Source organism: Gardnerella sp. c17Ua_118, from assembly GCF_055804255.1.
The window spans coordinates 1,211,101-1,326,443 of record NZ_JANUYT010000001.1 but is presented as its reverse complement, the minus strand read 5'-3'; the positions used below and the strand labels follow the sequence as shown (position 1 = coordinate 1,326,443).

At 42.8% G+C, this 115,343-nt stretch carries 105 protein-coding genes, 1 tRNA gene and 1 pseudogene (1 of these 107 running past the window's edge); 57 read left to right on the top strand and 50 right to left on the bottom strand.

The window, feature by feature from the left end; all coding sequences use genetic code 11:
- The first annotated feature begins 108 nt into the window (after positions 1-108).
- The 4 genes from NYP69_RS05300 (at position 109) to nrdF (ending at position 4,406) form a co-directional block, all read left to right on the top strand.
- Positions 109-360 carry a glutaredoxin family protein gene (locus NYP69_RS05300; protein WP_004133561.1) on the top strand — a complete coding sequence of 84 codons (252 nt, stop codon included), beginning with the start codon at positions 109-111 and terminating at the stop codon, positions 358-360.
- Positions 361-430: 70 nt separating this feature from the next.
- The gene (gene nrdI, locus NYP69_RS05295) at positions 431-931 is read left to right on the top strand and encodes a class Ib ribonucleoside-diphosphate reductase assembly flavoprotein NrdI (protein WP_115794051.1); all 501 of its coding nucleotides are present in this window, start codon (positions 431-433) and stop codon (positions 929-931) included.
- An 84-nt stretch (positions 932-1,015) separates the two neighbouring features.
- Positions 1,016-3,244, top strand: a complete 2,229-nt coding sequence (nrdE, locus tag NYP69_RS05290; protein WP_473410709.1) for a class 1b ribonucleoside-diphosphate reductase subunit alpha — start codon at positions 1,016-1,018, stop codon at positions 3,242-3,244.
- A gap of 82 nt (positions 3,245-3,326) precedes the next feature.
- Positions 3,327-4,406, top strand: a complete 1,080-nt coding sequence (gene nrdF, locus NYP69_RS05285; RefSeq protein WP_473410708.1) for a class 1b ribonucleoside-diphosphate reductase subunit beta — start codon at positions 3,327-3,329, stop codon at positions 4,404-4,406.
- Between the two features lie 186 nt (positions 4,407-4,592).
- Here nrdF and NYP69_RS05280 read toward each other — a convergent pair whose 3' ends face one another.
- The 3 genes from NYP69_RS05280 to NYP69_RS05270 form a co-directional block, all read right to left on the bottom strand.
- Positions 4,593-4,868 carry a type II toxin-antitoxin system RelE/ParE family toxin gene (locus tag NYP69_RS05280; RefSeq protein ID WP_012913985.1) on the bottom strand — a complete coding sequence of 92 codons (276 nt, stop codon included), beginning with the start codon at positions 4,866-4,868 and terminating at the stop codon, positions 4,593-4,595.
- Positions 4,861-5,130, bottom strand: coding sequence for a type II toxin-antitoxin system RelB/DinJ family antitoxin (locus NYP69_RS05275; RefSeq protein ID WP_018631986.1), 270 nt, complete (start codon positions 5,128-5,130; stop codon positions 4,861-4,863). Before NYP69_RS05275 ends, NYP69_RS05280 begins: the two co-directional genes overlap by 8 nt.
- A 219-nt stretch (positions 5,131-5,349) precedes the next feature.
- A complete protein-coding gene (locus NYP69_RS05270) occupies positions 5,350-6,801 on the bottom strand; it encodes an ATP-binding protein (protein WP_415691421.1) in 1,452 nt (483 codons plus the stop codon).
- 415 nt (positions 6,802-7,216) lie between these two features.
- Between NYP69_RS05270 and NYP69_RS05265 the strand changes: the two genes are divergently transcribed.
- Genes NYP69_RS05265 through NYP69_RS05255 form a run of 3 tightly spaced genes read left to right on the top strand, consistent with a single transcriptional unit; the run spans position 7,217 to position 9,573 of the window.
- A complete protein-coding gene (locus NYP69_RS05265) occupies positions 7,217-7,678 on the top strand; it encodes a hypothetical protein (protein WP_004131591.1) in 462 nt (153 codons plus the stop codon).
- 34 nt (positions 7,679-7,712) lie between these two features.
- Positions 7,713-8,366: a response regulator transcription factor gene (locus NYP69_RS05260; RefSeq protein WP_004131589.1), complete on the top strand. Its 654-nt coding sequence runs from the start codon at positions 7,713-7,715 to the stop codon at positions 8,364-8,366.
- Between the two features lie 34 nt (positions 8,367-8,400).
- Positions 8,401-9,573: a sensor histidine kinase gene (locus NYP69_RS05255; protein WP_004133576.1), complete on the top strand. Its 1,173-nt coding sequence runs from the start codon at positions 8,401-8,403 to the stop codon at positions 9,571-9,573.
- A 194-nt stretch (positions 9,574-9,767) separates the two neighbouring features.
- On the opposite strand, the pseudogene NYP69_RS05250 reads toward NYP69_RS05255, so the two are convergent.
- Together NYP69_RS05250 and NYP69_RS05245 are read right to left on the bottom strand one after the other, a co-directional pair.
- A pseudogene (locus NYP69_RS05250) lies at positions 9,768-10,999 on the bottom strand (histidine kinase).
- Positions 10,993-11,733 carry a response regulator transcription factor gene (locus NYP69_RS05245; RefSeq protein WP_020759145.1) on the bottom strand — a complete coding sequence of 247 codons (741 nt, stop codon included), beginning with the start codon at positions 11,731-11,733 and terminating at the stop codon, positions 10,993-10,995. The pseudogene NYP69_RS05250 and the gene NYP69_RS05245 overlap by 7 nt, the downstream one beginning before the upstream one ends.
- A 192-nt stretch (positions 11,734-11,925) precedes the next feature.
- Between NYP69_RS05245 and NYP69_RS05240 the strand changes: the two genes are divergently transcribed.
- Positions 11,926-12,429, top strand: coding sequence for a hypothetical protein (locus NYP69_RS05240; protein ID WP_018631968.1), 504 nt, complete (start codon positions 11,926-11,928; stop codon positions 12,427-12,429).
- Between the two features lie 26 nt (positions 12,430-12,455).
- Here the strand turns inward: NYP69_RS05240 and NYP69_RS05235 are convergent, their stop codons facing one another.
- Positions 12,456-12,803, bottom strand: coding sequence for a hypothetical protein (locus NYP69_RS05235; RefSeq protein WP_018631966.1), 348 nt, complete (start codon positions 12,801-12,803; stop codon positions 12,456-12,458).
- A 259-nt stretch (positions 12,804-13,062) separates the two neighbouring features.
- Between NYP69_RS05235 and NYP69_RS05230 the strand changes: the two genes are divergently transcribed.
- Positions 13,063-13,299 (top strand): hypothetical protein, encoded by a 237-nt coding sequence (locus NYP69_RS05230; protein WP_032813307.1) that lies wholly within the window; start codon positions 13,063-13,065, stop codon positions 13,297-13,299.
- 128 nt (positions 13,300-13,427) lie between these two features.
- Here the strand turns inward: NYP69_RS05230 and NYP69_RS05225 are convergent, their stop codons facing one another.
- Positions 13,428-13,805: a DUF3800 domain-containing protein gene (locus NYP69_RS05225; protein WP_308299570.1), complete on the bottom strand. Its 378-nt coding sequence runs from the start codon at positions 13,803-13,805 to the stop codon at positions 13,428-13,430.
- 78 nt (positions 13,806-13,883) lie between these two features.
- Here NYP69_RS05225 and NYP69_RS05220 point away from each other — a divergent pair, with 78 nt between their 5' ends.
- On the top strand, positions 13,884-17,174 hold the full coding sequence (locus tag NYP69_RS05220) for an InlB B-repeat-containing protein (RefSeq protein ID WP_346284182.1): 3,291 nt from the start codon (positions 13,884-13,886) through the stop codon (positions 17,172-17,174).
- A gap of 128 nt (positions 17,175-17,302) precedes the next feature.
- Here the strand turns inward: NYP69_RS05220 and NYP69_RS05215 are convergent, their stop codons facing one another.
- The 11 genes from NYP69_RS05215 to NYP69_RS05165 all read right to left on the bottom strand — a co-directional run bounded on the left by NYP69_RS05215 (position 17,303) and on the right by NYP69_RS05165 (position 33,147).
- Positions 17,303-17,935 carry an FMN-binding protein gene (locus tag NYP69_RS05215; RefSeq protein ID WP_473410707.1) on the bottom strand — a complete coding sequence of 211 codons (633 nt, stop codon included), beginning with the start codon at positions 17,933-17,935 and terminating at the stop codon, positions 17,303-17,305.
- Positions 17,936-17,990: 55 nt separating this feature from the next.
- Positions 17,991-18,785: an ABC transporter ATP-binding protein gene (locus NYP69_RS05210; RefSeq protein ID WP_473410786.1), complete on the bottom strand. Its 795-nt coding sequence runs from the start codon at positions 18,783-18,785 to the stop codon at positions 17,991-17,993.
- Between the two features lie 112 nt (positions 18,786-18,897).
- Positions 18,898-20,199, bottom strand: a complete 1,302-nt coding sequence (locus NYP69_RS05205; protein WP_473410706.1) for an ABC transporter permease — start codon at positions 20,197-20,199, stop codon at positions 18,898-18,900.
- Positions 20,189-21,592, bottom strand: a complete 1,404-nt coding sequence (locus NYP69_RS05200) for an ABC transporter permease (protein WP_473410705.1) — start codon at positions 21,590-21,592, stop codon at positions 20,189-20,191. Before NYP69_RS05200 ends, NYP69_RS05205 begins: the two co-directional genes overlap by 11 nt.
- A 12-nt stretch (positions 21,593-21,604) precedes the next feature.
- Positions 21,605-22,876, bottom strand: a complete 1,272-nt coding sequence (locus NYP69_RS05195) for a Fe-S-containing protein (protein ID WP_473410704.1) — start codon at positions 22,874-22,876, stop codon at positions 21,605-21,607.
- 105 nt (positions 22,877-22,981) lie between these two features.
- Positions 22,982-23,614 carry an iron transporter gene (locus NYP69_RS05190; RefSeq protein WP_473410703.1) on the bottom strand — a complete coding sequence of 211 codons (633 nt, stop codon included), beginning with the start codon at positions 23,612-23,614 and terminating at the stop codon, positions 22,982-22,984.
- Between the two features lie 74 nt (positions 23,615-23,688).
- Positions 23,689-25,464 (bottom strand): FTR1 family iron permease, encoded by a 1,776-nt coding sequence (locus tag NYP69_RS05185; protein WP_473413007.1) that lies wholly within the window; start codon positions 25,462-25,464, stop codon positions 23,689-23,691.
- A gap of 301 nt (positions 25,465-25,765) precedes the next feature.
- Positions 25,766-29,077 (bottom strand): type I restriction endonuclease subunit R, encoded by a 3,312-nt coding sequence (locus tag NYP69_RS05180; RefSeq protein ID WP_473410701.1) that lies wholly within the window; start codon positions 29,075-29,077, stop codon positions 25,766-25,768.
- Positions 29,078-29,115: 38 nt separating this feature from the next.
- A complete protein-coding gene (locus NYP69_RS05175) occupies positions 29,116-30,258 on the bottom strand; it encodes a restriction endonuclease subunit S (protein ID WP_020758068.1) in 1,143 nt (380 codons plus the stop codon).
- Positions 30,255-31,859 (bottom strand): type I restriction-modification system subunit M, encoded by a 1,605-nt coding sequence (locus tag NYP69_RS05170; protein WP_473410700.1) that lies wholly within the window; start codon positions 31,857-31,859, stop codon positions 30,255-30,257. Before NYP69_RS05170 ends, NYP69_RS05175 begins: the two co-directional genes overlap by 4 nt.
- A gap of 244 nt (positions 31,860-32,103) precedes the next feature.
- Positions 32,104-33,147 carry an FAD:protein FMN transferase gene (locus tag NYP69_RS05165; protein ID WP_473410699.1) on the bottom strand — a complete coding sequence of 348 codons (1,044 nt, stop codon included), beginning with the start codon at positions 33,145-33,147 and terminating at the stop codon, positions 32,104-32,106.
- A 296-nt stretch (positions 33,148-33,443) separates the two neighbouring features.
- Here NYP69_RS05165 and NYP69_RS05160 point away from each other — a divergent pair, with 296 nt between their 5' ends.
- Both NYP69_RS05160 and NYP69_RS05155 read left to right on the top strand, forming a co-directional pair.
- Positions 33,444-33,731 (top strand): type II toxin-antitoxin system RelE/ParE family toxin, encoded by a 288-nt coding sequence (locus NYP69_RS05160; RefSeq protein ID WP_020758781.1) that lies wholly within the window; start codon positions 33,444-33,446, stop codon positions 33,729-33,731.
- The gene (locus NYP69_RS05155; RefSeq protein ID WP_473410698.1) at positions 33,703-34,005 is read left to right on the top strand and encodes a HigA family addiction module antitoxin; all 303 of its coding nucleotides are present in this window, start codon (positions 33,703-33,705) and stop codon (positions 34,003-34,005) included. The genes NYP69_RS05160 and NYP69_RS05155 overlap by 29 nt, the downstream gene beginning before the upstream one ends.
- A gap of 139 nt (positions 34,006-34,144) precedes the next feature.
- On the opposite strand, the gene NYP69_RS05150 is transcribed toward NYP69_RS05155, so the two are convergent.
- The 11 genes from NYP69_RS05150 to atpB all read right to left on the bottom strand — a co-directional run bounded on the left by NYP69_RS05150 (position 34,145) and on the right by atpB (position 44,509).
- Positions 34,145-34,642: an Abi family protein gene (locus NYP69_RS05150; RefSeq protein ID WP_257983661.1), complete on the bottom strand. Its 498-nt coding sequence runs from the start codon at positions 34,640-34,642 to the stop codon at positions 34,145-34,147.
- A gap of 80 nt (positions 34,643-34,722) precedes the next feature.
- Complete coding sequence (locus NYP69_RS05145; protein ID WP_263053128.1) at positions 34,723-35,034, bottom strand: Abi family protein; 312 nt, start codon at positions 35,032-35,034, stop codon at positions 34,723-34,725.
- A gap of 342 nt (positions 35,035-35,376) precedes the next feature.
- Complete coding sequence (locus NYP69_RS05140; RefSeq protein WP_473410697.1) at positions 35,377-37,248, bottom strand: hypothetical protein; 1,872 nt, start codon at positions 37,246-37,248, stop codon at positions 35,377-35,379.
- Between the two features lie 295 nt (positions 37,249-37,543).
- Positions 37,544-37,858, bottom strand: a complete 315-nt coding sequence (locus NYP69_RS05135; protein WP_473413006.1) for a F0F1 ATP synthase subunit epsilon — start codon at positions 37,856-37,858, stop codon at positions 37,544-37,546.
- Between the two features lie 2 nt (positions 37,859-37,860).
- Positions 37,861-39,348, bottom strand: coding sequence for a F0F1 ATP synthase subunit beta (gene atpD, locus NYP69_RS05130; protein ID WP_004133619.1), 1,488 nt, complete (start codon positions 39,346-39,348; stop codon positions 37,861-37,863).
- Positions 39,349-39,354: 6 nt separating this feature from the next.
- Positions 39,355-40,359 carry a F0F1 ATP synthase subunit gamma gene (locus NYP69_RS05125; protein WP_004131536.1) on the bottom strand — a complete coding sequence of 335 codons (1,005 nt, stop codon included), beginning with the start codon at positions 40,357-40,359 and terminating at the stop codon, positions 39,355-39,357.
- Positions 40,360-40,362: 3 nt separating this feature from the next.
- Positions 40,363-42,039 (bottom strand): F0F1 ATP synthase subunit alpha, encoded by a 1,677-nt coding sequence (atpA, locus tag NYP69_RS05120; protein WP_004131535.1) that lies wholly within the window; start codon positions 42,037-42,039, stop codon positions 40,363-40,365.
- A 16-nt stretch (positions 42,040-42,055) separates the two neighbouring features.
- Entirely contained in the window at positions 42,056-42,637 is a 582-nt protein-coding gene (locus tag NYP69_RS05115) for a F0F1 ATP synthase subunit delta (protein WP_004131534.1), read from the bottom strand.
- Positions 42,638-42,721: 84 nt separating this feature from the next.
- Positions 42,722-43,264 carry a F0F1 ATP synthase subunit B gene (locus NYP69_RS05110; protein ID WP_004131533.1) on the bottom strand — a complete coding sequence of 181 codons (543 nt, stop codon included), beginning with the start codon at positions 43,262-43,264 and terminating at the stop codon, positions 42,722-42,724.
- Positions 43,265-43,324: 60 nt separating this feature from the next.
- Positions 43,325-43,558, bottom strand: a complete 234-nt coding sequence (atpE, locus tag NYP69_RS05105) for an ATP synthase F0 subunit C (RefSeq protein WP_004105752.1) — start codon at positions 43,556-43,558, stop codon at positions 43,325-43,327.
- Between the two features lie 90 nt (positions 43,559-43,648).
- The gene (gene atpB, locus NYP69_RS05100) at positions 43,649-44,509 is read right to left on the bottom strand and encodes a F0F1 ATP synthase subunit A (RefSeq protein ID WP_004131532.1); all 861 of its coding nucleotides are present in this window, start codon (positions 44,507-44,509) and stop codon (positions 43,649-43,651) included.
- A gap of 380 nt (positions 44,510-44,889) precedes the next feature.
- Between atpB and NYP69_RS05095 the strand changes: the two genes are divergently transcribed.
- Positions 44,890-44,963: transfer RNA gene (locus tag NYP69_RS05095), tRNA-Met, on the top strand.
- 56 nt (positions 44,964-45,019) lie between these two features.
- Here the strand turns inward: NYP69_RS05095 and NYP69_RS05090 are convergent.
- From NYP69_RS05090 to NYP69_RS05070, 5 genes are all read right to left on the bottom strand, one after another.
- On the bottom strand, positions 45,020-45,292 hold the full coding sequence (locus NYP69_RS05090; RefSeq protein WP_004131531.1) for a hypothetical protein: 273 nt from the start codon (positions 45,290-45,292) through the stop codon (positions 45,020-45,022).
- 2 nt (positions 45,293-45,294) lie between these two features.
- Entirely contained in the window at positions 45,295-45,549 is a 255-nt protein-coding gene (locus NYP69_RS05085; RefSeq protein WP_004131529.1) for a hypothetical protein, read from the bottom strand.
- A gap of 96 nt (positions 45,550-45,645) precedes the next feature.
- Entirely contained in the window at positions 45,646-46,665 is a 1,020-nt protein-coding gene (locus tag NYP69_RS05080; protein ID WP_016835943.1) for a tetratricopeptide repeat protein, read from the bottom strand.
- A gap of 75 nt (positions 46,666-46,740) precedes the next feature.
- The gene (locus NYP69_RS05075; protein WP_473410785.1) at positions 46,741-47,760 is read right to left on the bottom strand and encodes a DUF8094 domain-containing protein; all 1,020 of its coding nucleotides are present in this window, start codon (positions 47,758-47,760) and stop codon (positions 46,741-46,743) included.
- A 21-nt stretch (positions 47,761-47,781) separates the two neighbouring features.
- Positions 47,782-49,725, bottom strand: a complete 1,944-nt coding sequence (locus tag NYP69_RS05070; RefSeq protein WP_116689298.1) for a hypothetical protein — start codon at positions 49,723-49,725, stop codon at positions 47,782-47,784.
- 284 nt (positions 49,726-50,009) lie between these two features.
- Between NYP69_RS05070 and NYP69_RS05065 the strand changes: the two genes are divergently transcribed.
- Positions 50,010-51,005 (top strand): FKBP-type peptidyl-prolyl cis-trans isomerase, encoded by a 996-nt coding sequence (locus NYP69_RS05065; protein WP_415680894.1) that lies wholly within the window; start codon positions 50,010-50,012, stop codon positions 51,003-51,005.
- Positions 51,006-51,119: 114 nt separating this feature from the next.
- On the opposite strand, the gene NYP69_RS05060 is transcribed toward NYP69_RS05065, so the two are convergent.
- The 3 genes from NYP69_RS05060 to NYP69_RS05050 form a co-directional block, all read right to left on the bottom strand.
- Entirely contained in the window at positions 51,120-51,302 is a 183-nt protein-coding gene (locus NYP69_RS05060) for a hypothetical protein (protein ID WP_004131521.1), read from the bottom strand.
- 326 nt (positions 51,303-51,628) lie between these two features.
- Positions 51,629-53,866, bottom strand: a complete 2,238-nt coding sequence (locus tag NYP69_RS05055) for an RNA degradosome polyphosphate kinase (protein ID WP_004131519.1) — start codon at positions 53,864-53,866, stop codon at positions 51,629-51,631.
- A gap of 282 nt (positions 53,867-54,148) precedes the next feature.
- Entirely contained in the window at positions 54,149-54,322 is a 174-nt protein-coding gene (locus NYP69_RS05050) for a hypothetical protein (RefSeq protein ID WP_165845223.1), read from the bottom strand.
- A gap of 150 nt (positions 54,323-54,472) precedes the next feature.
- On the opposite strand from NYP69_RS05050, the gene NYP69_RS05045 reads away from it, so the two are divergent.
- The 3 genes from NYP69_RS05045 to NYP69_RS05035 all read left to right on the top strand — a co-directional run bounded on the left by NYP69_RS05045 (position 54,473) and on the right by NYP69_RS05035 (position 57,269).
- Positions 54,473-55,204, top strand: coding sequence for an MIP/aquaporin family protein (locus NYP69_RS05045; RefSeq protein ID WP_473413005.1), 732 nt, complete (start codon positions 54,473-54,475; stop codon positions 55,202-55,204).
- A gap of 180 nt (positions 55,205-55,384) precedes the next feature.
- A complete protein-coding gene (locus NYP69_RS05040; protein ID WP_473410696.1) occupies positions 55,385-56,434 on the top strand; it encodes a glutamyl-Q tRNA(Asp) synthetase in 1,050 nt (349 codons plus the stop codon).
- Positions 56,435-56,468: 34 nt separating this feature from the next.
- The gene (locus NYP69_RS05035; RefSeq protein WP_473410695.1) at positions 56,469-57,269 is read left to right on the top strand and encodes a YggS family pyridoxal phosphate-dependent enzyme; all 801 of its coding nucleotides are present in this window, start codon (positions 56,469-56,471) and stop codon (positions 57,267-57,269) included.
- A gap of 38 nt (positions 57,270-57,307) precedes the next feature.
- Here NYP69_RS05035 and NYP69_RS05030 read toward each other — a convergent pair whose 3' ends face one another.
- Positions 57,308-58,123: a fumarylacetoacetate hydrolase family protein gene (locus tag NYP69_RS05030; protein ID WP_473410694.1), complete on the bottom strand. Its 816-nt coding sequence runs from the start codon at positions 58,121-58,123 to the stop codon at positions 57,308-57,310.
- 230 nt (positions 58,124-58,353) lie between these two features.
- Between NYP69_RS05030 and clpB the strand changes: the two genes are divergently transcribed.
- The 16 genes from clpB to fbaA all read left to right on the top strand — a co-directional run bounded on the left by clpB (position 58,354) and on the right by fbaA (position 77,486).
- Positions 58,354-60,948 carry an ATP-dependent chaperone ClpB gene (gene clpB, locus NYP69_RS05025; protein WP_473413004.1) on the top strand — a complete coding sequence of 865 codons (2,595 nt, stop codon included), beginning with the start codon at positions 58,354-58,356 and terminating at the stop codon, positions 60,946-60,948.
- A gap of 167 nt (positions 60,949-61,115) precedes the next feature.
- The gene (locus NYP69_RS05020; protein ID WP_473413003.1) at positions 61,116-62,456 is read left to right on the top strand and encodes a DNA recombination protein RmuC; all 1,341 of its coding nucleotides are present in this window, start codon (positions 61,116-61,118) and stop codon (positions 62,454-62,456) included.
- A 57-nt stretch (positions 62,457-62,513) separates the two neighbouring features.
- Positions 62,514-63,362, top strand: coding sequence for a type I phosphoribosyltransferase (locus NYP69_RS05015; RefSeq protein ID WP_064346762.1), 849 nt, complete (start codon positions 62,514-62,516; stop codon positions 63,360-63,362).
- 56 nt (positions 63,363-63,418) lie between these two features.
- Positions 63,419-64,225 (top strand): TrmH family RNA methyltransferase, encoded by an 807-nt coding sequence (locus NYP69_RS05010; RefSeq protein ID WP_473413002.1) that lies wholly within the window; start codon positions 63,419-63,421, stop codon positions 64,223-64,225.
- A 133-nt stretch (positions 64,226-64,358) separates the two neighbouring features.
- Entirely contained in the window at positions 64,359-65,363 is a 1,005-nt protein-coding gene (locus NYP69_RS05005) for an ATP-binding cassette domain-containing protein (RefSeq protein ID WP_473413001.1), read from the top strand.
- Positions 65,360-66,349, top strand: a complete 990-nt coding sequence (locus tag NYP69_RS05000; protein ID WP_473413000.1) for an ABC transporter permease subunit — start codon at positions 65,360-65,362, stop codon at positions 66,347-66,349. Before NYP69_RS05005 ends, NYP69_RS05000 begins: the two co-directional genes overlap by 4 nt.
- Before the next feature lie 135 nt (positions 66,350-66,484).
- Positions 66,485-66,781 carry an Asp-tRNA(Asn)/Glu-tRNA(Gln) amidotransferase subunit GatC gene (gatC, locus tag NYP69_RS04995; protein WP_004114131.1) on the top strand — a complete coding sequence of 99 codons (297 nt, stop codon included), beginning with the start codon at positions 66,485-66,487 and terminating at the stop codon, positions 66,779-66,781.
- A 2-nt stretch (positions 66,782-66,783) separates the two neighbouring features.
- Positions 66,784-68,325, top strand: coding sequence for an Asp-tRNA(Asn)/Glu-tRNA(Gln) amidotransferase subunit GatA (gatA, locus tag NYP69_RS04990; RefSeq protein ID WP_473412999.1), 1,542 nt, complete (start codon positions 66,784-66,786; stop codon positions 68,323-68,325).
- A gap of 32 nt (positions 68,326-68,357) precedes the next feature.
- Entirely contained in the window at positions 68,358-69,857 is a 1,500-nt protein-coding gene (gene gatB / locus NYP69_RS04985) for an Asp-tRNA(Asn)/Glu-tRNA(Gln) amidotransferase subunit GatB (RefSeq protein ID WP_473412998.1), read from the top strand.
- Between the two features lie 176 nt (positions 69,858-70,033).
- Positions 70,034-71,005: a GNAT family N-acetyltransferase gene (locus NYP69_RS04980; protein ID WP_473412997.1), complete on the top strand. Its 972-nt coding sequence runs from the start codon at positions 70,034-70,036 to the stop codon at positions 71,003-71,005.
- Entirely contained in the window at positions 71,002-71,316 is a 315-nt protein-coding gene (locus tag NYP69_RS04975; protein WP_004105898.1) for a DUF2469 domain-containing protein, read from the top strand. Before NYP69_RS04980 ends, NYP69_RS04975 begins: the two co-directional genes overlap by 4 nt.
- Positions 71,317-71,419: 103 nt before the next feature.
- Entirely contained in the window at positions 71,420-73,039 is a 1,620-nt protein-coding gene (locus NYP69_RS04970; protein WP_016841732.1) for an NAD(P)/FAD-dependent oxidoreductase, read from the top strand.
- A gap of 206 nt (positions 73,040-73,245) precedes the next feature.
- Positions 73,246-75,159 (top strand): transcription termination factor Rho, encoded by a 1,914-nt coding sequence (gene rho / locus NYP69_RS04965; RefSeq protein WP_473412996.1) that lies wholly within the window; start codon positions 73,246-73,248, stop codon positions 75,157-75,159.
- 303 nt (positions 75,160-75,462) lie between these two features.
- A complete protein-coding gene (locus NYP69_RS04960; RefSeq protein ID WP_004132301.1) occupies positions 75,463-75,960 on the top strand; it encodes an Lrp/AsnC family transcriptional regulator in 498 nt (165 codons plus the stop codon).
- Positions 75,961-75,967: 7 nt separating this feature from the next.
- The gene (locus tag NYP69_RS04955) at positions 75,968-76,354 is read left to right on the top strand and encodes a chorismate mutase (protein WP_473413081.1); all 387 of its coding nucleotides are present in this window, start codon (positions 75,968-75,970) and stop codon (positions 76,352-76,354) included.
- A 76-nt stretch (positions 76,355-76,430) separates the two neighbouring features.
- The gene (fbaA, locus tag NYP69_RS04950; protein WP_016636068.1) at positions 76,431-77,486 is read left to right on the top strand and encodes a class II fructose-bisphosphate aldolase; all 1,056 of its coding nucleotides are present in this window, start codon (positions 76,431-76,433) and stop codon (positions 77,484-77,486) included.
- 95 nt (positions 77,487-77,581) lie between these two features.
- Here the strand turns inward: fbaA and NYP69_RS04945 are convergent, their stop codons facing one another.
- Positions 77,582-78,535 carry an Abi family protein gene (locus tag NYP69_RS04945; RefSeq protein ID WP_473410686.1) on the bottom strand — a complete coding sequence of 318 codons (954 nt, stop codon included), beginning with the start codon at positions 78,533-78,535 and terminating at the stop codon, positions 77,582-77,584.
- A 309-nt stretch (positions 78,536-78,844) separates the two neighbouring features.
- Here NYP69_RS04945 and NYP69_RS04940 point away from each other — a divergent pair, with 309 nt between their 5' ends.
- The 21 genes from NYP69_RS04940 (at position 78,845) to nucS (ending at position 100,476) form a co-directional block, all read left to right on the top strand.
- A complete protein-coding gene (locus NYP69_RS04940) occupies positions 78,845-80,146 on the top strand; it encodes an adenylosuccinate synthase (RefSeq protein ID WP_020757985.1) in 1,302 nt (433 codons plus the stop codon).
- A 67-nt stretch (positions 80,147-80,213) separates the two neighbouring features.
- Entirely contained in the window at positions 80,214-80,771 is a 558-nt protein-coding gene (locus NYP69_RS04935; RefSeq protein WP_415680882.1) for a fluoride efflux transporter FluC, read from the top strand.
- A complete protein-coding gene (locus NYP69_RS04930; protein ID WP_018632995.1) occupies positions 80,768-81,187 on the top strand; it encodes a fluoride efflux transporter FluC in 420 nt (139 codons plus the stop codon). The genes NYP69_RS04935 and NYP69_RS04930 overlap by 4 nt, the downstream gene beginning before the upstream one ends.
- A 131-nt stretch (positions 81,188-81,318) precedes the next feature.
- Positions 81,319-82,677 (top strand): ClC family H(+)/Cl(-) exchange transporter, encoded by a 1,359-nt coding sequence (locus tag NYP69_RS04925; RefSeq protein WP_116689897.1) that lies wholly within the window; start codon positions 81,319-81,321, stop codon positions 82,675-82,677.
- A gap of 140 nt (positions 82,678-82,817) precedes the next feature.
- Positions 82,818-83,951: a CpaE/TadZ family protein gene (locus NYP69_RS04920; protein WP_473410685.1), complete on the top strand. Its 1,134-nt coding sequence runs from the start codon at positions 82,818-82,820 to the stop codon at positions 83,949-83,951.
- On the top strand, positions 83,932-84,966 hold the full coding sequence (locus tag NYP69_RS04915; RefSeq protein ID WP_004131070.1) for a CpaF family protein: 1,035 nt from the start codon (positions 83,932-83,934) through the stop codon (positions 84,964-84,966). Before NYP69_RS04920 ends, NYP69_RS04915 begins: the two co-directional genes overlap by 20 nt.
- A 95-nt stretch (positions 84,967-85,061) precedes the next feature.
- On the top strand, positions 85,062-85,700 hold the full coding sequence (locus NYP69_RS04910) for a type II secretion system F family protein (RefSeq protein WP_016795458.1): 639 nt from the start codon (positions 85,062-85,064) through the stop codon (positions 85,698-85,700).
- A 75-nt stretch (positions 85,701-85,775) separates the two neighbouring features.
- Positions 85,776-86,393 (top strand): type II secretion system F family protein, encoded by a 618-nt coding sequence (locus tag NYP69_RS04905; RefSeq protein WP_115757037.1) that lies wholly within the window; start codon positions 85,776-85,778, stop codon positions 86,391-86,393.
- 151 nt (positions 86,394-86,544) lie between these two features.
- Positions 86,545-86,820 carry a DUF4244 domain-containing protein gene (locus tag NYP69_RS04900; RefSeq protein ID WP_004132315.1) on the top strand — a complete coding sequence of 92 codons (276 nt, stop codon included), beginning with the start codon at positions 86,545-86,547 and terminating at the stop codon, positions 86,818-86,820.
- Positions 86,821-87,021: 201 nt separating this feature from the next.
- Entirely contained in the window at positions 87,022-87,483 is a 462-nt protein-coding gene (locus NYP69_RS04895; protein WP_473410683.1) for a TadE family protein, read from the top strand.
- A complete protein-coding gene (locus NYP69_RS04890) occupies positions 87,480-87,884 on the top strand; it encodes an Rv3654c family TadE-like protein (protein ID WP_018632981.1) in 405 nt (134 codons plus the stop codon). Before NYP69_RS04895 ends, NYP69_RS04890 begins: the two co-directional genes overlap by 4 nt.
- 131 nt (positions 87,885-88,015) lie before the next feature.
- The gene (gene dnaX, locus NYP69_RS04885) at positions 88,016-90,358 is read left to right on the top strand and encodes a DNA polymerase III subunit gamma/tau (protein WP_473410682.1); all 2,343 of its coding nucleotides are present in this window, start codon (positions 88,016-88,018) and stop codon (positions 90,356-90,358) included.
- A complete protein-coding gene (gene recR, locus NYP69_RS04880; RefSeq protein WP_018632978.1) occupies positions 90,359-90,967 on the top strand; it encodes a recombination mediator RecR in 609 nt (202 codons plus the stop codon).
- A 181-nt stretch (positions 90,968-91,148) separates the two neighbouring features.
- A complete protein-coding gene (locus tag NYP69_RS04875) occupies positions 91,149-91,913 on the top strand; it encodes an aspartate kinase (RefSeq protein WP_004131083.1) in 765 nt (254 codons plus the stop codon).
- Between the two features lie 143 nt (positions 91,914-92,056).
- The gene (locus NYP69_RS04870) at positions 92,057-92,626 is read left to right on the top strand and encodes an ACT domain-containing protein (RefSeq protein ID WP_032819130.1); all 570 of its coding nucleotides are present in this window, start codon (positions 92,057-92,059) and stop codon (positions 92,624-92,626) included.
- Between the two features lie 31 nt (positions 92,627-92,657).
- Positions 92,658-93,725 (top strand): aspartate-semialdehyde dehydrogenase, encoded by a 1,068-nt coding sequence (locus NYP69_RS04865; RefSeq protein ID WP_473410784.1) that lies wholly within the window; start codon positions 92,658-92,660, stop codon positions 93,723-93,725.
- Positions 93,726-93,776: 51 nt separating this feature from the next.
- Positions 93,777-94,397 (top strand): DUF5701 family protein, encoded by a 621-nt coding sequence (locus tag NYP69_RS04860; protein ID WP_004131086.1) that lies wholly within the window; start codon positions 93,777-93,779, stop codon positions 94,395-94,397.
- A gap of 84 nt (positions 94,398-94,481) precedes the next feature.
- Positions 94,482-95,183, top strand: a complete 702-nt coding sequence (locus NYP69_RS04855) for an ABC transporter ATP-binding protein (protein WP_473410681.1) — start codon at positions 94,482-94,484, stop codon at positions 95,181-95,183.
- 21 nt (positions 95,184-95,204) lie between these two features.
- A complete protein-coding gene (locus NYP69_RS04850) occupies positions 95,205-98,021 on the top strand; it encodes an ABC transporter permease (protein WP_473410680.1) in 2,817 nt (938 codons plus the stop codon).
- A gap of 112 nt (positions 98,022-98,133) precedes the next feature.
- Positions 98,134-99,606 carry an amino acid permease gene (locus tag NYP69_RS04845; protein ID WP_473410679.1) on the top strand — a complete coding sequence of 491 codons (1,473 nt, stop codon included), beginning with the start codon at positions 98,134-98,136 and terminating at the stop codon, positions 99,604-99,606.
- 75 nt (positions 99,607-99,681) lie between these two features.
- Entirely contained in the window at positions 99,682-100,476 is a 795-nt protein-coding gene (gene nucS, locus NYP69_RS04840; RefSeq protein WP_004131090.1) for an endonuclease NucS, read from the top strand.
- A gap of 99 nt (positions 100,477-100,575) precedes the next feature.
- On the opposite strand, the gene NYP69_RS04835 is transcribed toward nucS, so the two are convergent.
- Complete coding sequence (locus NYP69_RS04835) at positions 100,576-101,943, bottom strand: ATP-binding protein (RefSeq protein ID WP_415702687.1); 1,368 nt, start codon at positions 101,941-101,943, stop codon at positions 100,576-100,578.
- 256 nt (positions 101,944-102,199) lie between these two features.
- On the opposite strand from NYP69_RS04835, the gene NYP69_RS04830 reads away from it, so the two are divergent.
- The 3 genes from NYP69_RS04830 to upp all read left to right on the top strand — a co-directional run bounded on the left by NYP69_RS04830 (position 102,200) and on the right by upp (position 105,043).
- On the top strand, positions 102,200-103,435 hold the full coding sequence (locus NYP69_RS04830) for an NUDIX hydrolase (protein ID WP_473412995.1): 1,236 nt from the start codon (positions 102,200-102,202) through the stop codon (positions 103,433-103,435).
- Positions 103,436-103,481: 46 nt separating this feature from the next.
- Positions 103,482-104,141, top strand: a complete 660-nt coding sequence (locus NYP69_RS04825; protein ID WP_016832426.1) for a hypothetical protein — start codon at positions 103,482-103,484, stop codon at positions 104,139-104,141.
- A 263-nt stretch (positions 104,142-104,404) separates the two neighbouring features.
- Complete coding sequence (gene upp, locus NYP69_RS04820) at positions 104,405-105,043, top strand: uracil phosphoribosyltransferase (protein ID WP_004120306.1); 639 nt, start codon at positions 104,405-104,407, stop codon at positions 105,041-105,043.
- A 132-nt stretch (positions 105,044-105,175) separates the two neighbouring features.
- On the opposite strand, the gene NYP69_RS04815 is transcribed toward upp, so the two are convergent.
- The 10 genes from NYP69_RS04815 to ftsY form a co-directional block, all read right to left on the bottom strand.
- A complete protein-coding gene (locus NYP69_RS04815; protein ID WP_004132338.1) occupies positions 105,176-105,607 on the bottom strand; it encodes a hypothetical protein in 432 nt (143 codons plus the stop codon).
- Entirely contained in the window at positions 105,594-106,616 is a 1,023-nt protein-coding gene (locus NYP69_RS04810) for an amidase domain-containing protein (protein WP_004131108.1), read from the bottom strand. The genes NYP69_RS04815 and NYP69_RS04810 overlap by 14 nt, the downstream gene beginning before the upstream one ends.
- A 216-nt stretch (positions 106,617-106,832) precedes the next feature.
- Positions 106,833-107,252: a type II toxin-antitoxin system HicB family antitoxin gene (locus NYP69_RS04805; protein WP_004116411.1), complete on the bottom strand. Its 420-nt coding sequence runs from the start codon at positions 107,250-107,252 to the stop codon at positions 106,833-106,835.
- On the bottom strand, positions 107,252-107,449 hold the full coding sequence (locus NYP69_RS04800; protein WP_018634701.1) for a type II toxin-antitoxin system HicA family toxin: 198 nt from the start codon (positions 107,447-107,449) through the stop codon (positions 107,252-107,254). The genes NYP69_RS04805 and NYP69_RS04800 overlap by 1 nt, the downstream gene beginning before the upstream one ends.
- 80 nt (positions 107,450-107,529) lie before the next feature.
- Entirely contained in the window at positions 107,530-108,336 is an 807-nt protein-coding gene (locus NYP69_RS04795; RefSeq protein WP_004132340.1) for a type 1 glutamine amidotransferase, read from the bottom strand.
- Positions 108,337-108,350: 14 nt separating this feature from the next.
- Positions 108,351-109,739, bottom strand: coding sequence for a Mur ligase family protein (locus NYP69_RS04790; protein WP_004132342.1), 1,389 nt, complete (start codon positions 109,737-109,739; stop codon positions 108,351-108,353).
- Positions 109,723-111,186, bottom strand: a complete 1,464-nt coding sequence (dnaB, locus tag NYP69_RS04785; RefSeq protein ID WP_004132344.1) for a replicative DNA helicase — start codon at positions 111,184-111,186, stop codon at positions 109,723-109,725. The genes NYP69_RS04790 and dnaB overlap by 17 nt, the downstream gene beginning before the upstream one ends.
- 158 nt (positions 111,187-111,344) lie before the next feature.
- A complete protein-coding gene (locus NYP69_RS04780; RefSeq protein ID WP_473412994.1) occupies positions 111,345-112,700 on the bottom strand; it encodes an MATE family efflux transporter in 1,356 nt (451 codons plus the stop codon).
- A gap of 241 nt (positions 112,701-112,941) precedes the next feature.
- Positions 112,942-114,459, bottom strand: coding sequence for an ammonium transporter (locus NYP69_RS04775; RefSeq protein ID WP_473412993.1), 1,518 nt, complete (start codon positions 114,457-114,459; stop codon positions 112,942-112,944).
- Positions 114,460-114,580: 121 nt separating this feature from the next.
- Positions 114,581-115,343, bottom strand: the 3' portion of a protein-coding gene (gene ftsY / locus NYP69_RS04770) for a signal recognition particle-docking protein FtsY (protein WP_473412992.1). The gene runs 359 nt beyond the window's last position; 763 of the gene's 1,122 nt are visible here — the last part of the coding sequence; the start codon falls outside the window, past its right edge; it ends in the stop codon at positions 114,581-114,583.

The following is a 115,343-nucleotide window of genomic DNA, read 5'->3' as shown; positions in this document are numbered from 1 at the left end:
TACAAATAGTGTTAAGTGGTAGTAGACTGTTAAATCGTGCCAAAAAGCACGAAATTAAATAATCATAAAGCAAAAACTTAAACACCACATAACGAAGGGAGACGAACCGTGACTATTACAGTTTTCACCAAGCCACATTGCCCACAGTGCGATGCCACAAAGCGTCAATTCACTAAGCTAGGCGTGAATTTTGAAACAGTAGACTTAACTCAAAGCCCTTCTACTTTAGACCAGTTGCGCGCTGCAGGATATCGCCAAGCGCCAGTGGTGATTACTCCAAACTCATCTTGGAGCGGATATCGTCCAGATTTGATTGCACAAATCGCAAGTCAATTAGAAAACAACAATCAAAACGATTAAAGCAGTCAAAAATCAACAATCAAAATATGCAAAGCAGTCAAAATAATCAAAGCAATTAAGAAGCATAAAAATGTGTGATCAAGAAAATATGTCACAACCAAGCGAGCCAGAAGCGCGCGCACAAGGCGAATCAATCGGAGCTGTAGTCTATTTTTCTTCCGTCTCCGAAAATACACTACGATTCGTAAAAAATTGCGATTTTCCAAGCAACAATGTGAACGTGTATCGCATACCGCTTCGACCAAAAGAGCCAGAATTGCACGTGCGCGAACCATACGTTTTGATTGTGCCAACTTACGGCGGCGGAAATATTAAGAAAGCAATACCAATGCAAGTGCGCAAATTCCTAAACAATCGCGAAAATCGTTCGTTTATTCGCGGCGTAATATCTTCTGGAAACACGAATTTTGGAGACGCATATTGCGCTGCAGGCGGTCAAATCGCAGGAAAATGCGCGATTCCAAATATGTACTCGTTTGAACTTACGGGAACTCAAGAAGACATAGAAAAAGTAGCGCAAGGAATACCAAGATTTTTAAGGCAATTAAAAGAAGCAGAAGAAACGAAATAAACAAAAACAACAAATACAGCATATAAACAAAAACAACCAGCGTTTGAAAAGCAAAAACAACGCACGAGGAAAGGAATAAAACCCATGAATAGCACGGATCCGATGAGCGAATCTACTTCGCTTAATCTTGATCACGCTGACGACGCCATCACTGCCAGCAGCAGCACAACTGCCGAACGCATTCGCAACAGCCGCGACTACCATGTTCTTAACGCTATGCTCGGTCTTTTTGACCCAGAAAAAGGCATTCAGTTTGATAAAGATCAGGAAGCAGAAAAGCTTTATGTTTCGGGTTACGTGCAAGAACACAGCATGAAGTTTGCTTCCACTCGCGAGCGCTTGAACTATTTGATTGACAATTACTACTACAACGGCAACGTTTTCCACAAATATAGCGACGAGTTTCTAGATAAGTTCTATGAGCACGCAGAAGCCGCTCACCACACTTTCGGTACATTCTTGGGTGCTTTTAAGTTCTACACTTCTTACGCTTTGAAGACTTTTGACGGAAAGAAGTATTTGGAAAACTTCGCTCAGCGCGCAGCTGCAGTCGCTTTGGAACTTGCAGATGGTGACGAAAAAGCAGCGCTTAACTATTTGGACGAGATGCTTGCAGGCCGTTTCCAGCCAGCAACCCCAACGTTCTTGAATCTTGGCAAAGCTCAGCGCGGCGAAGCTGTGAGCTGCTTCCTTGTGCGTTTGGAAGACAACATGGAGTCTATTGCGCGCGGAATTAATTCTGCTTTGCAACTTTCTAAGCGCGGCGGCGGCGTGGCTCTTCTGCTTACGAATTTGCGCGAACTTGGCGCTCCTATTAAGCGCATTGAGAATCAGTCGAGTGGCGTTGTGCCTGTTATGAAGCTTTTGGAAGATTCATTCTCTTACGCTAATCAGCTTGGCGCGCGTCAAGGCGCTGGAGCTGTGTATATTAGCGCGCATCACCCAGATATTATGCGTTTCCTCGATACTAAGCGAGAGAACGCAGACGAGAAGATTCGTATTAAGTCGCTTTCTTTGGGCGTTGTAATTCCAGATATTACTTTTGAGCTCGCTAAGCGTAAGGAAAAGATGGCTTTGTTTAGCCCTTACGACGTTGAGCGCGAGTACGGAAAGCCTTTTGCAGACATCTCCGTTACCGAGCATTACGATGAGATGGTTGCAAATCCTCGCATTCACAAGAAATACATCGACGCTCGCGAATTCTTTATGACTCTTGCAGAGATTCAGTTTGAATCCGGCTACCCTTACATTTTGTTTGAAGATACTGTAAATCGCACAAATCCTATTGAGGGTCGCATTACTATGAGCAACTTGTGCTCCGAGATTTTGCAAACTCAAGAAGCAAGTACATATAACGCCGACTTGTCTTATAGTCACGTTGGCCGCGATATTTCTTGCAATCTTGGCTCTCTTAATATTGCTAAGGCAATGGACGGCGATTTGGGTGCAAGCGTTGATTTGGCTGTGCGCGCACTCACTTCTGTCTCGGAGCACACTTCGATTGATTCTGTGCCTTCGATTCGTCGCGGAAACGCGGAAGGCCACGCTATTGGCTTGGGTCAAATGAATTTGCACGGTTTCCTTGCTCGCGAGCATATGCAGTACGGAAGCGAGGAAGCTCTTGACTTTACAGACATGTACTTTATGACGGTTGCCTACCACGCTTATAAGGCTTCTCACGCTTTGGCTGTAGAGCGCGGAACTGCTTTTGCAAGCTTTAAGATGAGCGCCTACGCTAAGCCTGCAGGCCAAGGAAACTACTTCGATAAGTATACAGATGGCAGCCGTTCTCTTGAGCCTAGAACTCAAAAGGTTCGCGATTTGTTTGCTCGTTTTAACGTTGCAATTCCAACCGTTTCGGACTGGGAAGCTTTGCGCGACGAGATTTTGCGCGACGGCATTTACAACGAGTATTTGCAAGCTGTTCCTCCAACTGGCTCAATCTCGTACATCAATCATTCCACGAGTTCGATTCACCCGATTGCTTCTCGCATTGAGATTCGCAAAGAGGGCAAAGTTGGTCGCGTCTACTATCCTGCTGCATACATGACGAATGACAATATGCAGTACTTTAAGGATGCATACGAGATTGGATGGAAGGCAATTATTGACACTTACGCGGAGGCAACTCAGCATGTGGATCAGGGATTGTCTCTTACTTTGTTCTTCCCAGACACTACGACTACTCGCGATTTGAACAAAGCTCAGATTTACGCGTGGCGTAAGGGCATTAAGACTCTTTACTACATTCGTATTCGCCAGAAGGCTTTGGAAGGTACAGAAATCGAGGGTTGCGTAAGCTGCACGCTGTAAACCTTATGGTTGTAAATCTTTCGCAAATTAAATCAAAAACTTAAAAATTTTATAAAACGTAAACACAGAATCAGGAGTAATTATGACAGAACTCGACCCAACCGAGCTTAGAAGTAGCCTCGATAAGCCTTTCGGCACGAACCGCGTAATCGCAGACGATGCTATGATGGCAGCTTCTATCACACCAGCTCAGTATCGCTATCATCACGGTTCGCGCGTGCGCCCAGTTAATTGGAACAATATTATTGACGACAAGGATTTGGACGTTTGGAATCGTCTTATTGCTAACTTCTGGCTTCCAGAAAAAGTTCCGCTGAGCAATGATATTCCTTCTTGGCGTTCCCTCACCGATCTTGAGCGCAAGACCACTACTCGCGTTTTTACGGGCTTGACTTTGCTTGATACCAGCCAGGCAACTATTGGCGAGCTTTGCCAGATTGAGCACGCTCGCACGGAGCACGAGCAGGCTATTTACACGAATATTGCTTTTATGCAGTCAATTCACGCGCGCTCCTACTCCTCTATTTTCTCTACTCTTTGCTCTAGCGAAGAGATTGACGAAGCTTATCGTTGGGCTGTTGGCAACGACGTTTTGCAGCAGCGCGTTACCACCGTGCTTTGTGAGTACGAGAGTGAAGATCCGCTTAAGCGCAAGATAGCAGCGACTATGCTTTCTTCGCTACTTCTTTACGCGGGATTCTACCTTCCACTTTACTTTGCTTCTCGCGGTAAGATGATGAACACTGCCGACATGATTCGCTTGATTTTGCGCGATAAGGCAATTCACGGCTACTATTCTGGCTACAAGTTCCAGCGCGGCTTGGAGCTTAGAAGCGAGAACGATAAGAAGAATCTTGAAAAGTTCACTATGAACTTGCTCGACACTTTGTACGATTTGGAAGTTGAGTATTCTGGTCAGATTTATGAAGGATTTGACTTCCACGATGACGTTTTTGACTTCGTGCGTTATAACGCTAACAAGGCTTTGATGAACCTTGGCTACCCTGCTAAGTACAGCGAAGAAGAAACTCACGTAAGCCCAGAAATTCTCGCAGCTCTTTCTCCTGCTGCCGACGAAAATCACGACTTCTTCTCTGGCTCTGGTTCCAGCTATATTATGGGCAAGTCTGTTGAAACTGACGACGACGATTGGGATTTCTAGTCACTTAGTTGTTTCATTGCTTCGTTAATTAGTTAATTAATCAGGTTGCTTATGTACTTTTCATAAGCAACCTCTTTTTTTTTATTTAATTATTTAAGAATATTTACATTTTGTAAATATTCTTAAATATCCGCGTACTTACTGAGTTATCTTGGCAGTTTTTGCTAATTTTGCAATTTTTGCTAGTTAGAATAAGTCATCATGAGATCCTAAGCGTAGAAATATAATGCAATCTTCTTTAACTTGATACAACAGTAGAACATCTGCAGAAACATGCAATTCATGCACGCCTTTATATGAGCCTTTAAGAATATGATCTCTATAAGTTGCAAGCTCGCGAGAATCTGCACCATTGCAAATAAGTCTTACAATATTGATTACTTGCTCAATATCGTAATGCTTCTGCTTATATTTCTTAACATCTCGCAGATAGATTGGACTATAAAATGGCGGTTTAGGCATTGCGCATCAGCTCAGCAAAATCGTCTACAGTGCCTGCAGCTATTGGTTTTTCTTTCATAGCTTCATCAATAGCGTGCTCGCATGGAGAACTTTCAAGTGAAAATGGGAAACGTTGCGTATTTACAATCTGATACAAAAATAGGTTGACTGCTGAACTCATATCAAGACCATAATGTTCAAGAACTTGCGATGCGCTATCTCGTATTTCTGGGTTAACTCTTACACTTAATCTGCCTGTTCTCGCTGTTTTTGTAGAAGTCATATCGTTTCCTTTAAGCTCAAAATCATAAATTTGTTATTCATGTTTTGCTTTATTATAACAGACCTACAGCACCCAACGTAATACCAAAGTAGCACCATTGTACACACAATTATTACTAAATCACAAGTTATCGTGGCAGTTTTTGTGATTTTTGCAATTTTTACCACGATAGCGCGTGATTTCGGCTGCGCGATATAGTACGTAACTATTGTCTCGTAATCAGTTAAAAAACATTGTTTGTGCGTCAACAAAGTTGATGCTTGTTTTGGCATGACGAGGATTGTAAGAAGTTGGATACTTTGTAAACAACATAAATATTTTCTTATAATCGCGATTTTTTGCATTCTCAACTAAAGTTGCTCGCTGCAACAACTTGCTCACCGCTTCAGCTTCGTTAAGATTATTACGCCACTTACATTCTGCAATAAGAAGCTGCTTGTTAATATCATCTTCTGCAACAATATCAATATCGGTTTGCTCACGAGCAATAGGGTCCGCACCCCACCATTTACCTAACTTAGTTGGCAAAAAGTCCATTCTGCCGATTTTGCATTGGCGCACGATCCACTGTTCGCACATTTTCTCAAACTGTTGACCTACAAAAGTGCTAAACACTTCATGTTCGCCACCAAGAACGCTACTTGCGGCAGCGTGTGAAAGTCCGCGTTCGATCAATCCTTTATTAGGTGCTACAAACCTATACCAATACGCAAAAAATGGGTCACAAATCTGCCATAATCCTTTTTTGCAATGAAGTGGATTCATGCCGAATGGAATATTTCTTTCAATTAATCCAAGGCCTTCTAATGTTTTCAAATACACGTTCACCGATGTAGCTGGCAATACAATACGATCAGATATCAAAGTCGGAGTATTGCATCCCGTTGCAAGAGCATTTAGCACACTATTGTATGTTGAAGGATCGCGCAATTCCTGGCGCATAAGCATGTCTGGTTCAGCGTACAAAATTCCCGAAATGTTAAAGCATAATTGCTCAAGATTTTCCGCAAACGAAGAGTTATTATCTAACTGTTCAATATAGTATGGCGTTCCTCCAAGGGATGCAAAATAGTTGATTTTATCTTCCCAAGTAGCATTATTTGGCATAAGCTCAGCTGCTTCAAAAAGGTTGAATGGCTGCAGGTGAATCTGTGCGGTACGTCTTCCGTAAAGTGGACTCTTTTTGCCAAGCACTTCACTTTCCATGAATCCTTCGTTGCTGCCGCACAAAATAAGAGTCATGTTAGCATTCTTAAATTTATGATCTATTGCGACTTGGAATGTTGACGCTAAGGATTTATCTGCTTGAGCTGCGTATGGAAATTCGTCGAAAACTAGAATAAGTGGAGATTGAGAAGCGCTTTGATTTGCGTTGTTAGATTGTTGCGCAACAAAATCTAGAGCGTTGTTCCAATTATTAAACGATCCTGTAGTTGGTGGAAGATTGAAGAAATCATACACAACGCGCGAGAAATCACGTAAATTCTCAATATTAGTTTGTTCGCGAGCAGTAAAAAGTATTGCGCGCTTATTTTTACAAAATTGTGAAATAAGCGAAGTTTTTCCTATTCGTCTTCGGCCATAAACTATTGCCATCTGGAACGAGTGTTTGCTGTTTTCATACAGTTTTTCCAGTACTTGTAACTCGTCTTGTCTGCCAACAAAAACCATATTCCACCTGCCGTTACGTCAATAATTGCAATATTTTTCAGCGCATCTTATAGCTGCTGAATCTGCGCTCAAGTTATTATAATTTAGATTATTATAATCATAATTATAATAATCTAAATTATATTATTTTGCAATATAAGCAAGGCAATCGAACGTTGTCATGGCAGAAATTACAAAAATTGCAAAAACTGCCACGATAACTCGGTAAGTACGCGGATATTTAAAAATAGTTCCAAAACGGAAATATTCTTAAATGTTGATTGTTAGGAACATACAAACTGCTAATAGTAAAAGTTTTTTAAAAGTTTTCTAAAAGCACTATCGTTAAAAATAGGTACGCCTATTTGTGTAGATAAAATCTGCACGTTAGTATGTTGATAATTTACAAAACAAGAATCACAAGGAGGTGCTTATTATGACTAATCCTTTGCGCGGTATACGAGAAGAAGATATCGTCAAGTATTTTAAAGATCACAATCTTTCAGTTGATAAGACGTATGTATTTACAATGAAATACGACCCTTGGTGGAAAGATTTAATCAAACTATTTTTGTTACCTAAATTATTCTATGTAGAGCAAGGCGTTGCTGCGCGTATTATTGCTGCCACTAATAATGAGTTTATTGTTGTTAATCCGAATGTAATTTTAGGCTCGGGTAATCTAGCTAAATTAGACGATAAGTATCTTCGTCGTATTGCGTGGAATCAACTCACTAATTTTGAAGTTATAAATAAGCCAACAACTCAAATAATTCGTTTTACTGCGAATGGTAAAACCGAAGAATGGAGTGTGCCAACGGAAAGTGCTAGCGTATGGCACTTTAATGTGTACAATCTTGATAATTTGAGAAAAACAATACAATCGCACATCTCTTGATAAGTGGATTCCAAAACAAGATACAATATATTGTATGAACACTACTTACGCAATTGTTGATAACGACACGCTTGTATTGCGATATATGCAACTTCTTCTGAAAAGTCGTTTGCCTGAAAACTTTGTTTGTGCATGGATGTGTTCTTCTGCAAAACAAGCTATTCATCGTTGCGTTACAGAAAATACTCCTGACGTACTTTTAGTAGATATGTCAATGAGAGAAATGAGTGGTGTTGATGTAATTAAAGCAATTCGCGAGCGCAATAGCAATATTGTTTTAATTGGCATTACTTCCTACATGCTAGATGAATACGTATTGCAAGTTGCTAAGTCGGGTGGTCAAGCGCTAGTGCATAAAGATAATTTAGCAGACGTAGTTGCAGCCATCCAATCGCGCGCAACAAGCTACGGTTGTCCAGAATTGCCACAATATATTGACTATTTTCACACTCCGCAAGAATCATTCAATATGATTTCTCAACTTCCGAAGACTTCAGTTTTGTCTCCTCAAGAATCGGAAATTATGCGCTTGTGCAAACAGGGGTATTCTACGAAAGAGATTGCAGATCAGCTTAATGTGAAAGTTTCAACAGTAAACACGCATTTACGGCGTATTTATGGAAAACTTCAAGTCCGAAGTCGAATGCAGGCGCTTGCTGCGCTCGCAAAGTATTCGCATGACATATAACGTGTAAGAAATTAACGTGTAAAAGTAGGTAGTTATGAAATTATTAACGCGTATGATCAATTTTTTGCCGCATGATGCCTGGCAGAAAATTGGAATTGGTGTAATCATAAGTTGTACTTTGATTCTTGAAATTTGTTCTTATAATAATCTTCATTACTATTCTAATTGGCATGCAATTACAGTTGAAATAGTATGGATTGTAATATGCTTGTGCATTGCAATATGGCCTCGTAAAGCATCTTTTATTGTGCTCATTTGGATGCCGTTGGTAATTATTGCGCCAAATATCAACTACTCATCTATGATGCTTACCATATTGATCTGTTTGGCAATTGCTGTAATCACTCAGCCTTGGTACACTGTGCTTTCTTCTTGCGGAGTATCTTCATGGTTCTTTATTATCTGCGATTTTCAAAACGCTCATGTGTTAGCGTGGTGGCTTCTTATCGTTCTTATTTCTAGCGCAATCGTAAAATACTATATTTCTACTATTCACCAACAGCAGGAACAGTTATTTGCACAGCGTTACAACGTTTTTCAAAAATATGCCACTATTGCCGCAATTCGCATGCACGATGAAGTAACTAATGAACTTTCCAGCATTATGATGATGGCTCAACAATCTATTGAACCTCAAACGACTCATGACCAAGAGCATGAAAATTCGCGAGAGATTCTTCAACGTGCTACTACAACTGTTCATAGAGCACGTAATATCATTTCTCTTCTTGACAATGCTACAACTGCAAGCACTGGCGATGTTATGCAATCGACTACATGTTATGAAGATTTTTGTACAGGATTACGCGTTTTATTTGATGGTGAGCAAAAGTCATTTGAGAAGCTTGGCTATATTGGTTCCATTGACTTGAATAGTGATTTAGCTGCTGAAGATTCGAAATCAACGCATTTGCCTTTTGAAGAATGTGCTCAAATTGAGTATATTTGCCGAGAACTGCTTGCGAACGTAAAAAAGCATGCTGCAAAGCCTAAAGAATACGCCATGAATGTAATGCTTAATGACCATGAATGTCATATTACGTGTATAAATAGTGCGCAACGCGGTATTCTTGCTAACTTGCAATTAGGATATGGACTGCGTTTTCATAAGATGCTTGCGGAACGCGTTGGTGGAACTTTTAAAGTTATTGAAGATGGCGATTCGTGGATTATTAATGTACACGTTCCGCTTCATGTAGAGAAATAGCCATTGTGCAAGATACTTATTGTGCTTTCTTGCGCGTTAATCGAGTATTTGGACGTGTCTGCTGCATGGCAGATGCAAGTAGGCGGTTAATTTGCAATGCAGAATGCTGTTTCGTTGCTATGTTATACACGTTATCGTGGCAGTTTTTGCGAATTTTGCGATTTTTGCCACGATAACGCATGATTTGAGTGATGCTAGTTTAGTGGAATAACAACATTGACCAGCCAAGTGTCGTCATCTTTTTGCGCGCTTAAAGATCCACCTAAACGTTCCACAGATTTTTTGTGGAATAGTAGCCCTTTGCCAAAAACAAGCCTTTCACCAAACTTATTCAACGTCGAAATCGAATTCATACACATTATTTTGCATTCGCGCTCATCAACCGTAACATTCATAGAAAAATCAACGCTAGTATTGCAATGCTTGCGAATATTAGTAAGCAGCTCGCTGCACATGCGAATAGCACATTGACTTTTTCGGCATCAACTATTGCAGATGCAGCAAAATCGTTACTTACCGAACTTTCATCATTTACTGTTAGAGAGCCATAGTACCCAAGCTGCTCACAAATCTTACGTTCAGCCTGTAAGCGCGCGCGAATATTGCATAAGAAATCAGCCAAAGTCATGCAATCATTACCATTAGAACCATAAACGAACTGCGTGCTAGCAATACTAGCAATATTTGAATCTAAAGAATCATCATACTTATGCTCAGCTTGCTCAAGTAGATTAATAACAAGTCGCGTTTTAGAAAGCGCATTACGAGAATGCTCAACAATCTGCTCTAGCGACTCTTTTGTATGATCACTTTTCTCGGCATACAAAGCATCAGTCGCAAGCAATGTAATATCCGTAATCTCATTGTTCACATCGTCGTGCAATTGCAATGCAACAGAAGCAATATAAGACTGGAACTCACTGCGCACAATATCCATTTTTGCGCGATTATTTTCTTCCAACATGTTCAAATACTTGCGCAAAGCGTAACCGCAAATCATGGAAATAAGAATAAAACAAGGGAAAGTAAGCGGAATGTACGCCATTTTTGCAAAGTACATAATATTCAGCGAAACTATGTACGCACAAAGCAAATACTTCCACGAATCATAAAAGCCTGCAACAAGCATGCTAGCGAGCAGCGCAAAAAACACGCAGGTTGCATTTACGCCTGGTACTGCTAACGTTACGCAATATAAAATCGGAGTTACGAGGGATATTTGACGCGGAAAAGCAATCATAAGAAAAGTTGCAAACATCCAAATGTATTGGCACGCAGATTGTAATGGGTTGCGCCACAACCAAGCTGTATTGCAAGATTGCACATCCATTGACACTACAAGAATCGCCAATATTATGAATAAAGTTCGCTGAATTTTCCAGCTTTTAACCAACTCAATAACACGCGAAAATGTTTTCATTAACATGCGCTATCCGTTTCTTGAGAAGGATTCGGGTGATTTTGCGTCGAATCATAAGCATATTGCAGATTGCTAGCTTGCTCACGATTTTGCATTGCAGCAAATGCGGATATTGCTTGCACGCGGTTAGAAACGTGCAATTTTTTGTAAATCCTATGAATATGCGTGTTAATAGTGTTTGGCATAAGACCAAGTTGAGCCGCAATCTGATTTGTTGTGTAGCCTTTAGCAAGCAAATCCATGATTTTTAGTTCTTGAGGCGGCAAAACGCTGCGCGACCTTGATTTAGAAAGTCTAATAAAAGATTCTTGCGGAGTAGCAAAATCGTAAGCAACATTCTTAACGCAACGGCAGCCATACACGTGCTGATTATCGCAATATTGCAAAGCTTCTGCTAGTCCTTTGAAATTGTCTTTAGCAACCATAGCTTGCCCACCAACTTGCGAAACCATCGAAGCGTAGGATCTACAATCGTACGAAGTCATGCCAATTAAAACAATGCTGTTGTTTTGTTCACGAATTGCGCGTATTACCTCTACTCCAGACATGTCTTTCATTGACATATCTATCAAAATATAATCCGGAGTGGTTTTTGTTACTTGGCAATATTTCAAAGCTTGCACGCCTGATTTTACGCACCATTTGCACACGTACTCGCTTGGCAAAAGCTTGCTGAGCACGTTTCGCATAACCGCTAAAACTAATGGGTCGTTATCTACTATTGCATACGTTTTTGGCATAATGGCTTTCTTGCAATCACACGCTACTTTTCTTATATTCTACTTTATAAACGCGCGCAAAGTAGGGCAAATTGTGTAGTAATAAATGATTACAAGTAATGCACGTAAGTCAAATTTGGTTATAATAAGTAACAATATGTGACTTTTGGTTGCGTTGAAATTCATATTCAATAATGATTGCAGCAGGATTATATGACAAAACGATTAGTAGTATTACACTCCGCAGAAGTAGCTGCGATGGCGCTTGCCTCAACAGCTGCTTTTATGCGTAGCTTTGACTTTTTCGTTTTGTGGCTTGTTCTAGGACTTCTTTCTGTTGCATTGTATTCTTATGCATATTTTTTCTTGCGTAAAAGCGTTATTAAAGAAAAAAATGCGTATATAGAAAATAATATATCTAAGATTGATGGCGATGGCGCTAACAGCATAAGTAGTGATGTTGAGAATACAGAGAACAACAAAGATTACATAATTACGCTTGAGCAAGAACGCAAAAAAGTCGAATCACAAAATAAGCAAATACTCAACAATTACTCAAATAATTTAATAAATATTATTTCATGCTTTATTTGTGGGCTTATTCACGTTCCTTGGATTTATTACTACGGAATTGCAAACGGCGTTTTAACATTGGTGATTTTGTGGCGAGTAATAAAGCGCCCACAAGGTCACCCTATTGATGAAAGCGATTTTTAAAGATTTAAGACTTTAAGGATTTAAGCTTATTGCTGATCTTCCATTGAAAGATTTAATCCTTTTGCAGCATTGCGAAAATATTCTATGTGATCGCCATAACCGTCTGCAATAATAGCATCCTCTTTTACAACAAAAGAGCCATTTTCTAGCACAATATATTTTGTAAAGAATTCTTCTAATTGCTTAGCTAATTCATCAATTTCATCTTGCGAAAGCTCTTCGCTACTATTTTCCGCAAAGTTATCTTCCTGCTTTTGAATTTGATTAATGCTATTTTCGCAAACTTTTCCTATTTTGTTTACGTTATCTTCTGGCTGCCAAGAGTTTATGCCAAAATCACTCATGCTTACACTACCAATATTTGCGCTACTCATGTTTGTATCTCCTTGTATTTGTAATATATTCACAACTTATATTCGCAACACATATTTTCAATATATTTGTGCGTTGCTTTAAGTCTAATTACAAACATTTTCCGTGCAATCTTGAGTACTAAGTTCTGAGTACATAGTATTTCTCGAAGACTTGCAGCATTTATACTAGAAATACAAAATGCATACGAACGATAAGCAATGTACATGAATTAGCTACAATGCTCACAAACAAAACAGCAAATTGGAAGGGAAACAACTCATGAGCAAGGACTCTATAAAACTTATTAAAAAAACGCTTATTTGGATTCTTAAGTGGGCAATATTTACAGCAATCGAATTCCTTCTTTTGTACGTTGCGCTTATATCTTGGAATCATGATTTTGCACAGTTCATGAACGAATACAGAAATGCGATTATTCCATTTATGGCAGCAACTGGAGCTATGGCAGCGGCGATGATTCGCGACGAAGGCACTATTCTTGAAGTCAAAGATTAAGGTAGATATGGTACTAAAACGCAATATTGCAAACAATAAGCAATTTATGATATAACTTCGTTACGCCGTGACTGCGCCATATTGCAGGTTTGAGGTTAATCTTCAACACGGCGTCTATTTTTATTATTTCAATTTTCAATAATGCAGCTACCATTAGGCACGGCGACTACTCCGAATCCTTCCGCCTTACCTTGACTATTTCTACGAACGTTATTTCTTATCATATTATAAAAAGTTGAATCTCTTTTAGAGCATTTTCTATAAACTGCTCCTGCAACTAAATCTGCAAACTGTACACCTACGCTGTGATGCGAAGCTGCTATAAATAATCCTTCAATTAAATTGTTATAATCAGCTCGATGTGAGTCATGATTATTAAGCAGGTCAAAATGGAAATCATCAAGTTGCTTATTTTGCTTACTATTACGAGCATCAATAACTATCATTCCGTAAATTAGATTATGTAAATATTTATGAGCTATTGTGTTTAATACAAATACGAGTATACTTTTACCTTCTACGGGTATAGTGTAGAGATTGTACTAATACAATGCATTAACTAATGCCAAACTTCAGCAGATAATATGGAGCTAGCAATGAGAAGAAATAATAAATATAAAAGCATGCGCATACTTACTACTTCAACTATCATTGCAGCAATGTCACTACTTTCTGTATGTCCAATAAGTGCATTAGCTATTACTCCCCCATCAGCAGAAGTAACCGTAACTAACCCAGCTCCAAAAACACAACTTGTTGTAGATGGCACAAACGGATTAGATTCCAACGATGGATCTGAAAGTAAGCCATTAAAAACTATTCAAAAAGCTCTTGAAAAAGCCACACAAAAACCTGCAAATATCAACATTAAAGGCAATTTTTCACTTAATGCACCTATAGAAATTCCACAAGGCATTACACTTTCTATCGATAAATCCGGCGCCACAATAACAGGCTCGAATAATGCCAACGATGGAATCACGCTGAAATCTGGTTCCACACTTCGCGGTGACGGCGAATTGAAAATGACTGCATTTAAGGTAGCACTTACAGCAGAAGAAGGCTCTCTTATTACGGACGGCACATACAATTTCAAAGATAACGGAGTAGAAGACAGTCACGGAATCTACCTTGCGGGAACAATAAAAGGTACAAGCAAAGATAAATTAACAATTACCGCTGACGACAACTATGATACAAATTTTTATGCTGATGGTATTACTTTCGAAAACGCTACTATTAACGTTAAATCACAAATTCGCACATGGTTTGATGCAAGAGATTTAACTTTGAAGAATTCTTCACTTACTGTAGCAGGCTTTGGAATGTCATACTACGTAAACAAATTAAACATGGATAATTCGGAGTTTGTGATTAATAAAATTGGTTGGAGGCACCCAACTGGTTTAACAATTCAAGGCGACTCAACTGTTACCAATAATTCACGAATTGTTGCGAATGCAGGATCTACAGCAGGCATTTCCGTTGGAATATCAAACGGAAAATTAACTGTTACCAACTCTACTCTTGAATTTAATAATGGTGGCGCCGGCGGCTTAAATGTAAATACCGGAAAAGTAATTATCTCCGATTCTACAATCAAAGGCAATGGAAAAAATAGTGGAGCGCTTTTTGGAGCTCAGGAAAACGGATCTATTGAACTTAGAGAAGACTGCTTAATAGATAGCCCGGCAATCAAAAATGCAGATGGTGGAGCTGGAACAGGAAATAGCTATGTTGTTACTGGAGGCTCGCACATGGTTACATATGCTCCTGATTATCACAACAACAGGGGAAGCACTGTTCCTGTAAACGGTAAAGAAAACGGTAATGAAAGGCTAAGTCTCTTTACTCTTGCTGATAGTTCTGTAAATGAGATAAAACCAATTAACAAAAATGGAAATGCCTACATATACTCAGTTAAAAAAGCTTCTAAAGATAACAAAAAGCACGTATGGGTTCCAGCAGCAAAAGTGACATTCGAGCTCAATGATACAAATGCTGAGGATTCTAAAAAAGCTAAAGAAGCTATATTCTCTGACTTTTCAACTAAAGCAAAAGAATCCCTTGCCGTACGAGGTTACGCATTAAACTTTGCAAAAACAGTTGCAGGAGGAAGTACTGAAGTACCAGCAAATCCAATTGCTCCTGGATATAAGTTCCTCGGGTGGTTCTGCAAGAACGCTCAGAATAGCGAGCAAAAATTTACTGAAAAAATGATAATTAAAAGCGACACAACAGTGTACGCAAAGTGGGAAAAAGATCCCTCATCTTATGCTGTTCGCTACCATAATTGCGCTCAAGATGATGCAACATACCTTGTTAGTGAAACTAGTCCAAAACGCACCAGCAAAGTTCTTTCATTCGATGAAGTTATTAAGAATAATGCAAAATTCGCTCGAAAGGGAATGGTCTTCAAAGGTTGGACTACCGAGGAAAACGGCAAAGGCAAGACTGTAAAAGCAGGTAGCAATATTTCTATATCGCAGAGTGAAAACTTAATTGACTTATATGCTAATTGGGAAGAAAAAGAATTTACAGTAAAATTCTCTGCGAATGGCGGAACTTTCTCCAATAACAGTATCTTTAAGACGAATACAAAAGTATTTGAGATTAAAGATGAAGATGGCGGAGATGTTGCTGTTGTGAAGAAAACAGCAAAATTTAGCGAAAACAGGACGCTAATCAATCTTATTAAAAGCTTGGATAAAAGTGTCAGCATAGACACTCCTGGCATTAGCGGCAAAGCAAGTTCCGATTCAGATGCAAATTATACGAATCTTGCCACGCGCAAATATTATCATTTAATAAATGAGAAAAAAGAAAACTCATTCTTTGGCTATGTGTATAGCACAGATTACTGCTACTGGTTCAAAGACAAGGATGGAACAGAAAAAGCTGACATTAATGACAAATCACAAGTGAACGATGATCTTACCTTCTACCTTAAGTGGGAGCTTGATTCAAACGTCGAACAGATACAACCGGAGACTCTTGATCTTCCAGCAGATTTATTAACTGGCGATAACACAGCAACTACAGCATACAAAGTTACACCAGGACAAACTATTGATTTCACTGGCACAATCACAGCTTCAGTAGTGAAAGACCAAATGAAAGCGATAGAAAATACTTTTAAAACAGTGAAAGAGGAAAATTATAGCAATATTGCTCTCAGCGATATGACATCTTCTTTCACGGCTACATTTACTATTCCAGACGGTTTAACACTGCCTAAAAATATCACAAAAAATACGCTTAAGCTCGATGGGTTCTCAGATACTTTTGCTATCCAGAATGTGAAAGTTAAAGGCAAGACTGTAACAGTTACTATTAATTTGAAATCTGGCATTACAACGTATGCAGCATTGAAGGCAGCAGTACAAACAAATCTTGGCGACACAATGAAAATCACTATTCCGGGAATAAAGATAAACCAAGATTTCTCCGGAAAAGCTACAATCGTTGGAACCGTATCGGGCTCATTCCACGCAGCTGCAACATTTAATGAAACAACGAAATTATTTGACTTTACTTGGAATGGCTCACAAACAAGCGAAGGGAAAAACTCTGACGCAGCAGCAGGTGCTAATGGTATTTCTCTCACCGTAGAATATGATCCACCAACTCCACCGACTCCACCAACACCGGAGCCAACGCCTGATCCGGAGCCGACACCAGAACCGGAACCAACACCGTGGCCAAAACCTGCGCCACTACCAAAAGAAAATCCAAATAATAAAATCGTAGAAAAGCACAAAAACGAGAATAACCAACTTCCAAAAACAGGAAGCGAAATATTACTGACTGCCTTTTCTGCGATTGCAGCATTCGGACTTGCTGTAGTAATCGCAAAATTAAAGCGCATAAAATAAATAAACAATAATAGGGGTTAGTACTGAAGCAACTGCAGCACTAGCCCCTATTAATTACAGACGAATATTCAACAATATAATCACGGTTATATTAATCACGGTATATTAAAAATTAAGGTTGCTGTAAATTATTGCGCGGATACGATTGAAGCCTCTTGACGAGCAACGTCAAGCGCTTTATTGAAGGCATCACTAGTCCAACTTGCTCCAGCAACAACCGAAATATGCAAATCTTTTAACGGTTTTCCAACGATTTTTCCTGGAATAGCCTCACTAAAAGCGCTCATGTGTTTTTTGGAGATTGGCGTAAACGGGTGAGACGTTATTTGCACACTGCTAATATTTCCATTTGCAACGCTTAAATTCACGTCAATGCTATCTTCTGCAACTGGCCCATACTTAGCTTTGATTTTGTAATCGCCATCTTTGTAATTGCCAGTGTCTGTTTTAGGCGAATTTTGCTGATTTTGCTGATTTTGCTGATTTTGTGAATCCTCACTTTGCGCAGAAGCGTGCGATTGCTGAGCGCCAGAATCGTAAGACTTCGAAGCATTGCCACTATCGTTTTCGCTTTGACCAGAGTTTCCTGCAAACTCATCATTCATTGGAACGGCACTTGGCTCACCGCAAGACGCAAGAAGCGCACTTGAACTAGCCAAAACCGCAATCGCAGCAACCGTTTTTGCAATTTTTTTAGACTTCAAATCATCACGCAAATTGTCGCAGCGTGAAACATTGTGAAACATATTGTCTAAAATCATAAATCATCGCCTTTAAATCTTAAATTAAAACTATGCACAACTAATCATCTAAAAACTAATCATCTAAATTCGCTAATTTAGGCGACTTAGTAGGCTCATGATTTTGCAAAGATTGCGCAACGCTTTCATCAACATGCGCACTCGTAAACGCAGGCTTGCCACCAATCACCTCGTACGCTTTGCGCGCCTCCTCATTATTCCAGCGCTCCCCAACAAGCACACCGTGGTTGAGCATAATTTCACGATCCGCGCATTGAGCTACCAAAGAATCGTGCGTTACAACAATAATCGTAGTGCCTTGGGAATGAAGCTGCTTAAATAAGTCGAGTACAATCTGCTCATTCTTTTCGTCCAAATTACCAGTCGGCTCATCCGCAAGAAGCAACTTCGGGCAGTTAATAAGAGCACGCGCAACACACACGCGCTGCTGCTCACCACCAGAAAGCTGACTTGGTAAATGATGTGCGCGGTCCTTTAATCCCACGCGTTCCAAGGCTTCCATTGCTTGCGATTCATCTACAACTGAATGATAATATTGCGCAACCATCACGTTTTCTACGGCTGTTAAATGTGGCACAAGATAAAACTTTTGAAACACAAGACCGATTACGTTTTTACGAACGTCTGCAAGCTGACCCGCGTTCAAATCCTCGAGTTTGCGGCCTTGCAAAGCAACGGAGCCTTTAGACGGCGAATCCATGCACCCAATAATGTTCATTAGCGTAGTTTTGCCAGAGCCGCTCGAGCCAACAATCGAAAGCCACTCGCCTTGCGGCACAGTAAGCGACAAATCGTCAACAGCGCGAAGAGAGCCGTAAATCTTGGAAACATGGTCCAAAGTCAACAGCATTTCTGGCTTTGAATCTGTATTTTCCTGCCTATTTTCTACATTATCTGCCATATCAAATCCTTAAAAATCCTTAACTAAACATTCTAAAAACATTCTAAAATCACTATAAAAGCTATTCTTCTCGAAGCACAATCGCAGGGTCGATTTTTGAAGCGCGCAAAACAGGCGGCAACGCAGCAACGCAAGACGCTGCAACGCTAAACACAATAGAAAACGCCACCAGCCACCAATTCACGCTCAAATCTCGCGCAAACACCATTGACGCAAGCAATCGCGCAAATCCATACCCCACTGCCGTACCAGCGATTCCGCCAATAAAACCATAAAGCCCAGATTCTGCAGTGAACTCAATGCCAATGCTTTTAGCGCTCGCACCCAAAGCTTTGCGCAAGCCAATCTCATTTCGGCGCTGTTGCACAATCGAAGAAATCGTAGTGCTTACGCCAACCATCATCAATGCAAGAACAACCAGCGAAACAATCCAAAATAGGCTGCGAAGCATAGCAATAATGCCAGTATCTGCCGCTGTAACTTTAGTAACTTGTTGCGCACGAACACGCATAGAAGTCATATCGTTAATGCTGCGCACAACAGCATCTACGTTCGGCGCAGAAGACGAGTAAGCGATCACGTCCGCACCGCGCTTAACGCCTGTAAGCACACGCAAATCCGCGTTAGTTGCGTAAAGCATGGAATCTTCGGCGTCTCCCGTATCTAAAATGCCGCAAACGCGGAAAGTTGTGCCGTGAGTATCCATAATATCTGTGGAAACTCTGCCTTCAACAAGCTTTTTTGAGGAAGATTTATCTGCTTGATTATCTGCTTGATTTTCTGCTTGATTACCTTGCGACTTACCTTCCAACTTTTGCGCGGGCTTGTGCGAATCCGAGGAATTATCGCCAGCGCGATACGCGATTGCAATGCGCGAACCAATCTTCAATCCCATAGCCGAAGCAACATCTCGCCCAACCATAACGTTGCCACTGCTAGGCCAAGCGCCGTCCACGTTCCAATGCTTATTAAGCGACTTAACATCGGAAACATCCACTCCAGCAAGCACGTACGGAGCCGCATTAATGCGCACATTTTCATAACGGTAGGTAGCAGATCGCATAGCACCTTTTGCAAGAACCATGTCGTTAGTATGCAAAACCATTGCGCGATCAATGCCATTTTTCCACTCGCCTGCAAGCGGCGTCACAATAATATTCGCTCCGTACGTGCGCATTTCGTCACTCATTTGTTGAGGAACAACAATGCAGATTGCAGCCAAGCAAAACAGCGTAGCAGCACCAACAAGAGTGGCAACTACTGCCATAAGCGCACGCGACTTTCGGCGAAAAACCGCGCCAAAAAGCATAGTCGCAAACATTGCGCTATTAGAAGTCATACCCGAACCAGATTTAACGCCCATGAAGCACCTCCGCAGGACGCACATGCAAAATAGAGCGAATAGAAGAGCCAGCAGCAGCAAGAACAGTAATCGCAAGAAGCACAAACACCAGCACAAACACCATTGGTCGAAGCGAAATCGCAGAACCAAACACGCTAAATCCAATCACTTGCGCAACGCCAAAGCCTGCAATCATACCAATAAGCGCACCAACGCACGCAATAACCGCTGTTTCCATAAGCATTAGCCGCGCAACAGCGCCATCGCGCGCACCCAGCGCCTTGAGCAGCGCAAGCTCCCCCGAGCGCTCCGAAATCGCAGCCGCCATAAGATTCGCAACCGCAACAGCTGCCGCAACCAAGCTAAGCGCCGTCATAAGCACCATCACAGCGCGCGTTTTGTTAAGCACGCTGCCTTGCATAGCCGAAACTTGCCGCACTTGCTTTGCAACAGCTCCTGGAATCACTTCTTCAATTTGGTAAGTAATCGAGCTTGGGTAAGCTGTGCAATACCACGTCTCCCACTCTTCTTGGCTAAGAGCCGCTGGATTCTTCGCCGCTTTACGCGCTAAATCGTTTTCTGGCGTAGTCAATGCTTTAACTTCAATCGCCTCAACCATATTTGGCTTGTTTGAAAGGCGTTGTGCCTGGCTGGAATCCGCGTAAATCGCGTTATTGTCACTATCTCCAGAATCGTAGATGCCAACAATTTTAAGTGAGATTTGCCTGCCAGAACGAGTTAGTTTTATTAGCTGACCAACTTTTAAATTATGACTTTTAGCAAGATTTGTGCCAACAGCGGCCTCGCGCTTAAAATCGCGCGGGAATCTGCCTTCAAGCATCTTCCACCAAGACCGCATTCCTTGCACGCCAACAACTGTTGTCTCTCCAGAAGCGAGCGCAAGCTTGCGATTAAACCACGTGCCAACAATCGGAACTACTGAATTAGCAGATTTAGCGGAATTAGTGGATTTAGCAGAAGAAGAATTAGCAGATTCGACAGAAGAACTTGCTTTAAGATTTGCATAAATCGTTAGTTTTGGCGCAAAATTCGTTATGTTAAACGCCCAAAAAATCATTTTAATTTTTGCAGCATCCGATTCCTTCAAAAAAGCGGTAGATTCTTCGCTTTCCGCATCCGCCAAAGTTTGAGAAGTTTGAGAAGTTTGCGAATTACTATAGTCCGACTTTGTGCGAGACGCATACAAGTCGTTCACAACAGCATTCGACTTAGGCTGAACAATAATATTGGATCCGTAAGAGCTAAGCTCCGCGTTAATTTTGTCTCCAACGTCGTAAACAACGCTAAGCATTGCAACGCTTACACACGCACTCAAGCACACAACAATCGCTATAAGAACTCGCTTTTTAATCTGCCTAGCAAGAGATCGCGCAACCATTCGAATCATAAACATTTGCAAGCACTCCTACTTAAAGTGCGAGCTAAGCACGTCTAAATCGGCTGTGTGAATGGTAATTTTGCCGCCACCAGCCTTGTATGGGAATGGAATCGGGTTGCATCCGCCCTTAAAACCAATAGTCGCCAAGTTTATAGCAACATCGCATTTTCGGCATATTATCTTGCCGTCTTTTTCGTAGTAACCTGCGTCTCCGCAATTTTCGCAAGCATCCAAGCCCACACCATACGCTCCACCATTTTTCTTGATGATTATAAAGCGCATAACAGTGCCATCTTTAGCTTTGTATTGGAATCTATGCAAGTGGCCATCGCTAATTTGCACAAAGTTGATTGTTGCTACGCCATCATGCAGCTCGTACGGTTCTGGCGGCGTAAGCGTTGGCTTAATATTCATAAGAGACACGCCAGCAGTAAGCGTAAGTATTACTACGATTGCAGCCATTAGCGCCGCAAGCGCGGACCTTCTAGACTTGCGCTTAAACGCTCGCTTTGCGCGGATTTGTGCAGGATTTTCTCCATCTACAGGCGTCTTAAAACCAATTACAAGAGAAGCGAATGCAGGAATCAAAAACACGCAAATTTGCGCAATAATCATAAGCGGAGCGTTGTTTATAAGCCAAACAAGAATGCTAAACGAAAAATCGTCTATATACAGCAAAATACTTCCTTGCATAATTTGCAGCAGGGATGTTAAATGCTGAATTAGCAAAATTATTAAGCTTAGAATAATTGCGATTTTAAAGGCGCCAATACTCGCGGTTGTGCGCAAAGATCGCACCATAAGACTTATGCAAATCGCAGCAGCCGCGCCAAGAATAAATCCTAGCGCGCGAAGAAGCATATCGGAAGTAAACGGAGGCGTGCTGGAGTCAACGAAAATCGTAAGCTGCAAAATCACGTCTGGGAGCGCGTAAAACACTGTAAACGCTAGGCAAAGCGCGCCAATTGCATTACTTATATGCAAGGGCAGCGGATTTTTGCGCCATTTTGCAACCGTTTTGCCAGACGCGCCAACACAGGCGATTGTTGCAATATCTAGCGGAACAGCAATGCAAAGCGCTGGAAGATTCACAAAATTGCGCTGATTAATCACCACGCTTGCGCGCAAAAATGCAAAAACAAGAGCCGCAACTGTTCCAAAAATCAAACCAAAAAGTCGCCAGCGGCAGCTGATTGGCTTATCTCGTCCCTCGCCAACGCTTAGCGTTGCGCTTAATCCCATTGTAAGCAGCGCAAGAGGGAGCAGCCCTGGAAGTACTGTAACGAACAGCCTGAGCATGTTCCCTCCTTTGCTGTTTATGTGTTATTTGTTATCTATTTTTGTTTTTTATTTATGCGCCATTTTGCACTATTTATGCATTACTCATGCATTCCACTGGCAAAATTACCACTGACGTGGAGTGTACTTCCAATCGTCGAATGTAGCGGTAATTGGCTCAGTCCAGAATCGGCCAGTCACGCCCGTAGCAGGATCTACGTGAAGCATCCAGCCCTTCTTTTCTGGCGATTCAACAGAAAGCACTAACTTGTAGTTTCCAGCCTTATCGAGCTTAACATTTGCACCGTAGTGTGGGCCGTCGGAAGCGTTCATTTGCATAAACGTGCCCTTTACAACAGCGTCGCCGCTCGCCTTATCAATAATTTGATAATTCACAGTCAAATCTGGAATAAACTCGCCCTTTCCGTAGCCAAGCTGTGCACCTTTCTTGTTTGCGTGAATATCTGCCTCAAGGTGGAAGCTTGCCTCGCTTGCCTTTAAGCCCATGCCTGCTGGAACCATGTCGACTGGCTGGAAGTACACAGCGCCAATCGTAAGCGGGCCAATGTTCTGGTCTTGGTGAGGTCCAACTGGAACCTCTTCAAAGCCCTTGTCTCCGCCCTTATCGTCAGCCTTTTGCTCGGATGCTTGTGTCTTAGCAGCAGATTTTGCCGCGTTTCCGTTTGCACCGCAACCAGTGAGTGTTAGCATTCCTGCCAGCGCTAAGGCTGCAATTGCCATCATCTTTTTATTCTTCATATCTAACCTTTTCTATTAGTTATTGTTTATTATTGCTTGATTTTTAGTTTTGATTTTTAGTTTTGACTTATCCGTTAACTGTTGCCAACGGTTGCTTGCGATTTTCGCGCGCGCACAAAACTCACACACAACAGCGCAACAACTACGATTGCAGCTACGACTTGCGCCGAAATCGTTTCAACGTACGGATAGAATCCAAGCCAATCGTTAGTTGGCAAGCCTTGAATATACGCGCCAGCGAGCGCATCGCCCTCTATAAGCGCATGCACACCTCCGCCAGCAAAAATCACCACTAAAATGCACATAAGCGCGCTTGTTCCTGCAAAGAATGGGCGAATCGGTATGCGCACAGACGCAAAGCGAATCAGTAAGAAGATTACAACTAGAACAGCAGCTGCAGCCACGAATCCGCCCCAAATCATGGAGTCAGCTCCGCTTGATACAGCAAAAATCGCTTGGTAGAAGATTACGGTTTCTGCACCTTCGCGAAACACTGCTAGGAAGCTTAGCAACGCTAGAGAAATCAGGCTGCCTTTAGAAACGGCTGCCGTTGTTTGGTTGCGAATATACTCGTTCCAAGCTTGCACAGAAGATCTTGAAATCATCCAATTACTTGTGTACAGCAGCATAAGCATTGCAAACAGCGCCACAACGCCTTCCGTAATCTCTTGCTGCGGTCCAGAGCCATTGAATAACAATCCAAATAGCGCAGCAACAACAAGCGATGCCGCAATTCCAGCAACAAGACCCATGTAAATGTACTTAACCATGCTCTTGTGCCCAGATTTAATAAGATACGCGATTATTGCAGCAACAACTAGCAGAGCTTCCAACCCTTCGCGAAGCAAAATTATAAAAGCCTGACCAAAGGAGCTTGTTATAAATTGCATAAACACATTGGCATTAGCCGCCGCACCGCCGTCTAGCTTAGATGCATCTTCAATAAGCATTGACTTAAGATCTGTAAACAGCTTTTTTGTTTGCGCAAATGATTTGCCATTGTTCATAGCTTGCCTGCACTCTTTGAATTGATATTCAACAGTGCTTACTCGGCTTCCGCTTATTGCGTTCATAACGTTCTTCTCGAAACCGAGCTTTTCGTAATACTGGTAATAGGCTTCGTTCACTAAATCAACAGCTTTTGCAACTTCTTGCTTATTTGCTTTTGCTGCTTTATACGTTGATGCAGATTTGTCGAGTATAACGTTCATTTCTCGCGCTACTTGACTCCAAGTTCTGCCGTTTCGTCCAAGATTCTTCTTTTTTGCAGCATCGAGCTTTTTGCGTTCTTTTGCGATTTGCGCACGCAATTTGGATGCATAAACATTCGGCTTATCTAGATTTGCGTTTGAGTCTAATTGAGATGCGGTTTGCGCAACGTCTGCTTCTAGAGCAGATACAACTTCACTAATTTGCGCGGCCTGATTTTGTTGATATACCAGCGTTTGTAACTGTTGGAATTGGTCACTTTGCGATTGGACTTTATTCTGACTAATCGCATCTCGCACAACTGTAATCATGTTTGAAGCTACATAAACAGAGTTGTATGCAGCTTGAAACCTGGTTGCTGCTCCTGCCATATTTGCGTTTGCATACTCGCTTTTGCCTTGTTCTAGCTGATCTTTAATAGCTAAAGAAACTTCCGACCAAGTGTTGTATGTTTTATTGGCATCCGTAGCATAAGCAGGCGTTGGAGCTGCGATTAGTCCAGCAAGCCCAGCAACACCAGCAAACCCAGCAAACCCAGCAAACCCAGCAAACCCTATTGCGCAACTTACAAAAACGCATATAGCAAGTAAAAATGCATACACTTGCCGTGCTTTTTGGCGCGCTTTTGCACACGCGTGCATAATGTCTCCATATCTCCTTTGGCTCTAATCCCCATCGAGCGCACCCAACTTCTTTTATTTTCGTCCTATTTTTTAGTTTTATCTGCAGCTTTTATCTTTAAGTTTTAGCTTCAGTTTTTAGTCTTCAGTTTTAATCGTTCAAATTTTTTGGCGATTTCTACGCGGTTGTTCTGTTTTGTTATATTTGAAGTCGCCTCGCAAGTAACCCCATCAACATAATATCGATATATCAAGTAGATTGATATAGTTCAGAGCAAAAAACTCGCAAATATTACAAAAATGATATTGATAACGATAATTATCAATCTTTTTGCGAATCATATTGAGAAAAGCCAATAAGCCCAACAAACTCATTAAACATGTTTCTCATACTTTCTACAATGCGACTTTTCTTCTCAGCGCGCGCCTTAGCCGCAGCGCCAAATCTGCTCATTCTAGGCATTAAATCATTAATATCTGTACCAAGCTCACTCACTTCGCCAGCGCTAAAAGATTTCTCCATAAACTTGCGAGTCAAAGCATCGTTTAATCCTTCGCTTTGCACGAGTTGCGCCAAATCATGATTATACTTTTTCTCAACATACTCGCTCCAGCAATCAACAATGCTCAACTTGTTGCCGTTAGAATCGTAAACGGTAATGTTACCTTCAGAATCCACAAGATTCCCAAGCTCATTCTCGTTAAGCTGCGCAATAAACCCTTCAATAAGCTTCTTTTTACTACGCAACTGCGGGCTAGAGTCAACCGCCACCCTAATAGAAGCAAGAACATTTTTATCTTTACAATGCTTGCTATGGTAATGTTCTACTAACATCAAAATGTAGTCAATATTTACTTCTACTTGGCGCACAAGCTCCATCTCAAACACAACGTCATCCGTAATGTCTGCAATCTCGCCTTTTTGCTCTTTGCGCTTCCACTCTTCATGCAAATCCTGGTAATGCCCCAAGTAATCTTGCATATCGCGCTCTTTGATTATTTCGTTGCCTTCAAATTGATCGAAAGCTTTCAGCATATTACGCAATCGCAGTATATTACCAAAAAGCGATATAAACTTTTTCTGATTCTCTTCTCCAACAATGTTGAATCCTTGCAGCGGATACTTTTCCATAAGCTCATTTACTAAATCGCTGTATCCACAACGCTCAATTCCTTTAGCATCAATATAACCGTTATAAATCTGCTCAAACGTAGGGCATAGCACAATACCTTGCGCATCTTTATCTCCAAAAAGAGCTACCGCTTCGTCAACTCTATAACTCAAATCCCTAAAGCACACAATGTTTCCGAATGTTTTAACGGAGTTTAAGATTCGATTTGTGCGCGAAAACGCTTGAATAAGCCCATGCATGCGAAGATTTTTATCTACCCAAAGCGTGTTCAAAGTTGTTGCATCAAAACCAGTTAGAAACATGTTGACTACAATCAAAACGTCAATTTCCTTATTTTTCATGCGAATTGAAACGTCTTTGTAATAGTTTTGGAATTTGTTATTTGACGCATCATACGCAGTATTAAACATTTCGTTATAGTCTTTTATTGCACTTTCCAAGAATTCTTGCGAATTTGCGTCTAGATTTGCCGTGCTTTCTGAATTTTCTTCTCCAAGAGAACCCATGCCGTTGGCGTACGCCGAAGAATCTGACTCACCCTCGTTTACTGCATAGCTAAAAATAGTTGCTACTTTTAAGCGTTCGCTTGGAGGCAGATTTTGCTGCTGCTTTTTGAACTCGTTGTAATACGCTTTTGCAAGAGGAATGTCTGCAACAGCAAAGATTGAATTAAATCCGTTTACGTCAACTGCTTCAGAAGATTTTTTAGCATCTAAAGTATTATGCTTATCTGCAGCAAGTTCTTTAACGTTAATAATGCGCTTGTATTTGTAAGTTTTCTCGTTGCGATACGTTTTTTGAGTAAAATGCTCAATAATGTATTGAACAACATTATGCACGCGCTCCGGGTGCTTAATTACATCTGATCGATTAATATCTTTAACCAATTCGTCGGTTGCTTTTTCCAGCTCGCTCGACGTTTTTACAGTAGCAACGTATTCCACGCGGAATGGCAACACATTTTTATCGTTAATCGCGTTAATGATTGTGTACGTGTGCAAGCACGGTCCAAAGGTTTGCTCGGTTGTAGAAATATGCGCAGCGTCGGAGCCAGCAGCGTTCGCTTCAAAAATTGGCGTGCCAGTAAACCCAAAAAGCAGAGCATTTTTAAAGTGTTTTACAATATCTGCATGCATGCCTCCAAACTGACTTCTGTGGCATTCGTCAAAAATAAACACTATGCGCTTTTTGTAAATTTCATGGCTTGGGTTGTTGCTTATAAACCTACTAAGCTTTTGAATAGTGGTTATAATAAGCCTGCATTCTTCCGTATTGTCTTCTAGCTGTTTTGTAAGCACAGATGTTGAAGTGTTACTATTTGCGGCTCCTTTTTCAAACCTGTCGTATTCTCTCATTGTTTGATAGTCAAGATCTTTACGGTCTACAACAAACAAAACTTTGTCAACAAGATTCTTGCCTTCTGCGTCTTTTAACGCTTTTACTAGCTGCGATGTTTTGAAGCTAGTTAGCGTTTTGCCAGATCCAGTAGTATGCCAAATATAGCCGCCCTTTTGACGCTCTGATGCTGGCGTTTTGCTCGCATTAGCAAACATGTATTTTACGCGATTCACTATGTTTTCTGCTGCAGTAATCTGGTATGGTCGCATTACCATCAAGCATTTGTCTGCATTAAAAACGCAATATTTTGTAAGAATGTTAAGAATTACGTGCTTTGCAAAGAATGTTCTAGCAAAATCGCATAAGTCGGAGATTATAGTGTTTTGAGCATCGGACCAATAGTTTGTAAATTCAAAACTGTTACTTGTTGTTGTGTTGCTAGATCCTTTGCTTTTCTGCTCGTTGTAAGCATTATTGCGAGTTGAGTTGGAGTAATACTTTGTTTCAGTGCCGTTTGAGATTACGAAAATTTGCACGTATCCAAATAGTCCGCTTCCAGCCCAAAATGAGTCACGAGCATAACGGTTAATTTGATTGAACGCTTCTCTAATAGGCACACCTCTGCGCTTTAGCTCAATGTGAACCATTGGCAAGCCGTTTACTAAAACAGTCACATCGTAACGATTGCTACGAGCAGGGCCATTTGCATCATTATCGTTTGCATTATTGTTTGCACTATCGTTTGCGTTAACAGCATACTGGTTGATTACTTGCACAATATTCTTGTGAATATTTTCTTTGTCAATAATAGTAATGTTCTTATCTGTGCCGTCATCTTTTTTGAGTATTTTAACGTTATCTCGCTGAATAGTATCTGTTTTCTTAACTATATCGTCAGTGCTGTTTGCAATATTTTCTTTGAAAAATCTTTCCCACTCATCATTTGAAAAATGGTAGTCGTTGAGCTTTTCGATTTGCACGCGAAGATTTGCTATAAGATCTTTCTCGTTGTGAATGTGAGCATACTCGTAGCCTTGGGATTGCAAAATGTTAATGAACTCTTCTTCGAGTTGCGCTTCGCTTTGATAGTTGCCGTTATTGCGCGCGCTCGGCGTAAATGTAGACATTACAGTGCTATCTTGATTCTCTAACACGATTTTCATTTTGCTTCCTTCTTATCTACTCACACTCGAATTTTTAATTACGCACGCTTGAAGGTTAGGAGTTGATCTCGATAATACTCGTATTGCTTGCGTCTAGCTTCGATTTCTGCAGGCAAGCCTTGAGTTAGATCATTGCACAATGCGTCAAAGCGATCCAGAATTTGTACGATTTGATTCTGTACTTCTAGAGGCGGGATGGGGAGAACTAACTCCTCCAAGTCAGACTTGTTAATTGCAGGAACTCCGCCATCTTTCTTAAGAGACAATATTGCATACGAATTATTTGACAAGCAATAATACAGATATTTATTTAATACAAAGTCAGCATTTCCAGCGATTTTATAACATAAAGGTCCAAGCCAAAACTTATTTTTTTGATACCCAACATAACCAATACCACCTTGACCTCTAGAAGGCGTTGTCACCACATCCCCATCACAATTCCAATCTAATGAATATCCAGAATTAGTAGTTCCAGCATTAATATATTCATACAAAGAAGGTGATTCTTGAATATCACTTAATTTACTGCCAGTTGAAATAAAAGCAATATCACCGAGTTTTTTATACTCCACACCGTTTGGGCAGTAGCGCGAGATAAGCGAGTGTAGAGGATTATTATCGTTAAAAGTGAGCAAGGTATCGCGATAATACTCGTATTGCTTTTTACGGTCTGTAAGCTCTGCTGTAAGCTCTGCTGTAAGCTCTGTGAACGTGTCTAAAATCCGCACAATCTCCGCTTGAACCTCAAGCGGCGGAACTGGGATTTCAAAATCTTTTATGCTTGAAATATGCACATGTGGTACGCCGCCGCCTTTTTTCGTAGCATAAATAGCTTCCTGCTTACTAAGCAAAACATAATACAAAAACTTAGTTAATGTTAAATCATTTACACCCTTAACAGAAAAAGCATCGCAAACAAAAATAGGTTTATCCCAATATTGCACAAATCCAGCACCTGCACCACTGCCAGCAACAGTGATAGTTTCGCCGTTCCTATTAGAAATATCACAATAATAAGCTGGTTCGCGACCGCCAGAAATCACAGGAATATCACCAGGATTAACACTCTTTTTTGTAACAGTCGTGCCGCGCTTCATATCAGACACATCACTTAGTGCCTTATACTCCACACCATTCGGGCAAAGCTCAGCGATTAATTCCTCAAGTTTGCTAGTCATTGAGCCACCTCGCTATTATCAAAGTTAACGCTGCCAGCTTCAATCTCGCTTACAATCTTCTCAATTTGCTCGCGTAACTCTTGCTCACGAGCGCAAATAGTTTGCAATTGCGCATTAAGCTCCGCAATATCAATCTTCTCGCGAGTATCTTCCGCTTCAACATAAGTGGAGACGGAAAGATTGTATTTATTGGATTCCACTTCTTCCAAAGACGCTACGTGCGCAATGTGCTCCACATCTTGCCTAGCAGTGTACCACTTAACAATCTGCTCAATGTTCTCGTCCGAAAGCTTGTTACTATTCGTTGACTTTACAAACTCTCGGCTCGCATCAACAAACAATATAGAAGTATCATTCCGCTTGTTTTTGCGCAAAACCATAATGCACGTAGCAATCGAAGTGCCAAAGAATAAGTTGCTCGGAAGTTGAATCACGCAATCAACAGCATTATGCTCAACTAAATATTGGCGAATCTTTTGCTCGGCTCCGCCGCGGTACATAATCCCAGGGAAGCAAACAATAGCAGCAGCACCGTTTTCCGCCAAATACGCCAAGCAGTGCAACACAAACGCCATGTCTGCCTTGCTTTTTGGAGCAAGCACACCAGCTGGAGCAAAACGAGGATCGTTAATCATCAACGGATTAGAATCCCCCTCCCAACTCGTAGAATAAGGCGGATTAGAAACAACTAGCTCAAACTTTTTATTATCCTCGTTTTTCGGCTTTATAAGAGTATCGCCGCACGTAATAGTAAACTTATCAAAATTCACATCGTGCAAAAACATGTTCATGCGGCACAAGTTGTAGCTAGTAACGTTCTTTTCTTGACCGTAAAAACCGCCATTAATGTTTTCAATGCCTAGCACTTTTTTGGCTTTTAAAAGAAGCGAGCCAGAACCGCATGCGGGGTCATATACGTCTGAAATGCTTGATTTTCCAATGGTTCCAAGGCGCGTGAGCAGCATTGAAACTTCTGCAGGCGTAAAGTATTCGCCACCAGACTTGCCAGCGTTAGAAGCGTACAAGCCCATTAAATACTCGTAAGCATCACCAAAAGCCTCAATCACGTTGTTGTTTACACTACCAAGCTTCATCTCACTAATAACTTGCAATAACCTAACAAAACGCTTATTTCTGCCTTCAACAGTATCTGCAAGCTTAATATTATTCACATCGTAATCGGAGAATAATCCCTTAAAATCGTCAGACGAATCAGTTCCTTGAGAAGAAGCTTCAATATTGCGGAACACGCGGCTCAACGTTTCGTTTAGATTGCTATCTTGAGGAGCATTCTTAAGCACATTGCAAAACAGCTCGCTAGGAAGTATAAAGAAGCCTTTAGCAGAAATCATCTCACTGCGAAGAGGCTCGGCATCTTCATCGCTTATTTTTGCATAATCAAAGTCTGGATCGCCGCCTTCAGATTCATGCTCGTTTTTATTGATGTAATCGCATAAATTCTCGGAAATATAGCGATAAAACATAGTGCACAATACGTATGCTTTGAAGTCCCAACCATCAACGGAACCTCGCAAATCGTCGGCAATCTTCCAAATCGTGCGATGCAATTCCGCGCGTTCTTCTTCTTTGCGAGTGTCCATTTTACTGCTCCCTATTCGTGCAATTCGCGCAATTCGTGCAAGCGTATGCGCAATATATAAATAAACGCAATAATTAAATAAACTAAATACGCGTTCTTTAATATTCTACTGTAAACGCGCACAATCAACAGCAACGCCACTCGCATCGCTTAGCCTAGCTTCGATTCTTGCAAGCAAGATAGCTCGCATAGTCATTATTGGGCATTAGTTGGCATTATTCAGCATTAGTCCGCATTACTCAGCATCATTCGGCAAAAAAGTGCACTGGGAATGCACGCGTTTTGCGAAGCGCATGATTTGGCGAGATTACAGCAAACTCAGCACTGGTAGTTTGCACGATTTTTTGCAAATCGCTTTCTTGCGATACAAACAATGCCGTTGCGAGCGCATCGGCGTAAGCTGTTGGAAAATCGCAAGTTTTAGCAGGAATATAAACCCAGCTGGCGCATAAATCGAAAGCAGGAATGCCGTCAAGCGCATTAATCAAGTGAGTCGCAATTAAATTAGACTCAAAGCCACTTGCATCTTTGCCTAAGCAACTTGCTTCTTTTACTTTCCAACGCTTTCTTGCACTAGACGATGCACACAACGCTCCGCTTGCGATTGATGCCACTCCAACTGCTTGAGTTGTGTCAAACGGATTTTCCAGAGCCACTTTTATTTGATCATTCTCTTCGCTAAAACAAGCGCGCATATCTCCGCCAGCGTTTACAAGAAAATCAAAATCCGCATGCGAATCGCTATCCGCAGGCGAATCACTACCAAGCTCCTCTTTAATAATCTGTGTTACGAGATCTACAAAATAGCCCTTTCCAGCTGCACCAAAATCAAGCTGCACTGGCTGATTTGTGCAAAGCGTTGCACTGCCGCTATCTTGCGAAATATCCGACCACGTAACTGGAAGAGCGCGGCGATAGTTAGACCAACTGTCACTATCATCACTCGCGCTAGATGCCGACTCTGGAACGAATTGCACAGAATTATTGTAGCCAAGCGCAAGCAGATCCCCGCCGATGCACGCGTCGAAAGCACCGCGAGTGGCATCGTAAAACTCGCTATAAAGTGCAAAGAGTGGCCCAGCCCATGCTGGAAACTCAAACTCGCCGCCATGCTCCGCACGAGCCATGCGCGAAACAAGCGAATCCGCACGAAAGCGCGAAAGCACCGATTCATACTCTTCAATAAAATCGCGAATCCGCTTCTGCACGCGCTGCGAAATCGGCACGCTGCTAGAGATAATAATCCCCGTGCCAAGTGCGCGCTCAATCGCCACAACGTTCCTAAACATCGCTTGCCTCACTCCCAACATCAAACACTTTATCAATCATAAAAAACCACAACAATACCCCCCCCCCTCCAAAAAAGCCACAAAACAGCAAAATGTCGTCATGGTTTACAGGAAGTCGCATTCTATACCTACATTTTGGCAAAATGAAGGCATAGCACGCAAAAAATACTCATCTATACCTACATTTTCGCAAAAACGCACTATAGAAACATCGGAAGCATTGGCAACATCACGTGTCCACTATTCAAGCAACACTAACGCTTGACGTTAGTAACGCAATGCATTACCATAGTTTTATGGAAACCAGAGAAAAGGAACTTAATGATTACCTATACGGCGGATCATACCCCAAAGGTTATCCAACAGGATTAGAAAAAATCCTAAAGAGAAAGCTACAGATACTAAAGGCTGCATACAATTTACAAGACCTTAAAGCGCCACCAGGGAATCAACTTGAGCCACTCAAAGGCAATTTACTTGGGTATTGGAGCATAAGAGTAAATAAACAGTACAGACTAATCTTCAAATGGAACGATAATACGAAAGAAGCTTACGATGTCTACTTCGACGACTACCACAGATAACTATTTGAGCACTCCAGGCGAAATCTTGCGCGAAGAATTTATGGAACCTCTTAAAATAAGCTCATACAAGCTTGCTCACACTATCGGCACATCGCAAACAGCTATTGGAGAAATTTTAAACGGCAGACGCGAAATCAGTGTAGCAATGGCATACAAGCTATCTAAAGCTTTTAGAACTACCCCAGATTTTTGGCTCAATCTTCAACGAGACTACGACATTTTGCGATTTGACGAATCCAGCATCGGCAACATAACACCACTCGTTTCGGCGTAACATGATTTACACGCTTTAATGCTGAGCAAATACCACTTCGCAAGGTTGAAAATTTTTGGGTAAGCAGAAAAAAAAATCGGGCGACGCATAAATGCATCGCCCGCAAAACTTCCGTTTTCAAGTCGTATTTAATAAATTACTATGATGGCTGTACATTATATACAATCTCTTTACAAAAAGCATACATCTGTTGCAGTGATGTAGATGACTTATACAAGTCCTTATTACTAATCATCCTACCGTCAAACAATTCCTTGATTTCCTGCAAACAATGATCCTTCAAATCCTCACTCTTTATAACATCATCTACAGCAATAAGCAGCGAAATAAAATCTTGCACACAGTTATTTTTCAACCGATTTTGAATAGTCCTTTTTCTTACATCAGGCAATAATTCAACAAGTCTAGAAGCTAAATAACTATTATAAAAACCATCTTTATTCGTTAAATCATGAATAACACAATTGCTATGAGCTGCAGCATTTCGTATACTTCTTATGCTATCCAGCAATGTACAATTAAATCCACAGTATTGATACTTTGAACAATAATACTTGTAAAAATTAACAAATTCTCCAAATGGAATCACTTCTAGAAAAACATATATAGGATAATTAGGGTGAGTATATTTACCCAATATATTCTTCACATACGCAGTAGAACGTCTATTATCAAGCTCTGTTGTAATGCGTGGATACTCTGCGATATATTCACTTACTATACTGAATTCATCAATATTTTTTCTTGTATATTTTTTAATATATTAACTTTTAAAGAATGTTCCACATTAAGACTTGCGCCAATTATCCAACGCCTTAAATACATATCAATAATAGATAAATCTTTTAGAGCCATAAAATCAAGACCCACATATTTACCATTATGCTTATGAAAATTGGCTTTGTAGGCAGTAACTTTAACATAATAATTATGCTCATTCAAAAATGAAATAGCATCCTCAACTGTACATTCTTGAAAAGTGACACCCTTATTTTTTAGTTTATCTATAAGTTGTTCTGTCTTTAACATGAAACCCCCATCCACAAAAAATAATTCAAATAATTAATAAAACTATTTATTTTTTCTTTAATGATTCAAGTATAAGAAAGAACACGAAAAGCAGGAAGAATAAGTAAGTAGATAAATACACACACTTTAACGCTGAGCAAATCCCACTTCGCAAATTTGAAAATTTTTTAATTTTGCGAAGTGAAACGATATTCACATAAGCCGCAAAACATAATAAACAGAACGCAATAAACAGAATACAAAAGGGCCTTCGAGTGTGAACGCAAGCAAGAAAGAAAACAAGCAAGCGAACACACGCGAAAGCCCTAAAACACTAGCGCTAACACGTAGCAGTAATATTAATTAGCTACGCACCTTACGCAACACTGCACCAGAAGCCGCAAACATCAAAGCAGCAAAAGCCACTAAAACGCCAGCAGCACCAGTAACAGGCAAAACACCCTTACCATCACCCTGGCCAGACGTACTATTTGCAACAGTAATATCCGTCCAAGCAAGCTGATTACCCTGCTCATCCACAAGAACAACAGTATGCTTACCAGAATAACCAGCAGGGAATTGCGCATCAAAATAAGGAACACCATCAGCGCCAAGCTTAACAGTCACAAAATCACTACCATCCACGCTACGCAAAAGCTTAGGAGTGGAATACATAAACGCGTAAGCCTTAACAGAACCCTCGCTATGCAAGCGATCAAGGAACGCCTTGTTGCTAACGTTCACAAAAACCTTGTTCACAGAACCTGCAACAACACTGTTGTTGAATCCAACCTTTAGCGTACCTTTTAATTCTGGCTTAAGATCATTAACACTCTTAGGAGCCGCAGGAACTACGGCTTTAGCTTGAGCTGTCTTCTCAGAAGACTCAGTCTTAGTGGAAGAATCTTGAGTAGCATTGGAATCGGAAACAGATGGAGCAGATGGAGCTTTTTCTGCAGGCTTATCACCAGACTTATCTTCCGACTTATCTGGGAGAACATCACCAGAAGCTCCTGGATTCTTTTCACGCGCACTATTCTTGCTCTTCTTAGCTTCCGCAAGAAGATTCTCTAAAGCAACCAATCTAGACTTCTTAGAGTTACGAATCAAATTAGCTATAAAGTGGAAACCTTGATCATCTGCTTGCTTAGCTAGATCTTCCTTTTCTACCTTATAGTTTTTAATAGCGTTCTTAAGATTTACAGAAATCTTATTATTAAATTCTACGGCAGCAGCACCAGCTTGATTTGCTTCAGCAGTAGTAAAGTCAGCAAAAGTCTTATTGCCAAAACTATTTACAACTCCAAGGAACTTTGCAACAGCAGTCTTTTCATCACCAGTAGCAGTAAACATTCCCGTGTTAACTAGCTGAGCTAATTCAACGGCATTAGTATAAGATTTTTCTTGGCCATCGCGACGCTTTTGCAATTCTTTTCTAAAGAATTCAATCTGGGAAGGCGTAGCACTTTTACCACTTGCTTTTAAAGCCTTAAGAAAATCTTCCTCTGATGTCCCTAGGTCTACAATGCCTTTAATTGCACTATCTGTAATTGTTTTTTGAGCTTCGTTAAATAAAGCACGAGCGCCACTAAAAGTCGCAGCTTTGCTCATAAGCGTAGCAGTAAAGTTGAAACCTTTAGCTTTTGCTTGCTTAATTAAGTCTTCCTTAGCATACTTCTCTGCTTCGTTAAGCAAATTTTCCAAAGAAGCTAAAGAACTGTAATTAGACTCTTTAATCTTGTTAGCAACTAAAGTAAGACCCTCATCTTTAGCTTTTTTAACTAAAGCAGCTTTACCATTAACGTATGCGCTTTGAGCATTATCGCGCTTATCTTTACTACCGTAGAAAATTTTCTTCGCCGACGTGAAGTCACCAGCTTCACGCATCTGCTTAGCAAGATCATGCAAACCAATAACGTCGAGATGCCTAGCACGATATTTAACAATCGTGTCATCTACATGCTTAACAACACTAGCATTACCGTCACCATGACCAGTAACCTTTGAAGCATTCTTGCTAACATAATCTAAAAGCTCAGCAATTTCACTTTTAAGAAGACCAGAGTTTTTTACACGGTTTTCGAGCTTCGCTACAGAAGGATGCTTAGCAGATTCTCCACCGCTATTCGTTTGAACTGTAGTCGCGCTATTAGCCAACGCTGGCATTGCAAACGCAATTCCCGAAACAAAAGTCGCTACCGCTGCAAATGCGGCAATCGCTTTTTTACTTAACATACTTTTCCTTTCCTCTCATCACGAATCATCGTGCGAAGAGCCTATTTGCTAAAACAGCACAATAAGTGATTCAATTTAGGCTTAAATTAAATCATTACAAAGTATGCAGATACCCTACCCCCCTAATGTATTGTTATAACCTTTCCATAACAGATAAACAGGGATGAAACAGAAATAAAACAGATCAAACGCTAAAACAGATAAAACAGATAAAACAAAAGCAGGAGTCGCGATAAATAATCGCAAACTCCTGCAATATATGAAACTTAGGCCTTATAAAACCGTAAGAGTCAGGCTAAATAACTTTTGCATTAGGCAAAACGTTGCCGTCTTTATCAACATTGCAACTATGCTCAACAGCAATCGTAATGTGATCGTTGTCAACGGAATAAAAGCCGTCAGTCACCTTAAAAACGTGACGAACGCCTTGCAAATCGTCAACCTTTACAAATCCGTGATCAATCAACGCAAGCACAGCATCATGCCCAGGAAGAACACCCATTGTGCCATTCACAGAAGGAATAACAACAAACTTAGCATCGCCTTCCCAAACAGGATGCCTGGCTGCAACCACACTAACGTGCAGCGTTTTCACTTGCTTTTCTGCCATAATCACGCACCAAACTCTTGCTGCATATCGTGCCAACGACGCTCAAGATCGTCAATGCCACCAATGCCAGAGAACGCCTGCTCAGGGATCTCGTCGTAAACGCCATCGCAAATGCGCGTAAACGCTTCAATCGTCTCGTCTGCTGGAACATAAGAACCTGGGCGGCCAGTAAACTTTTCGGCCACGTAGAAGTTCTGACCAAGGAACTGCTCAATCTTACGAGCGCGGCTCACAGTGGTCTTATCTTCTTCACCAAGCTCATCAATACCAATCAAAGCGATGATGTCTTGAAGCTCCTTATTACGCTGCAAAATGGCCTTTACGCGGTTAGCGCAATCGTAGTGAGCCTGGCCAACATAACGAGGATCCAAAATTCTAGAAGTAGAAGCCAAAGGATCCACAGCTGGGTAAATACCCTTAGCTGCAATGTCTCGCGAAAGCTCGGTAGTTGCATCCAAGTGCGTAAACGTTGTTGCAGGTGCAGGATCGGTGTAATCATCTGCAGGCACGTAAATAGCCTGAAGCGACGTAATAGAATGGCCGCGCGTAGAAGTAATACGCTCCTGCAACGCACCCATCTCGTCTGCCAAGTTTGGCTGATAACCAACTGCAGAAGGCATACGACCAAGCAACGTAGAAACCTCGGAACCAGCCTGAGTAAAGCGGAAGATGTTGTCGATAAACAGCAACACATCCTGATTCTGCACATCGCGGAAGTATTCAGCCATAGTCAAAGCGGTAAGAGGCACGCGAAGACGAGTCCCAGGAGGCTCATCCATCTGACCAAAGACAAGCGCCGTCTTCTCCAAAACGCCAGCCTCAGCCATTTCGCCAATCAAATCGTTACCCTCACGAGTACGTTCGCCAACACCAGCAAACACAGACACGCCGCCGTGATTCTGTGCAACGCGCTGAATCATCTCCTGAATCAACACGGTTTTACCAACGCCTGCGCCGCCGAACAGACCAATCTTTCCGCCCTGAACGTAAGGCGTAAGCAAATCTATAACCTTAATGCCCGTTTCAAACATTTGAGTCTTAGACTCAAGCTGATCGAAAGCAGGTGGATTGCGGTGGATTGGCCAACGCTCAGTCACCTCAATATTCTCGCCTGGCTTAGCGTTCAAAATATTGCCAGTAACGTCAAAAACGTGACCTTTTGTAACATCTCCAACAGGCACAGAAATTGGGCCGCCAGTGTCCCTAACTAAAGCGCCGCGAACCAAACCGTCCGTAGGCTTAAGCGCCACTGCTCGCACAGTTGAATCACCAAGGTGCTGCTCAACTTCCAATGTAATCTCGTGGACGGTATCTCCCTCCGTGTTTCCAACGGTGTTGATATCAACCTTGAGAGCATTGTAAATATCTGGAAGATAGCCAACTGGGAACTCAACGTCAATCACGGAACCCTGAACACGGGTTACGCGGCCAGCCGTTGGGTCGCTTTCCTTTGCATCTTCTGGAGGTGCTGTGGTCTGATTTTCAGCCATATGCTCCTATTCCTCCTCATTATTCAGCGCATCAGCGCTGCCGATAATCTCGGTAAGTTCTTGTGTAATGGAAGCCTGGCGAGAAGCATTAAGCTTTCTCGTTAAATCATCCACCAAATTGCGGGCGTTGTCTGTAGCCGTGTGCATAGCATTTTGCCTACTAGCTGTTTCGGAAGCGGCAGATGTAAGCAAGCATTCGTGAATACGCGACTGAATATACTTTGGCAAAACCGCATCCAAAACCTCGTCTGGGCTAGGCTCAAAGCAATATTCCACAGCATCTGGATTGCTGCGACTAACAGCTTCTTCACGCGCCGAAACCGCACCCGTAGACGAAAGCGAAGCAGAAGGGCCAGAAGCCGCCTCGTAGTCAGGCCTATGCATAGCAAACTCTTCGCCGTCTTTTAACGGAACCAGCTCAACTGGAAGCATGCGTAGCGTACGAACCTTTTGCCTCACCATGTTTATAAACTCAGTGAACACAATGTAAAGCTCGCTAACACCGCCATCTTCTTCGGGAGTCATGTACGCGTCCATTAAAGTATCGGAGATTCGCTCTGCGATTGTTACATCAGGATGATCCGTAGACCCTTCCCAAGTGCCTGCAACGTCGCGATTACGATACTTGTAATAGGTTGCACCTCGGCGACCATACACGTACAACTCTGCGTGCTTTCCTTCGGCATCTAGCTTTGTAAGCAGAGCCTCGGTTTCTCGAATAATCGAAGACGTAAACGCGCCCGCCATTCCGCGGTCGGAAGTCAACGCCAGCACGGCTACGCGATTGCCCGCACGCTCTTTTCCAAAGATTGGATGCTTAATGTTTGCTTCGTGATGAGCTACCAACGCCTGCACGGCATCGAAAATTGCGTCGCTGTATGGCTTAGCATTAAGCGCAATATCTCGCGCTTTTGCAATATGCGAAGACGCAATCATTTCCTGAGCCTTAAAGATTTTACCCAAAGACTGTGTGGAAATAATTCTCGATTTCAATGCAAGTTGGGAAGACATACGCTACTTCCCCTCAGACTCGTTATTGCTTGAATCGCGACCATCCGACTTTGGCTTTGCAACAAGCTTTTCCTTCTCAACAGGAGCAGGATTTTCAGCAGGAGGCAAAGAATCCTTAACAATCAAAGGCTTTCCTGCAGAAGTCTTAAATGACTTACGGAAATCTTCGATTGCTGCATCAAGCTTTGCTTCTGTCTCTTTTGTAAAGTCCTCGGTATCGCGAATCACCTGCAAAATGTCGGTTCCTTTATCGAGATAATCCAACATCTCGCTTTCAAAGCGAAGCACGTCTTTTACAGGAATGTCGTCTAACTTTCCATGAGTACCAGCCCACACGGAAACAACCTCTTGCTCCATGGAACGAGGCGAGAACTGCTTCTGCTTAAGCAACTCGGTTAAGCGAGCGCCACGAGTGAGCTGAGCCTTGGAAGCTGCATCCAAATCGGAAGCAAACATTGCAAAAGATTCCAAAGACTTGTAACGAGCCAACGAAATCTTAAGCATGCCAGAGACCTTCTTCAAAGCCTTAGCCTGAGCAGCACCACCAACACGAGACACGGAAATACCAACATCGACTGCTGGGCGCTGACCCGCGTTGAACAAATCGGACTGCAAGAAGATCTGACCATCGGTGATAGAAATCACGTTGGTTGGAATGTATGCAGAAACATCGTTTGCCTTGGTCTCAATAATTGGCAAGCCAGTCATTGAGCCGCCGCCCATATCGTCGGAAAGCTTTGCGCATCTTTCTAGCAGACGAGAGTGAAGATAGAACACGTCGCCTGGGTACGCTTCACGCCCAGGTGGGCGACGAAGAAGCAAAGAAATCGAACGATATGCTTCTGCTTGCTTAGACAAGTCGTCGAAAACAATCAAAACATGCTTGCCGTTGTACATCCAATGCTGTCCAATTGCAGAACCAGTGTATGGAGCAATGTACTTAAAACCTGCAGAATCCGAAGCTGGGCTTGCAACGATTGTTGTGTACTTCATAGCGCCTGCTTCTTCGAGGCTTTGACGTACAGCAGCGATTGTTGAACCCTTTTGTCCGATTGCTACGTAAATGCAACGAACTTGCTTCTTTGGATCTCCGCTTTCCCAGTTTGTGCGCTGGTTAATAATCGTATCGATTGCGATTGCTGTTTTACCAGTTTGACGATCGCCAATAATCAGCTGACGCTGACCGCGGCCGATTGGCGTCATTGCGTCAATGGCCTTTAAGCCAGTAGACAAAGGCTCGTCCACAGGGTGACGATGAATCACGTCTGGAGCCTGGGCTTCAAGAATACGACGCTCCTTGCACTCAATCGCACCAAGACCATCAATTGGATTACCCAATGGGTCTACTGTACGACCAAGATAGGCGTCTCCCACTGGCACAGATAACACTTCGCCAGTGCGGTAAACTTCCTGCCCTTCTTCAATGCCCGTAAAATCGCCTAGAATAACCACGCCGATTTCGTGAGCATCAAGGTTAAACGCTAGGCCCAAGGTGTCGTTCTCAAAGGTGAGCAGCTCGTTTGCCATGCAGCCAGTCAATCCAGCTACGTGCGCAATGCCGTCACCAGCCGTAACAACATATCCAACTTCTTGCGTTGGCATGTCTGCTGGCTTGTACGAGTCAACAAACCCGTCAAGTGCCTTGCGTATAAGGGCGGGATCAATAGATAGTTCCGCCATAATTCTCCTTAATTTATTACTTCACTGCCTGTGTCCAAGCGCCATTGCGCGCAGAACGCTGCAGCTGCTTAAGCTGCATTAACATTGTGCGGTCTGTTACTTGATCGCCAATACGTATACGCATTCCACCAAGCACGTTTGGATCTACGATTGGGTTTATGTACGCACGATGACCCAACTTATTGCTGTAAATCTCAATCAAACGCTTGATTTGCTTATCCGTAAGAGGCTGAGCGGTTGTAACAGTAACCAAAGTTTCGCCTGCTTCGCGCTCAAAACCAGACCATGCGCCGCCAAAGCTGCCCGTCTTGCCACTTTCTGCGCCACCGTGCCAAGTTCCCACCAGGTAGTGCATAATGCGCAAAACAACGGGATGCGCCTTACCTCCAATAAGCTCGTCGATTAAGCGAGACTTATCTTCCGAAGACCTATTTGGATCGGTAATGGCATCAGAAAGCTCTGGATACTTTTCGATCGTATCCATCATTGTTGAAAGCTCATCAGATATGCGCTGAGCTTCGTCATGAGCGTCTGAAATGGCTTGCGCAAGCGAAGAACGCGATAAGTTTTCGCTTACTCGCGATGCCTTTTCTGGCATCCGTACCTCCTCATTTATGCAAAACTAAGTAGCATTAGCAACACTAAGACATAAAACTTAAGACTTAGTGAAAGCTTGCTTTGACTACTTGTTTTGCGCCGAATCCTTAACGTCTCCTACTTCATCAATCACATGATCAATGATTTTGGAGCCTACGGTATCGTCATCTAGCTTAGAAGCAAGAATCTTTCCAGCTAACGCCGCAGCGAGTACCGAGACTTCTCCTTGGAGGCTAGTCATGGCGTGCTTATGCTGAGCTTCAATGGAATGCTGAGCTTCACTAATAATCTTCGCAGCATCTTTCTCTGCACGCTGTCTTGCTTCATCAACAATCTTGGAAGCTTGTGCACGAGCCTGTTCGCGAGTCTTCGCAGCATCTGCTTGAGCTTGGGCGAGTTCTTCTTCCATCTGGCTCTTTAGCTCATCAGCTTCACGCTGCACGTTGGCTGCTTTAGACATTCCGCCTTCGATTTTTTCTGCGCGCTCATCAAGAATTGCCTGGAATTTAGGCATAACGAACTTGTAGAAAAACGCTGCAAGAACAACTAAAATAACCAGCGACCATATAACGTCGTAAGGCTCCGGCAAGAACAACGCCAGTTTATTAGTTTCGGCTGCATATGCCATGGCTTGTCCTTTCTATTCTTTCAACACTTGTATGCGTTGGAACGAGTTGTTTCGTTCGGTTCAGCTTCCCATAATGTAGGCAACGAATCCGAGCAAGCCCAGAACCTCGATGAATGCCAAGCCAATAAACATGAACAACTGAATACGGTTGCCGACTTCTGGCTGACGTGCAGTGGATTCCATAGCCTTGGATACAACCATTGCCATTCCGATAGCAGGGGAAAGAGTAGCAACGGCAAAGCCGAGAATGCTAAGGTTGCCCGTCAATCCTGCGAGAGCGATGATACTATTCATTGGTTTCCTTTCTTTAGGAACAGTAACCAGTTATAAACCCTAAGATTATTAAACCTGATTTATTTGTTTGCTTTAATTAGTTTTAACTATCTATGCAACAGCAACAGCAGATTTTTCTTCTTTCTCGGGGTAACTTTCCGAAATATACACAGATGCAAGAACTGTAAAAATAAACGCCTGCAAGCCTGCGACTATTATTTCGAATACTGTAAACAGAATGCCACCAAGCAGCCATAATGCACCGCCTAAGGCAAGGAGTTTATTGCTGGAATCCACCACAAAGAAGTTGGTGAATACTAGGCAAGTGGCCACCAGCAAATGGCCAGCAATCATATTCGCAAACAAACGGATTGTAAGCGAAAGTGGTCGCACAATCAATAATTCCAGCAGCTGCAATGGCGTAAGAATAAAGTAAATCGGCCATGGCACTCCTGCTGGGAACAAGGATTCGCGGAAGAACGTTAAGAATCCTTTTTCTCTAATTCCAGTGATTAAGTATTGGCACACAACCCAAAGAGCAAACACTAATGGCCCTGTAATAGTTGCGGTTGCAGCCATATTTAAGCCTGGAATAACTGAGCAAAGATTAAAGAAGAATATTGTTATAAAAAGGGTTGTAATCATTGGCACATAACGCTTTCCGCGCTCTTCGCCAATCATTTCGTACACAATGTTAAATCGCACAAAGTCCATTAGAATTTCTAGCACGCTTTGGAATCTTCCTGGAACCACTTTTGCGCGGGCTGCTCCAATGCCAAAAATAATCATAACGATTACGGCCATAATAAGACGCACCATAATAATTCGATTCATGGCAAAAGGTGTGCCTTGGAATAAAATCTCTGGCGGCAAAAAGTCATTAATGCTTGGCATCTCTGGCTTTGCTGAAGCTAGCAACGCCGCAACATTTATATGCGCAGCTTTCGCTAAAACTTCGATAGCTCCACTCATTCGTGCCTCCTTGTAGGACTCTTTTACAATACAGTTGCATTAAGTATAAAGTTATTCACAAGCTAGTTTGTAAAACCGTAAATCCTGTAAATTCATTCGTTGACATATGTGCGAAACGAAAATATATCTCTAAAAAGCTGATTATACTCTTAGTTTGTACATTTGAGTTATATTTGAGTTATATTGCTGATTATTAACGAGTGTTGCGATTATATCAAGTACGCAAATTCTTAATAACTCGCTTTAGTCACTTGTTTATTATACTCCACATTTGTTTAAAATTAAACTGCTTGCGCGATAAAATTATGCGAGAAACACGCCGAAGACTTGACAAATCCAAATTTGCCCCTATCGTAGATAGAGCTGCTAAAAGTAGCCGACGCGGGGTGGAGCAGCTCGGTAGCTCGCTGGGCTCATAACCCAGAGGTCCATGGTTCAAATCCATGCCCCGCTACTAGAAAGCCAGGAATCGCATATTTCTCACGAATGCGAATCTTGGCTTTTCTTTTACTAACTAACAGCTCCTGCAAGCTTTCTGCGAACATATTCACTTCTGCTTATATGGTAACTTTTCGAAGCTTTTGTTATGCTTTCAAGCTGCGCTTTAGGTAGTTTTATTGTCATACTAACTAAAGGTTCATCTTGTGCAGAGGCCATATGTAGCCCATAATATACAGGTCCTATTACTCCATCATCTTGGTTCTCATCTTCCAAAATCTCAACATCCTTGTCAATTTGCTCGGATGTCATTCCAAATTTTCTTAGTAGACTCTCTTCGTTCATTTTCAATACCTTCTTTTAGCTAACTCAATTTTAATCTTTTTAGTTGGCGGAGTCATTGCGTGATATATCAACACATCTTCACCAATCTGCTTGTATACAATCTCAACATTTCTACCACGAGAATCAAGACCAATACATACCCAGGTTTCATTATCTCTGCGTGCATCAATCATTACACTATGAAATGCTGTAAGAACATCTTCATCAGTGAGTTCTGGATGCCTCTTATGAACGCGCGGCAATATATAAACCCTCATTCACAAACACCTCGCATAAGCCGAAGACTATTGATACTAGATTATCACCGAGGTATTACCAAAAAATTACTCAAGTAATACAAGATATCTGATGTATTAATAAAGGAGAATCGCTAGGCGGCGGCGAGCGCGATTCAAGCGCTCATCGCCAGCAGGAAGCATTGCAAAATACTCAAGCATGCGGTCTTTAATCACCTCTGCGCAATCTTTGTGAGAAGCAAGAAAATCAAGAAGCCTGCCAAAAGCATCATCAATGTGGCCATCAATCATATCTACATCTGCTACAGCAAGCTGAGCGGAAACATCGCCAGGATTATCGCCAGCAGCCTTGCGCACAGCCTCCACATTTGTATTCGTATTTCTGCTAAGAAGCAAAGCCTTTGCACGCTCACGAGACGCCAAAGAATCATTCGGATTATCTTGCAATACTTTTTCATACTCGCGCGCAGCAAGAGCATAATCGCCATTCATAGCTGCATCGTGTGCAATTTTGTGTTCAGGGGGAATGCTGGATGAATCGCCAGAATCCGCAGAATCGCCAGAATCCGCCGCATTATCATCTACGCCAGAATCTGCCGAATCAATATAAGGAGCCGTTCCAGCAACACCAGACTTTTCTGCAACCTTAACTAATTGCGGCAAAATGGCACTACAAATCTGATTCAACTCATCTTCGCTAGGCAATCCTTGGCAAATAGGCATTGGCCTGCCCCCAACCAATCCATATACAGCTGGAAGCTGCTGCGCGCGCAAAGCTTGAGCAATCGATGGGCTTTCATCCGCATCAATTCGCGCAAGTTGCATTCTGCCATCTAAGGCACTAACGGAATCCGCAAGTTTTTGCGCTAAGTCGTAAGAAGTTTCGTCACTTTTTTGCCAAACAAGCAAAATAATTGGAAAACTTACGGAAGTTTGAACCATTGCTTGGAAAGTTTGATCGTTAACATCAATCACGTATCCGCCTGCAAGTGGAATTTTAGACTGCGGTTTGCCAGATTTTTCGGCAGCTTCGCGCTTTGCAAGAGCCTCCGCCTTGCGCTTTACGCCTTCTAGGTCTACTGCACCAGCAAGCGAAAATCCGCCTGGGTTCATACCCATAGATTGTGAATCAACCATATTTCCTCTTTTGCTTATATTGCTTTACAGATATCTCTAAAACGTTAAACGCATTACAGAAAGCCTAAGGCGCTTCTACAACGCCTCTACCTTTATAGGCTGACGCTCCGCCCCAACAGGAATAATCTTTGCATCCGAGCCAGCAGGAGGTACAACCATAGCAACAACGTTCACATAAGTTACGCGCATTGTAGAAGTAGCTTTAGAATCCCCAAATAACGCTTTTTCTTCGTCGGAAGCTGGCCTAGATTCGCGGCCTTCTCCAGCTTTTCTAGTCCAAACTGAATCAATGCGAGCAATAACCAAATCACTCCCATCGCTTGCGCGCATAACGCTAATCTGGTTTGTTACAGGAGTAAAAACTTGTTCTTGAGATCCCTTATTTCGCTCCATTCCAGCTTGAACTGTTTTAGAAAGCTCGCTTAGTTTTGATCGCAAATAATCATTAGCAAAATACTTTGCAAACTTGCTCGATTCTCCCCTTTGCAAAACATCCGCATACGCTGTAACAGCCGCGTGTGGAGACATAACAAGCCCCGAATCATTAGCTTTGCCCATAGAAGCTCCGATTGAAGGAACTGGGAATTTTGGCAAATGCACACCAGGGAAAAGCCTTGCAACAGCCCAAAGCTTGTAATTTGAGCGCGCGCTATCTTGGCGAATCACCAACAAACGTTTAGACTGCTGGTCTTTTGTTGTTGTGGTAATTGTCATTAAATCGCGCGGCCAACTTGCGTTTGTTGGCACAATTGTTTGAGCAACTTCACGCGGAATAGTGGTTTTTGCATCTAGCTTGCCCGTTTTTGCAGCAATCGCCAGCTCACTTGCGCGCACAAGAGCCGAAGGGCCACTCATGTATTCCGCAAGATTACTTGCGTTTTTCTCTTCGTTAGCTTTTTCTAAAGAGCGCAAAACTCTTAAACGTATATCTTTTTCTTTGATTGGAGTTACGTCTGGAAGCTCTTTAACGCTAGAGCCTTCTGCAGCCTTAGGAACTTGGCCTTCGCAAGCGCAAAGCGTAAGGCACATTGCCGAAGCAATTACCGAAGCACACGCAAAACGCGCGTAGTGCTTGATTTTATGCGCATAAAACATAGTCACACTTTCCAAAATACGTTACTTTTTGCGGTTTTTTGAAGGTTTTGAGGAGCCACTTTGGGAACCATTTTGAGGACCGTTTTGGCGGCTGCCATTTTGATGGCTAGCATTATTAGAGCCATTTGCACCACGATTGGCATTATTGCTGGCGTTATTGCTGACCTTGTTGCCGTTGGTATTTCCGCCACTTGCATAGCCACTCGTGCGATTCTCTGAGCCTTTATACTTGCGATTTTTGCCACGATTTTGGCTTCTGTTGTCACGCTGGTTAAACTGGTTGCGCGACTTGCGCCTTGCTTCACCAGGCTTTGCGCTACTCGAATCGCCAGCCTCCGACGATTTGCCAAGATTTTCGCCAATGCGATTATCGCGCTTACGATTATCGTTGTCTTTACGATACTCTGCATCCATTATGCCATCTCGATTTTTATGTTCACCGCGATTGGTCTTCTTGGAGTCGTCAGCAAAATTTTCTTTGCAATCGTTGCGATTCTTGCGATCCTTATACGATTCCTTCTTGTAGCGCTTTTTTGCAAACCCAGTTTGTGATTTAGATGCGCCTTGTGATTTTTGTGATTTTCCAGACTTCCCTGCAATTCCCGAATTTCTAAATTCGCTAGATTCGCTAGATTCCGCAGATTCATGCAAATCCTTCGATTGCTCCGACTGATTCGCGCTAGACAAGTCGAAAGACTCCGCTGCATTATTCTCCGCAGCGTTATTCCCTGCAACGTTATTCCCTGCAGAATTATTCCCTGCTGCAAAATCGCCCTTAAAATCAGAACCCGACTCGCTCGCAAGCCTTGCAAAATAAGCTTGCAAATCATCTTTAGAAATAACAGTTGTTTCGTCTAAAGCCGCAGTAGGGGAAGAATTTAGACCAGACTTTACGCTTATAGAAGAATCTCCAGCGGCTTGCGACTTTGTTGTACGCGTTCTTGCGTGAACTCCGTGACGCGCATGCGCACCAGAGCCCACTTTATGCTTAGACTTTTTGTCTTTATTGCTACCAAAAACGCCAGCTATTGTTCCAGCCAAAGCCTCCGAGAACTTAACTTCTTCTTGGCTATTGTTTTCAACACTAATCAATCCCGTTCTGCTTGCAACAAGTCGCTTGTTTCGCCTGCGATGCGGAGCCATTGCAAACACAGAAGCCGAAAGGCCACATAGCAAAATAAACAACGCTCCTACAAAATACATAGGAGTAGCAAAATCAGGAAGATTATGCCTGCGCCAACGCAATTCAACAAAAGCTTCGGGAGAATTCTTACCAAGATCGATTATAAGAACCCTGCGTGCAATTTTTGATTGCAACTCCGACGACAATTTTTGATGAGAAGTCTGCGATTGCGCGCCATTTTGAGCATTGCTTTGCGCACTATTTTGCTCTTGCGACTCCTGCTTTAACGCTAAATCCGCCGCATTCCCCACTTGCTCAAAGTCGGCAGCATTTACAAACAACTTTGCCAAACCCATTTGGCAAGTGGCGTTAGTCCATAAATCGGAATCCTTAAAATCAACGTCTTTAGAAGCATCTTTAGAAACGTCTTTAGAAACCTTAGAATCGGCCGTTTTTGCGCTATCTACACGCGCATTATCGTCTGCCTTCATAACATCGGTAGAAAGACTACTCCAGTTATTAAGGCCCGTTATTCGCTGAACGGAATAACCCTTAGTCCATCCACGAACATCTTTAGCTAAGCCAACTGCAACGCAAATCGGCTTGCGACTATTTAGTGCCGCAACGCTAATCTTTACTCTATAGTCAACAAGATTCAAAACGCCTGGATCTGTAACAATGTATCTAGACCCATACACGTTTGCATGCGCCGAAACAATAGAGCTTGGCTTCCAAACAGTTGCGTTAAGCACACCAAGAACAATACTAAGAGCAGCAAGAAGGCCAAAAATTGGGGCCACTACTCCTCGCATAAACCTAGCTCGTTTTGTAGGACGTTGCATCAAACCTCTTTCTTAAGCTTGGCACGCCGCCAATTAGGCACCCCGCACGCGCACAAACTTATTAACGTAATTCTAAATTCGTTATATTTTATCCACTGCTATCTATTCTACAATCTTTACTAATCTTTTATAAGGTTTGATGTTTTGCGCAATAAATCACGCTGGAATTGCGACTAAATCGCTCTTAAATCGCGCTAAAATCGCTAGTTAAATCACACTAAAATCGCACACAAATCGCTAGTTAAATCACACCAAAATCACATGCAAGTTATAGTCTTAAACTTATGACAAAAACCAAATTAAATTTGACTAAATCAGTTATAACTCGAGTAATTTGTACTGCGAGCGCAATTGCCATGTGCTTTGGATTAGCATCTTGTAGCGCAAACAGCGAGTCAAGCAATGGCGCAGCAAGTAGCGAAGCAAACGCAGCTGGAATGAGCGTTTTAAGTGGCGTTAAGGCTAGCGGAGCTTTAGGAAAGCAGCCAAAGGTTGAGTTAACAGCACCTATAGATGTTAAGCCAAATTCTTACGCCATTTTGCAAGATGGAAATGGCACTAAAATCCCAGAAAATAGTCGCGTATGCGCTAATGGCATTGTATACAACGCTAAAAGCGGCAAAGAGCTTATGAACACATGGAAGCAAGGAAAGCCAGACTGCTCAATTGTTGTTAAAAAGGGTGTTACTAGCAAGTCTTACTACACGCTGCTTAAGGGCAGGAAGATTAATTCCACGATTGCGTTTGGAATTCCTGCAAATCCACAAACTAAGCAAGACGCGTACGTAATGGTGTTAACTCTTGTTTCTGCAATGAAAACTCTTGATCGCGCAACAGGCAACAAGGTCAAAGATATTCCGCAAAATCTGCCGAAGGTAACTCTTGATAAGTCTGGCGCACCGTCATTAGATAAGAATAACTACGTGCCAAATGGAAAGCTAATTTCTCAAACTTTGATTGAGGGCAACGGCAAAGTGGTTACCGAAAAAAGCACAGTAACCGCTCACTACACTGGATGGACTACAGACAAAGACGGAAAATTGTACCAATTTGACTCATCATGGAAGCGCGGCACTCCTGCAGACTTCTCGCTGGCTGGTCAAGTTATTCCAGGATGGACTAAAGGCTTAGCTGGAAAGAAAGTTGGATCACAAGTTCTTTTGGTAATTCCGCCAGAAGATGGATATGGCAAAGAAGACAAGAAGGACGCAAAAGGAAACGTAACGATTCCTGCAAATTCAACGCTTTACTTTGTTGTAGATATTCTCTACGCTTCGTGATTAGTTGCGAATTCAGTTGCAAGTTAACTTGCGATTAAACTGCGATTAATGTTATGCCGCGCTTGAATAAATCTTGCGCGGCATTTTTGTACGCGCTCCGACCTGCCTTTTCGCTTAGAGCGTAGCGCGAAAAGGTAATTCGGAGCGCTGAGCTTGCTCAAAGTTGAAAGCACGGTGTGCTTTCAACGCAAGCGAAGACGTGAGCGCGCTGTAACGCGCGAACGACACGACCTGCCTGAGCGCTTTGAGCGTAGCGCGAAAAGCGCTTTGACTGAGCTTGAAAATTGCATAACGCATTTCAAGCTCCTTCAAAGCGTGATTTGGCTTAAGGCATAAAGTCCAGTGGACTTTATGCGCCAAATCAGCCGAACGGCTACTAATAGCCGTGAGGAATAGAGCGCTGAGCCGCTCAAACGTAAAGTCCAGTGGACTTTACGCGCGGCGAAGACGTGAGCGCGCTGTAACGCGCGAACTATTTGCCAAATTTGGTACAAAGTCGGGAAACCGCCAGCGTTACAAACGTCTCACCGCCGAGACAAATGTAACAAATCTTGGGCAAAGCGCGAAGGCAGTAGAAGCAAAAAAGCCAGAGCTAAATGCCCTGGCTTTTGGCTAATCGTAAGCTAATTAACACCGCGCGGCTTACGCGTATGCGTGCGAATCAAGTATTCCTGGCTATCTACCAATGGCCTGCCTTCTGCATCGCGAGAATGCAACGTGTAAGTGCCGTCGCCATCCATCCACCAAGAAACCGTTGAATCCGCCATTTGCAAGTCAATGTACTGAATCAACGCTTCCACCTGGTCTGGGGCGCTTATGCGAACCAGCGTTTCAACGCGCCTATCAAGGTTGCGGTGCATTAGATCTGCCGAGCCAATCCACACTTCTGGTCCGCTTGCAGGGCCGTCGCCAATTTGCGGACCGCAAGAATTAGCAAAAGCGTAGATTCGGCTGTGCTCAAGGAATCTGCCAAGAATAGAGCGAACGCGAATATTCTCGCTCAAGCCTTCAATGCCAGGCTTTAGCGAGCAAATTCCACGCTCCACAATGTCAATCTTTACGCCAGCTTGAGCCGCACGATACAAAGCGTCAATCGTCTTTTCGTCAACAACAGAATTGACTTTAATCTTAATCCACGCTTCTTTTCCAGCAAGAGCCGCCGCCTCTTCCCTGCGGATTCGCTCAATAATGCCAGTTCGAACTGTGCGAGGAGCTACAAGCAAGCGATGGAAGCTAGACTTTGGAGCATAACCCGAAAGCTGATTAAACAAGCGAGTCAAATCTTGACCAACTACAGGATCGCAAGTAAGCAAGCCCAAATCTGTGTAAAGGCGAGCCGTCTTAGGATTGTAGTTGCCAGTTCCAACGTGGCAATAGCGTCGCAATCCTTCGGCTTCTTGGCGAACCACAAGCGAAAGCTTGCAATGCGTCTTCAATCCAACAATGCCGTAAACAACGTGAACGCCTGCACGCTCAAGCTTACGTGCCCAAGCAATGTTGGCATCTTCGTCGAATCGCGCCTTAATCTCCACCAGCGCAAGAACCTGCTTGCCAGCGTGAGCCGCGTCTACGAGAGCGTCGATAATCGGCGAATTACTAGACGTGCGGTACAGCGTTTGCTTAATTGCAAGCACCTTTGGATCCGCCGCCGCCTGCGCCAAGAACGCTTGAACAGACGTAGAGAACGAATCGTAAGGATGATGCAACAAAATGTCGTGCTCACGAATCGAAGCGAAAATATCTTGCGCGTGGCTAGTTTCCACTTCTGCAATCTGACGATTTGTAGTAGGAATAAACGGACGATACTTCAAATCTGGGCGATCCAACGCTTGCAATTCAAAAAGAACCGTCATATCTAGCGGCGAAGGCAAACGATAGACTTCTTCTGGGCTTACGCGCAATTGATTAGCCAGCAGCTGCGATAAGAATGGGCTAGCTTCGTCGGAAATCTCAAGACGAATAGGCGGTCCGAACCTGCGGCGCAAAAGCTCCTTTTCCATAGCGTTGAGCAAGTTTTCTGCATCGTCTTCCTCAACGTCAATATCTTCGTTACGCGTAACGCGGAATGAGCGAGCTTCCTTAATAATCATGCCTGGGAAAAGCGATTCCAAATGCGCTGCAATCAACTTTTCCATAGTAATGAATCCGTAGCGCTCTTCGCGGCCTTCTTCGTCTGTTAAATCATCAACTGGAACAAGACGATTCAAATTATCTGGAATCTTTACGCGAGCAAAATGCGACTTTCCAGAATTTGGATTTTCTACAATAACAGCCAAGTTGATTGACTTGCCAGAAATATATGGGAACGGGTGAGCAGGATCCACTGCAAGTGGCGTCAATACTGGGAAAACCTGCTTGCGATAATAGTCTGAAAGCCTATCTTTTTCGGATTGCGTAAGCTTATCCCAACTGAGCATAACAATGCGCTGCTTAGCAAGTTCTGGCAAAATGTGGTCAATAACATAATGCGCATGCTCATCTTGACGACGATGCGTAACCTCGCTAATTGCGCGCAATTGTTGACGTGGACTAAGCCCACTTGCTGCGGTTACTGCGATTCCCGAGTCGATTCTACGCTTTAATCCCGCAACTCGAACCATAAAGAACTCGTCTAGGTTGGACGCAAAGATGGCTGCAAAATTAGCGCGTTCAAGAAGTGGTAAATCAGTATTTTGCGCTAGCTCAAGCACGCGACGATTGAACTTTAACCAGCTAAGCTCGCGGTCAAAGAAGCGATCTTTTGGCAACGGTAGCTCACCCTCACGAGCTTCACGCTTTTCTGCCTTTTCGTCTTCGGCGATGTGCTCTGCAATTTGTCCGCGCAGAATCGCCTTTGAGGGAGCGTCAAAAATTTGTACCATACTCCGTAATTGTATGCGCTGTAAGGGATGTGCGCGACTGAGTGTCGGCGGCTGCGAGTGCTCGACACGCCGATATCTTCAATATGTGAACGCATTTGAACATGACAACCATTGCATGTTCACAAAATGATGCAAAACCATCTATTTTTTATGTGCGAATGAACACTAATTACAATATGTTAACAAAAGCAATTTTGCACTTTACTCTTGAGTAAAAAGTTGTGATAATAATAATCACAAGAACAAATTAAAAGAGCGGTAACCCACAAAAATGTATGGATGTTAGATTCCAATTACGTTGGACGGATACTTAAGACTTTTACCGTTGCAACGAGGATGTTGTGCAGATGAATCCGCAAGATTGTTTTTGTAAACAAGAGGCTCGCCAAGGTGGTGAGCCTCTTTTGATGTGGATTTTAGTTCGCCGCCGTCTGCTAAGTCTCCCACTACACGCATGCACGCACCATGCTCCTCACACTGTCTGGCTCTTAGGGGAAACTATCAAAGAACAATTGCTGAAACAATATTGTTGAAATTCATTTTCTTAGCTTCTTTGAAAATGATTTATTATGTAGCAGCAAAACAATTAAGAAGGATCGAAGGACCATGCAACATTCATTTACAGTAATGTTGGCAGCCGAGTTTATTGGAACTGCCATTCTTATGATTTTTGGCAATGGAGCTGTTGCCAATGTTGAACTTAAAAACACTAAAGGTCATCACGCAGGCTGGTTAAACATTGCTATGGGCTATGGTTTTGGCGTTATGTTCCCAGTGCTCATGTTTTGCGGAATTTCTGGCGCACACATAAATCCTGCTATGACAATTGCACAAGCCGTAAATGGCATGTTCCCTTGGCAAAATGTTGCACCTTATATTGTGGCTCAGCTTTTGGGTGCATTGGTCGGTCAGCTTATTGTATACGTAACTTATTTGCCACATTACAACGAGACAGAAGAGCCAGAGGCGATTCTTGGCACTTTCTGCACTACGGATGCTTACAATAACAAGCTTAACTACTTCCTAAACGAATTCTTTGGCACGCTCGTGCTTGTTTTGGCAGCTCTTTGCTGCCTAACTTCTCCTTGGGGAGAGAAGAATTTGGCTGGCGCTTCAATCGTAGTTGGCTTTGTTGTTTGGGGATTGGTGACTTCTATGGGCGGTCCTACTGGTCCTGCTTTGAATCCTGCTCGAGACCTTATGCCGCGCTTACTTCACGCCATTTTGCCAATTCCACACAAGGGTTCTTCTCGCTGGGGTGAGGCGTGGATTCCAGTGGTTGCTCCTATTGCTGGCGCAATTTTGGGCGTACTTATGTTTAAGTCGCTATTTGCGTAAAACGGTTGTTTTTAACTGTTATTGATTGCGGTTGATTGCGATTAATTACGGTTAATTGCGGTTGTAAGAAGCGCGTAATGCTAGTATGAATGCGTTACGCGCTTCTTATTTTACAAGTTTATGTTTTGCAAGCTTGTGCTTATTAAAAAAGGTATTAAAGGTATTAAGAAAGACGGAATAATGTTTTCGAAGTCAACTATTGCAATTGGACGTTTTGCCCCCACTCCTTCTGGGCGCATGCATATTGGCAATATGGTAGCAATGTTGGCTGCTTGGCTTTCTGCAAAGTCGCAAGGTGGAAGCATGATTTTGCGTCTGGAAGATCTTGATATTGCGCGAATGCCGAAGGATGCCAGCGCGCGAGTTATTGACGATTTGCATTGGGCTGGTCTTGATTGGGTTGGAGAGCCGACTTATCAGCATGAGCGCACTGAAATCTACCAAGAAGCTCTTGAGGCGCTAGAATCTTTGCAAGACGACGACGGAAATTCTCTGATTTACCCTTGTTTTTGCTCGCGTTCCGATATTCGCGCAATTGCAGCGCCGCAAGAAGGCGACGGCTTTATACGCTACCCGGGTACGTGCAGAAATCTTCGCAAAAACGCGGAAGGCTTGGCGCAAATCGAAAAGCGTTTGCAAAATAATCAGCAACATTCTTTGCGACTTGCTGTTCCATCGGCTGATTCGCCGCAAGCAAATGTGAGTTTTATAGACGCGATTTTTGGCGCGCAATCGTTTAACATTAATCGCGATTTGGGAGATATGGTGATTCGCCGCGCGGATGGCGTTTTTTCTTATCAGCTTGCTGTTGTTGTTGACGATGTTTTGAGCGGAGTAAATGATATTGTGCGCGGACGCGACTTGCTGCGTTCGGCGGCGCTTCAAATTTGGATTGGTGAGCTGTTAGAAAAATCGGGATTTTTTGCGGCTCATGGCGTGCATTATGTGCAGCCACGATTTGCGCATTTGCCACTAATTGATAACGCTCAAGGCGAGCGACTCGCAAAAAGTAAGCACTCGCTAGACGTTGGTGCGCTTCGTGAATCTGGCTGGAGTGCCGAGCGCATGATTGGCTATTGCATGTATCTTTTGGGATACAGGAATCCTGGTCAAAATCAGCCTGTAGATATGAGCGCAAACGATGCGCTTGCGTTGTTTGAAAACTTTGACACGCCGTGGGATTCTGTTCGCGCAAACCTAGCCGACAAATCCGTGCCCTTCCTCGACTAAACTATGTATTTAGACTGATAGATTGGGGCAATAAATGGCATATATGACGCAAAAAGATTTAGCGAATACTGAGGTTGATTGTGTTCGTACGCGTCAAATTGCCGACGGCGTGCACATCGTGCAAGACACCATTGCTCAAGCCGAATCGCGTTACGGGCGCAAAGCTGGGTCTGTTACGCTGCTTGCTGCAACTAAAACGCGAGATGTTGGCGAGATTATGGCGGCGCTTAAAGCTGGAGTGCGCGTAATTGGGGAAAATCGACCGCAAGAAATTGTTGCAAAAGCCGAGATTTTACGCAAGGAAGCTGCTAAAGAAGGCTTAAGCGTTGGTGTAAACGGCGAAATTCCGCTCTACTTAATTGGTCAGCTGCAAAGCAATAAAATAAACAAAGTTTTGCCGCTTGCAAATGGGATTCAGTCGGTTGATGGCATTGATCTTGCACAAAAAATATCTGCTCGCGCGCAAAATTTGGGACTTTGCACAAACGTTATGCTGGAAGTGAACGTTTCGAGAGAAGCTACGAAATCTGGGTGCGCTCCAGAACGTGCGATTGACGAAGCACTCGCTATATCTAGTTTGCCATCGCTTAATTTGCGCGGATTAATGACGCTTGGAGCGCGCGTGAATGATGAAAAAATAGTGAGAAGTGGTTTCGCAAAATTGCGAGAAATTAGAGATTGCGTGAGTGAACAACTAGCGCAAGATCATGATGGAAACTCTGCAAAATTAGAGCTTTCAATGGGAATGTCCGGCGATTTTGCGTGGGCGATTGCCGAAGGTTCGACGATGGTTCGAATCGGTTCGGCAATCTTTGGCCCGCGCGCATTTGTGTAGTATTAAGTCAAAGTTTTAAGTCAAATTGATGATTTTAGTTACGCATGCATAATCACATTGCGAAGCGAACCAATGCCATCTACGTGCACAATCGCTTCGTCGCCAGCGTGCAAAGTTCCTGCAGGATACGGCGTTCCAGTCAAAATAACATCTCCTGGAAGAAGCGTTGAGAAGCTTGAAATTGCAGCGATTTGCTGTGGAATGCTATGAATCAATCGTGCTGTAGTGCCGCTCGCCTCTGGCACATCTTTGCCATTAAGCGTAAAGGATATATGGGAATCGCGCCAATTTAGCTCGGTTGTAATCCATGGACCAAGTGGGCAAGAAGTGTCGAAGCCCTTTGCGCGCGTAAACATTGGGTCGCTACCTGCGCAATCGCGCAAAGTTACGTCGTTTACACATGTAAAGCCAAAAACGTAGTCCATTGCAGCAACTGCCGACACATTTTTGGCGATTTTGCTCATAACAACAGCCACTTCTGGCTCAAAATTCATATCGTTTGAAAAAGCAGGAATAACAATCGGATCGTCAGGTCCTATTACAGATGTGCTCGGCTTTGTAAAAATCACCATGTCTGCAGCCGTATGCGACGCGGCCGCAGCAGAAGATGCGCGCTCTTCGGCAGAACGCGTATCGTAGTTTTTTGCCAATCCGTAGACTTTTGAAGGAATCACTGGTGCAAGCAGACGCACGCCGTCGGCGTCTAACTCGTAGCGCTTACCTGTTGGTTTAACTCCTTGAGGGCTTAGTGGATGGCCTTCTAGAGCTACTAAATAATCCTTGCCGTCTGCTTCATCTTTTTGAACGAAAGCGTATTGAGGAACTTCATTATAGGAAAAACGTGCAATTCTCATATTTTTAAGATTACGACATATTTGATACTTAGGAAAATACTTAGAAAAATACTTAGGAAAAGTCGCAAGCAACCGTTGTATAAGGAAACGCCACAAACATCTTGAAAACAAAACTTGAGTGTAGTAGACTCAAGTTTTAGAAATTGACAGAATGTGGTTTGAGTGTAATTGCAAAAATCGCACGCAAATCACCTAAAATCCGCAGAATAGCGGTGCAAATGGGGGTAAATATGGAACAAAAGTTTACAACCTTAGCGCAAGATGCATTAAGCGATGCTGTGCAAAGCGCGGCGGCAGCTGGCAATGCGCAAGTTGATACGTTACATTTGGCAGATGCCTTACTTCGCCAAGAGCATGGAGTGGTACGCGCGCTTATTGCTCAGGCGGGGGCGGACGCGCAACAAATCGGTGCTGAAATTCGCAATGCATTAGTGGCATTGCCTTCATCTACTGGCTCAACTACGACTAAGCCAGATGCAAGTCGTCAGCTTTTGGCTGCGCTAAGCCAGGCAGAAAAAGAGATGCGCGCAATGGGAGACGAATACGTTTCTACGGAGCACATGCTTGTTGGCATGGTTGCAAGCGCGCCGAATGCTGTTGCGGATATTTTCAAAAAGCACAATGTTTCTGCAGATGCGTTGCGCAAGGCTGTGCCAACTGTACGCGGTGGTGCGAAAGTTACAAGCCCAGACGCGGAAGGCAACTACAAAGCGCTTGAAAAATATTCTGTTGATATGACTGCGCGCGCTCGCGAGGGAAAGCTTGACCCTGTGATTGGGCGAGATCAGGAAATTCGTCGCGTGATTCAGATTCTTTCTCGCCGCACGAAGAACAATCCTGTGCTAATTGGCGAGCCGGGCGTTGGCAAAACGGCAGTTGTAGAAGGATTGGCTCAGCGAATCGTTGCAGGGGATGTGCCTACAACTTTGCAAAACAAGCGTCTTATCAGTCTCGACTTGGCTTCGATGGTTGCAGGTTCGAAGTATCGCGGCGAGTTTGAGGAACGCTTAAAGGCAGTGTTGAAGGAAATTCAACAATCAGACGGTCAAATTATTACGTTTATTGACGAGATTCACACTGTTGTTGGAGCAGGATCTGCAGAAGGCTCAATGGATGCTGGCAATATGCTTAAGCCAATGCTTGCGCGAGGTGAGCTGCGCTTGGTTGGTGCAACTACGCTTAACGAGTATCGCGAGCATATTGAAAAGGATTCCGCTCTTGAGCGCAGATTCCAGCAAGTATTCGTTGGCGAGCCATCTGTTGAAGATACGGTGACGATTTTGCGCGGACTTAAGCAACGTTACGAAGCGCATCATAAGGTGACGATTAGTGACGATGCAATCGTAGCTGCAGCAACGCTTTCAAACCGCTATATTACTGGCAGACAGCTTCCAGATAAGGCGATTGATTTGGTGGATGAAGCGGCAGCTCACTTGCGTATGGAACTTGATTCTCAGCCAGAAGAAATCGACGAATTGCAGCGCAAAGTTACGCGTCTTGAAATGGAAGAAATGCAATTAAAGAAGGCGGAAGATGCTGCTGCGCGCGAACGCTTAGAAAAGTTGCAAGAAGAATTGGCAAACTCGCGCGAAAAGCTTGCTGGTTTGAAGGCGCGTTGGGATGCGGAAAAGGCCGGTCACAATAAGGTTGGTGATTTGCGAGCGCAACTCGACGCTAAGCGCGTAGAAGCCGACAAATTCACGCGCGAAGGCAACTTGGAACAAGCAAGCCGTATTTTGTATGGCGAAATCCCAAGCATTCAAAAAGCATTGGAAGAAGCGGAGTCCGAGGCTGCTAATGCTAAGAGTGAAGCGAAAGAGCCGATGGTTCCAGACCAGGTTGATGCCGATTCTATTGCTGGAGTCGTTAGCGAATGGACTGGCATTCCTGTTGGCCGCTTGATGCAAGGCGAAAATGAGAAGCTACTCAACATGGAAAAGGAGCTTTCTAAGCGTGTGGTTGGTCAAAGTGAAGCAATTCAGGCTATAGCGAATGCTGTGCGCAGAAGCCGTGCTGGAATTGCAGACCCGAATCGCCCAACCGGTTCCTTCTTGTTCTTGGGCCCTACTGGCGTTGGTAAGACGGAGCTTGCAAAGGCTCTTGCTGACTTTTTGTTTGACGACGAGCGCGCAATAGTTCGCATTGATATGAGCGAGTACATGGAAAAGGCCTCCGTTTCTCGTCTAATCGGTGCTGCTCCTGGATACATTGGCTACGAGGAAGGCGGCCAGCTTACTGAAGCTGTGCGTAGGCGTCCGTATTCTGTAGTGCTTTTTGACGAAGTTGAGAAGGCGCATCCAGAAGTATTCGACGTTTTGTTGCAGGTTTTGGACGATGGTCGTTTGACTGACGGTCAGGGTAGAACGGTTGATTTTACGAATACGATTTTGATTATGACATCAAACTTGGGTTCGCAATTCCTTGTGCAAGAAGGCTTGGACGATGCTGCTAAACGCAAGGCTGTTATGAACGCTGTTCACGCTGAGTTTAAGCCAGAGTTCATCAACCGTTTGGATGAGCTTGTTATGTTCCATCCGTTGAGCCGCGAAGAGCTTAGTGGAATTGTGGATATTCAAGTTTGTCAAGTGGCTGCACGCTTGAGTGATCGCCGCATTAGCTTGGATGTGAATGACTCTGCTCGCGCTTGGCTTGCGGAGCATGGCTATGATCCAGTTTACGGCGCTCGTCCGTTGCGTAGACTGGTTCAAACGGAAATTGGCGATCAGCTTGCGCGATTGCTGCTTTCTGGCAAGGTGCATGATGGCGCTCACGTAGTTGCGGATTGTGCAGAGAACGACGACCATGTAACTCTCAAGATTGCGTAATATATGCATTATTTAATGTAGCCAAATAAAACAAAGCGTGCTGTTTATTGGATTATTTTCCAGTAGACAGCGCGCTATTTTTGTTGCATAACGCTTATTTTTCTATGCAATAATGCGCGTGTCTAGTTTTGTTTCAAAAGTCAAACCAGTAGTGTTTAATAGAACGTATGTTCGATAGTATTGTGATGTTTGTTTTAATGGTGGTTGCTGTTGTAATAACCGCCATTGTTGTGCTGGCTATTGTTAAGCGCAACTATGGAACGCAAGGCGTTAATGGCGTAAGTCAACGCGAATTTAACGAATTGCGCTCGCAGTACGAGCAAGCGCGCGCTCAAGCGCAAGAAAATGGCAATCAGGCTATACGATATCGCACGCAAGCAGAGCAGCTTGCTGAGCGATTGAAATTTGTTGAGTCTGAGTTGTTAAAAGCGCAGCAAGCAGAGCAATTGCGAGTAAATCGCGAAGAGCAATTGCGCACAGAGCGAGAAGAACGCGAACGGTTAAATCGTGAGAAAACTTTGAAAGAGCAAGGCAAAGTCTTGGAAGCGCTTGCTCCAGTAAAAGACAATCTCGAAGCTTTGAAGAATAAAGTTTCGCAGATTGAAGAAGGGCGTAAGCAAGAAATGGGTGCGCTGAACACTCAGCTTAAAGGCTTAAGCGATCAGCAAGCAAGGCTTGACCGCGAAACAAGTTCGCTTTCTGCAGCATTGCGAAATAATAAGGTTCGCGGAGCTTGGGGCGAGGCTCAACTAAAGAATATTGTGGAATCTGCAGGTTTGCTTGAGCATGTTGATTTTGATACGCAAGTTGTTGTAACGGGAGTAAATGGCGAACAGCAGAGGCCAGATATGGTTGTGCATCTGCCAGGAGGCAAAACAATTCCAGTTGATGCAAAAGTTCCGTATGCGGATTATCAGCGCGCTTGCGAAATCCCAGATAACGCAAGCGACGAAGAATTAGCTAGAAGAAGTGAGCTTCTAAAAGCGCACGCTAAGGCTTTGCGAGAGCACGTTAGAGCATTAGGAGCTAAAGCATATTGGCAGGCTTTTGAAACAGCGCCAGATTTTGTAGTTGCATTTATTCCAAACGAAGCGTTGCTTCAGGCGGCTCTTGAAGCGGATCCAACGCTTATGGATGATGCTTTTGCGCAAAAAGTAGCACTTACTTCACCAGTTACTTTGTGGGCTGTGCTTAAGTCTGTTGCGTACGCATGGCAGCAGCAAAGTCTTACAGATGATGCAAAAGAACTTTTCGATTTATCTAGAGAATTGTACGATCGCTTTGCGGTTCTTGGAGAAAATGCTTCAAAACTTGGCGTATCTTTGGCAAGAACAGTTGCAGCTTACAATAAGTTTGCTTCTTCGCTTGAGTCTAGAGTGTTGGTAACAGCGCGTAAACTTCAGAAGTTAGACCAAAGTAAAGTTATTGCTTCAATAGATCTTATAGATTCTGATAAAGCTGATGTTAAAGAGCTGAGCGCTCCAGAAGTATCAGTAGAAGATCGTTAAGCATAAAAACATTAAAGCATCAAAAATTGAAGAACTTTGACGCTAAGGAGTGCAAAAATGGCAGAATTACAAGAGGAACGCGCGGAACTTAAACGCATGCTTTGTTCGGATATGAGTGCGAAACCATTTAGCGAACTGTTTTCTGTTACATTTGCTCAGCGCGGCTCTAAGCTAGTTGGTGATGTTCTTTTTGATGCAATTGAGAAAGCTGGGTATTCGTTAGAGCGCGATGTTGACGCTGTTGGTGCGTTAACTGCTGCTGCTGTTCCAATGGTTTTTGCTCTTATTCATGCTGCAGAACGTAAAGGAATTGCACTCGACGGCTTTGTTATGGATTTTGTTTTCCCTGCAACAAAAGGTCCGTCTGTTAAAGGCAAGCGAGTGCTGTTGCTTGATTCTTGGCTTTCTGAAAAATCGTATGTTCAAACTTCTTCGCTTGTGACTTTACGACACGGAAATGAATTAAGTCTTGATTTTGGCATTGTTCATCAGCAAGGCGCGCAAATTCTTGCTATAGTTGCATTAATTGGTGGTGTTGACGCCGACGAACAAGGCACAAGGCATCTTCAATTAGTAAATCCAATAAGTGAGGAGAGTACTAAAATGGCATTTGTTCAAGCTTTCGGTGAAGAAGAATTACGTGCAGATGCAGATCACGAAGATTGCTGCAACGATCATTGCTGTGGTGGTCATTGTGAGGTTAAATGCACGGGTGATTGTGCTCATGATGGTTGCACTGAGCCATGCTGTGAAGATAACTGCTGCGGTGGCCATTGCAAGGTAGAGTGCACTGGTGATTGTGCTCATGATGGTTGCACTGAGCCATGCTGCGAGGATAACTGCTGTGGCGGTCACTGCAAGTCAGGTTGCACAGGAGATTGCGCAACTGACGGCTGCCAAGACTAGTTGCAAAGACTAGATGCCAATACTAAGCAAAAGTATTAACGGAGCAAAACTTATACATGCACGAACCGAATCCAATTACTTTGGCTGCAAAAGCTTCCGATGAGCCAGAATTCCGACCTATAGGAGTTGGCCCGTGGGAAGAAGAGCATCCAGGTGAGCCTCGTCCAGATAATCCAGAATCGCCAAATTATGATGCGCGGTTTAGCACTGAATTACTAGACGAAGGCGACCAGCGTAACGTCCTAGACCGCTACCGATACTGGAAAGTAGAAGCCATAAAAGCGGATCTCGATTCTAAAGGCCGTCATGAGTTTGAAGTAGCTGTAGAAAATTGGACTCACGATTTCAACATAGGCTCTATGGTTCGCACTGCAAACGCATTTACTGCGAAAAAAGTGTATATCGTAGGGCCTCATAAATGGAATCGCAAAGGCTCGTTAATGACTGAGCTTTACCAATACGTTGAGTGCTGCCCAACGATTGAAACTCTAGTGACTAATTGGCGCGAAGATATGCTTAAAGAAGCAGAAGAAGCGCATCAACTTTTGCTGAAAGCACAAGCAGAAGGCAATAAAGAAGCCGAAAAAATCGCAAATACGCAGGAACAAGACGCTAAAAACGCTCGCGTTATAGCGCTCGATATTATTCCAGGCGCTGTTGCTATGGAAAACTACAAGTTCCCTAAACGTTGCCTTATGCTTTTTGGTGCAGAAGGTCCGGGTCTTTCTAAAAAAGCGCTAGAAATGGCGGATGACGTTGTTTATATTTCGCAATTTGGCTCTGTTCGCTCGCTAAACGCAGGAGCCGCTGCGGCTGTTTCCATGCACGCGTGGATTGCGCAGCATGCAGCACCAAATTGCTGAATATTAATTAAAATCGTAATTAAAATTTCAGCAGCAAAATCTCAACAAAAATATTAATCAAAACGCAGCAGCCTGTACTCATAAACACTTACATTTTAGGTGTATTTTTTTTTATTTGTGATATTGTTAATTTATGTTAGAATTTCAACATATTACAAAACGTTTTGGCGAAAAAACAGCGCTTAACGACGTTTCTTTTATTGCCGAAGACGGTAAAGTCACTGGCTTTTTGGGCCCTAACGGCGCTGGTAAATCTACCACCATGCGTTGCGCGTTAAATCTTATTCATGCCAATAGTGGTACTTCTCTTATTGACGGCAAACCTTACGCAAAAATTGCCTCTCCAATGACGGAAGTTGGAGCAGTTCTTGACGCAAAGTCTGCTCACAGGGGCCGTACGGCTTACAATCACCTGTATTCATTGGCTTTAACTCATGGAATATCAAAAAAGCGCGTTGACGAAGTGATTGATATTACTGGATTATCAAGTGTTAAAACCCGCAAAGCGGGATCCTTCTCGCTCGGTATGAGTCAGCGTCTTTCTATTGCTGCGGCACTTTTAGCAGACCCTCACAATCTTATTTTGGACGAGCCAATTAACGGCTTAGATCCAGAAGGTGTTAAGTGGGTTCGCGAATTGTGCAAGTATTACGCAAGCGAAGGCCGTGCAATACTACTTAGCTCGCACTTAATGAGCGAAGTTGCGCTTACTGCAGATAATCTTGTGATTATTGCGCATGGCGAAATTTTGGAGCGCACAACGGTTCAAGATTTTGTTGACGCGCATTCGCAGCACGCTGTGAGACTTGTAACTCCAGAAGGCGAAAAACTACAGTCTGTGCTTGCTCAAAATAATCCTGAATGCAAGATTTTGCCAGATAATCGCACGCCTCAAGACGTTCAAGAAGGCGAACTTTTTAGAATAACAGGATGTGAGCTTAATCAGCTTGCTCGCGAAATTGCGGATAATCAAATTTTGGTATATCAGCTTAATTACGAGCACGCGTCACTTGAGGAAGCATATTTGGCTCTTACACACGGTCAAGAGCAGTATGTAACGAAGGCTGTTCCTAGCAGCGGCTCGAAGCCGAGTGAACAAAACGTAGAGCAATCTAACAATAAGGAGAGTGCAAAATGAGTGAGCAAGTAGCAAATCAACAAGTGCAATCTTCTGAATCTAACGCACATCAGTCTAACGCGTATAAAACAGGTCGCAGCATGAACGCTCAGCACTTGCGCCTTACATTTATGCACACGCTTAAATCTGAGATTGTTAAGTTGCGTGGACTTGCGTCCACTTGGTGGTGCATGGCATTAGCTATTGTTTTGCCAGTAGTTTTCAGCTTTATTATCGCGATTGTGCAAAAAGCAATGTCTAAAGTTGACATTAAGAATGGAGCAAATCAAGGTAGATCAAGCGCTGCAATTACTGTTGGGCCGAGCAATAAAGGCAGCCTTATTGCATCTCAAGATAGCATTTTCCACTTAGTTATTAGTTTTGCTTCTGTATTTTTGATTGTTTTGTCGATTTTTGCAGTGCTCGCTGTAACCGCGGAGCATTCTACAACTTCGATTCAGGCTTCTCTTACTGCTGTACCTAGAAGGGGTATGTTTTTTACGGCTAAGTTTATTGCTGTTGCAATCTACGTTTTTGTGGTTCAACTTATTGCAATGGCAGTTTCGTTAGCTGCTGCAGAATTAGCTTTTATAGGAGACAGCACTTCTGGATTATCTGGAAGCAACGCGTGGAAATTGCCTCTTACGCTGTTTCTTGGATCTCCTGCAATTATGGTTGTTGTAGCAGCAATGGCGTACGGTTTTGGCATGATTTGCAAGTCAACTGCTGGCGGAATTATGTGCGTTATTGGAGCCGTGGTGATTTTGCCTAGTGTTCTTAGCATTATTATGTTTGCAAGCAATTTCGCGAAGTGGAATTCAATACTTATACAGCTTTTGCCAGCCACAGCGGTGGGGAAATTCTTGGGCGGCTCCCCTAATGCGGGTGCACAGCTTCCACCAAACGCATATATTTTCACATGGTGGCAATCAGGCTTGGTGGTTCTCGCTTGGGGCGTAGTCATGTATGCAATTGGCCACGTTGTTGAAAAGCACCGCGATATCTAAAATATTAAAATATTCTGCAAATAATATTTTGCAAAAATAATAAGGGCTTTATCTCGTAACTGACTACAAGATAAAGCCCTTTTTGCATAATTTTTGCTATAGCAAAGGTCACGCATCACACATATAGTTGAGGTTATGCCAACATTCACACGCGAAGAAATTGAGCATCTGGGCGTTCTATCCCAGATTGCGCTTAGCGACGAAGAAATCAGTCGCTTGCAAGGCGAATTAAACGTCATTGCAGAATCTATTAACAAAGTGCAGGAAGTTGCTGGTGAAGATGTGCCACCTACTGCAAATCCAGTACCTCTTGAAGCGTATTTGCGCCCAGACGAGCCTGCTACGCCATTGACTCAAGAAGAAGCGCTTTCTGGCGCTCCTAGAAGTGAGTCTGGCATGTTTGTAGCACCTCGAATTTTGGGGGAGGAATAAACATGACTAATACTCAAGATTTAGTAAAGCTTTCTGCTGCCGATATGGCAAAAGCTGTAAAAGCTAAAGAAGCTTCTAGCCGCGAGCTTGTTGAAGCTCACTTGGCAGTAATCGAAGCAGCCGAACCAGAAATCAAAGCATTCTTGCATGTTTCTGCAGATGTTGCACTTGAACAAGCAGATGCCTTTGATAAAAAGAATGCTAATGGCGAAGCCGAAGGCTTACCTGAGCTTGCAGGCGTTCCAATTGCCATTAAAGACATGATTGTTACTAAGGGCATTCCTACTACTGCAGCCTCTAAGATTCTTGAAGGCTGGGTTCCACCTTACGACGCTACTGTTATTGAAAAGCTCAAGGCAGCTGGCATGCCAATTCTTGGCAAGACTAATTTGGATGAGTTTGCTCAAGGTTCTTCTACCGAGCATTCCGCTTACCAAACCACTTGCAATCCTTGGGATACCGAGCGCGTTCCTGGCGGTTCTGGCGGCGGTTCTGCAGCTGCTGTTGCTGCATTTGAGGCTCCTATTGCTTTGGGTACAGATACTGGTGGCTCCATTCGCCAGCCAGGCGCTTTAACTGGTACAGTCGGCGCAAAGCCAACTTACGGCGGAGTTAGCCGTTTTGGCGCAATCGCCATGGCAAGCTCGCTTGACCAGATTGGCCCTGTTTCTCGTACCGTTCTTGACTCTGCACTTTTGCAAGAAATCATTGGCGGCAACGATAAACGCGATTCAACTTCGATTCCTGCTCCTGTTCCTCCAATGGCTCAGGCTGCGCGCGAGGGTGCTCGCCGTGATTTGAAGGGCGTAAAGGTTGGTCTTGTTAAGGAGCTTAGCGGCGAAGGCTTCCAGCCAGGCGTTGAAGCACGCTTTAATGAGGCTGTGCAATTGCTTAAAGATATGGGCGCAGAAGTAACAGAAGTCTCCTGCCCTCACTTCCCTTACTCGCTATCTGCATACTACATAATCATGCCTTCCGAAGTTAGCTCCAACTTGGCTCGCTACGACGGAATGCGCTACGGTTTGCGCGTAATGCCACCAGCAGATAAGCCTCAAACTGCTGCAAACATGATGGCTGCAACTCGCGAAGCTGGCTTTGGCGACGAAGTAAAGCGCCGTATTATTCTCGGCACCTACGCACTTTCCGCTGGCTACTACGACGCTTGGTATGGCTCTGCACAAAAGGTTCGTACGCTTATTATTCGCGATTTTGAAGAAGCGTTTAATAAGGTAGATGTTCTAGTCTCTCCAACAAGCCCTACAACGGCATTTAAGTTTGGCGAGAAGATGAACGATCCACTCTCCATGTACATGAACGATATTGCTACGATTCCTGCAAACATGGCTGGCGTTCCAGCTTTGAGCCTCCCAGCTGGCTTGAGCGATGATGGCTTGCCTGTTGGCATTCAGATTATTGCTCCGCAATGCCATGATGAAAAGATGTACAAGCCTGCAGCAGCGTTGGAAGCAGCGCTCGAAGAAAAGTGGAGCGGCCCAATCTGGAAGTCGCTTAAAGCTGGTTGGCTCGATTCATTGGCTAAGTAAAGTGAAATAAAGCTTAAGTAAGAAGGATTCTCATGGCTGAAAAACTTATGAAATACGCCGATGCTGTGGAGCAATTTGACCCAGTTTTCGGCTTGGAAACTCACGTTGAGCTTAGCACGCGCACAAAGCTGTTCTGCCCAGCGGAAGTATCTTTTGGCGGCGAACCAAACACTCAGCTAACACCTGTAAGCCTTGGTTTGCCAGGCTCTTTGCCAGTTGTAAACAAGACTGCAGTTGATTACGCGATTAAGCTTGGCTTAGCGTTGCATTGCGAGATTGCCGAGTGGAGCCAGTTCGCTCGTAAAAACTACTTCTACCCAGATATGCCTCGCGATTACCAGATTTCCCAGTACGATAAGCCTACTAATGGCAACGGCTACTTGGATGTTGAGCTGGAAGATGGCACTGTGTTCCGCGTTCCGATTGAGCGCGCTCACATTGAGGATGACGCTGGCAAGAACACTCACGTTGGCGGCGCAGATGGCCGAATCGAAGGCGCAAATCATTCTCTGGTTGACTACAATCGCGCAGGCGTGCCTTTGATTGAGATTGTAACTAAGCCAATCGAAGGTGCTGGCAGCCGCGCTCCAGAAATCGCAGGCGCATACATGCGCGCTATTCGCGATATTGTTCGCGCTCTCAACATCTCCCACGCTCGCATGGAGCAGGGCAATATGCGCGCAGACGTAAACGTTTCGCTTCGCAGAAAGCCAACCGATCCATTCGGTACGCGTTCTGAAACTAAGAATGTGAACACATTCCGTGGAATTGAAAAGACGCTGCAATACGAGATTCGTCGTCAGGCTGCTATTTTGAGCGAAGGCGGCGAGATTTTGCAAGAGACACGTCACTGGGATGAGGCAACTCAGACTACTGCTGGCGGCCGCGTAAAGTCCGACGCCGACGATTATCGCTACTTCCCAGATCCTGATTTGGTTATGCTTCACATTACTAAAGAGCATATTGAGCGCATGAAGGCCGAGATGCCGGAAATGCCTCGCGAGCGCCGCAACCGCTTGCAAAGCGAATGGGGTATTAGCGATCTTGAAATGCGCGATATTCTTAACGCGGATGCTCTTGATTTGGTTGAAGAAACCGTTAAGGCTGGTGCAAGTGCTGCTGGTGCTAAAAAGTGGTGGCTTGGTGAGCTTGCTCGCGAAGCAAACACTCGTGGCGTAACTTTGGAAGAATTGCCTATTACTCCGCAAGATGTGGCTGAAGTTGAAAAGCTAATTGCAAGCGGCAATCTTAACGATAAGCTTGCTAAGCAAACTGTTGCATGCGTTTTGGCTGGCGAGGGTAAGCCTGATGAAGTTGTTAAGAAGCACGGATTTAAGGTTATGAACGACGATGGCGCTTTGGAAGCCGCTGTTGACGCTGCTCTTGCAGCAGACCCAGAGGTTGCCGAAAAGCTTAAGTCTGGAAATATGAAGCCGATGGGCGCGATTATTGGCGCCGTTATGCGTGCGACTAAAGGTCAGGCAGACGCTAAGGCCGTTACTAAGATTGTAATGGCAAAAATCAAAGGCTAGTTTAGATTAGCTTTTACTTTGCACTTTTTGCGCTTTATACTTTGCGTTTTAACTTTGTATTTTATAGCATTGTATAGGGTGCAAAAAGTGCGATTTTATAACGCTGTTTTTACTGCTTTTGTAGTGCTTTTTGTAAGCTTTGTAACACGTAAGTCGATTGTACGAAAAAGGTGAATATGCAAGGATTCAATGCTGATTCTACAAGCCACCGCGAGTTGCCAGAAAATATTACGATTCCACCAATCCGCGGCGAAATGGCGCGTCTTAGGCCAGCAACAATCGAAGATTTGGCGCAAATGGACGCATTGCACGCTTTTGATGGAGCAGCCGTTATAACAGGCAAAGATTCGCAATCGGAGCGCGCTATGGTTCGTGCTTGGGTAAATCGTTCTGTGCAATGGTCTTCGGCTGGAATCAATGAGGCAAAATCTAATCAGTATGCCGCCGCTGGCGACGCTCAATCGCGCCCAACAATCGCATGGTCAATTGTGCCAGATTTTATTGATGACTCCGAAAACGCTAATGGCAATATTATTGGAATGATATTTTTAATTGACATTGACGGTTGGTCTAAATCCGCTAGGATCCAGGTGATTCTAGGACGCGACTATAGGGGTCGTGGGTATTCTAGGGATGCAATGCCTAGAGTTATGACTTACGGTTTTGCGCCAAGCGAGGTGGGGCTTGCTTTACACAGGATTTGGGTTGGTGTTCCTGCAGCAAACGCGCGCTCACTTTCGGTATATCAGTCGCTTGGCTTTATGAAAACTGGAACATCTCGCGACGCTTTGTGGGATTCTCAAAGCCAAAAATATCAAGATTTTGTAGTAATGGACACTCTTGTAGACGAGTACGATGCAATTCGCTCGCTAGACGCTTTTGGACTACACGTTATTGAAGATAATCCTGGCGTTTGCGAAGCTTTAAGCGCGCACGAACATTCGATTGCAATCCCAGTTAAAAATGGCGATTCGCGCAAGTCGTTAACGGCCGATAAGGCCGAGCATAGTGTTAAGCACACGGATAATTCCTCTAAGCGCGCATGGTGGCGTATTATAGGACGAGGCCGCAAGCGTGCTCAAGAAGACGACGCAGCGAATAAAGCTACATCAAATACGCCAATCACGCCAACGGAAGGGAAGCAATGAGCGCCGAAGACCTCGACAATTACGAAACAGACGCCGAACTTGCGTTATACAAGGAATATCGTGACGTTATTAAGCTTTTTACGTACGTTGTAGAAACAGAGCGCCGATTTTACTTGGCAAATAAGGTTGATTTTAACGTGCGCTCCGCAGGTCAAGACGTGTACTTTGACGTGCAATTAACAGACGCTTGGGTGTGGGATGTTTACCGACCTTCGCGATTTGTAAAAAACGTTCGTATTGTTACGTTTAAAGACGTAAATGTGGAAGAAGTACAAAAAACAGATATTGATATTCCAGAATCTATCGCGTGATAAGAGTATAATAGTAAAGCTTATATTTAGATTTCAGTATAAATACGTGCTTGCAATTTTGCGTTTTTGACTTTATAAAGCGGTTTTTAGTTATGGAGGAAAATTGGCTGATACACAATCCCAGAAACAATCTGTAGTGATTATTGGTGGCGGTCCGGCAGGGTTGACGGCAGCTTGGGAGCTTGTAAAAGATGGCGGCTCTAGCCGCTACGATGTGACTGTTCTTGAGGCAACCAGCGAGTTTGGTGGCATTTCTCGCACCGTAAAATACAACGGAAACCGCATGGATATTGGCGGACACCGATTCTTCTCTAAAGACGATCGCATTATGCAATGGTGGCGAGATATGTTGCCTCTTCAGGGCGCTCCTTCTTACGACGATAAGAAGCTTGGCAGGCATCACGATTTAGAGGCTGGAGGCCCAGACCCGGAAGTCGAAGATGAAGTTATGCTTAAGCGTCATCGTGTTTCTAGAATCTTCTGGAATCATCATTTCTTCGACTACCCTATTTCTCTTTCGGCATCCACCTTGCGATCTATGGGCTTTGTGCTAACAATGAAGGTTGGTTTTAGCTACCTTTGGTCCATGATTCACAAGTTGCCAGAAACAAACCTCGAAAACTTCTACATTAATCGCTTTGGCAAAAAGTTGTATTCCATGTTCTTTGAGGGCTACACCGAGAAGCTTTGGGGAAGGCATCCAAGCCAGATTTCTGCCGATTGGGGCGCTCAGCGCGTTAAAGGCTTGAGCATTGTTGAAGTTTTGAAGAACGCTATTTCTAAGCTTATGCCTAAGAATAATGCAAGTCAGAAAGAAGTTGAGACTTCTTTAATTGAAGAATTTTGGTATCCTAAGCTTGGTCCAGGTCAGCTTTGGGAGACCGTTGAACGCCGCTGCCGCGAAAATGGAGCCACTGTTTTAACAGGATCTAAAGTTGTTGCCGTAAAGCAAGCGGATGGCAAGATTTGCAGTGTTGTTGTTGAAAATCAAAATGGCGAACGCAGTGAGCTTCGTGCAGATCAGTTTATTTCGTCTATGCCAATTAAAGATTTGGTTGCATCTATTGAGCAAGGCGCGAATGGCGATGCAAATGCAGAAGTTCCACAAGACTTGCAAAAAGTTGCAGCAGGCTTGCCTTACCGCGATTTTGTAACTGTTGGCTTGCTTGTTAAGCGCATGCGTTTGCGCAACACTACAGATATTCCAACGCTTGGCAACCCTCCTATTGTGCCAGATTGCTGGATTTACGTTCAAGACCCTGGCTACAAGGTCGGACGCTTGCAAATCTTTAACAACTGGAGCCCTTACCTCGTTAAAGATGTTGATAATACCGTTTGGATTGGCCTTGAATACTTCTGCAGCGAAGGCGACGATTTTTGGAATATGAGCGACGAAGAAGCTCGCAAAAACGCAATTGACGAGTTGATTCGCATGCAAGTTATTGACAGCGAAGACGACGTTTTAGATGCTCATCGCGAACGCGTTCCAAAGGCCTACCCTGCTTACTTTGATACTTACGCTCAAATGCCTGATCTTGTTAAGTACTTAGACGGTTTTGGCAACTTGTATTGTGTTGGTAGAAATGGCCAGCATCGCTACAATAACCAGGATCACTCAATGGCAACTGCTATCGAAGCTGTTCAAAACATCAATAGTGGTAAGAAGTCTAAAGATAACGTTTGGTCTGTTAATACCGAAAAATCGTATCACGAAAAGAAGTAGCGTCTGTAGCGTATTCGCGTATATCGCACATATAGTGCATACCCTGCCGCGCGTGTTGTTGTGAGTCTTACGAGTGTAGTAGCATACATTTATCAGCGACTAATACACATTGATATGTGTTTGTCGTTATATTCACAACGGATTTTCCGTAATCTTCCACGTAAAGCTCCAAGCAATCTATCTTGGAGTTAGGGAAAGGCATAACTGTGGCAACAAGCCAAAATCTTGATGATATGAAGCTTTCGGAGCTTAAGGATCTTGCGAAGCAAATGGGTCTACGCGGTACGTCTACAATGCGCAAGCCAGATTTGGTTGCTACGCTAACTGCTGCGCGCAATGGTGGGGATGCTCCAGCTGGTGTTAGCGTTCATGTTCCTAAAAGCACTTTACGAATAAATCGTGTTTCTCAAAGCGACGACGAAACGCAAAACAATTCATCTTCTTTTGAACTCCGCTCGAGCATTGACACGAATCGCGATTTTAATGATTCTTCTGATTCAAGCGATGCAAATAGTGGGACGCGTAATCGCAATTTTGCGCGCGAAAATCAGACTCATCGATATCGCAAAGAAGGCTCTGCAAATGTTACGAGAGAAGATAACGCTCGTACAAATGCAAGCGTAAACGCTGAGCAAAATAATGGTAGTAATTTTGCTAAAACAGACGAAGTGGATGCTAATTTAGATCAGATTCTTGCCACTTTGCCAAGCGAAAAGTCTTCTGCTCCAAACGCTAACCGCAACTCGGAATCGCGCAGAATGCGTATGTCTACTCGCTCTAGCGAAGAAAATGATTACACTTCTAAAGCAGAAAGATCTGATAGATTCCAGCGCAGAACGCGACGCACTAGAGACGACTACGATTCTAAAGCGGAACGTACTGAACGTGCGGAACGCTCCGAGATTCGCGAAGAGCACGAGATTCACGAGCAAGCTCCACGTCGCGAAGAGCCAAAAGAAGAGCTTGTTCCAGTTGCTGGCATTGTAGATGTGCTTGAATCTTACGCATTTGTGCGTACTTCTGGCTATTTGCCTGGCCCAAATGACGTTTATGTTTCTATGAGCCAAATCAAAAAGTACGGCTTACGCAAGGGAGATGCGGTTCAAGGCTCTATTCGCGCTCCTCGCGAGGGAGATCGCAGGAATCAGCGTCAAAAGTTCGTTCCTTTGCAAAGCGTTGACAGCATTAACGGCATGAGCGTAGAAGAGTCTCAAAATCGCCCACAATTTGCTAAGCTCACACCTTTGTATCCGAATGAACGCTTAAAGCAAGAGACTACGCCAAATCGCATGCTTGGCAGAATCATTGATCTTGTGGCACCTATTGGCAAGGGTCAGCGTGGTTTGATTGTTTCGCCTCCTAAGGCTGGTAAAACAATCACTTTGCAAAATATTGCTAACGCAATTGCTGTTAACAATCCAGAAGTACATTTGATGGTTGTTCTTGTAGACGAACGCCCAGAAGAAGTTACCGACATGGAGCGCACAGTTCAGGGCGAGGTTATTTCTTCTACATTCGACCGCCCAGCATCAGACCACACTACTGTTGCAGAGCTTGCGATTGAGCGCGCTAAGAGGCTTGTAGAGCTTGGCCAAGATGTTGTTGTTCTTCTTGATTCCATGACTCGCCTTGCTCGCGCATACAATATTGCTGCTCCTGCTTCTGGCCGTATTCTTTCTGGCGGCGTGGACGCTCAAGCACTTTACCCTCCTAAGAAGTTCTTTGGCGCAGCACGAAACATTGAAAATGGCGGCTCTTTGACTATTATTTCTTCTGCTTTGGTGGAAACTGGTTCAAAGATGGATGAAGTTATTTTCGAAGAGTTTAAGGGCACTGGAAACATGGAGCTTCGTTTGAGCCGCGATTTGGCAGATAAGCGACTGTTCCCAGCTGTAGACATTAATTCTTCTGGCACGCGCCGCGAAGAGTTGATTACTCCTGCTCAAGAGTTGCCGATTATTTATCGCTTGAGGCGATTGTTCGGCGGACTGGAGCCAGAACAGGCTTATCAGACTTTGGTTCCGCGCTTAAAGAAGACCGCTTCTAATCGCGATTTTCTTGCGGCTATTGTTCAGCAAGCCAACAATTCCACAAATGGCGGAACAGGCGCAATCGCATAAAGTTTTCGCGTAAAATTTACATATAAAATAAAAATCTAAATTAAATGCCTCTTGATTTAATAATCGGGAGGCATTTTTAATAATCTCATACATAAAACATACAAAAACATACAAAAAATGGAATGGTCAAAAGTTTATATATGTAAACATGTGTTAAATAATGTGAAAAACCGTGATTTTTTATCTAATTTTGTTCTTTTTCATTAAAAAATACGATACGATTGAAGAGACTGCAGGGGGCGCAGCTAAAGTCGAAGAAGCAAAACAAAGATTTTGGTGGCGCTATATGAGGATGGAGATCGCATGACGGGAAACTCTCATAGGATTGAAAATAATATTCCTTCTGGCTTAGAAACCAGCGCGAGCACAGTTGCTCCGATAGATTCTACGGATGCAATTATTGTAGATATTCTTGAGCACGATGGCCGTGCAACATTAACCAAGCTAGCTAAAGCTTCTGGACTGTCTGTTTCCGCTGTGCAATCCAGAGTTCAAAAGCTCGAGCGCAAAGGAATCATAACTGGATATCGCGCTTTGATTGACTACGAGCGCAGAGGCTTGCCAGTAAGCGCATTCGTGGCGGTTACGCCTCTTGATTTTGAGCAAGAAGCTTCCGTTCCAACCAAGTTGAAAGACATTGACGGCATTGAAGCGTGCTATTCGATTACTGGAAGCCCAAGCTTTATGCTTGTTGTTCGCGTTGCAACTCCTAGCAAGCTAGAAGAACTAATCAACACAATTCATCGTGTTGTTCCAGTTAGCACAGAAACAACAATGGTTTTGCAAACTTATTTTGACTAAAAATAGCATGTTCAACTTTTCTAAAGAGTCGATTGACGCGCGCGAACATTTTGATGAATCGCATTGCAACGATTGCAACGATTATAGTGATTGCAACGATTGCAACGATTCAATGAATGAGATTTTTGCGCTGCGTCAGTCGATTGACAATATTGACAATGCAATTGTTTCACTTCTAGCAGAGCGCTTTAAAGTTACGGAAAAAGTCGGAGAAATAAAAGCTCGCGCAAATCTTGCTACAGAAGATAAGTCTAGGGAAAATCGCCAGGCGAATCGACTTAAAAAAATTGCTGAAGAATCTGGATTAAAAGAAGAAATCGCGCTAGAGTATCTACATTTTGTAGTAGCGGCGGCAAAAAAACGCCATCAAGAAATCAAAAATAGTCAAAAATAAATACAAATTTAATCAAAAATAGTAAAAAATATAGTAAAATATAAAAAATATGCGCGCTTAGAGTCATAATAAAAATATGACTATTGCAACCGTTGAACGTTACGCACAAATGCTTGATGCAGCCAGCAAAGGTGGATACGCCTACCCTGCGATTAACGTTACTAGCACACAGACCTTAAACGCAGCACTACAAGGATTTGCCGAAGCACAAAGCGACGGCATTATTCAAGTGTCTGTTGGCGGATCCGCATATTTTTCTGGCCAGTGCGTAAATAATCGCGTTGTTGGATCAATCGCATTTGCGCAATTCGCGCATCAAGTTGCTGCACAATACCCAAACATTACGGTTGCATTGCACACAGATCATTGTGCAGAAGCCTATTTAGACGATTGGATTAGGCCACTTTTAGCTTATGAAGCAGATCAAGTTGCAAATGGCAAAGAGCCGATTTTTCAGTCGCATATGTGGGATGGCTCCACAGTTAAGCTTGAGCACAATCTAGACATTGCAGAAGAATTACTGGAAGAGTCTGCAAAAGCACGCACGATTTTAGAGATTGAAATTGGCGCAGTTGGCGGCGAAGAAGACGGCCACAGAGCAGATATTGACGAAAAGCTGTACTCCACTCCCCAAGATGCTATGCGCGTTGTTGAGCGATTAGGTTTAGAGGACCGCGCAAAATACATGGCCGCTTTTACGTTTGGAAACGTTCATGGAGCTTACAAGCCAGGCGTCGTTAAGCTTAGGCCGCAATTACTAGACAATATTCAAAGCGCTGTATACAACAAGTACAAGCTTGATTTGTGTAATCGCAAGTTTGGCGTGCCAACAAAACCATTCTTGCTAGTGTTCCATGGCGGGTCTGGCTCTACAGCCGAAGAAATTGCGCAAGCTGTAAAATATGGCGTTGTAAAAATGAATATTGACACAGATACGCAATACGCTTTTACGCGCGCAATCGCCGACCACATGTTCCACAACTACGATTCCGTTCTTAAAATCGACGGCGAAGTTGGCGCAAAGAAGCTTTACGACCCAAGGTCTTGGGGCAAAGAAGCAGAAAAAGCAATGGCTCAGCGTGTTGTTGAAGCATGCGTGCAGCTAGGCTCTGCTGGAAAAGCTCTAAAATAGTGTAATCGCAAATATTAGGGTTATAGTCCAAATGTGTCTATAACCCAGCTTTCTTGCTTACTCGCATAACGCATTGCATATTCTACAAATTTAAATTATCTCCAATGTAAATGGTTAAATATTCCATTTTTATATTCTTCATTTTTATTCAGAAATTCTTTTATTTCAGTCTCATAATTATGATTGTTTTCTATTTTTGATACTAAATACATTAAATTTACTAATGCTGCAGCAATAGATTTATCTGTATAACCGTTTAATAAAGAAGAATTTTTAACATCACGAATTGAAGGAGTCGATATTACAGTTTCCTTATACCATAACCTACAATGATGAGAACACAAATTACGCAAGTACACTATTGAATGGATTGATTCAGAAGATTTACGAATTTCTGTTTTTAACCCCATTGAATCAAAAAGTTTTCGCAACACATTAGTATCTTTATACAAAGAAATCATTCGTGAAATAGTATCAAATGGAAAAGCTTCAACAGCAGCCCATATTGGTATAGGTTGTTTCTTACTCTTATAATGTTTTATACAAACTTCGTTAGATTTTTCCAGCCATTTATTCATATTAGATAAAAGATTATTTATGCTTATATTAGACTTTTTAATATATGAATCTGAATTGAGGTATGTATATGCTCCTCCAGAGTTTGCAACGTGATATGCAAATCTAGATCTTAATGTTAACTCTACTTGTGCGGTACCTTTAAGAATAATTGTTCGCAATTCTTCATCCATTTTGTACGGCACAAGAAAATCAACATCTTTACTACCTGGCTTAAACTGATTATTGCCAGAAGAAGGATCGACTTGAAACACTCGAAAATACCCAGATAATCTATAGTAGTTGCAGTTATATAGCATACTTTTAAAATTATTTTCATCTGTAACTACTAATTCTCGAGTTTTCATGAGTTGAATCATATCGTCAATAGATTTTGGAGGCTTTGAATCAGCTGAAAAACAAGAAGAACCCCCAGGTTTGAGCACTGTTAGTAGGCTTAGGGGGCTGCTATTACTGGCAAGTTTAGCAGACATTTCTTACCTCCTCAATCTTCAATCTCTTCGGCGAGTCTCACTAGGAATGTAATTTATATAAATTCTAATACTAAATACGCTTTTATAGTTTGCTTTACATAAATTGTGCATAACTACATTAGGCACACTTAAAGGTTAGGAGTTGATCGCGATAGTACTCGTATTGCTTGCGTCTAGCTTCGATTTGCTCAAGCAAACTAACTCGCATCAGCATTATTTGGCATTATTCGGTATTGGCTTTGCGCTAATCTTGACACGTAGGAATTGTGTTTATTTGGGCAATGTTAGCCCAAAAAATGGAGGTGCGGCATGCCTGGAATTGTGCTTATTGGCGCTCAATGGGGTGACGAAGGCAAAGGTAAAGCAACTGATTTAATTGGTTCTAAGGTAGATATTGTTGCGCGTTTTAATGGCGGCAATAATGCTGGCCACACTGTTGTTGTAGGAAACGAATCTTACGCATTGCACTTACTTCCTAGCGGCATAATCAGCCCAAATGTAACTCCTGTTATTGGAAACGGAGTTGTTATAGACCCAGAGGTTCTTTTTGAAGAGATTGACGCGCTAGAATCACGTGGTGTTGATTGCTCGAGGTTGCTTGTTAGCGAGTCTGCGCATGTTATTACGCCTTATCATCGCGTAATCGATAAAGTTACAGAGCGATTCCTTGGAAAGCACAAGATTGGCACAACGGGTCGCGGAATTGGACCGACTTATGCCGATAAGATTAATCGCGTTGGAATTCGCGTACACGATTTGTTTAACGCGGATCATTTGCGAGATAAAGTAGAAGCCAGCTTGCATCAAAAGAATCAAATGCTTGTTAAGCTCTACAACCAGCACCCAATTGATATTGATGCCGTTACAAGCCAGCTCGTAGAACTTGGAAAGCGCTTAAAGCCATACGTTGCCGACACTTCGCTTGTGCTAAACCAGGCAATGGAAAATGGTAAAACCGTGCTTTTTGAAGGCGGCCAGGCAACTATGCTAGACGTTGACCACGGAACATACCCATTTGTAACGTCTTCTAATCCTACAGCTGGAGGCGCTTGCACGGGTACGGGCGTTGGTCCTACTCGCATTAATCGCGTAATCGGTGTTGCTAAGGCTTATATTACGCGCGTTGGCGAAGGCCCATTCCCTACAGAGCTTTTGGACGAAAGCGGCGATTGGCTGCGCGAGCAGGGTCACGAATATGGCGTAACTACTGGTCGCCCTCGCCGATGCGGATGGTTTGACTCTGTTGTTAGCCGCTATGCAACTCGCGTAAATGGCCTAACTGATATTGTTCTTACAAAGCTAGATGTTTTGACTGGCTTAAAAGAGATTCCAGTTTGCGTAGCTTACGATGTAACTTTAACTGACGGAAGCGTTGAGCGCGTAGACGAGATGCCAGTAGATCAGTCTTTGTTTGCTAGCGCTAAGCCAATTTACGAGATGCTTCCAGGCTGGAGCGAAGATATCTCTAAAGTGCACAAGTTTGAAGACTTGCCTGCAAACACTCAAAGCTACGTAAAGCGCTTGGAAGAGCTTTCCAGATGCCGCATTTCTGCAATTGGCACTGGCCCTCAGCGCGATCACATTATTAGCGTTCATTCGCTGATTGATTAGTGGCTATTAATGCTGACTAAATAGTTGACTAAATACATATTAAATGCGATTTAAGGCGGCTAAAAATATGAGTGTTCCGAGAAAAAATCGCCCAGACTTGCCTAAAAAGCGCCAGCATAAAACACTTGGATTAAAAATCTATTTTGTTGTTTTTATTGGCGGATTGCTTGGCGCTTTTGTGCGTAGTGAAATAGGCGTTTTTACGTACGGCATGCATTGGGATTCGGGATATTCTATGCTTTTTAGCCGCTTTACTTTTGCAACTCTTTTATCTAACGTTTTAGCATGTTTTATTCTTGCTTTAGTAAGTTCGCTTGTAGCAAATAGATTGCGCAGCAAAAATAAAGACTTAATAAAATACGGCTTTTGCACAGGATTTTGCGGCGGACTTTCAACAATGTCTACTTTTGCCTTTGAGGGCGCGCATTCCGCATTTACTGCAATGAACATTGTAGAAGTAATTGCCATTATGGCGTTGTCTATGGTTCTTGGCGTTTTAGCAGTGCTTGTTGGGAGTCTAATTGGAGATAAAATTTTTGCTTTTAAAGGCAATGGCAGCGTAAAAAATGCTGGTGATGCAAACGCCATCAATAAAATAGACGCTAACAGGGGCGGTGCAAAATGATGTCTTACGCATACGTTCTTTTTTGGCTGCCTCTTGTTTTTGCGGGACTTGGCGCCGTTCTTCGTTGCGCAATATCTGACGCAATCGGGCGCGTTTATAACCATGATTTTCCAATCGCGACTTTGCTAATCAACGCTTTTGCGTCTTTTATAATGGGCTTAGTTGTATTTTTAAGTTCTTCGATTATATACGATTTAACTTTTGCTTCGACTATTATCTACACGTGCGCATTGGGATTTTTAGGTGGATTTTCAACGTTTTCAACCGCAATCTTAGAAGTCGTAAGCCTGTTTAAGCTAAAGAAAATCAAGCTTGGACTATGTCTTTTTATTAGCGAACTAATAGTGCCATTCTTGTGCGCATTTATTGCATACGCTGGACCGTGTTTTGTAATGTTTTTACTTCTAAAGTCTTAGTTTTTAATTTTATTAATTGACGTATTTTATTTATTAATTAATGTATTTTATTAATTAACGTTTATTGTGTTATTAAAATGTTAAAATGCTTTGTGTATTTGTTTGCGATTTGATTTAAGAATAGGTTTATTGTGACTTTAAAGAACGTAGGCGGTTTTATACGCGACTTTTTGCGCGACTTTTCGGATCGCATTCTTAAAACACTTAAGCATCTTAGATGGAAGATGGTTCTTGCAGGCGTAGTTGTTGGCCTTGTTTCGGGAGCGCTTGTAGCAACTTATAGACTTGGGATTGAGTACGGAACCGATTTTGCGCGATGGATGTATGTGCGAATATTGCAAAACATGCTTTGGATTGTGCCGTGCGTAGCTTTTGCGATTGTTGCTGGATTCTTTATTGGCTGGATGAGTCGCAAAGAAAGCATGGCGTCTGGAAGCGGCATTCCACAAGTTGTTGGATACGTTCAGCGCGGTCTAAAAATGTGTTGGAACACTATTTTGCCTGTTCGATTTGTAGGCGGATTGTTGGGTTCGCTATTTGGCTTATCTCTTGGGCGCGAAGGCCCTTCGATTCAAATCGGAGCTTGCGGCGCGCAAATGATGTCTCGCATTTTTAGAAAAGGCAATAAAAACGATACGCAAGAACACTATGTTGTAACCGCTGGAGCTGCAGCTGGCTTATCTGCAGCATTTAGCGCTCCACTTTCTGGGCTTATGTTTGCTATGGAAGAAGTTCAACACGGATTGTCTTCTACAGTTCTTATGGGAGCTGCTGCTGCATCTATTTGCGCGGACTTTGTGTCTCAAACATGCTTTGGACTTCGGCCTGTTTTAGACTTTGGAAAGATTCCAGACTTGCCAATGACGCTTCATTTTTGGCTGATTCCGCTTGGCATTTTTGCGGGACTTATTGGCTCTTTAATGAATAGATCCTTACTTGGATTGCAAACGATGTATAAATATTTGCCAAAGTGGGCTCCTGTATCTATAGCATGCTTAATCGCGATTCCTGTTGGCTTATATTTGCCAGATGTTCTTGGCGGAGGATCGAATCTTGTTAAGCTCTCTGAATATGGAAAAGCAAGCATAGCGCTTTTGTGTATTCTGTTTGTTGCAAAAATGCTATTTACTTCTACAAGTTTTGGATGCGGAGCGCCTGGCGGAATTTTTATGCCAATTCTTGCTGTTGGAGCACTTGCAGGCGGCGTTGCTTCTCGCACAATAATAAGCATTCCGATTCTTGGCATTGACGCAAAGCTAATGCCAATTTTTACAGTTTGTGTTATGGCTGGCACGCTTTCGGCTTCTGTAAAAGCTCCGCTCACTTCGATTTTGCTAACTGTAGAAATGTCGGGAACAATGATTCACACTCTTCCAGTTGCTGCATCTGCTTTTATTGCGCTTCTTGTATCCGATATTTTGCACACTAAGCCAATCTATGGCGAACTTCTGGAAAGGTACATGGCTTCCAATCCAAAACTCGTGCGCTAATATGCTTATACGCTTATACAAAAATACGCTAAAACAGCAATGTGGATAACTTTTTGGCGGATTTGCAACGTTTATTGAGCCTTTAACCACATTCTTACAAAAGTATTGCTTATTTATTTTGTATGCGATTCAATAGCTGCATGAGCAATATGAGTATTGATAATTACGATGCGCCTTCGTGCGCCGCTAGGGTACTTAACACATACCCTCCGCAAGCGAGCGCGCTTAAAAACGCCATTAATCAGTCTAATAATGTTAACGACTCAACTGTTATTGCATCTTTTAATCGCAGTTGTGAACTGGCTGAAAATCCTACGTTTAACAAAGATTTTGGCGTTATAAGCAATCGTGTTCTTCAAGACGATCGCAATAATAGTGTTGCTCAAAAAACTACTGGAAGCTTGAACTACTCGCTAAAGCCTTTTCCAAAAAATGTTGTAATTGGTTCTGCAGCAAATAGCGGAATTGGCTTAAGCACTACTCTTGCACTTCTTGCAAGCAATATTGCTAGTAAAAAATACGTTGTAGCTTTAATCGATGCAGATATTTCTAATGGCGGTTTAGATGTTCTACTTGGATTGGAGCAAGACGAAGGCAGAAGATTGCAAGAGGTTCAAGCTCCTTTAGGAAGACTAGACGGTTACGTTTTGCGTTGCGAGCTTTTGCATTGGAACAATGTGGATATTCTGGCCTACTCACCTTGGAAAAATCAGGAGCCTAAGCCATGGGTTATTGAGGCCGCAATTAGAGGTCTTGCTAAAGCTTGCGACGTTGTGATTGTAGATATTGGATCTGGATTTTCGGCAAGAAGGCTTTTACAAAGTCTTCCAACTCTAGCGAATGTTCCAACAATTTTTGCATCGGAGCTTAGCGTTTTAGGTTTAGCTCGATTGCGAGCGCATTTGCAAAACCTAGAGTTGGATCATAAAAATTACGCGGAAAATCTAACTTATATTGTTGCAGGCTTAAATCCACGCGGACTTTCTAACAGATTTTGCCCAGTAGAGATTACAGAAGCTTGTGATTATTTACTTTGCAATGTAGAAGGCCCAATTGGTCACGATTCTAAGATGTACGAAGACATAATTGGTGGGTATGGGATTAGAAGCATACCAAAATGCGCGCAAAGTGCGGTAGAAAAAATCACCATATGGCTGCTTGGCGACTCGCGCAAATCGGGTTTAATGGCATCTAGCACGCAAGGTGATTCTTCTTATGCGTTTGGCAGATTTTCAAAAATAGTTGGTGGTAGGCATGGCTTTACAAGATATTGATTTTGGAATTTTGCAAGATATTGCAGATAATCCAAATGTAACGGATATTGTTGTTACAGACGAGGGAAGAGTTTGGGCAGACTTTGGACTTGGGCTTAATGAATACAATCCAAGAATCCCGTTTGATAATCCCAGTGTTTTGCGCGAATATGCCGTCTGGCTTTGTGCTCAATTGGGTAAACGATTAGACGACGCATGCCCAATTGCAGACGCTTCTAGTCCACTTGGTGTGCGAATTCACGCGCTTATTGCACCAATAGTTTTGAGCGGAGCTGCCATTTCGATTCGCTTCCCTGCGCTAAAGCACTACTGTTTAACGGAACTTAGCAGCAAAGGCATGTTTCCAATTGAGCTATCTAGGATTCTTTATTTGCTTGTTGAGAGTCGCGCAAATATTTTGATTACAGGTAGCACGGGTTCGGGAAAAACAACACTTATGAAGGCTCTATTAGCTTCTTGTAATCCAAAAGACAGAATAGTTACTGTTGAAGAAACTAGGGAATTGGGCTGTGTTTCTAACGATTACGTTTCTTTAGCAACAAGAGAAGCAAACGTTGAAGGCGCAGGATGCATTGATTTACAAGAGCTTGTAAAAGCCACTTTGCGAATGCGACCAGACAGAATCATTTTAGGAGAATGCAGAGGCAAAGAAATCGCTGATTTATTGCGCGTTTTTACATGCGGACACAAAGGCGGAATGACGACTTTGCACGCAGATAAAGTACAAAAAGTTCCAGCGCGATTAATGGCACTTGGTCTGCTCGCAGGGCTGGAGCCAATGGCACTTTGCGCTCTTGCTGCAGACGCATTCGACGTTGTTATTCACGTTGAGCGCGTAAACGGGATACGCGTTGTAAAGGAGCTTGGAGTTTTAAGATCTAATGATTCTGGCGCACTAGAAGGCGTTCCTGTTTTAAGAGTTAAAGACACGCAAATAGAGGCCACTTTAGCATGGAAAGAGTTTTCGTCTAAATGGCATTTGCCACTAAATTCGCAAATAGTTTTAAGAGCTTAACAAGCAAAAAGCAAAACGGGCAAAAATAAGGCAAACTAACAAGCAAAATAACAAGCAAACTAACAAGCAAAATAAAAGCTAACAAAGGATTTAACATGAGTATTGAAGAGTCGCTAGCATCTCTTGTTGCATCATTAAAATCGGGAGCTTCGTTTGAGTCAATTATTGGCGTATGCTCAGATTGCAATGCTAATGGCAATGCGCGCAAAGCATACAACAAGCAAATAAATGCAGAATCCATATTACAGTGGTTTGATTCTAGACTAAGCGAAAGCACAATCACGTCTAGTTTAGATAGCTCTTTCAAAAACGCGAAGAATACAAAGAATACAAAAAATTATAAAAATGCCAAAAAACAAAAAGACATTCGTAAAATAGCGCAATCTCTTATGAGTGTATACAAATTAAGTAATTCGATTGGCTGCCCAATGGCAGATTGCGTTCAATCTGTTGCGGATTCTTATTATGCAAACAAAAGGGTTGATGATTTAAGCGCGGAAGTTTTTGCAATGCCAAAAGCCACTATTAAGTTGCTTATTGCACTGCCATTTTTGTCTCTTTTAACTGGTCAGCTTTTAGGAGCAAACCCAATACTAATGATTTTTACTAGCTACAAAGGATATACGCTTTTAAGCGTTGGAATGGCATTTTACGCGGTTGGAGTTATTTGGGTTGCGCGCATTCTTAAAAATTCTAGAAACGCAATGCAATCCGCTTCTTTTAATGGCAATTAAAACGCAATCAAAAATAATCTACGAAGTAATCAAAGAAGTATTTTAGTCAAAACTTAATGCAGTAAAGGAGGATAAATGCTAAGAGCAATTATTATTTGGCTTATTTTAGTTGCATACATAATTATTTTGTGCAAACTTTTTTCTAAGCAAATGGCATCTAGCTCACTCTATGAGCGCGCTGTTAAGCCGAGCGTTTTTATGCAAAACACTTACGACTTTAGACAAAACATACTAAGCGATATAGATCCGATTCTTGGTTTGCAAATGATAATAGTTGCACTAAAAAGTGGTGTTGCAATAACTAGAGCACTAGACGTAGTCGGTTGTTCTTTGCCTGCATCAAAAGGAATTTGGCTAAGTCGCGTTTCTAAAGCGCTTATCTCTGGCAGCACTTGGAGAGAAGCTTGGAGCGAGCCACATGTTTGCTTTAGTAAAAAAGATAAGAACGCTTGCGCATCTTTGATTTTAAGCACATGGCTAAAAAATTCTTTGCGTGAATCTTGGATTTACGGAAGCTCCCCCGTACCAGTACTTAACGCCGTTTTGCAAAACTACGAGCAATCAATGAAGAATGTTGCAAAAAAAGAAAGTTCGAAACTTTCTGTGCGACTTCTTTTGCCAGTTGGATTGTGCTTTTTGCCAGCGTTTATTTTTGTTGGCATTTTGCCAACAGTTGCATCATTTATGCACTAGCTGCAAATCGCAGTGAAAAATCGCAGTGAAAACGATTTTATATAAAAAGTCGCATATAAAAGTCTTAAAAATGGCACTTAAAAAATTTGTATCCAAACTGGGTACATAAATAAAAAATAAACAATAAATAAAAGAAAGGAAGGTAAGTAACATGAAAACAATTGCTAAAGCATTTTCAAAACTTTGTTGCGAGTTTACAACAAACGCAAACAAAGGATTGATTAAAGCAGAACAGGCGTGCAATAGTATGCAAAACCGCTTGAATAACAGTCTAAAGAAACTAGACGAAGGAGCGGTTACTGCAGAATATGCGGTTGTTCTTATAGCTGCTACAGCTTTTGCAACAGTTCTTATTGCTATTGCTAAGTCGGATGCTGTGCACAAAGCTATTGGCGAACTTGTTAAAAGAGCTTTGCACGTTAGCTAATGTAAAGAAGAATATAAGTTGTTAAGCACTGCGTGAAACATTGCGTGAAACATTATGAAGCTCTTGTTGATATTTAACAAGATTCGATGAGATTAAACAAGATTCAGATTAAACAAGATTAAAACAAGATTAAACGAATGCTAAAGAACTAAGCATAAACACTAATAATGGAGATTCACTAATGCGAAAGAAATGAGAAAAATGAAGAATTATACGTTTTTGAATATTTTCAACAAAAGGAATGCAAAAAATACGAGCATAAATAGTTACAAGCACACTAAAAGCACTAAATTCACTAAAGATGTTAAAGATGTTAAAGATGTTAAAGATGTTAAAGATTCAGGTGCAGTAACCGCAGAATTTGCGATTATTCTACCTACAGTTGCGATTCTTGCTATAGTGTTAATTTTTTTAGGCAAATCAGTAGTAAATACAATGAATTGCAACGATGCAGCAGGCCAAGTTGCCTACTACATTGCATCTACACACGATTCTAAAGAAGCTCAAAATATAGTGCATAAAGTATCTGGAAAAAATAGTTCTGTAAAAGTCGAATATGTTGGAAATATGGCAGATATTGTTGTTAGTTGCCCGGTTGTGCCAGACCCGCTGAAGATTTTGCCAATGCAAGTAGAAGCGCGCATTAGTCAGGTTTTAATATGAATCAAAAAAGAGCTAAGCGATTAATAACGCAATGCTTAAAAGCTAAACATTTACACGGAGCGGATTGCGGATCTGGAACTATGCTTGGCATAGGATTAGTAACCGCAATCTGCTCTATTCTGGTTCTTTGTGCGGTTATTGGAACGATTCTTGTTTCAAAACATCGCGCATATGCGTTAGCAAATGCATCGGCAATATCGGGAGCGGTTGCTATACAGAACATGAACGGAGACGCTTGCAAAATCGCGCAAAACACAGCTACAGCAAACAATGCAAAAATCGAGTCTTGTGTGGAAAAAGATAACGACATATCGCTAAAATTAAGCGTTCCTTTACACGTTCCAATGGCCTCTAGAATAACCGTAAGCGCTAAAGCGGGTTTAGTGGATTGTAGCGAGTGAACCATAATGTAGCATGTAGTAGAGTGCGCATCGTTAGCATGTTAGTACTTAGATGATTAAAATGGAACAGATGATTTGCTTAAACAGTAAGCGGATTCAAGTTAATATCTAGTTGGCGGTAGGTTATAGTTATGGCACTTGCGTTGTATCGAAGATATAGACCAGACACTTTTGAAGGTGTTATTGGTCAAAATCAGGTTACGATTCCGCTTATTAGAGCACTTGATCAAGGCAAAATTACGCACGCGTATCTGTTTTCTGGACCGCGCGGATGTGGAAAAACAAGTTCGGCACGAATTTTAGCGCGATGCATTAATTGTGAACAAGGGCCAACTTCTAAGCCGTGCGGAAAATGCCAAAGCTGTAAAGATCTTGCAACAGGCGGCCCAGGTTCTATAGATGTTGTAGAAATAGACGCAGCAAGCCACAACGGCGTTGACGACGCTAGAGAATTACGCGAGCGCGCAGGATTCGCACCAGCAAGAGATAGATATAAGATTTTTATTTTAGACGAAGCTCATATGGTAACTCCTCAAGGCTTTAACGCTTTGCTTAAGATTGTGGAAGAGCCGCCTGAGCACGTTATGTTTATTTTTGCTACAACTGAGCCAGATAAGGTGATTGGAACAATTCGCTCCAGAACTCACCACTACCCGTTTAGGCTTGTTCCGCCAGAAGTAATGGGGCCGTATTTAGAGAGTATTTGCCAAAAAGAAGGCATTAAAGCACAAAAAGGCGTTCTTCGACTTGCCATGCGTGCAGGTGGCGGCTCCATGCGAGACACGCTTTCTGTGCTAGATCAATTGATGATTGGCTCCGTAGATGGCGTTATATCGCTAGATTCTGCGGTTGCTCTTCTTGGATTTACGCCTTCTAACTTAATCGGAGATGTTGTTGACGCTCTTATTGAAAAAGACGGAGCAAAACTTTACGAAACTGTGCAAAAGGTTATTGTTGGAGGCTTCGATAGTCGCAAGTTTGTAGAAGATTTACTTGGTCGCTTGCGCGATTTGTTACTATTAGCTTCTGCTGGAGTAGATAGTGCTAAAAACTTGCTTGGGGATTTATCGCCAGAAGACATGCAAGTTTTGCAACGTCAATCAAGTCAGCTCACTTTGCGAAGCTTGTCTAAAATGGCAGAAATCGTAAATAATGCTTTTTCGGGAATGGCAAATGCTGTTTCGCCTAGAATGAATCTTGAAATTCTTGTTGCACGCTTACTTTGCACTAGAACGGATTCGAGCGAAAACATTCAAACACAAGTTTATGCAAAAAATGTTGAAGCGCCAAAAGCGAACGTAAAGCATTTTATTGGCTCGGCCGATGCAACTAAAAATGCAAATGCAGCTGGGTTTACAAACGCAACCGAGTCTGCAAGCATAATGCAAAACAATGCGCAAAACACTCAAAAATCTGTTATTACAAATACGATTGAAACTGCAGAAACAGTTGCAAAGTGGCCAGAACAGCCAGAAAACGCAAACGCTAGCACAAATGCAAATGCAAGCGCAACTACAAGCGCGCCTCAAATTTTAGACGTTGACGAAGCTTGGAACAATCTTGTTAAAAGTCTTCCAAGCGATGTTCGCGAATACGTAGAAAGAAATCACGTTCCAAAAGTTAGATTAGACGAAAGCAATCCGCTAAAAAGAAAGCTTGTTTTAACATTTGATGAGCCTATAAGTCAGCATGCTTTTGCTCTTGCTCTTTGCACGACTGCTCCTTACGATGGCAAAAAAGTGCCAGTTGTTGTTATGAGCAAAGTAAAAGACGTTTTTGGTAAAGATGTTTCAATCGCGCCTGATTCTGTTGCGGAAAATGGACAAAAAGTTGAGTCTGTAGCAAAAATGGATCCGCAAAAGCTTGCGCAAGTTAAGCGCGAATTACTTATGCGCAAAGCTGGAATTGTAAAAGGATTTGGCAAAAACACAAGCGAGAAAAGCGAGTTAAATGCTGATAGCCCTTTAGGCGGTGATAACCCTTTAGATAATTCTTTAGATGATCATTTAGATAACCCTTTAGATGATCATTTAGACGCATCACAAGATGACGCTTGGGCTAGTATGGCTTCCGCTCCAATGGGAGACGCAATTGCACCTGCGCGAGCGCAAAATAAAACGCAGTCGCAAGATAAAACTCAGCAATCGCAAGCACTGCATAGTCAGCAAGAAAAGCAAGCAATAAAGCCATTTAACAGTGCGCAAAACGTGCAAGAAACGCAAGAAGCTTATCAATCGCAAGAATCATTGCAAGAACAAGCTCCGTCGCAAGCACAAACTCATTCTGCAGAGGGCATAAATGGCGCTCAAGAAGACGAATGCTCAATGCAAGACGAGTCTTTAGAATCCGCTACAAATTTGAGCATAGACGACTTGGAAAAAATGTTTGAAGTCAAATCTGTAAAAGAATTCGGCGCAAGCGACCCAAATAATCCTAAAAACGCGCGTGCTCGTAAAAGAAAGCAAGAGGAATAAATGCATAATGTGTCATCGTACGAAGGCGCAATCGGCAGAGTTATAGACGCATTTTCTAGCCTTCCTGGAATCGGCCCAAAAGGCGCACAACGAATTGCATTTTACATACTTTCGTCTTCTAACGCGCAAGCGCAAGAACTAATCAACTCGATTAACGACTTAAAAGAAAACGTGCGATTTTGCGAAATTTGCGGTAACGTGTGCGAACAAAGCCCTTGCGTTGTTTGCTTAGACCCTAGAAGAGATCACACAAAAATATGCGTTGTAGAAGAGCCAAAAGACATTATGAGCATTGAGCGCACGCACGAGTACGCAGGCGTTTACCACGTTTTAGGCGGAGCGATTAATCCAATGGCAAACGTGGGACCTGCAGACTTAAAAATAACGCAACTACTTGAGCGCTTAAAAGACGCGCAAATAAAAGAGGTTATTTTAGCGCTAGATCCAAATATAGAAGGCGAAGCAACAGTTACGTATTTAGCACGACTGCTTGAGCCGCTTGATATAAAGGTGACTAGGCTTGCAAGCGGATTGCCAGTTGGTGGAGACCTTGAGTATGCAGACGAAGTGACTCTTGGGCGCGCGTTTGCAGGAAGGCAAGATGTTTAGAGATTGCACGCGGAAAAATCGCAAGCAGCCGCTCGCCAAAATTCACGCCACTAATATATTGCAAAATAAAAATAAAAATAAATAGAGCACGCTTGGTAATCTGATTTTGTAGTCTGATTTTAGATTAGTTCTTCTAACGCGCGTGCTTTAGAAGCATAACAGCTGAACATAAGGGGTTAAAGTGGCTCTTATAGTGCAGAAATACGGCGGTTCGTCTGTAGAAGACACGGACGCAATTCAGCGCGTAGCAAAAAGGATTCTCGACACAAAAGCTGCTGGAAACGACGTTGCGGTTGTTGTTTCGGCTATGGGAGATACAACAGACAATCTTATTGACCAAGCAATGAGTGTAAACGCACATCCGCCTGCCAGAGAGATGGATATGCTTATGACTGCAGGCGAGCGCATTTCTATGAGCCTTCTGGCAATGGCGATTCACGCGCAAGGCTCGCACGCATACTCTTTTACAGGGTCGCAAGCTGGTTTTATGACAGACGCGCAATTTGGAGCGGCGCATATTCGCGCTGTTAAGCCAGATCGCGTTCAACACGCGCTTAAAAAAGGCAGTGTTGCTATTGTTGCAGGATTCCAAGGAATCAGCGAAATTGGCGACGACACAACGCTTGGCCGAGGCGGCTCAGATACTTCTGCAGTGGCGCTGGCTGTAGCTTTGGGCGCAGATATTTGCGAGATTTACACAGACGTTGATGGCGTTTTTACAGCAGACCCTAGAATTGTTCCAACAGCAAAGCGAATCCCCGTTATTGACTACGATTCAATGCTAGAGATGTCGTCTTGTGGATCGCGCGTTTTGGCTTTGCGATGCGTTGAATATGCACAACGATTTAGTATGCCATTGCATGTTCGCAGCTCGTTTTCTCACAGAAATGGCACTTTGGTTGTTCCTAATGGCGTAGATCCAAAAAGTCTGCCAAATCTAAGCTAATTATTTATTAAAAATATAGGCATAATACACAAAAATAAAACACAAAATAAAACACACAAAATAAGACGAAACGTAAGACACAGTAAATAAGCAGAAGCAATAGACAGAAGGCGGCAAAAATGGCAAATACAATAGCAAATAAAATGACAAATGTAGATATTCGCTCCACAATGGGCGATTTATTCCCAGACTTAGGACCAGAAACTCCTGTAATTTCTGGCGTTGCACACGATAGAAGCGAGTCCATGATTACTCTTAGAGGCGTGCCAGACAAGCCTGGAAACGCAGCAAAAGTGTTTACGACTCTTGCTACAGCAAACGTTAACATAGACATGATTGCTCAGGCAAGCGCATCTACCGAGACGGCAGACATATCTCTTACAGCTCCAAGCTCGGCTTTGGACGCCGTTTGCAAGGTTTTGCAGGGCGCGCGCGGAGAATTGCAATTTACGTCTATGGATGTGGACCCTTCTGTTGGAAAAGTCGCAGTTGTTGGCGTTGGAATGAAAACTTATTCTGGTCTTGCAGCCACCTTCTTTACAGCGCTAAGCAATCACGGAATTAATATTCTTATGATTTCTACATCCGAGATTCGCATTGCGGCGATTGTTCCAGTAAAGCAGCTCGACGAGGCGGTTCGCGCACTTCACACGGCTTACGGATTGGACGCAAGCAAAGTCGAAGCTGTTGTTTATGGAGGAAGCGGGCGCTGATCGCGCAAAATCGCAAAATAAGGGAGACAAAATGGCAATTATAAGCAACACAGGCGTAAACCTTGCGGTTTTAGGTGCCACTGGCCAAGTTGGAATGGTTATGCGCCGCGTATTAGACGAGCGCGATTTTCCAATTAAAAACTTGCGATTTTTGGCTTCCGCGCACTCTGCTGGAACCGTTTTGAACTATCGCGGCAAAGATGTTGTTGTAGAAGACGTAGAAAAAGCAGATTTAAGCGGAATTGACATTGCGATTTTCTCTGCAGGCGGCGGAACATCCAAAGTGTGGGCGCCGCGATTTGCGGATGCTGGCGCAATAGTAATCGACAACTCTTCTCAATGGCGTATGCATAACGATGTGCCTCTTGTAGTTGCAGAAGTAAATCCGCAAGATTTGAACGATATTCCGCGTGGGATTGTTGCTAATCCAAATTGCACAACAATGGCGTGCATGCCTGTTCTAAAACCACTTTCTGACGCTTTTGGCTTAAAACGACTTATTGTATCTTCTTACCAGGCGGTTTCGGGAGCTGGCAGAGCTGGCGCGTTGCAACTTATGAACGAAGCGCAAGCGGCTTTAGATCAGGGCGCAGATAAGCTTGTGTTTGATGGAGATGCGATTGATTTTCCGAAACCAACAAAAGTTGCGCGCACAATCGCATTCAACGTTGTGCCATTTATTGGCGCGATTGTTGATGACGGATCGCAAGAAACCGACGAGGAGCAAAAGCTTCGCAACGAAAGTCGTAAGATTTTGCACTTGCCAAAGCTTGCAGCGAGTTGCACATGCGTGCGCGTGGGCGTTTTTACGGGTCACGGAATGAGCATTAATGCCGAATTTGAGCACGATGTAACTCCATATATGGCTCGCGAAGTGCTAAAATCAGCCCCCGGCGTTGCACTAGACGATATTCCTACTCCGCAACTTGCTGCAGGAAAGTCTGCAAGCTACGTTGGCCGCATTCGCCAAGATCAAGCGGTTGATGGAAAACACGGATTAGCAATGTTTATTACAAACGACAATCTTCGCAAGGGCGCTGCTCTTAACGCTGTGCAATTGGCGGAAATCGTAGCTAAAAAGCGCGGATTTGCGTATTAATAAAGCCAAGTCGCACTCGCGATTGTAGAAAATTTTACGTAAAATATAACTATGTCTATTGCTTCGCAAGAAATACAAAAGCAGCTTGACCGCATTGTTGCCCTTGGCTACCCAGATGTTGCAGATATGAGTGCAGCGGCGTTCCGCGCTTTAGCATTGCCACTTATTCGCGCGCTTGAGCAAAGCGATTTGGGAACAAACATTCTTCTTGTGCCTACTCGCGAGCTGGTTTCGCCAGAATCCTTGATTTCTAGAACTAGCATTGAGAGAATGGCCGGTTTTACAACAATGCCACCTCGAGATATAGCTAGTTTCTTGCCTCAAGATGGTTTTGAGCCTCCAGAAGGACCATTTTACCTTGCGATTGACCCGCATACGGGCACATCGTATTTGAATCGTGAGCCAGATGTTGCCAGAAAGCTTATAGACTCCGACGAGCGCCTTCCTTTAACTTTAGAAGAAGGATTAGCGATTGCAACGCAGCATCCTGATTGGCTTGAAAGCAAAAATGGCTTTAATCTTTTAGGCTCAAAAAGCTCCGATGGAAGGGTTCCAAGTATTTGGATAAGTCAAGGAGCCGCACGTCTTGGCGCTGTTTGGCCAAATTCAAGGCACACTTGGCTTGGAAACGCATATTGCACAGCAAGGCGTGGCGTATCACTATTCCAATAAATAGAATTAAATATTAACCGAATAAATTAAAATTAAACATTAATAGCGAAAGCACAATTAAGTAGTCAGTAAGCAAGGAGTATTGTGGCGTACATAACTTTTGATCATGTTGTAAAAGAGTATCCATCTGGCTCAAGTGTTGTGCGCGCGCTAAATGATGCTAGTTTTACTGCCGAACGCGGTAAACTCACCGTAATATTAGGCGCTTCGGGTGCAGGTAAAACTACAGCATTGAATATTTTAGGTGGCATGGATACAGCAACAAGCGGTAGTGTAACTGTTGGTGATTTAAATATTACAAAGTTAAATGGCCGCGGATTAGTAAAGTATCGAAGAGAAGATATTGGCTTTGTTTTTCAATTCTATAATCTTGTTCCAAACTTGACTGCATTAGAAAATGTGGAGCTTGCTTCACAAATTTGCTCAGATCATTTTGATCCAGCACAAACGCTTATTGACGTAGGTTTGGAAAAAAGACTTAATAATTTTCCAGCACAACTTTCTGGAGGCGAACAGCAGCGAGTTTCTATTGCACGCGCACTTGCTAAAAAACCTAAGTTGCTTTTATGCGATGAGCCTACGGGTGCGTTAGATTACGAAACTGGAAAAGCTGTTTTGCAATTATTGCAAGATATTTGCCAAAAAGAAGGAATGACGGTTCTTATTATTACACATAATGCTGCACTTGCTCCTATGGCTCATAAGGTTGTGAGATTCCATTCTGGAAAAGTTATAAGCGAAACAGTGCAAGAAAATCCTACGGCAATTGCAGATATTGAGTGGTGATTTGTAGAGTGGTGATTTGTAGTGAGTATTGAGACTGTAAAATCTAAGAAAATCAAGCGCAAAATTGCGATTCGCAATAAGCGCACACACTCTATTTTGCCAATAGTTTTTATTAGCGCTGTAAGAATGTGGATTCACGAATGGCGTCGCTTTTGCATACTAGCAGTTATAGCAATGCTTGGTGTTGCTGTTATGACTGGCATTTATGCAGGATGCAACGATATGCTTCTTGGAGCAGATGACACTTACTCTAAGCTCAAAGCTTACGATTTACAAATCGTTTCCACTCTTGGATTGACTAAAAACGATGTTAAATCAATCAAAAAATTGCCATTTGTTAGTGAAGCAGAGGCAGAAAAGTCTTTTAAAGCTACTGCTCATCCTTCAAATAATGCCGACTCATCTTATGCAATGAACGTTGTGCAATATAATCACGATTCTAAAAAGCTAAATCGAGTACATTTGCTTAGTGGCAATATGCCAACAAATAATCGTCAAGCTGTAGTAACTGAGCGATTTTTGCACGATAGTGGGTTGCGCGTTGGTAGCACACTGTTTTTGAGTATGCAACAGAACGCTAATCATGCTAATCAAAATAATCAAAATAATTCGTCTAATCAACCGAATCAAAATCAAAAATATAAGCTTCTAATCACAGGAAGCGTGCTAGACATAAACGATTTAGACAATCCAAAAGGGTATCAATCAAAAGCTTTCCGCAATTCTGTAATATCTCGCTACCCAATTTTTACCTCTGCGATTACTGAAAACACAAATAATCTTCCATACACGTCTATTTCTGTGCGCCTAGATGAGACTCAACGAGTTAACGATTTTTCACAAAAGTATCGCGCAATTGTGGCAAATGCTTCAAACCAAATTAAAAATGGCGTGCAAAATGATTGCGAAGAAGCGCGTACAAATCAAGTTATAGAAGACCAAACTAATCAAAAAGTAGATCAAACTATAGCCAACATGCCAATGCTTAAAAACGCTCCCAACTCGGTTTTAGCTAAGGCTCGTGCGCAAATTTACGCAAAAATTAAGACAGAAGTAAAAAAGAATGTTCCTAAAGCAAAATGGTATATTACTACTCGCATATCAAACGGGAGCTATACTCGCTTGCGTTCTGATGTTGCCTCAATTCAGTCACTTGGATATGCCTTCCCAGTGCTTTTTCTTGTAGTAGCAATGATGATGAGCCTTACATCCATGGCAAGAATGGTAGAAGAAGAGCGAGGGCTAATTGGAACGTACTTAAGCTTAGGGTATGGTCGTTGCGCAGCAATAACAAGGCACGCTTTCTTTGCGATTTTTGCATGCTTTATAGGTGGTGGAATAGGCGATATTCTAGGATTCTTAGCGATTCCATCTTTACTACTTAAGATTTTGCGCGGATTGTACACAGTTCCTGGAGTTGTTTTGCGATACGACTGGCTTTACGGCTCGCTTTGTGTGCTCGCGTTTGTAATACCAGTTGCAATATGCACAATAATCGTAAGCTGGAGGGAGACAAGGCAAGTTCCAGCGGCATTATTGCGTCCAAAATCTCCAAAAGCTGGAGCACGCGTGATTCTTGAACGATTACCTTTTATTTGGAATCGTCTAAGCTTCCTAAACAAAGTATCTATAAGAAATCTAGCTCGTTTTAAAAGCAGATTATTTATGACGATTGGTGGCGTAGCTGGTTGCACGGCATTAATCGTATGTGCTTTAGCGTTAAACGATACTGTAGCAACTCTTGGAATACGCCAATATGACGGAATTTATCACTACGATATGATTTCTATTTCTACTCCAGATGCATTCCAGAATATGAAGAAAAGCGTGCAAAAAGATAAATCCAACAATCTTGTTGATGCCATTTTGCCTGCCTACATTAGCTCTGGAGAAATCGCAAAAAGCAATGCGAATAATGGTAATTCTAATGGTAAATCTAATAGTAAATCTAACAGCAAATCTAATAGCAAATCACATAATAGCAGCGTTGAAGATTCCGAAAGCGTGCAAATCGTAGTTGTTAAAGATTCGGCAACGTTGTCTAAAATGATTCGCCTTCAAGATGTTAACAATAATTTGCAAAATATTTCGCTTGATGACTCGGGTCCGCTTCTTTCACAAAGCGCATCATCATCGCTGGGCATTTCGAGTGGAGACTACATTACAATAACCAACTCAAGTTTTAAGCGTGCAAAAGTGAAGTTGCGCGCAATTGTGCGTAATCTTATTGGTTCAAACATTTATATGACTTCTCGTTGCTATGAAAGAATATTCGGTTTTAAAGATGGGAAAAATGTTAAGAATAATGCACTAATGATGCGCCTTCGCGGAGATGATGACGCAAAAATGCGTTACGCAGATCAATTTGCAAACAGAAGCGGCATTCTAGCTGTTATGAGCATTACGCGCATGAAACATTCGTTTAGCTTCGATTTAATGAATGCTGTTGTAGCGCTTATAGTAACTTTGGCTGCTGGCTTAGCATTAGCCGTGCTATTCACGTTAGCAAGCACAAATATTTCGGAGCGCTCGCGAGAGATGGCAACGCTAAAAGTTCTTGGATTCTACCGTAGAGAAGTTCACGCTTACGTGCATAAGGAGATGCTTACTCTTACTTTAATTGGTATTCTAGTTGGTTTACCACTAGGAAGACTAGTTGCTGGCTTGCTAACAAACGCCTTGCGAATGCCAGCACTGTATTTTGAAGTCGAGGTATCTTGGCTAAGCTATGCGATTGCTGGCTTTGCAACGCTAATCTTTGCTTTGATTGTTCAATGGTCAACCAATCCCGCATTGGACCGCATTGACCCTGTAAGTTCGCTTAAAAGTGTGGAATAATCCTATATGCGTTAAAAAATGTTTAACAATAATTCAAATAATATAAATAATCCAATATTTAAGGGTTCCTATAAAATTGAAAGCTCACGTCTAAAAGAATGGAGTTATAGCAATGAGTGATATTGACCAAACTAACAATGGTCACACTAACAAGATGGAGCGCAGCCTTACAAAAAGACACGTTCAATTCATTGCTATAGGTGGAACAATCGGCACTGGCCTATTCTTAGGCTCGGGCAAATCCATTAGTCTTACAGGCCCAAGCATTATGTTTGTGTACATAATTGTTGGCCTAATCATGTTTTTGCTTATGCGTGGCATTGGCGAACTCATGTATAAAGACCCAAACCAGCACACTTTTATTAGCTTTATTACACGATATTTAGGTAAAGGCTGGGGCGATTTTGCAGGATGGTCGTATTGGATAGTACTTGTGCTTATTGGAATGAGTGAGATTACAGCAGTTAGCACGTATTGCGTTACTTTCTTCCAAACTTTTGGCATAGACGTTAGCAGCTGGAAATGGCTTATAGAAGTAGCGTTTTTGGCTGCTTTAGTGTGCATAAATCTGGTTGCTGTAAAGCTGTTTGGAGAAACAGAGTTTTGGTTCTCAATGATTAAAATCACGCTGATTGTGGCTCTTATTGTAACTGCTGCAGTTATGGTTATTATTGGCTACCATTACCCTGCAACGGAGATTAGTGGCGTTGCAAATCCTGCAGGTCACGCAGGCTTTGACAATATTTTCAACAACTTCTCGCTTATGCCAAATGGATGGCTGGCATTTTTGATGAGCTTCCAAATGGTGTTCTACGCATACCAGCTTATTGAGTTTGTAGGCGTTACAGTATCGGAAACCAAGAATCCTCGCCAAGTTTTGCCAAAGGCGATTAATGAAATCATTATGCGAATCTTGATTTTCTACGTGGGAGCGCTTGCTTCAATCATGCTGATTGTTCCTTGGCAACAATTTAAAGCTACCGATTCTAAAGGCGTTTATATGTCTCCGTTTATTATGGTTTTCCACTATGCGGGGCTTCATTGGGCTTCGGCGCTTGTGTTCTTTGTTGTTATTACGGCAGCGTCTTCTGCGCTTAATTCGCTGCTTTATTCTGCAGGAAGACACATGTATCAAATTGCGTTAGAATCTAATTCTCCTGTTCTTTCGCATTTGCGCAAAGTTTCGCGCACTAAGGTTCCTGCGCGAGCAATCATTTTTTCTGCTGCACTAATCCTTTTCTCGCCGATTATTAACTCGATTCCTGGAGTGCATGGCGCGTTTATTGTGTTTGCTTCTGCGTCTTCGGCAGTAATAATCATGATTTACATCTTGATTATGGTTACGCACAGAAAGTACCGCGCTTCGGCTGATTTTATGCCAGACGGATTTGTTATGCCGCACTATAAGTTGCTTAATTCGCTAACGATTGCATTCTTTGTGTTTGTGTACATAACGCTGTTTATTAGCGAAGACACTCGCGGATCTGCGATTGGCGGCCTTATTTGGCTCTTGCTTTTTGGAGGCTATTGCGCGTTGCATCAGCGCTGGCAAAATCGCGATTTAGCGGAAGCTTTGTGCAGATAGTTACGCGATTTAGCGGAAGTTTTGGGTAGATAGTTTTTGTGCAGATAGTTACGCGATTTATGCTACGCTTTTTGTGTGCGAATTATTGTTGCGGATTGTAGTGCAAAATACACGGGTAGGCTTAACGCAAGTCTTCCAACAGCTAAGCGCGTTTTGCTTATTAAAGAAGACGGAAGCGTGCTTATTTTTTCGGAGATTGGCTCTTATAAACCACTAAATTGGATGGTTGCTCCGTGCACGATGCACGTTGAGAAGGATTCTGGCGATTCTGAAGAATCTGATAGTGAATCTGGCGAATCTGGCGAATCTGAATTAGATAGCGAATCTAATGAATCTAGCGAAGAATCTAATACCGTGTCTAATGCCGAATCTGTTTTTGCAAATGGAACTGTTCTAAAAATCGCAGCAAAAAAGGGCAACGACATACTTCGCATAGTTTTGCAACACGTTTATAGCGATTCTTCCTACGATTTAGGCGAAGACCCAGGTCTTGTTAAAGACGGCGTGGAAGAGCATTTACAGCATTACTTAGCAGAGCAAATTGAACGCATTGGCAAAGGCGCAAAGCTTGTTCGCCGCGAATACCCTACTGCGATTGGACCAGTGGATATTATGGCTAAGGATTCTAACGGCGTTCACGTTGCTATTGAGATCAAGCGAAATGGCGGCATTGACGGCGTTGAGCAGCTTACGCGATATTGCGAGTTGCTAAACCGCGACCCACTTCTTAAGCCCGTTCGCGGAATTTTTGCAGCGCAAACGATTAGTCCACAAGCACGCGTTCTTGCGCAAGATAGAGGATTTACTTGCCTTATTTTGGATTATGACGATATGCGCGGTGCTGATTCAAACGAGCTGCGACTTTTTTAGGCATACTCACGAATCGCTATCCTAGCGCATCCACACAGTTACGCATCCACACATCCACACAGTCCGCATCCACACAGTCACGTCATACAGTCACAGTCACTAAATCTCAAGCGTTCCAGCAGCCAAATCGCCAGCAACAAACGTCATAAAATAAAATGGCATAGTCGCGATTTTCTGATTTGCATCATAGCCATAATTATTTTTAGAAACTTTTATTGCAAACTCAAACTTGTTGTGCATTGCAAACTTATTTAAAGAATTAAGAGTTCCTCTGCCTTTTTTAACATCAATCGGAAAAAGCTTGTTATTTGATTCAACTATAAATTCCAATTCCGAATCCGATTTTCCACGCCAATAAAACAGATTTAAACCATTTGCACTAAGTTCATTCGCAACGTAATTCTCAAAGAAAATTCCAGATAGAGTATTGTCTCTTTCGTTTGAAATAAAAGATGCTGCATTTATGGCACTTTGATACGAGAACATGCCAATATCGCACAAAAATAGTCGGAAATTACTTTCGTTCTCTTGCATAAGCGGCATGGTTATATGCTCTTTGAGTTGGAATGACTGATTAACAATATGGGTCATAAGCAGCCACTGAATGGACGTAGCAAAATCTCTAGTTCTACTATCTTTTTTAATAAGACCAGCTGAAAAGTTTTTTGATTCCTTGTTAAGCTCTCTAAAAATATTCTCAAATAAAAGTCGAGATCTTAAAATCGATTCGCTACTTGCTTGATACAACTCCATATCTGCAAGATAATTGTCATAAAGCGAGCGCAAAATCTCACGCGATTCTAGTAAATCTTTACGTTCAATATATGCTTCTACTGCTTCTGGCATACCTCCAATCAGCAAATATTTATACACCTCGCTTAACGCAAGATTATGTATTTCGGCAGAAAGCGCTTGCTTAGAATCATAAGCTTCACGCACCTTAGAATATAAAAGACTGTTATTGTTTAGTAGGAACTCACCAAAAGTCATTGGATAGATTGTTATCTGGTCAATTTTGCCTACTGGAAAGAGGAATTGACCAACTGCTGATTTAGACGAATTTTGCTTGTGAGCTTCGCGATGCAATTTGATTCGCACCATTGAACCCGTTGCAATTACGTGAATTTTTCTAAAATCTTGGCAAAAATATTTAAGCGACGAAATAATATTTGGGCATTCTTGGATCTCGTCAAAAATCAGCAAAGTACCTTCATCTATAGCCTTGGAAAATCGCAAAGACAAGTATTCTATAATTTTTTCTGCGTTTGCTGTGCTTTCGCAAAAGTTACGAACCTCATCTTCTTTTTTAAGATCGATGTAAATATAGCTATTTTTATAATACTTTTCTGCAAATAGATCTTTTACTAGATACGTTTTGCCAACCTGACGCGCACCCCATATTATTAGTGGCTTGCGATTTGGTTTACTATTCCAGGCGATTAATTTTTGTAATGCTAGTCGTTTCATGGCTTACTCTTTTTAATGTTGATATTACAACGATTATAGCATTATTTGCCAGTTTTGGGATGTTTTTTGAGTAATTATTTGCCAGTTTTAGGATATTTTTTACGCAATAATTTGCCAGTTTTAGGATATTTGGAAGATTAGCAAACAATAACAACACTTTTGCTACGCACGTTTATGCCAGTCATGCCTGCGTACAAAATATAAAACATTAAAGCACAACTAAAAGTTACAAAAGAAAAACGCTAAAATAGTGAATATGAGTGCAACAGTAGCGAAGAGATATGTTGAAGCAGCTGGCGGTATTATCTACCGCTTGCGCAAAACTGCTAGCAAAGAAAGCAAGTCAAGCAATCCGAACATCACAAATCCAAATAAAGATTTCGGTAATGTTGGCAGCGAATCCAACGCTTGTAATCAAGTGTTAAACGAAAGCAACATAGAACTTTGCCTTGTTTACCGCCCAAAATACAACGATTGGAGCTGGCCAAAAGGCAAGAACGAAGCCAATGAATCGCATCGTCACACTGCTGTGCGCGAAGTTGGCGAAGAGACTGGCTACGCAGTTACACTTGGACCACATATTGCGCAAATCGAGTATCCACTCGAAAACGAAGGCAAAAAATCGTCTGCAAAAAACGGCATAAAAAGCAGCACAAAAAACGGCTCGCAAAATAACGATCAGCCAGAAGTAATCAAGCGAATTCACTATTGGATGATGCGCGAAATCAGCGAAGGCGATGCAATAAAGCGACTTCCAGCATTTGGCCCAATAAAACCAGCAAAACCTACAGAAATTGGCAATGTTATTTGGCTTACGCCCGAAGACGCGCGCAAAAAGCTTACGCACGATAGTGATCAACTTGTTTTAGACGCATTCCTTGAGCGAATCAAGTCTGGGCAAGCAAATTATAAAACGCTGATTCTTGTGCGTCACGGAAAAGCGGAATCGCGAAAAGCTTGGCAAGGAAGCGAAGCAACTCGCCCAATCACTCCTCTTGGTTCCGCTGCCTCCTACGCGCTTGGTCGCGAGCTTGCTTGCTATGCTCCAAACAAAATTGTTTCGTCTCCTTGGAAGCGATGCTTGGAAACTGTAGACGCTTTTGCAAAAAACTCTTCAATCAATATAGAAAAAGTGGCGGAGCTTACAGAAGATTTTCACGAGAAAAATCCAAAATCAACTCTAAACGTGCTAGTAAGTGAAATAAAAAATCTTATAAATGCAGCTAGCGATGGCAACACAGCAACAGAAAAATCAGAAACAAAATCAGAAACAAAATCAGAAACAACAACAGTTATGTGCTTGCATCGCCCAATTATTGGAACGTTTTTTGCGCATTTAAGGGATATTTCTAAGCCAAAAGCAAATAAACGCATACTTAGTCAAAAATCCCCATACATGCCTACAGGAAGTGCTGTAGTTTTGCATATTATAAGCACCGAAAAAGGCCCTAAAATCGTAAACATAGAAAAGGTTTTGCCAATTGTCTACTAATCTAAATTCAAAATCTGGCTCAATTCACTCGAGTAGATCTGCGTTTATGCCAAGTCCAATCGGCGCAAATCGCCCTAGTAGGCCAGCGCAAATGGATCCAGCTATGCTCGCGCAAATCGAAGGCGGCACAGACCCACAAATCGTAAGCGAGATTAGCCACACTTCCGCAGCCGTCTTGCTGAACCGCGTTCATAAAACGCAAACTCCCGAGATTGTTGCGCGCGTGCTTAACTTGGTAGAAAACGAAGGCATTGAGATTATTGCGGATTTGTGGAGTAAAGCAGAGGCACAATCGCTTCCTGGAATGCTTTGGAGACTGTATTTGCTTAGAACATCACTACGCAAGAATGGCGACTCTTATGCTGCATATTGGCGCATTGGCGAGCCAGAGGCCACTAGCGCTTCGGCGATTACTGGAGTTGACGAGTCTCCTACAAAAGAAGATATTGCGCGACTTGCAGACTCGATTCTTTCTGGCGCGTTTACTGGCGATTTTGCTGTTGCGCTATATCGCGCTTCTGCGTTTAGCGCGATTATTTCGCGCGGAATGCGCACGTACGCAAAAAGACTAGGCCAGACGCAAAATTCTGAAAGCAGCAGCGCGCAAAAAATTGCCAACGTTTTACACACTTGCGCAAACATGCACGCGCTTTCTTTAGACTTTGCTAGCGGCGCAAAATTATGGCAAGCAGGCAAGCTTGATTAGATTATTCGCGGCGCGCTGAAATCTAAAAGCATGTATACTCAGGAAGTGACGCTGGCTTGTGCTTAAGCCCCGGGCTCCATTTTTTGCCGCTGCGAGCGGCGTTTGCGCCGACAGGCGCTTTCACAAGTCAGCGTTTTTAAGATGTTTTAAATTCTCCAACAATTCACAAAATTCAACCTTCATTAACAATTGTTTATATTTTTTCTAAATAATCACGGCACGCCGCTAGCTTAACGTGCAATGCTTGCACTAATCTAGAAGGTATGGATCTTCATGTTTTACATCATCCGCTGGTGGACCACAAGCTCACCGTTTTGCGAGATAAGAATACACCATCTAATATTTTCCGCGAGTTAGTTTCCGAATTGGTAACTCTCGAAGCATACGAAGCAACACGCAACTTGGAAGTTAGCGATCGCGAGATTGAAACTCCTATTTGCAAGATGACTGGCAAGCATTTGAACCGACCACGCCCAATGGTTGTGCCTGTTTTGCGCGCTGGTCTTGGTATGCTCGACGGCATGACTCGCCTTCTTCCAACCGCTGAGGTTGGATTCCTTGGCATGAAGCGAGACGAGCAAACTCTCGACATCGTCACTTATGCTAACCGTTTACCAGAAGATTTGACTGGTCGTCAATGCTTCCTTCTTGACCCAATGCTTGCTACTGGTGGCACTCTTATTGCTGCTACGCATTATTTGGCAGAGCGCGGCGCTAAAGATGTTACTGCTATTAACATTTTGGCAGCGCCAGAAGGCTTGGAGCGCATTGAGAAGGAGATTGATCCTTCTATTGACTTTAAGGTTGTTGTTTGCGCTGTAGATGAGCATTTGAACGACAAAGCTTATATTGTTCCAGGTCTTGGCGACGCTGGCGATCGTTTGTACGGCTTGATTGACTAATAATCACCAGCTAAATCAAACGAAAACTAGAATCAAAAGCTAGAAATAAAACTACAAAATAGCCTGCTGATTTGCAACACTTTGCAAGCTTCAGCAGGCTTTTGTATTTACATCTTTAATTATTTGTCGGTCTCATATTCGTTTAATTTTATTACTATTAAATTCCAGTTCGTGAATACTCCATAATACCATTGAGACAACTACGATAGATGCAGCTGCAACAGTAGCAACATTAACTTGCGGTCCACGATCCATTGTGTACTTGACCATTCCACGATTCAAAACATGTACAATAATAAATTGGCCAAAGAATATTTCAATAAAGCCAGCAAGTATTAATATGCTATCAATAATAATTAATATTTTCTTACGAATTAATCCTCTATTACACAACCCAACAATCATTTGAATTATTGGTGAAATAATTGAAACTAACACAACACCCAAAAGACTTAAATCAAAATCTGCTGGATACTTTCCTGGCATTTTAATAAGCAATAAAACTGCTAAGAATACAAAAGATAATGGTAAAAACCATTCTTTCCAATATTTAACGACGAACACGATAATAAGCTCCTTCACCATTGAATGAATACCAATTCTTATCCCAATCTAAATAATTTTCAGTGTGTTGAGCTATACGCAATCTACCGTTGCTTTTTAGGAATACAAACCCTATGTGATCGACAGTACCATCATTACTTTCATCAACACCAATAAAATCTCCATCCCTAACATTATCTACTAACATTCCCCAATAACTTGTACTAAATCCATACCCCATATAATTTTTAAAAACATTGGCATTAATCCAAGAAACCGAACGATCTCCTCTAGCTTTCCACCACCACCCTTTAAATACATCATTATGCTTATCCATACCAATACCACCAGCATATAGAATTTGCGAAGCGAAATTTGTGCAATCTGCCGGAAATATTAACTTACTTTTTTCTTCACCATATTTTGGATTTATTTTCCACGCCCATTCTCGCGCATATGCTCTGGCCGCTTCAAGATTTATGCCTGAATTTCTCTCAGTAAGTAAAGGTTTGCGAGGTGTAACCTCCTGCTTTGATGGAAGCCACAATTTTGCAATATTAATAGCTTCCTTTTGTGTTAGTTCATTTTTTAATACTTTTAACTCTAATTTATGCAATTCTGATAGAATCTGATTATTTTCATATTTATTCTCATATATATCTAGAAATTGCAATATTTTTGTTACATTATTGTTATCTTTATGCGAGGAATTAAAAAGAGAATTTTTGTAAATAGTAGCTGTTTCTTCACTAAGAGAAGGAAGCATAGCTTCGCTCTGTATTCTTTGTAATTCTGTAAAATATTTTGAAATATAGAACTTTTTTACTAACTCTGGATTTTCATAAGTATCTAGTAAAGAAAAATACATACTCTGAAATTTTGTCTTATGCTGCTTTTTGGGAAAATCTACATAAGTCTCTGATTTATAGTCAGATGATTCAGCTTGAGCAACATTAGCAAATGACAATATTAAAATAATAGAAAATAGCGCAGCTATAAATGTATAATGCAAGACAACTTTGTTTTTCATATATAACTCCATTATTATATAAAATCCCTTCTCATTATTTTATCACAATAAATACCAGTTGTCAAATATACACAGCGGCTATGTAATCATATACTCATCAGTTCTACATTTAAATAGCCTACTGATTTGCAACACTTTGCAAGCTTCAGCAGGCTTTTGTATTAATTGATTGTGCAATATTGCATAACAAATCAGATAATATAGCTAATAATACAACTAAGCTTTATTCACAGCTCCTTTAGCATATAAAGCCTCTAAAGCATCGCGCAAAGCCCCACTGTAGCTGATGCCAGCTTTTTGTGCCCAAGTGTCAAGCCAAGCTGGAACAGTAACATTTTTACGAACTGCCTGAGAACCGTATTTTGCAGCATAGGAATCCATATCAAGCGCAACCATAGACAACTTTGAATTAGGATTTTCTACAACAATATCACTAATATCACTAGCTTTTGGCGCAGTCTTACCACTTTCGAGTTCTGTAAGAACCCATCCACTTGCTGCATCTTCTGCCATAATCAGAGCCTCTGCAAGATTACTACCGCCAGTTACACACCCTGGCAAATCAGGGACTTCTGCAACAAAACCCCCACTATTATCTTCGTATGGAGTAAGAATAACAGGATACGCTAATTTCATCATTTCACCTTTGCTTCACTAATTCCCGCCTGACGCCAAATTGACTTAACAACAGATGGGTTAATATCACCTGGATGTTTAGGCACTGTGACTTTACCTGTTTTAGTTTTATGTACGAATTGACAATGACTTCCACGCTGTGCAAAAAGTATCCAGCCGTCCTTCTTAAGACGTTTTTCAATCTCTTTGTATCTCATAAAAAGATTATACACACTATGCGCATAAAATAAAATAATCAATCAAATTTTTACTAAATCGCGCATATGCCTATGTTAATTTACCGCGGACGAGTTACGGCCACTTGGCGAGCGCGATCTGCTAATTCGTCTAATTTAGCAAGCTCTGCGCGCTGAGCGTCACTTTGCTTTGGCGCAAATTCTCCATAACGATTTTGCGCAGCTGTGCGAATTAAAAAGTCAGACAAACGCGGATTTTTTGGCAAAACCGAACCGTGCATATAAGTGCCAATAACGTTGTACTTGCGAGCGCCTTCCGTGTGATCTTCACCGTTATTTCCGCAATTTTCGCCGTCAACCGAGCCTAGTGGCTGCGTACCACTCTGCAAACTTGTGCGCCCGGAATGATTCTCGTATCCCACAATATCTCCAAAATCGGCGCTATGCTCAACAAGATTCCCAATCATGCGCACGTCTTGACCAACCGTATGCTCGCCGAGTATGCCTATGCCTTTAAGCTTCTGGCCTTCAATAGTCTCAAAGTATTCTCCAAAAAGCTGGTAAAGCCCGCAAATCATAAGCATTGGAACGCCATTTTTTGCAAGATCACGAATCGCGTCTGCGCGTGCAAATAAATCATCTGTAACTCTACTTTGACCATGATCTTGGCCACCTCCGCCAAGAATCATATCTACTCGCTTTGGCCAAGCATCACCAACATTGTACTCGTTAAGCACAGGCTTGTAACCGTACAATTCCGCTCTACGCATAATCGTAAGCACATTGCCATAGTCGCCGTAAATATTCATGTCTTTCGGGTACAGCGACACAATGTCTAATACGCGATTTTCGGCTTTATTAGTAGCGTTCGCTTGACTAATATCATTAATATCACTCATATTATTCATTACGACTACTTTCTTTACTTTCCAACTCCAACGTCTTTAACGCTTGCGATTTGCCCCAATGTAGCTCGCACGCGAAGCATTGCAGTGTATGTGCAATATATGCGTTTTGCATTTTTATCATCGCTACTAAAATCGCCATTTACAAAGGCTTTAACGTCTTCTTCTAAATCAGTGTTCACGTTTCTAGAAGCAACTTTGTCGTATTGCAAACGCAAAGCCATATCCCACGCGCGTGTGCCAGAAACGCAAGCGACTCCAGTGCTGCTAAGGCTCGTAAAATCAACGTCCCACAGCCAGCTCATGTCTCGACCGTCCGCGTATTCGTCGCAAATTGCAATCATTGTGTCATGATTTGCAGGCTTACAAGAAGCGAGCGCAAGTCTAAATCCAATAGGATTTTTCACTAGAACAAGCTCCACAGGAGCGCCGTTAACTTCGATTACTTCACCTCGCCCAAATGCTGGCGTTACGCGAGAAATCGCATCCATAAGCGCATCGTCGTTGAATTTTGCGAGCGTTGCATCTTTTTTAGCAGCATCCGCCAAAATAGCGCGCACAATCGTAGACGCAGCAGCAGCATTAAAAACGTTATACACGCCTCGCAACTTAACGCTCGTAGTTTTTCTATGACCATCAATCAAAAAATCAGCTTTATTGCCATCAACTTTTGCCAAAACAACATCTGCATGCGGAAGATTGCGCGAATCATCATGCGAATCACTACGCGAATCGCCATCCAAATCGCCAGCCAAATCGCCATACAAATCACTATGCAAATCGTCGTCGGTTGGGAACATGCTTCTTAACGAATCATCCAAACCAAAATACTTTACTTTGCAAGGCGACAAAACGTCTTTAGAAAGCGCGGAAATTCGCGGATCTTCGCGATTTAACACAACTACTCGCTTAGTCGCGTGCGCAACATTACTCAGCAATTTAGCTGTAGTGTCAATCTCGCCAAATCTATCTAACTGATCTCGCATAACGTTTAGAAGAAGCGAATAGCGCGGCTTTATTTGATTTACAAAATGCACAGCATAAGCTTCATCAAGCTCTAAAACAGCTATATCCGCATCTAACTTTGTGCCAAAAACAGGCATTTCTTGCACAAGCGACGCCACGACTCCGCGCGTAAAATTCGATCCCGTAGGATTTGTAAACACGCGCAATCCAGCATCTCTGAGCATAGACGCAACCATGCGAGTCGTAGTAGTTTTGCCATTAGTTCCCGAAATTAGCACAACTCCGTAAGGCAAACTCCCTAGCGTTCTAGCTAAAAACCCACGGTCTAGTGTTTCTACAACTTTGCCTGGTAAGGCGCTTCCACCGTGGCGCAACGCTCTAGAAACCGCGCGAACCAGCTTTCCTACAGCAGGCATAAAAGCATCAAGCAGCATGGCCATCATAGCCTCCAACAGCATCGTTCCCTTGCGCATATGATTGCGGCTGGTATCCTTGCGGCATATCTTTAAACTTAGACGTTGCTCCAAGAAAAGCTAGATTAAACGTTTCTGTAGGACCATTGCGATGCTTTGCCATAATAATGTCTGCTTCGCCAGGGCGATCTTCTTTGTTGTAAAAATCAGGCCTATGCACAAGAAACACAACGTCTGCGTCTTGCTCAATAGATCCCGATTCGCGCAAATCCGAAAGCTGAGGCTTTTTATCGTTTCGCATTTCTGGCCCTCGGTTTAGCTGGCTTAATGCAACAACTGGCACTTCTAGCTCTTTTGCAAGCAGCTTTAACGCACGCGAAAACTCGGAGACCTCTTGCTGCCTAGATTCAACTTTCTTTCCAGAAGTCATAAGCTGCAAATAGTCGATTACAACTAGCTTTAAGTCGTTCGTTTGCTTTAGTCGCCTGCATTTTGCGCGAATTTCCATAAGACTCATATTTGGACTATCGTCTATAAAAAGCGGAGCGTCTTTCATTTTTGACCAAAACGCGTTTAGCTTAGTCCACCTATCTGTTGTAATGTCTTCTGCAGTTCCGCGATGCATTGCCGTCATTGGAATATCCGTTTCGGCTGCGATTATTCTTTGAGCAAGCTCCAATTTGTTCATTTCTAGCGAGAACACGATTGTTGTCATATTGTGATGCAACGCTGCAGAACGAGCGAAGTCGATTCCAAGAGTTGACTTTCCCATTGCAGGCCTACCAGCTACGACTACCATTTGCCCTGGTTGCAAGCCTTGCGTCATGTCGTCAATATCTCTAAATCCTGTTGGAACACCTTTTTCAATCTCGTTGCTTTGCAACTTGTCTAACTGTTCGAGAGCGTCTTGCACAACTGGACCAATAGCGGAATAATCTTGATGAACTTTGCCAGAGCTCATCTCATAAACTTCGGATTGCGCAAGGTTCACAACATCTTCTGCTTGATCTCCCGTAGCCGAATACCCCATTTGCGCAATCTTTGTTCCAGCAGCAATCACGTTTCGCAAAATCGCATTTTTGTGCACAATATCCGCGTAATATAGCGCGTTCGCAGCTGTAGGAACGCATGCTACAAGGCTATGCAAGTAATCTGCTCCGCCAATTTTCTCTAAGTTTTCGTCTTTTAGAAGCTCGTTTGCAACTAAAACAACGTCTACTGGTTGCGACCCAGAAAACAGGCTTATAATCGCGTCGTAAATTGTTTGATGCTTTGGAATATAAAAGTCTGCCGTTTCTAGGATTTGCGAAACTTCGCCAATAGCATCTTTGCTCATTAGCATTCCGCCCAAAACGGCCATTTCTGCGTCTTCGTCGTGAGGTGGAACCTTGTCAAACAAGCTAACATTAGCGTTAGCGCTGTTTAATCGGTTTGAGTCTTTTCGATTTGACTGCCACATATCATTATCTGCCATAAAATCGAGTATAAACGTCTGCACGGAGCACGCAAACAAAAGTTTATATAAACTAACACAAATCGTAAGTTAAATGCTTTGCGATTTTACAAATCAACTTAAAAGTAACAAGTCACAAATCACAAGTCACAAATCAACTTAAAAATCAACCTAACAAATCACAGATTTGCGCACTTCATCCAATCATCCGTTTTAACTCTAAGCGAATTTCCAAGCGCGCGTCCGCCAATATACACAGCGTTAAGAGCAACCCACAGCGATATTGTTTTAGTAATATCTCCCGCAAAAAGAGCCACATTTGCCACACAAACCGCGCTAATTACAATAAGATGCACAACTGCTGTAATTGAGCACGATTTGGCTAAATACTTGTGATCTCCAGCCCCGATTAACACTCCGTCTAAAGCCCACATAAATCCAGATAGAGGCAAGAAAATTCCAAGAATCGTCATTCCGATTGAAACCAAAAGTTGCACTTCTGCATTTGGACTAAACAGCGGAGAGCATAACCATCCTGCAAATATCATTAGAATTCCAACGATTACGCTACTTAATGCTCCTACTTGCGCGCAAACTTTTGTGATTACATTAGCGCGTTTTAATAATCCAGCTCCAAGCGCGGAGGCGACTATCGTTTGAGCTGCAATTCCTATAGCGTCTAATATGTTCATAACAAAATTCCAGCAAGAATTTGCAACTTGATATGCAGCTAAAGTGTTCGTTCCAAGTCGCGCAGCAGCTGCAACAGTTGCCACCATGCACGCGCGTAATGCCAATGTGCGTATAAACAGCGGAACGCCACTTCCAGCGCTTTTAAGTATGTTACGCGCTTGTGGACGCAAACGTGCTTTTTCTCGAGCTGCCCAAAAAATCGCTGGTAGCGTTAAAACAATGCCCATATACCATTGCGCTATCATCGTTGCTATTCCAGACCCGGCAATGCCAAGGTTCATTCCAAACACAAATAGAATATCTAAAATAGCGTTTAGTACAGCTCCACTTATTGCAGCAAAAAGCGTGATTTTTACTTTGCTAAGTCCTCTAAAAATGCCATTTGCAGCGTAAATTAGCAACATTGCGGACAATCCAGGCATAACAGTTTGAGTGTAAATAATCGCGTTTTTAAGCGTTTCGCCACTTGCACCAAAGCTTTGACAAAGCGGACGCGCAAACAGCATTAAAGCAAGCGTTAAAACAACTCCAAGCCCAAGCGCAAGCCACAATCCATCCATTCCAACGCTTAGCCCTTGGCGATTTTTGCCAGCACCCAGTAGCCTTGCAACTTGGCTTGTGGTGTTGTACGCCAAAAACAGGCATAGCCCCGTTGTTGTTAAAAGCACGGTTGAGCCTATTGAAAGCCCTGCAAGTTGCATTTTGCCTAAATGCCCAACTATTGCAGTGTCTACTAAAACAAACGCTGGCTCTGCAATAAGCTGGCCAAATGTAGGAATAGCTAGAGAAAATATATGTTTCAATAGGTCTTTTTTGTTAACATTTTCACTCTGATCGCTCATAATAATGGCCTATTTAACGCCTTTTCATGCCTTTTTGGTAATTGAATCATTTATCTTGAATTATGCAATCGCTATCATAAAACTTTTTGAATTGCAAACTGAATATGATTTCAAAAAAGTTATCCGCAGGATATCCACAAAGTTATCCCCCATTTGTGGATAACTTTTATAGATATACACAGCAACACGCCTAAAATGTGGATAACTGAAAGTTTTATCCACATTGCGCAATCCGAGTGTGTCACATTTGCGTCTTATCTTCAGCGTCGATCGCAGATTTTTCTTGAGCAATGCCAGAAAAATCATAAGCGCGCTCACCTTGATCCGCTAAATCAACACCCTTACGCTCTTTAGCTTCCGATATTCTCCAACCAAAAAGCTTCTCTAATCCAAACGCAAGCAACGCGCTAACGGCTCCAGAATAAAGAATGGTGATTGCCAGAAGGCATATTTGCGCAATTAGCTGATGCCAATCGCCAGTGGAAAGCAATCCGCTTGCATCCGCAAACAATCCAACAGCTAGAATGCCAATAAACGCAGCAATGCCATTTACGCTTACAACGTGTAGCGCACCATCGTAGCGAGTAAAAGTCTTAGAATGCGTAGCAAGGCATGTAACAACTCCAACAATCGCACCCAATACAACCGCCCACAAAGGCGCTATAACGTCTGCAGCGGCAGCACTAGCAGCCAAACCAGCCATGATTCCACTAGCTGCACCAACAGCACTAAAGCACCCCGAGCGCAAGCGTTCCGTAACGCCCCAAGCAAGCATAGACGCAGACGCTGTAATAGTTGAGCTAACCCATGCATATCCAGCAACTCCTGGAAGACCTACAGAAGATCCAATCATTAAGCCAAGCCATCCAAACCAAATGATGAAAATTCCAAGAACAACAAATGGAACATTGTGCGGAGCTCGTGCAGAAACATTGGAAAAATGGCCATTAACCGCAAGCTCGCTAGAGTTTTCTAAAGAAGAATCGCCCTTAGCTTTAGAATCATCGCTAGAAGCAGCAGAATCATTAGTCTTATTAGACTTTGCGACTTCCATCAAAAGTGCGCGAACTAAATTGCCCTTGTGCTCCGAATTTGCGCCACCCAAAGTCGCAAAAGACTTGGTATGCAAAACAAAATTCTTAAGAGGAAAATGAGCATGACCGCCAATAATAAGCACAATTGCTAAAGCCGAAACAGCCGCAGCTACGTGCAGCAAAGATCCGCCTGCAAAATCGTGAACCTGGATTCCAAGAGCCTGAGATATAGCGCCATTTGGCGAAAGCAGACCGCCTCCACAAACCATGTGCGCAAGAGGCGCAAACACAAGAGTTACCCAAACAGCTACGAATATTAGCCAAATCGCGTAGCGCACACGACCAGCAAGCGCGCCAGTTATAAGAGCCACAGCAACAACCGCGCACGCAAGTCTAAATGCCGCTGGAATTCCGCCAGCAAGGCCAGTGTTTGCATCCATCGAAGTAAAAATGCCGTGATCTGCCACCATTGAATCACGTAGCAGCAATCCGCTTACAGGGTCGCCAACAACGCCGCCAATCATGTCTTTGCCAGCAAAGGCCATTGACCAGCCCCAAAGCGTCCAAACTATGGTTGTTACCGCAATTGCACCAGCAGAAAGCATCATCATGTTAACCATTGATGTTGCGCGCTCACGGCCACCATAAAACAGTGCGATTCCTGGAGTAATTATAAACACTAATGCGGCAGCTAGTAACGCCCATTGCGGATCTATTGCGGTCATTTTTCACCTCACAAACGCAACCATCGGTGGTTGCAATTTAATTTATATTCTAATCAACTCAAGCTAAAAGTTACTAAAGCAAAATTACCTAATCTAAAATGCGACTAAAACCAAAAGCAACTCAAGCCAAAATGCCGTCTACAAAACTTTCTGGGTCAAACGGAGCAAGGTCATCTGGACCTTCCCCTAGCCCAACAAGCTTTACAGGAACTCCAAGCTCGCGTTGAACAGAAATCACAATTCCACCCTTTGCGGAACCGTCTAACTTTGTTAGCACAACGCCCGTAATTCCAATAGCTTGAGCAAAGACTTTTGCTTGAGCCATTCCATTTTGGCCAGTTGTAGCATCAAGAACTAAAAGCACTTCGTCTACAGGAACAGTTTTTTCGATTACGCGGCGGATTTTGCCAAGCTCTTCCATAAGATTTGCCTTATTTTGCAACCTTCCAGCCGTGTCTACAATCAAAACGTCTGCGTTTTCTTCTTTGGCAGCTGTAGCGCCATCAAAAGCCACGGAAGCAGGATCTGCGCCATCTTTTTGACTACGAACAACTTTAACGCCTGCAGCATTTGCCCAAGTTTCAAGCTGATCGGCAGCAGCCGCGCGGAAAGTATCGGCAGCAGCAAGAATTACAGAACGATTTTTAGAAACCATTAGTCGCGCAAGCTTGCCAGCAGTAGTGGTTTTTCCAGTGCCATTTACGCCAACCATCATGATTACGCTTGGCTTATTTGCATCTTGCAAATCTGCTTTTAGACTTCTATCGGTTTTGCTGCCAACAACATCCAGAAGTTTCGCGCGCAATGTTTCACGAACCTCTTGTGCGCTGGCAGCAGCAGAAATCCTAGCGTCTTTTTTAAGCGACTCAACCAACTCTTCGCTT

Coding starts and splice junctions, on each gene's coding strand:
- nrdI (WP_115794051.1), top strand. CDS start 431: ATGTGTGATCAAGAAAATATGTCACAACCAAGCGAGCCAGAAGCGCGC.
- nrdE (WP_473410709.1), top strand. CDS start 1,016: ATGAATAGCACGGATCCGATGAGCGAATCTACTTCGCTTAATCTTGAT.
- nrdF (WP_473410708.1), top strand. CDS start 3,327: ATGACAGAACTCGACCCAACCGAGCTTAGAAGTAGCCTCGATAAGCCT.
- NYP69_RS05280 (WP_012913985.1), bottom strand. CDS start 4,868: ATGCCTAAACCGCCATTTTATAGTCCAATCTATCTGCGAGATGTTAAG.
- NYP69_RS05275 (WP_018631986.1), bottom strand. CDS start 5,130: ATGACTTCTACAAAAACAGCGAGAACAGGCAGATTAAGTGTAAGAGTT.
- NYP69_RS05270 (WP_415691421.1), bottom strand. CDS start 6,801: ATGGTTTTTGTTGGCAGACAAGACGAGTTACAAGTACTGGAAAAACTG.
- NYP69_RS05265 (WP_004131591.1), top strand. CDS start 7,217: ATGACTAATCCTTTGCGCGGTATACGAGAAGAAGATATCGTCAAGTAT.
- NYP69_RS05260 (WP_004131589.1), top strand. CDS start 7,713: ATGAACACTACTTACGCAATTGTTGATAACGACACGCTTGTATTGCGA.
- NYP69_RS05255 (WP_004133576.1), top strand. CDS start 8,401: ATGAAATTATTAACGCGTATGATCAATTTTTTGCCGCATGATGCCTGG.
- NYP69_RS05245 (WP_020759145.1), bottom strand. CDS start 11,733: ATGCCAAAAACGTATGCAATAGTAGATAACGACCCATTAGTTTTAGCG.
- NYP69_RS05240 (WP_018631968.1), top strand. CDS start 11,926: ATGACAAAACGATTAGTAGTATTACACTCCGCAGAAGTAGCTGCGATG.
- NYP69_RS05235 (WP_018631966.1), bottom strand. CDS start 12,803: ATGAGTAGCGCAAATATTGGTAGTGTAAGCATGAGTGATTTTGGCATA.
- NYP69_RS05230 (WP_032813307.1), top strand. CDS start 13,063: ATGAGCAAGGACTCTATAAAACTTATTAAAAAAACGCTTATTTGGATT.
- NYP69_RS05220 (WP_346284182.1), top strand. CDS start 13,884: ATGGAGCTAGCAATGAGAAGAAATAATAAATATAAAAGCATGCGCATA.
- NYP69_RS05215 (WP_473410707.1), bottom strand. CDS start 17,935: ATGATTTTAGACAATATGTTTCACAATGTTTCACGCTGCGACAATTTG.
- NYP69_RS05210 (WP_473410786.1), bottom strand. CDS start 18,785: ATGCTGTTGACTTTGGACCATGTTTCCAAGATTTACGGCTCTCTTCGC.
- NYP69_RS05205 (WP_473410706.1), bottom strand. CDS start 20,199: ATGGGCGTTAAATCTGGTTCGGGTATGACTTCTAATAGCGCAATGTTT.
- NYP69_RS05200 (WP_473410705.1), bottom strand. CDS start 21,592: ATGTTTATGATTCGAATGGTTGCGCGATCTCTTGCTAGGCAGATTAAA.
- NYP69_RS05195 (WP_473410704.1), bottom strand. CDS start 22,876: ATGCTCAGGCTGTTCGTTACAGTACTTCCAGGGCTGCTCCCTCTTGCG.
- NYP69_RS05190 (WP_473410703.1), bottom strand. CDS start 23,614: ATGAAGAATAAAAAGATGATGGCAATTGCAGCCTTAGCGCTGGCAGGA.
- NYP69_RS05185 (WP_473413007.1), bottom strand. CDS start 25,464: ATGCACGCGTGTGCAAAAGCGCGCCAAAAAGCACGGCAAGTGTATGCA.
- NYP69_RS05180 (WP_473410701.1), bottom strand. CDS start 29,077: ATGAAAATCGTGTTAGAGAATCAAGATAGCACTGTAATGTCTACATTT.
- NYP69_RS05175 (WP_020758068.1), bottom strand. CDS start 30,258: ATGACTAGCAAACTTGAGGAATTAATCGCTGAGCTTTGCCCGAATGGT.
- NYP69_RS05170 (WP_473410700.1), bottom strand. CDS start 31,859: ATGGACACTCGCAAAGAAGAAGAACGCGCGGAATTGCATCGCACGATT.
- NYP69_RS05165 (WP_473410699.1), bottom strand. CDS start 33,147: ATGTTTAGGAACGTTGTGGCGATTGAGCGCGCACTTGGCACGGGGATT.
- NYP69_RS05160 (WP_020758781.1), top strand. CDS start 33,444: ATGGAAACCAGAGAAAAGGAACTTAATGATTACCTATACGGCGGATCA.
- NYP69_RS05155 (WP_473410698.1), top strand. CDS start 33,703: ATGTCTACTTCGACGACTACCACAGATAACTATTTGAGCACTCCAGGC.
- NYP69_RS05145 (WP_263053128.1), bottom strand. CDS start 35,034: ATGTTAAAGACAGAACAACTTATAGATAAACTAAAAAATAAGGGTGTC.
- NYP69_RS05140 (WP_473410697.1), bottom strand. CDS start 37,248: ATGTTAAGTAAAAAAGCGATTGCCGCATTTGCAGCGGTAGCGACTTTT.
- NYP69_RS05135 (WP_473413006.1), bottom strand. CDS start 37,858: ATGGCAGAAAAGCAAGTGAAAACGCTGCACGTTAGTGTGGTTGCAGCC.
- atpD (WP_004133619.1), bottom strand. CDS start 39,348: ATGGCTGAAAATCAGACCACAGCACCTCCAGAAGATGCAAAGGAAAGC.
- NYP69_RS05125 (WP_004131536.1), bottom strand. CDS start 40,359: ATGTCTTCCCAACTTGCATTGAAATCGAGAATTATTTCCACACAGTCT.
- atpA (WP_004131535.1), bottom strand. CDS start 42,039: ATGGCGGAACTATCTATTGATCCCGCCCTTATACGCAAGGCACTTGAC.
- NYP69_RS05115 (WP_004131534.1), bottom strand. CDS start 42,637: ATGCCAGAAAAGGCATCGCGAGTAAGCGAAAACTTATCGCGTTCTTCG.
- NYP69_RS05110 (WP_004131533.1), bottom strand. CDS start 43,264: ATGGCATATGCAGCCGAAACTAATAAACTGGCGTTGTTCTTGCCGGAG.
- atpE (WP_004105752.1), bottom strand. CDS start 43,558: ATGAATAGTATCATCGCTCTCGCAGGATTGACGGGCAACCTTAGCATT.
- atpB (WP_004131532.1), bottom strand. CDS start 44,509: ATGAGTGGAGCTATCGAAGTTTTAGCGAAAGCTGCGCATATAAATGTT.
- NYP69_RS05090 (WP_004131531.1), bottom strand. CDS start 45,292: ATGAACGAAGAGAGTCTACTAAGAAAATTTGGAATGACATCCGAGCAA.
- NYP69_RS05085 (WP_004131529.1), bottom strand. CDS start 45,549: ATGAGGGTTTATATATTGCCGCGCGTTCATAAGAGGCATCCAGAACTC.
- NYP69_RS05080 (WP_016835943.1), bottom strand. CDS start 46,665: ATGGTTGATTCACAATCTATGGGTATGAACCCAGGCGGATTTTCGCTT.
- NYP69_RS05075 (WP_473410785.1), bottom strand. CDS start 47,760: ATGTTTTATGCGCATAAAATCAAGCACTACGCGCGTTTTGCGTGTGCT.
- NYP69_RS05070 (WP_116689298.1), bottom strand. CDS start 49,725: ATGCAACGTCCTACAAAACGAGCTAGGTTTATGCGAGGAGTAGTGGCC.
- NYP69_RS05065 (WP_415680894.1), top strand. CDS start 50,010: ATGACAAAAACCAAATTAAATTTGACTAAATCAGTTATAACTCGAGTA.
- NYP69_RS05060 (WP_004131521.1), bottom strand. CDS start 51,302: ATGCGTTATGCAATTTTCAAGCTCAGTCAAAGCGCTTTTCGCGCTACG.
- NYP69_RS05055 (WP_004131519.1), bottom strand. CDS start 53,866: ATGGTACAAATTTTTGACGCTCCCTCAAAGGCGATTCTGCGCGGACAA.
- NYP69_RS05050 (WP_165845223.1), bottom strand. CDS start 54,322: ATGCGTGTAGTGGGAGACTTAGCAGACGGCGGCGAACTAAAATCCACA.
- NYP69_RS05045 (WP_473413005.1), top strand. CDS start 54,473: ATGCAACATTCATTTACAGTAATGTTGGCAGCCGAGTTTATTGGAACT.
- NYP69_RS05040 (WP_473410696.1), top strand. CDS start 55,385: ATGTTTTCGAAGTCAACTATTGCAATTGGACGTTTTGCCCCCACTCCT.
- NYP69_RS05035 (WP_473410695.1), top strand. CDS start 56,469: ATGGCATATATGACGCAAAAAGATTTAGCGAATACTGAGGTTGATTGT.
- NYP69_RS05030 (WP_473410694.1), bottom strand. CDS start 58,123: ATGAGAATTGCACGTTTTTCCTATAATGAAGTTCCTCAATACGCTTTC.
- clpB (WP_473413004.1), top strand. CDS start 58,354: ATGGAACAAAAGTTTACAACCTTAGCGCAAGATGCATTAAGCGATGCT.
- NYP69_RS05020 (WP_473413003.1), top strand. CDS start 61,116: ATGTTCGATAGTATTGTGATGTTTGTTTTAATGGTGGTTGCTGTTGTA.
- NYP69_RS05015 (WP_064346762.1), top strand. CDS start 62,514: ATGGCAGAATTACAAGAGGAACGCGCGGAACTTAAACGCATGCTTTGT.
- NYP69_RS05010 (WP_473413002.1), top strand. CDS start 63,419: ATGCACGAACCGAATCCAATTACTTTGGCTGCAAAAGCTTCCGATGAG.
- NYP69_RS05005 (WP_473413001.1), top strand. CDS start 64,359: ATGTTAGAATTTCAACATATTACAAAACGTTTTGGCGAAAAAACAGCG.
- NYP69_RS05000 (WP_473413000.1), top strand. CDS start 65,360: ATGAGTGAGCAAGTAGCAAATCAACAAGTGCAATCTTCTGAATCTAAC.
- gatC (WP_004114131.1), top strand. CDS start 66,485: ATGCCAACATTCACACGCGAAGAAATTGAGCATCTGGGCGTTCTATCC.
- gatA (WP_473412999.1), top strand. CDS start 66,784: ATGACTAATACTCAAGATTTAGTAAAGCTTTCTGCTGCCGATATGGCA.
- gatB (WP_473412998.1), top strand. CDS start 68,358: ATGGCTGAAAAACTTATGAAATACGCCGATGCTGTGGAGCAATTTGAC.
- NYP69_RS04980 (WP_473412997.1), top strand. CDS start 70,034: ATGCAAGGATTCAATGCTGATTCTACAAGCCACCGCGAGTTGCCAGAA.
- NYP69_RS04975 (WP_004105898.1), top strand. CDS start 71,002: ATGAGCGCCGAAGACCTCGACAATTACGAAACAGACGCCGAACTTGCG.
- NYP69_RS04960 (WP_004132301.1), top strand. CDS start 75,463: ATGACGGGAAACTCTCATAGGATTGAAAATAATATTCCTTCTGGCTTA.
- NYP69_RS04955 (WP_473413081.1), top strand. CDS start 75,968: ATGTTCAACTTTTCTAAAGAGTCGATTGACGCGCGCGAACATTTTGAT.
- fbaA (WP_016636068.1), top strand. CDS start 76,431: ATGACTATTGCAACCGTTGAACGTTACGCACAAATGCTTGATGCAGCC.
- NYP69_RS04945 (WP_473410686.1), bottom strand. CDS start 78,535: ATGTCTGCTAAACTTGCCAGTAATAGCAGCCCCCTAAGCCTACTAACA.
- NYP69_RS04940 (WP_020757985.1), top strand. CDS start 78,845: ATGCCTGGAATTGTGCTTATTGGCGCTCAATGGGGTGACGAAGGCAAA.
- NYP69_RS04935 (WP_415680882.1), top strand. CDS start 80,214: ATGAGTGTTCCGAGAAAAAATCGCCCAGACTTGCCTAAAAAGCGCCAG.
- NYP69_RS04930 (WP_018632995.1), top strand. CDS start 80,768: ATGATGTCTTACGCATACGTTCTTTTTTGGCTGCCTCTTGTTTTTGCG.
- NYP69_RS04920 (WP_473410685.1), top strand. CDS start 82,818: ATGAGCAATATGAGTATTGATAATTACGATGCGCCTTCGTGCGCCGCT.
- NYP69_RS04915 (WP_004131070.1), top strand. CDS start 83,932: ATGGCTTTACAAGATATTGATTTTGGAATTTTGCAAGATATTGCAGAT.
- NYP69_RS04910 (WP_016795458.1), top strand. CDS start 85,062: ATGAGTATTGAAGAGTCGCTAGCATCTCTTGTTGCATCATTAAAATCG.
- NYP69_RS04905 (WP_115757037.1), top strand. CDS start 85,776: ATGCTAAGAGCAATTATTATTTGGCTTATTTTAGTTGCATACATAATT.
- NYP69_RS04900 (WP_004132315.1), top strand. CDS start 86,545: ATGAAAACAATTGCTAAAGCATTTTCAAAACTTTGTTGCGAGTTTACA.
- NYP69_RS04895 (WP_473410683.1), top strand. CDS start 87,022: ATGAAGAATTATACGTTTTTGAATATTTTCAACAAAAGGAATGCAAAA.
- NYP69_RS04890 (WP_018632981.1), top strand. CDS start 87,480: ATGAATCAAAAAAGAGCTAAGCGATTAATAACGCAATGCTTAAAAGCT.
- dnaX (WP_473410682.1), top strand. CDS start 88,016: ATGGCACTTGCGTTGTATCGAAGATATAGACCAGACACTTTTGAAGGT.
- recR (WP_018632978.1), top strand. CDS start 90,359: ATGCATAATGTGTCATCGTACGAAGGCGCAATCGGCAGAGTTATAGAC.
- NYP69_RS04870 (WP_032819130.1), top strand. CDS start 92,057: ATGACAAATGTAGATATTCGCTCCACAATGGGCGATTTATTCCCAGAC.
- NYP69_RS04865 (WP_473410784.1), top strand. CDS start 92,658: ATGGCAATTATAAGCAACACAGGCGTAAACCTTGCGGTTTTAGGTGCC.
- NYP69_RS04860 (WP_004131086.1), top strand. CDS start 93,777: ATGTCTATTGCTTCGCAAGAAATACAAAAGCAGCTTGACCGCATTGTT.
- NYP69_RS04845 (WP_473410679.1), top strand. CDS start 98,134: ATGAGTGATATTGACCAAACTAACAATGGTCACACTAACAAGATGGAG.
- NYP69_RS04835 (WP_415702687.1), bottom strand. CDS start 101,943: ATGAAACGACTAGCATTACAAAAATTAATCGCCTGGAATAGTAAACCA.
- NYP69_RS04830 (WP_473412995.1), top strand. CDS start 102,200: ATGAGTGCAACAGTAGCGAAGAGATATGTTGAAGCAGCTGGCGGTATT.
- NYP69_RS04825 (WP_016832426.1), top strand. CDS start 103,482: ATGCCAAGTCCAATCGGCGCAAATCGCCCTAGTAGGCCAGCGCAAATG.
- upp (WP_004120306.1), top strand. CDS start 104,405: ATGGATCTTCATGTTTTACATCATCCGCTGGTGGACCACAAGCTCACC.
- NYP69_RS04810 (WP_004131108.1), bottom strand. CDS start 106,616: ATGAAAAACAAAGTTGTCTTGCATTATACATTTATAGCTGCGCTATTT.
- NYP69_RS04805 (WP_004116411.1), bottom strand. CDS start 107,252: ATGAAATTAGCGTATCCTGTTATTCTTACTCCATACGAAGATAATAGT.
- NYP69_RS04800 (WP_018634701.1), bottom strand. CDS start 107,449: ATGAGATACAAAGAGATTGAAAAACGTCTTAAGAAGGACGGCTGGATA.
- NYP69_RS04795 (WP_004132340.1), bottom strand. CDS start 108,336: ATGAATAATATGAGTGATATTAATGATATTAGTCAAGCGAACGCTACT.
- NYP69_RS04790 (WP_004132342.1), bottom strand. CDS start 109,739: ATGGCCATGCTGCTTGATGCTTTTATGCCTGCTGTAGGAAAGCTGGTT.
- dnaB (WP_004132344.1), bottom strand. CDS start 111,186: ATGGCAGATAATGATATGTGGCAGTCAAATCGAAAAGACTCAAACCGA.
- NYP69_RS04780 (WP_473412994.1), bottom strand. CDS start 112,700: ATGAGCGATCAGAGTGAAAATGTTAACAAAAAAGACCTATTGAAACAT.
- NYP69_RS04775 (WP_473412993.1), bottom strand. CDS start 114,459: ATGACCGCAATAGATCCGCAATGGGCGTTACTAGCTGCCGCATTAGTG.